At 62.3% G+C, this 115343-nt stretch carries 110 protein-coding genes, 1 tRNA gene and 2 pseudogenes (1 of these 113 running past the window's edge); 74 read left to right on the top strand and 39 right to left on the bottom strand.

The window, feature by feature from the left end; translation table 11 throughout:
- The 17 genes in view from ATN38_RS20925 to ATN38_RS20845 are tightly spaced (at most 53 nt apart) and all read left to right on the top strand, a layout consistent with a single transcriptional unit that may run on beyond the window.
- Positions 1 to 305 carry the final stretch of an SDR family oxidoreductase gene (locus ATN38_RS20925; RefSeq protein WP_003944110.1) on the top strand. It extends 502 nt beyond the left edge of the window, so the window shows 305 of its 807 coding nt (coding positions 503–807); its start codon lies off the left edge, out of view; it ends in the stop codon at positions 303 to 305.
- Positions 302 to 1696: a cytochrome P450 gene (locus ATN38_RS20920; protein WP_007728646.1), complete on the top strand. Its 1395-nt coding sequence runs from the start codon at positions 302 to 304 to the stop codon at positions 1694 to 1696. Before ATN38_RS20925 ends, ATN38_RS20920 begins: the two co-directional genes overlap by 4 nt.
- 2 nt (positions 1697 to 1698) lie before the next feature.
- The gene (locus tag ATN38_RS20915; protein ID WP_020907945.1) at positions 1699 to 1890 is read left to right on the top strand and encodes a ferredoxin; all 192 of its coding nucleotides are present in this window, start codon (positions 1699 to 1701) and stop codon (positions 1888 to 1890) included.
- Positions 1891 to 1927: 37 nt separating this feature from the next.
- A complete protein-coding gene (locus ATN38_RS20910) occupies positions 1928 to 2479 on the top strand; it encodes a hypothetical protein (protein WP_007728648.1) in 552 nt (183 codons plus the stop codon).
- Between the two features lie 5 nt (positions 2480 to 2484).
- The gene (locus ATN38_RS20905) at positions 2485 to 3732 is read left to right on the top strand and encodes a hypothetical protein (protein ID WP_081557939.1); all 1248 of its coding nucleotides are present in this window, start codon (positions 2485 to 2487) and stop codon (positions 3730 to 3732) included.
- A 26-nt stretch (positions 3733 to 3758) separates the two neighbouring features.
- A complete protein-coding gene (locus tag ATN38_RS20900) occupies positions 3759 to 5396 on the top strand; it encodes an acyl-CoA synthetase (RefSeq protein ID WP_007728656.1) in 1638 nt (545 codons plus the stop codon).
- Between the two features lie 53 nt (positions 5397 to 5449).
- Positions 5450 to 6703 (top strand): cytochrome P450, encoded by a 1254-nt coding sequence (locus ATN38_RS20895; RefSeq protein WP_030536770.1) that lies wholly within the window; start codon positions 5450 to 5452, stop codon positions 6701 to 6703.
- Positions 6704 to 6737: 34 nt separating this feature from the next.
- Positions 6738 to 7478, top strand: a complete 741-nt coding sequence (locus ATN38_RS20890; RefSeq protein ID WP_030536769.1) for an ABC transporter permease — start codon at positions 6738 to 6740, stop codon at positions 7476 to 7478.
- A complete protein-coding gene (locus tag ATN38_RS20885) occupies positions 7475 to 8347 on the top strand; it encodes an ABC transporter permease (RefSeq protein ID WP_003944051.1) in 873 nt (290 codons plus the stop codon). The genes ATN38_RS20890 and ATN38_RS20885 overlap by 4 nt, the downstream gene beginning before the upstream one ends.
- A gap of 9 nt (positions 8348 to 8356) precedes the next feature.
- A complete protein-coding gene (locus tag ATN38_RS20880) occupies positions 8357 to 9526 on the top strand; it encodes an MCE family protein (RefSeq protein ID WP_064689619.1) in 1170 nt (389 codons plus the stop codon).
- The gene (locus ATN38_RS20875) at positions 9523 to 10545 is read left to right on the top strand and encodes an MCE family protein (protein ID WP_081557938.1); all 1023 of its coding nucleotides are present in this window, start codon (positions 9523 to 9525) and stop codon (positions 10543 to 10545) included. The genes ATN38_RS20880 and ATN38_RS20875 overlap by 4 nt, the downstream gene beginning before the upstream one ends.
- Positions 10546 to 10550: 5 nt before the next feature.
- Entirely contained in the window at positions 10551 to 11564 is a 1014-nt protein-coding gene (locus ATN38_RS20870) for an MCE family protein (RefSeq protein WP_063316273.1), read from the top strand.
- Positions 11564 to 12826 carry an MCE family protein gene (locus ATN38_RS20865; RefSeq protein WP_218748583.1) on the top strand — a complete coding sequence of 421 codons (1263 nt, stop codon included), beginning with the start codon at positions 11564 to 11566 and terminating at the stop codon, positions 12824 to 12826. The genes ATN38_RS20870 and ATN38_RS20865 overlap by 1 nt, the downstream gene beginning before the upstream one ends.
- Complete coding sequence (locus ATN38_RS20860; RefSeq protein WP_185744460.1) at positions 12823 to 13956, top strand: MCE family protein; 1134 nt, start codon at positions 12823 to 12825, stop codon at positions 13954 to 13956. The genes ATN38_RS20865 and ATN38_RS20860 overlap by 4 nt, the downstream gene beginning before the upstream one ends.
- On the top strand, positions 13953 to 15272 hold the full coding sequence (locus ATN38_RS20855) for an MCE family protein (RefSeq protein WP_218748578.1): 1320 nt from the start codon (positions 13953 to 13955) through the stop codon (positions 15270 to 15272). Before ATN38_RS20860 ends, ATN38_RS20855 begins: the two co-directional genes overlap by 4 nt.
- On the top strand, positions 15239 to 15775 hold the full coding sequence (locus ATN38_RS20850; protein ID WP_231783418.1) for a hypothetical protein: 537 nt from the start codon (positions 15239 to 15241) through the stop codon (positions 15773 to 15775). The genes ATN38_RS20855 and ATN38_RS20850 overlap by 34 nt, the downstream gene beginning before the upstream one ends.
- Positions 15772 to 16239: a hypothetical protein gene (locus tag ATN38_RS20845; protein ID WP_218748577.1), complete on the top strand. Its 468-nt coding sequence runs from the start codon at positions 15772 to 15774 to the stop codon at positions 16237 to 16239. The genes ATN38_RS20850 and ATN38_RS20845 overlap by 4 nt, the downstream gene beginning before the upstream one ends.
- On the opposite strand, the gene ATN38_RS20840 is transcribed toward ATN38_RS20845, so the two are convergent.
- Positions 16236 to 16826 carry a TetR/AcrR family transcriptional regulator gene (locus ATN38_RS20840; protein WP_003943994.1) on the bottom strand — a complete coding sequence of 197 codons (591 nt, stop codon included), beginning with the start codon at positions 16824 to 16826 and terminating at the stop codon, positions 16236 to 16238. The two genes, ATN38_RS20845 and ATN38_RS20840, sit on opposite strands and share 4 nt — an antisense overlap.
- A 266-nt stretch (positions 16827 to 17092) precedes the next feature.
- On the opposite strand from ATN38_RS20840, the gene ATN38_RS20835 reads away from it, so the two are divergent.
- Complete coding sequence (locus tag ATN38_RS20835) at positions 17093 to 18631, top strand: FAD-binding protein (protein WP_218748576.1); 1539 nt, start codon at positions 17093 to 17095, stop codon at positions 18629 to 18631.
- A gap of 28 nt (positions 18632 to 18659) precedes the next feature.
- Here ATN38_RS20835 and ATN38_RS20830 read toward each other — a convergent pair whose 3' ends face one another.
- On the bottom strand, positions 18660 to 19169 hold the full coding sequence (locus tag ATN38_RS20830; RefSeq protein WP_030536759.1) for a MarR family winged helix-turn-helix transcriptional regulator: 510 nt from the start codon (positions 19167 to 19169) through the stop codon (positions 18660 to 18662).
- Positions 19170 to 19343: 174 nt separating this feature from the next.
- Here ATN38_RS20830 and ATN38_RS20825 point away from each other — a divergent pair, with 174 nt between their 5' ends.
- Complete coding sequence (locus ATN38_RS20825) at positions 19344 to 20126, top strand: dioxygenase (protein WP_003944012.1); 783 nt, start codon at positions 19344 to 19346, stop codon at positions 20124 to 20126.
- Positions 20127 to 20166: 40 nt separating this feature from the next.
- Here ATN38_RS20825 and ATN38_RS20820 read toward each other — a convergent pair whose 3' ends face one another.
- Positions 20167 to 20625 (bottom strand): peroxiredoxin, encoded by a 459-nt coding sequence (locus tag ATN38_RS20820; RefSeq protein WP_007728696.1) that lies wholly within the window; start codon positions 20623 to 20625, stop codon positions 20167 to 20169.
- Between the two features lie 57 nt (positions 20626 to 20682).
- On the opposite strand from ATN38_RS20820, the gene ATN38_RS20815 reads away from it, so the two are divergent.
- From ATN38_RS20815 to ATN38_RS20760, 12 genes are all read left to right on the top strand, one after another.
- Entirely contained in the window at positions 20683 to 22269 is a 1587-nt protein-coding gene (locus tag ATN38_RS20815; protein WP_058227001.1) for an anthranilate synthase component I, read from the top strand.
- Complete coding sequence (locus tag ATN38_RS20810) at positions 22266 to 22970, top strand: TIGR02234 family membrane protein (RefSeq protein WP_030536757.1); 705 nt, start codon at positions 22266 to 22268, stop codon at positions 22968 to 22970. The genes ATN38_RS20815 and ATN38_RS20810 overlap by 4 nt, the downstream gene beginning before the upstream one ends.
- Before the next feature lie 125 nt (positions 22971 to 23095).
- Entirely contained in the window at positions 23096 to 23905 is an 810-nt protein-coding gene (gene trpC, locus ATN38_RS20805) for an indole-3-glycerol phosphate synthase TrpC (protein ID WP_003944016.1), read from the top strand.
- A 74-nt stretch (positions 23906 to 23979) separates the two neighbouring features.
- Positions 23980 to 25329: a tryptophan synthase subunit beta gene (gene trpB, locus ATN38_RS20800; RefSeq protein ID WP_070161397.1), complete on the top strand. Its 1350-nt coding sequence runs from the start codon at positions 23980 to 23982 to the stop codon at positions 25327 to 25329.
- Positions 25326 to 26129, top strand: coding sequence for a tryptophan synthase subunit alpha (gene trpA / locus ATN38_RS20795; RefSeq protein WP_003944010.1), 804 nt, complete (start codon positions 25326 to 25328; stop codon positions 26127 to 26129). Before trpB ends, trpA begins: the two co-directional genes overlap by 4 nt.
- Positions 26126 to 27199 carry a prolipoprotein diacylglyceryl transferase gene (gene lgt / locus ATN38_RS20790; RefSeq protein ID WP_218748575.1) on the top strand — a complete coding sequence of 358 codons (1074 nt, stop codon included), beginning with the start codon at positions 26126 to 26128 and terminating at the stop codon, positions 27197 to 27199. The genes trpA and lgt overlap by 4 nt, the downstream gene beginning before the upstream one ends.
- Positions 27196 to 27621, top strand: a complete 426-nt coding sequence (locus ATN38_RS20785) for a TM2 domain-containing protein (RefSeq protein ID WP_218748574.1) — start codon at positions 27196 to 27198, stop codon at positions 27619 to 27621. The genes lgt and ATN38_RS20785 overlap by 4 nt, the downstream gene beginning before the upstream one ends.
- Before the next feature lie 126 nt (positions 27622 to 27747).
- On the top strand, positions 27748 to 28575 hold the full coding sequence (locus ATN38_RS20780; RefSeq protein WP_007728705.1) for a TM2 domain-containing protein: 828 nt from the start codon (positions 27748 to 27750) through the stop codon (positions 28573 to 28575).
- Positions 28576 to 28708: 133 nt separating this feature from the next.
- Positions 28709 to 33208 carry a glutamate synthase large subunit gene (gene gltB, locus ATN38_RS20775; protein WP_218748573.1) on the top strand — a complete coding sequence of 1500 codons (4500 nt, stop codon included), beginning with the start codon at positions 28709 to 28711 and terminating at the stop codon, positions 33206 to 33208.
- Positions 33201 to 34703: a glutamate synthase subunit beta gene (locus tag ATN38_RS20770; protein ID WP_218748572.1), complete on the top strand. Its 1503-nt coding sequence runs from the start codon at positions 33201 to 33203 to the stop codon at positions 34701 to 34703. The genes gltB and ATN38_RS20770 overlap by 8 nt, the downstream gene beginning before the upstream one ends.
- Positions 34704 to 34785: 82 nt before the next feature.
- Positions 34786 to 36204 (top strand): pyruvate kinase, encoded by a 1419-nt coding sequence (pyk, locus tag ATN38_RS20765; RefSeq protein ID WP_003944038.1) that lies wholly within the window; start codon positions 34786 to 34788, stop codon positions 36202 to 36204.
- Positions 36205 to 37086, top strand: a complete 882-nt coding sequence (locus tag ATN38_RS20760) for an acyl-CoA thioesterase II (RefSeq protein WP_003944096.1) — start codon at positions 36205 to 36207, stop codon at positions 37084 to 37086. It begins immediately after the preceding gene.
- A gap of 33 nt (positions 37087 to 37119) precedes the next feature.
- Here ATN38_RS20760 and ATN38_RS20755 read toward each other — a convergent pair whose 3' ends face one another.
- Positions 37120 to 37623: an SRPBCC domain-containing protein gene (locus ATN38_RS20755; RefSeq protein WP_042923025.1), complete on the bottom strand. Its 504-nt coding sequence runs from the start codon at positions 37621 to 37623 to the stop codon at positions 37120 to 37122.
- A gap of 277 nt (positions 37624 to 37900) precedes the next feature.
- Between ATN38_RS20755 and ATN38_RS20750 the strand changes: the two genes are divergently transcribed.
- Positions 37901 to 38872, top strand: a complete 972-nt coding sequence (locus tag ATN38_RS20750) for a bifunctional 5,10-methylenetetrahydrofolate dehydrogenase/5,10-methenyltetrahydrofolate cyclohydrolase (protein WP_218748571.1) — start codon at positions 37901 to 37903, stop codon at positions 38870 to 38872.
- A gap of 111 nt (positions 38873 to 38983) precedes the next feature.
- On the opposite strand, the gene ATN38_RS20745 is transcribed toward ATN38_RS20750, so the two are convergent.
- Positions 38984 to 39616, bottom strand: coding sequence for a hypothetical protein (locus tag ATN38_RS20745; RefSeq protein ID WP_218748570.1), 633 nt, complete (start codon positions 39614 to 39616; stop codon positions 38984 to 38986).
- A 374-nt stretch (positions 39617 to 39990) separates the two neighbouring features.
- On the opposite strand from ATN38_RS20745, the gene ATN38_RS20740 reads away from it, so the two are divergent.
- Together ATN38_RS20740 and ATN38_RS20735 are read left to right on the top strand one after the other, a co-directional pair.
- Positions 39991 to 40719: a RelA/SpoT domain-containing protein gene (locus tag ATN38_RS20740; protein ID WP_208721906.1), complete on the top strand. Its 729-nt coding sequence runs from the start codon at positions 39991 to 39993 to the stop codon at positions 40717 to 40719.
- 20 nt (positions 40720 to 40739) lie between these two features.
- Positions 40740 to 40997: a hypothetical protein gene (locus tag ATN38_RS20735; protein WP_208721905.1), complete on the top strand. Its 258-nt coding sequence runs from the start codon at positions 40740 to 40742 to the stop codon at positions 40995 to 40997.
- 534 nt (positions 40998 to 41531) lie between these two features.
- Here ATN38_RS20735 and ATN38_RS20730 read toward each other — a convergent pair.
- The 11 genes from ATN38_RS20730 to ATN38_RS20680 all read right to left on the bottom strand — a co-directional run bounded on the left by ATN38_RS20730 (position 41532) and on the right by ATN38_RS20680 (position 49280).
- The gene (locus ATN38_RS20730) at positions 41532 to 42314 is read right to left on the bottom strand and encodes a hypothetical protein (protein ID WP_208721904.1); all 783 of its coding nucleotides are present in this window, start codon (positions 42312 to 42314) and stop codon (positions 41532 to 41534) included.
- Positions 42315 to 42325: 11 nt separating this feature from the next.
- Positions 42326 to 42847, bottom strand: coding sequence for a hypothetical protein (locus ATN38_RS20725; protein WP_208721903.1), 522 nt, complete (start codon positions 42845 to 42847; stop codon positions 42326 to 42328).
- A gap of 20 nt (positions 42848 to 42867) precedes the next feature.
- On the bottom strand, positions 42868 to 43272 hold the full coding sequence (locus ATN38_RS20720; RefSeq protein WP_208721902.1) for a helix-turn-helix domain-containing protein: 405 nt from the start codon (positions 43270 to 43272) through the stop codon (positions 42868 to 42870).
- Positions 43269 to 43457 (bottom strand): hypothetical protein, encoded by a 189-nt coding sequence (locus ATN38_RS20715; RefSeq protein ID WP_041815016.1) that lies wholly within the window; start codon positions 43455 to 43457, stop codon positions 43269 to 43271. The genes ATN38_RS20720 and ATN38_RS20715 overlap by 4 nt, the downstream gene beginning before the upstream one ends.
- Positions 43458 to 43576: 119 nt before the next feature.
- Positions 43577 to 44242, bottom strand: a complete 666-nt coding sequence (locus ATN38_RS20710; RefSeq protein WP_208721901.1) for a hypothetical protein — start codon at positions 44240 to 44242, stop codon at positions 43577 to 43579.
- A gap of 456 nt (positions 44243 to 44698) precedes the next feature.
- Positions 44699 to 45715, bottom strand: a complete 1017-nt coding sequence (locus ATN38_RS20705; RefSeq protein ID WP_218748569.1) for a DUF3631 domain-containing protein — start codon at positions 45713 to 45715, stop codon at positions 44699 to 44701.
- 382 nt (positions 45716 to 46097) lie between these two features.
- Entirely contained in the window at positions 46098 to 46973 is an 876-nt protein-coding gene (locus ATN38_RS20700) for a bifunctional DNA primase/polymerase (RefSeq protein WP_208721899.1), read from the bottom strand.
- A gap of 121 nt (positions 46974 to 47094) precedes the next feature.
- Positions 47095 to 47358, bottom strand: a complete 264-nt coding sequence (locus tag ATN38_RS20695; protein ID WP_208721898.1) for a hypothetical protein — start codon at positions 47356 to 47358, stop codon at positions 47095 to 47097.
- Positions 47359 to 47676: 318 nt separating this feature from the next.
- Positions 47677 to 48216 carry a hypothetical protein gene (locus ATN38_RS20690; RefSeq protein ID WP_208721897.1) on the bottom strand — a complete coding sequence of 180 codons (540 nt, stop codon included), beginning with the start codon at positions 48214 to 48216 and terminating at the stop codon, positions 47677 to 47679.
- Positions 48213 to 48971: a hypothetical protein gene (locus tag ATN38_RS20685; protein ID WP_218748568.1), complete on the bottom strand. Its 759-nt coding sequence runs from the start codon at positions 48969 to 48971 to the stop codon at positions 48213 to 48215. Before ATN38_RS20685 ends, ATN38_RS20690 begins: the two co-directional genes overlap by 4 nt.
- Before the next feature lie 87 nt (positions 48972 to 49058).
- Complete coding sequence (locus ATN38_RS20680; protein WP_208721895.1) at positions 49059 to 49280, bottom strand: AlpA family transcriptional regulator; 222 nt, start codon at positions 49278 to 49280, stop codon at positions 49059 to 49061.
- A 156-nt stretch (positions 49281 to 49436) separates the two neighbouring features.
- Between ATN38_RS20680 and ATN38_RS20675 the strand changes: the two genes are divergently transcribed.
- Together ATN38_RS20675 and ATN38_RS20670 are read left to right on the top strand one after the other, a co-directional pair.
- Positions 49437 to 50072 (top strand): helix-turn-helix domain-containing protein, encoded by a 636-nt coding sequence (locus ATN38_RS20675; RefSeq protein WP_208721894.1) that lies wholly within the window; start codon positions 49437 to 49439, stop codon positions 50070 to 50072.
- Positions 50072 to 51199, top strand: a complete 1128-nt coding sequence (locus ATN38_RS20670; RefSeq protein WP_208721893.1) for a tyrosine-type recombinase/integrase — start codon at positions 50072 to 50074, stop codon at positions 51197 to 51199. The genes ATN38_RS20675 and ATN38_RS20670 overlap by 1 nt, the downstream gene beginning before the upstream one ends.
- Before the next feature lie 44 nt (positions 51200 to 51243).
- Here ATN38_RS20670 and ATN38_RS20665 read toward each other — a convergent pair.
- Positions 51244 to 51317, bottom strand: a tRNA-Leu gene (locus ATN38_RS20665).
- Between the two features lie 107 nt (positions 51318 to 51424).
- Here ATN38_RS20665 and ATN38_RS20660 point away from each other — a divergent pair.
- Together ATN38_RS20660 and ATN38_RS20655 are read left to right on the top strand one after the other, a co-directional pair.
- Complete coding sequence (locus tag ATN38_RS20660; protein WP_003944029.1) at positions 51425 to 52042, top strand: ANTAR domain-containing response regulator; 618 nt, start codon at positions 51425 to 51427, stop codon at positions 52040 to 52042.
- A 208-nt stretch (positions 52043 to 52250) separates the two neighbouring features.
- Positions 52251 to 53582 carry an ABC transporter substrate-binding protein gene (locus ATN38_RS20655; protein ID WP_003944031.1) on the top strand — a complete coding sequence of 444 codons (1332 nt, stop codon included), beginning with the start codon at positions 52251 to 52253 and terminating at the stop codon, positions 53580 to 53582.
- A gap of 71 nt (positions 53583 to 53653) precedes the next feature.
- Here the strand turns inward: ATN38_RS20655 and ATN38_RS20650 are convergent, their stop codons facing one another.
- Genes ATN38_RS20650 through ATN38_RS20635 form a run of 4 tightly spaced genes read right to left on the bottom strand, consistent with a single transcriptional unit; the run spans position 53654 to position 57783 of the window.
- The gene (locus ATN38_RS20650; RefSeq protein WP_007728720.1) at positions 53654 to 54460 is read right to left on the bottom strand and encodes an ABC transporter ATP-binding protein; all 807 of its coding nucleotides are present in this window, start codon (positions 54458 to 54460) and stop codon (positions 53654 to 53656) included.
- Entirely contained in the window at positions 54457 to 55485 is a 1029-nt protein-coding gene (locus tag ATN38_RS20645; protein ID WP_054187416.1) for an ABC transporter ATP-binding protein, read from the bottom strand. The genes ATN38_RS20650 and ATN38_RS20645 overlap by 4 nt, the downstream gene beginning before the upstream one ends.
- Positions 55478 to 56467 carry a branched-chain amino acid ABC transporter permease gene (locus ATN38_RS20640; protein ID WP_065352944.1) on the bottom strand — a complete coding sequence of 330 codons (990 nt, stop codon included), beginning with the start codon at positions 56465 to 56467 and terminating at the stop codon, positions 55478 to 55480. Before ATN38_RS20640 ends, ATN38_RS20645 begins: the two co-directional genes overlap by 8 nt.
- A 5-nt stretch (positions 56468 to 56472) precedes the next feature.
- Complete coding sequence (locus ATN38_RS20635; protein ID WP_256932044.1) at positions 56473 to 57783, bottom strand: branched-chain amino acid ABC transporter permease; 1311 nt, start codon at positions 57781 to 57783, stop codon at positions 56473 to 56475.
- A 303-nt stretch (positions 57784 to 58086) separates the two neighbouring features.
- Between ATN38_RS20635 and polA the strand changes: the two genes are divergently transcribed.
- Positions 58087 to 60834, top strand: coding sequence for a DNA polymerase I (gene polA / locus ATN38_RS20630; RefSeq protein WP_083059942.1), 2748 nt, complete (start codon positions 58087 to 58089; stop codon positions 60832 to 60834).
- Between the two features lie 58 nt (positions 60835 to 60892).
- Here polA and trxA read toward each other — a convergent pair whose 3' ends face one another.
- Together trxA and ATN38_RS20620 are read right to left on the bottom strand one after the other, a co-directional pair.
- Positions 60893 to 61264: a thioredoxin gene (gene trxA / locus ATN38_RS20625; protein WP_003944106.1), complete on the bottom strand. Its 372-nt coding sequence runs from the start codon at positions 61262 to 61264 to the stop codon at positions 60893 to 60895.
- A gap of 74 nt (positions 61265 to 61338) precedes the next feature.
- Complete coding sequence (locus ATN38_RS20620; RefSeq protein ID WP_003944097.1) at positions 61339 to 62334, bottom strand: helix-turn-helix domain-containing protein; 996 nt, start codon at positions 62332 to 62334, stop codon at positions 61339 to 61341.
- A 213-nt stretch (positions 62335 to 62547) separates the two neighbouring features.
- Between ATN38_RS20620 and ATN38_RS20615 the strand changes: the two genes are divergently transcribed.
- Complete coding sequence (locus tag ATN38_RS20615) at positions 62548 to 63477, top strand: DMT family transporter (RefSeq protein WP_054831615.1); 930 nt, start codon at positions 62548 to 62550, stop codon at positions 63475 to 63477.
- Here ATN38_RS20615 and ATN38_RS20610 read toward each other — a convergent pair.
- Positions 63422 to 63997, bottom strand: a complete 576-nt coding sequence (locus ATN38_RS20610; RefSeq protein WP_242430893.1) for a 2'-5' RNA ligase family protein — start codon at positions 63995 to 63997, stop codon at positions 63422 to 63424. The genes ATN38_RS20615 and ATN38_RS20610 overlap by 56 nt on opposite strands.
- Here ATN38_RS20610 and ATN38_RS20605 point away from each other — a divergent pair.
- From ATN38_RS20605 to ATN38_RS20590, 4 genes are all read left to right on the top strand, one after another.
- Positions 63963 to 65060: an isocitrate/isopropylmalate dehydrogenase family protein gene (locus tag ATN38_RS20605; RefSeq protein ID WP_083060036.1), complete on the top strand. Its 1098-nt coding sequence runs from the start codon at positions 63963 to 63965 to the stop codon at positions 65058 to 65060. The two genes, ATN38_RS20610 and ATN38_RS20605, sit on opposite strands and share 35 nt — an antisense overlap.
- A gap of 206 nt (positions 65061 to 65266) precedes the next feature.
- The gene (locus ATN38_RS20600) at positions 65267 to 66139 is read left to right on the top strand and encodes an ABC transporter substrate-binding protein (protein ID WP_024487476.1); all 873 of its coding nucleotides are present in this window, start codon (positions 65267 to 65269) and stop codon (positions 66137 to 66139) included.
- On the top strand, positions 66139 to 67095 hold the full coding sequence (locus ATN38_RS20595; RefSeq protein ID WP_019748635.1) for an amino acid ABC transporter permease: 957 nt from the start codon (positions 66139 to 66141) through the stop codon (positions 67093 to 67095). Before ATN38_RS20600 ends, ATN38_RS20595 begins: the two co-directional genes overlap by 1 nt.
- Positions 67092 to 67853: an amino acid ABC transporter ATP-binding protein gene (locus ATN38_RS20590; RefSeq protein WP_019748634.1), complete on the top strand. Its 762-nt coding sequence runs from the start codon at positions 67092 to 67094 to the stop codon at positions 67851 to 67853. Before ATN38_RS20595 ends, ATN38_RS20590 begins: the two co-directional genes overlap by 4 nt.
- 3 nt (positions 67854 to 67856) lie before the next feature.
- Here ATN38_RS20590 and ATN38_RS20585 read toward each other — a convergent pair whose 3' ends face one another.
- The gene (locus tag ATN38_RS20585; RefSeq protein ID WP_007728737.1) at positions 67857 to 68702 is read right to left on the bottom strand and encodes a class I SAM-dependent methyltransferase; all 846 of its coding nucleotides are present in this window, start codon (positions 68700 to 68702) and stop codon (positions 67857 to 67859) included.
- 337 nt (positions 68703 to 69039) lie between these two features.
- On the opposite strand from ATN38_RS20585, the gene rpsA reads away from it, so the two are divergent.
- Complete coding sequence (gene rpsA / locus ATN38_RS20580; protein WP_003944095.1) at positions 69040 to 70527, top strand: 30S ribosomal protein S1; 1488 nt, start codon at positions 69040 to 69042, stop codon at positions 70525 to 70527.
- 179 nt (positions 70528 to 70706) lie between these two features.
- Here rpsA and ATN38_RS20575 read toward each other — a convergent pair whose 3' ends face one another.
- Entirely contained in the window at positions 70707 to 70922 is a 216-nt protein-coding gene (locus ATN38_RS20575) for a hypothetical protein (protein WP_003944056.1), read from the bottom strand.
- A 159-nt stretch (positions 70923 to 71081) separates the two neighbouring features.
- On the opposite strand from ATN38_RS20575, the gene coaE reads away from it, so the two are divergent.
- Positions 71082 to 72296: a dephospho-CoA kinase gene (gene coaE, locus ATN38_RS20570; protein WP_218748567.1), complete on the top strand. Its 1215-nt coding sequence runs from the start codon at positions 71082 to 71084 to the stop codon at positions 72294 to 72296.
- A 3-nt stretch (positions 72297 to 72299) separates the two neighbouring features.
- Here the strand turns inward: coaE and ATN38_RS20565 are convergent, their stop codons facing one another.
- Positions 72300 to 72818, bottom strand: coding sequence for a DUF402 domain-containing protein (locus ATN38_RS20565; RefSeq protein ID WP_218748566.1), 519 nt, complete (start codon positions 72816 to 72818; stop codon positions 72300 to 72302).
- An 86-nt stretch (positions 72819 to 72904) separates the two neighbouring features.
- Between ATN38_RS20565 and uvrB the strand changes: the two genes are divergently transcribed.
- The 3 genes from uvrB to ATN38_RS20550 all read left to right on the top strand — a co-directional run bounded on the left by uvrB (position 72905) and on the right by ATN38_RS20550 (position 76629).
- Positions 72905 to 75067 carry an excinuclease ABC subunit UvrB gene (gene uvrB, locus ATN38_RS20560; protein WP_007728743.1) on the top strand — a complete coding sequence of 721 codons (2163 nt, stop codon included), beginning with the start codon at positions 72905 to 72907 and terminating at the stop codon, positions 75065 to 75067.
- Between the two features lie 45 nt (positions 75068 to 75112).
- The gene (locus tag ATN38_RS20555) at positions 75113 to 75988 is read left to right on the top strand and encodes a hypothetical protein (protein WP_007728746.1); all 876 of its coding nucleotides are present in this window, start codon (positions 75113 to 75115) and stop codon (positions 75986 to 75988) included.
- A gap of 188 nt (positions 75989 to 76176) precedes the next feature.
- Positions 76177 to 76629: a universal stress protein gene (locus tag ATN38_RS20550; protein WP_003944055.1), complete on the top strand. Its 453-nt coding sequence runs from the start codon at positions 76177 to 76179 to the stop codon at positions 76627 to 76629.
- Between the two features lies 1 nt (position 76630).
- On the opposite strand, the gene ATN38_RS20545 is transcribed toward ATN38_RS20550, so the two are convergent.
- The 4 genes and pseudogenes from ATN38_RS20545 to ATN38_RS32920 all read right to left on the bottom strand — a co-directional run.
- On the bottom strand, positions 76631 to 77092 hold the full coding sequence (locus tag ATN38_RS20545; RefSeq protein ID WP_003944104.1) for a DUF732 domain-containing protein: 462 nt from the start codon (positions 77090 to 77092) through the stop codon (positions 76631 to 76633).
- A gap of 83 nt (positions 77093 to 77175) precedes the next feature.
- Positions 77176 to 79458, bottom strand: coding sequence for an ATP-binding domain-containing protein (locus ATN38_RS20540; protein WP_218748565.1), 2283 nt, complete (start codon positions 79456 to 79458; stop codon positions 77176 to 77178).
- 132 nt (positions 79459 to 79590) lie between these two features.
- Positions 79591 to 80107: pseudogene (locus tag ATN38_RS33435) on the bottom strand (DoxX family protein); the annotation flags it as partial.
- A 3-nt stretch (positions 80108 to 80110) separates the two neighbouring features.
- Positions 80111 to 80249: pseudogene (locus ATN38_RS32920) on the bottom strand (DoxX family protein); the annotation flags it as partial.
- Between the two features lie 296 nt (positions 80250 to 80545).
- Here ATN38_RS32920 and ATN38_RS20530 point away from each other — a divergent pair.
- Positions 80546 to 81112 carry a DUF2716 domain-containing protein gene (locus ATN38_RS20530; protein WP_230793111.1) on the top strand — a complete coding sequence of 189 codons (567 nt, stop codon included), beginning with the start codon at positions 80546 to 80548 and terminating at the stop codon, positions 81110 to 81112.
- A gap of 28 nt (positions 81113 to 81140) precedes the next feature.
- Here the strand turns inward: ATN38_RS20530 and ATN38_RS20525 are convergent, their stop codons facing one another.
- A complete protein-coding gene (locus ATN38_RS20525) occupies positions 81141 to 81827 on the bottom strand; it encodes an MBL fold metallo-hydrolase (RefSeq protein ID WP_030536735.1) in 687 nt (228 codons plus the stop codon).
- 174 nt (positions 81828 to 82001) lie between these two features.
- On the opposite strand from ATN38_RS20525, the gene uvrA reads away from it, so the two are divergent.
- On the top strand, positions 82002 to 84962 hold the full coding sequence (gene uvrA / locus ATN38_RS20520; RefSeq protein ID WP_176720913.1) for an excinuclease ABC subunit UvrA: 2961 nt from the start codon (positions 82002 to 82004) through the stop codon (positions 84960 to 84962).
- Between the two features lie 71 nt (positions 84963 to 85033).
- On the opposite strand, the gene ATN38_RS20515 is transcribed toward uvrA, so the two are convergent.
- Complete coding sequence (locus tag ATN38_RS20515; RefSeq protein ID WP_064444635.1) at positions 85034 to 85741, bottom strand: alpha/beta fold hydrolase; 708 nt, start codon at positions 85739 to 85741, stop codon at positions 85034 to 85036.
- An 86-nt stretch (positions 85742 to 85827) separates the two neighbouring features.
- Between ATN38_RS20515 and ATN38_RS20510 the strand changes: the two genes are divergently transcribed.
- On the top strand, positions 85828 to 86532 hold the full coding sequence (locus ATN38_RS20510) for a YafY family protein (RefSeq protein ID WP_218748563.1): 705 nt from the start codon (positions 85828 to 85830) through the stop codon (positions 86530 to 86532).
- A 5-nt stretch (positions 86533 to 86537) separates the two neighbouring features.
- On the opposite strand, the gene ATN38_RS20505 is transcribed toward ATN38_RS20510, so the two are convergent.
- Positions 86538 to 86954: a DUF1801 domain-containing protein gene (locus ATN38_RS20505; protein WP_030536732.1), complete on the bottom strand. Its 417-nt coding sequence runs from the start codon at positions 86952 to 86954 to the stop codon at positions 86538 to 86540.
- Between the two features lies 1 nt (position 86955).
- Complete coding sequence (locus ATN38_RS20500; protein ID WP_007736262.1) at positions 86956 to 87324, bottom strand: DUF1844 domain-containing protein; 369 nt, start codon at positions 87322 to 87324, stop codon at positions 86956 to 86958.
- 369 nt (positions 87325 to 87693) lie between these two features.
- Here ATN38_RS20500 and infC point away from each other — a divergent pair, with 369 nt between their 5' ends.
- From infC to pheT, 6 genes are all read left to right on the top strand, one after another.
- Positions 87694 to 88386 carry a translation initiation factor IF-3 gene (infC, locus tag ATN38_RS20495; protein WP_003944008.1) on the top strand — a complete coding sequence of 231 codons (693 nt, stop codon included), beginning with the start codon at positions 87694 to 87696 and terminating at the stop codon, positions 88384 to 88386.
- A 43-nt stretch (positions 88387 to 88429) separates the two neighbouring features.
- Entirely contained in the window at positions 88430 to 88624 is a 195-nt protein-coding gene (gene rpmI / locus ATN38_RS20490) for a 50S ribosomal protein L35 (RefSeq protein ID WP_003944043.1), read from the top strand.
- 63 nt (positions 88625 to 88687) lie between these two features.
- Complete coding sequence (gene rplT / locus ATN38_RS20485) at positions 88688 to 89077, top strand: 50S ribosomal protein L20 (protein ID WP_003944011.1); 390 nt, start codon at positions 88688 to 88690, stop codon at positions 89075 to 89077.
- A 23-nt stretch (positions 89078 to 89100) separates the two neighbouring features.
- Complete coding sequence (locus tag ATN38_RS20480; RefSeq protein WP_065352512.1) at positions 89101 to 89931, top strand: RNA methyltransferase; 831 nt, start codon at positions 89101 to 89103, stop codon at positions 89929 to 89931.
- Positions 89932 to 90101: 170 nt separating this feature from the next.
- Entirely contained in the window at positions 90102 to 91172 is a 1071-nt protein-coding gene (gene pheS, locus ATN38_RS20475) for a phenylalanine--tRNA ligase subunit alpha (protein WP_003944109.1), read from the top strand.
- A gap of 60 nt (positions 91173 to 91232) precedes the next feature.
- Positions 91233 to 93719 (top strand): phenylalanine--tRNA ligase subunit beta, encoded by a 2487-nt coding sequence (pheT, locus tag ATN38_RS20470; protein WP_116056672.1) that lies wholly within the window; start codon positions 91233 to 91235, stop codon positions 93717 to 93719.
- Positions 93720 to 93777: 58 nt separating this feature from the next.
- On the opposite strand, the gene ATN38_RS20465 is transcribed toward pheT, so the two are convergent.
- A complete protein-coding gene (locus ATN38_RS20465; RefSeq protein ID WP_007736255.1) occupies positions 93778 to 94839 on the bottom strand; it encodes an Lrp/AsnC family transcriptional regulator in 1062 nt (353 codons plus the stop codon).
- A 56-nt stretch (positions 94840 to 94895) separates the two neighbouring features.
- Here ATN38_RS20465 and ATN38_RS20460 point away from each other — a divergent pair, with 56 nt between their 5' ends.
- The 14 genes from ATN38_RS20460 to ATN38_RS20395 all read left to right on the top strand — a co-directional run bounded on the left by ATN38_RS20460 (position 94896) and on the right by ATN38_RS20395 (position 110647).
- Positions 94896 to 96215, top strand: a complete 1320-nt coding sequence (locus ATN38_RS20460) for an NAD(P)/FAD-dependent oxidoreductase (RefSeq protein WP_116056673.1) — start codon at positions 94896 to 94898, stop codon at positions 96213 to 96215.
- Positions 96215 to 97126, top strand: coding sequence for a bile acid:sodium symporter family protein (locus ATN38_RS20455; protein WP_116056674.1), 912 nt, complete (start codon positions 96215 to 96217; stop codon positions 97124 to 97126). Before ATN38_RS20460 ends, ATN38_RS20455 begins: the two co-directional genes overlap by 1 nt.
- On the top strand, positions 97123 to 98058 hold the full coding sequence (locus ATN38_RS20450) for an SDR family oxidoreductase (protein ID WP_218680739.1): 936 nt from the start codon (positions 97123 to 97125) through the stop codon (positions 98056 to 98058). Before ATN38_RS20455 ends, ATN38_RS20450 begins: the two co-directional genes overlap by 4 nt.
- 117 nt (positions 98059 to 98175) lie before the next feature.
- The gene (locus ATN38_RS20445; RefSeq protein ID WP_116058136.1) at positions 98176 to 98637 is read left to right on the top strand and encodes a hypothetical protein; all 462 of its coding nucleotides are present in this window, start codon (positions 98176 to 98178) and stop codon (positions 98635 to 98637) included.
- Between the two features lie 38 nt (positions 98638 to 98675).
- Entirely contained in the window at positions 98676 to 99746 is a 1071-nt protein-coding gene (gene argC / locus ATN38_RS20440; RefSeq protein ID WP_218748562.1) for an N-acetyl-gamma-glutamyl-phosphate reductase, read from the top strand.
- A gap of 32 nt (positions 99747 to 99778) precedes the next feature.
- On the top strand, positions 99779 to 101017 hold the full coding sequence (gene argJ / locus ATN38_RS20435) for a bifunctional glutamate N-acetyltransferase/amino-acid acetyltransferase ArgJ (protein WP_050656537.1): 1239 nt from the start codon (positions 99779 to 99781) through the stop codon (positions 101015 to 101017).
- Positions 101014 to 101937 carry an acetylglutamate kinase gene (gene argB / locus ATN38_RS20430; protein ID WP_007736229.1) on the top strand — a complete coding sequence of 308 codons (924 nt, stop codon included), beginning with the start codon at positions 101014 to 101016 and terminating at the stop codon, positions 101935 to 101937. The genes argJ and argB overlap by 4 nt, the downstream gene beginning before the upstream one ends.
- Positions 101934 to 103133 carry an acetylornithine transaminase gene (locus ATN38_RS20425; protein ID WP_007736227.1) on the top strand — a complete coding sequence of 400 codons (1200 nt, stop codon included), beginning with the start codon at positions 101934 to 101936 and terminating at the stop codon, positions 103131 to 103133. The genes argB and ATN38_RS20425 overlap by 4 nt, the downstream gene beginning before the upstream one ends.
- Complete coding sequence (argF, locus tag ATN38_RS20420; RefSeq protein WP_021334039.1) at positions 103130 to 104080, top strand: ornithine carbamoyltransferase; 951 nt, start codon at positions 103130 to 103132, stop codon at positions 104078 to 104080. Before ATN38_RS20425 ends, argF begins: the two co-directional genes overlap by 4 nt.
- Positions 104077 to 104556 carry an arginine repressor gene (locus ATN38_RS20415; protein WP_007736224.1) on the top strand — a complete coding sequence of 160 codons (480 nt, stop codon included), beginning with the start codon at positions 104077 to 104079 and terminating at the stop codon, positions 104554 to 104556. The genes argF and ATN38_RS20415 overlap by 4 nt, the downstream gene beginning before the upstream one ends.
- A 47-nt stretch (positions 104557 to 104603) precedes the next feature.
- A complete protein-coding gene (locus tag ATN38_RS20410; protein WP_007736221.1) occupies positions 104604 to 105803 on the top strand; it encodes an argininosuccinate synthase in 1200 nt (399 codons plus the stop codon).
- Positions 105804 to 105806: 3 nt separating this feature from the next.
- Entirely contained in the window at positions 105807 to 107249 is a 1443-nt protein-coding gene (gene argH / locus ATN38_RS20405; RefSeq protein WP_003944092.1) for an argininosuccinate lyase, read from the top strand.
- Positions 107250 to 107419: 170 nt separating this feature from the next.
- Positions 107420 to 110401: an acyl-CoA synthetase gene (locus ATN38_RS20400; RefSeq protein WP_218748561.1), complete on the top strand. Its 2982-nt coding sequence runs from the start codon at positions 107420 to 107422 to the stop codon at positions 110399 to 110401.
- 39 nt (positions 110402 to 110440) lie between these two features.
- Positions 110441 to 110647 carry a Trm112 family protein gene (locus ATN38_RS20395; protein WP_003944045.1) on the top strand — a complete coding sequence of 69 codons (207 nt, stop codon included), beginning with the start codon at positions 110441 to 110443 and terminating at the stop codon, positions 110645 to 110647.
- Here ATN38_RS20395 and ATN38_RS20390 read toward each other — a convergent pair.
- Genes ATN38_RS20390 through ATN38_RS20380 form a run of 3 tightly spaced genes read right to left on the bottom strand, consistent with a single transcriptional unit; the run spans position 110644 to position 112744 of the window.
- Positions 110644 to 111261, bottom strand: a complete 618-nt coding sequence (locus tag ATN38_RS20390) for a TetR family transcriptional regulator (protein WP_218748559.1) — start codon at positions 111259 to 111261, stop codon at positions 110644 to 110646. The genes ATN38_RS20395 and ATN38_RS20390 overlap by 4 nt on opposite strands.
- On the bottom strand, positions 111258 to 112013 hold the full coding sequence (locus ATN38_RS20385) for an ABC transporter permease (protein ID WP_218748557.1): 756 nt from the start codon (positions 112011 to 112013) through the stop codon (positions 111258 to 111260). Before ATN38_RS20385 ends, ATN38_RS20390 begins: the two co-directional genes overlap by 4 nt.
- On the bottom strand, positions 112010 to 112744 hold the full coding sequence (locus ATN38_RS20380) for an ABC transporter ATP-binding protein (protein WP_042925860.1): 735 nt from the start codon (positions 112742 to 112744) through the stop codon (positions 112010 to 112012). Before ATN38_RS20380 ends, ATN38_RS20385 begins: the two co-directional genes overlap by 4 nt.
- 86 nt (positions 112745 to 112830) lie before the next feature.
- Between ATN38_RS20380 and ATN38_RS20375 the strand changes: the two genes are divergently transcribed.
- Complete coding sequence (locus tag ATN38_RS20375; protein ID WP_308256395.1) at positions 112831 to 113439, top strand: DNA-3-methyladenine glycosylase; 609 nt, start codon at positions 112831 to 112833, stop codon at positions 113437 to 113439.
- A gap of 19 nt (positions 113440 to 113458) precedes the next feature.
- Positions 113459 to 114736, top strand: a complete 1278-nt coding sequence (tyrS, locus tag ATN38_RS20370; protein ID WP_007736194.1) for a tyrosine--tRNA ligase — start codon at positions 113459 to 113461, stop codon at positions 114734 to 114736.
- The last annotated feature ends 607 nt before the right edge of the window (positions 114737 to 115343 follow it).

Genomic DNA, 115343 nt, shown 5'->3' with positions numbered 1-115343 from the left:
CAATGGGGCGTCAGATGCGAATGGAGCTCGAGGGAACAGGCATTCGCGCGTCGATCGTGCGACCCGGGCCGACACTGACCGGCATGGGGATGGACACGACGCCGGAGATCATCGGACCGGTCGGGGAATCGTGGAGCAAGTGGGGGTTCGCCCGCCATGGTTACTTTCTGCGCGCCTCGGACATCGCCAATGCCATCGTCGCCGTTGTGTCGGCGCCGCGAGGAGCACACATCGTGCTCGTCGAAGTTCAGCCCGAGGCGCCACTGGACAAACTTCCCACTGCGAACTCACAGGAGACGACATGACGCACGGAGTGCAAGAGACGTCGCGAACACTGCCAGAGCCGCCGCGGGTGTCCGGCGGGGATCTCCCGCACGGGCATCTCGAGGAACTGCGAACCGACCCGATAGCGCTCATGCGCCGGGTGCGTGAGGAATGTGGTGACGTCGGCGCCTTTCAACTTGCCGACCGCACAGTGATCTTGCTGTCCGGAGCCGAGGCAAACGAGTTCTTCTTCCGCTCCACCGACGAGGATCTCGACCAACAAGCGGCTTACCCCTTCATGAAGCCGATATTCGGTGAAGGCGTCGTCTTCGACGCCAGCCCGGAGCGGCGTAAAGAGATGCTGCACAACTCGGCTCTGCGCGGCGAACAGATGCGCGGGCACGCCGCCACGATCGGCCGCGAAGTCGAGGCGATGGTCGCGCAGTGGGGAGACGAAGGCGAGATCGATCTGCTCGACTTCTTCGCCGAGCTGACCATCTATACCTCGTCGGCGTGCCTGATCGGCAAGAAGTTCCGCGACGAACTGGATGATAGCTTCGCCAAGCTGTATCACGAGCTCGAACAGGGAACGGATGCATTGGCTTTCGTGGATCCGTACGCGCCGATCGAGAGTTTCCGCCGCCGCGACGAGGCCCGGTTGGCGTTGGTCGCTCTGGTACAGGACATCATGAACGGGCGCATCGCGAATCCTCCGCAGGGCAAGGATGACCGCGACATGTTGGACGTGTTGGTCTCGGTCAAGGACGAGAACGGCGACCTCCGGTTCAGTGCCGACGAGATCACCGGAATCTTCATCTCGATGATGTTCGCCGGCCACCATACGACTTCCGGCACGGCAGCGTGGTCGCTGATCGAGATGTTGCGGCATCCCGACACCATGACGGACGTCGTCGACGAACTCGACAATCTGTACTCCGACGGCGCCGACATCAGTTTTCATGCCCTGCGCCAGATTCCGGTTCTCGAGGCTGTGGTCAAGGAAACCCTTCGACTGCATCCGCCGTTGATCATCCTGTTGCGGGTGGCACGTGGAGATTTCGAAGTGGGCGGCTTCGAGATCCGAGAGGGCCATCTTGTCGCCGCGACACCCGCGATCTCCAATCGAATCGCCGAGGACTTTCCCCGGCCGGACACCTTCGATCCCGGGAGGTACATCGACCCGAATCAAGAGGACATCGTCAACCGCTGGACGTGGATTCCGTTCGGAGCCGGCCGGCATCGCTGCGTCGGCGCTGCGTTCGCCCAGATGCAGCTCAAAGCGATCTTCTCGATCCTGCTGCGGGACTTCGAGTTCGAGATGGCGCAGCCGTCGGAATCCTACCGAAACGACCACAGCAAGATGGTCGTCCAGTTGCAGCAGCCGTGCGCGGTGAGGTACCGGCGCCGAACACGTCCCGGGCGTGAGGGGTGATCATGCACGTCGAAGTCGACCTCGACCTGTGCCAAGGCCATGCGGCGTGTGAGCTGGAGGCACCGGAGATCTTTGTCGTCCCGAAGCGGGGGAAGGTCAGTCTTCTGGACTCGGACCCACCCGAGTCGCTCCGCGGTGAAGCCGAGATGGCGGTCAGGTACTGCCCGACCGGCGCCCTGAGAATTGTCGATTGATTGCAGCGAATTCATGTGCTCGAGGGAGGAAGTTCAGATGACGGGTTTCGACCGCGCAGAGCTCGACGAGATGGTCCAACGCTGGATCGAGGCGAACAAAAAGGCCGAAGCCGCCGGCGATTGGAAACCGTTGGCGGACATGTATACCGAGGACGCCACGTACGGGTGGAACTACGGCCCCAAGCAGGATTTCATGGCGGTGGGGCGCGAGGAGATTCGCGAAGTCGCGCTCGGTCTCGAGATGAAGGGCCTCGAAGGCTGGGAGTATCCGTATCAAGACTTTGTGATCGACGACCGTAGCGGAAACGTGATCGGCTTGTGGAAGCAGATTTCCGATGCCAAGCGTGAGGACGGTAGCAACTACTCCGTCTACGGTATCGGTGGTAGTTGGTTCCGCTACGGCGGGGATTTCCAATGGTCCTGGCAGCGTGACTTCTTCGACTTCGGGAACGTGTCGGCACTGTTCATGGAGATGATCGGCAACAACGCTCTCTCGAAGGGGATGCAGGGCCGGATCCAGCGATCGATCTCGGGCGACCCGCTACCGGGCTGGTATCCGGTGGGCACCGCGCCGGTTTCGCTGTGGTGAGTCCGATGTCGGTGCGCGATTCCTTCGAGGCACTCTCGCAGCGCGACCTTGCCGTGCTGGTGCCCGAGTTGCTCCTGTGCGGGCAGCTGATCGATCGCTCGGGCATGGCGCATCTGATCGTCGAATTCGGACGCGAGGGTATGGCACAGGTGGCCGTCGAGGAGTGGGAGTCGGCCAGCCCCTGGTACACCCGCCGCATGCAGAAGGCTCTCGGATACGAGGGCGACGACGTCGTGACGATCTTCAAAGGATTACAACTCGACATCGGCGCTCCTCCACAGTTCATGGACTTTCGATACCGGGTCGACGATCCGCTGCACGGTGAATTCTGGCTCGACCATTGCGGAGCACTCATGGACGTCGAGCCGTTGGGCGATGAGTTCGTGACCTCGATGTGTCACGACATCGAGGATCCGACTTTCGATGCAACGGCCATCGCGACCAACCCGCGCGCCCAGATCCGGCCGATTCACCGACCACCGCGCAGGCCCGCCGACCGACATCCGCACTGCGCCTGGACCGTGTCCATCGACCCGTCGCACACGCCTCCCGTGATGACCGCGCACACCGAGCAGATCGGAAGCACCGCCGCGGTGACGGTCGAGCTGAGCCCGATCGATCACGGTGGGGACGGTAGGGCGGACTACTCGGGTCCGTTGTTGTCCGACCTGAGGTTTTCCGACTTCTCGCGATCAGCCTTGGTTCGTATCGCAGAGGAGATCTGCGTGCAGCATCATCTGTTGGCGTTGGGCTTTCTGGCAGCGGTTCGCCGCCGTGCCGACGAAGACAAGGCTCGCGAGATCACGCGAAAGCAATTGACCGGAATCGCGGGAGTTGCGGCACAGCGTATTCGAGATGCGCTCGGGCTTCCTTCGACGCTGGAATCGTTGGCATTGGTCCTGTCCGTGCATCCCTTGCTGAATCCGAAGCAGTATGTGGAGAGCGAGATTCGACAGGACGGCGGTGCTCTGGAGCTGCGGATCTCGCGAGAAGCTCTTGTCGACCGAGACGGCGGTTGGCCGACCTTGCTCGGCAGCGAGCACCTCGATCCTCTCCAAGCTTTGGTCCGCGGCGTGAATCCGCACTTCACCGTGAGAGTGGTGGCCGAAGATGCCGCGGGGCTTCTTCTGGCCGTCGACATCACCGAAGCTCCCGCTCCGGAATGCGTCGAAGTCGCCATCACGAAGGTCAGTACCGGCGCGGCATTCGTATTCGAAGATCGCGGAATCCCCTTGCCTCTCTTCGTCGTCTGACCGGCCGAACCCGAAGGACTCAACCTATGGCGTACACGTTTGCAGACCTGTTCGAGCATTCCGTCGATGCGATGCCCGATCGCCTCGCGCTGATCGTTTCCGGCGACGAGGTGACATACCGTGAGCTCGACGAGCGGGCCAACCGATTGGCGCATTACTTCCAGTCCGTCGGGTTAGGTGTCGGTTCGCACATCGGTATTCAACTGCACAACTCGATCGAGGCGATGGTTGCTGTCCTCGCGGCCTTCAAGATCCGCGGCGTTCCCATCACGGTGAACTACCGCTACACGAGCGACGAATTGGTTTACCTGTACGAGAACGCGGATCTCACGGCGTTGGTTTTCCATCGTGGTTTCGCTGAGCGGGTTGCCGAGGCGTTGGTGTCCGCGCCGCGGGTCAAGTACGTGATCGAGGTGGCGGACGAACTCGCTCTCGGGAACGAACCGTCGATTCCGGGGGCAGTGGCGTACGAGGATGCGCTCGGCAACCAATCCCCGCTGCGCGTAGGTGAACATGCTTTTCCCGAGCGTTCCGGCGACGACGTCTACGTTCTCTACACCGGCGGAACAACCGGACGACCGAAAGGCGTCGTCTGGCGGCAGGAAGACATCTGGCGCGTGTTGGCCGGCGGTTACGACTTCTATTCGGGTGAGCCGATCGCCGACGAGTACCAGCAGTCGCGCGGTGGCGCCGCGGCAGCCGAACCGATGCGGTGGTGCATGCTTCCACCGCTGATCCACACCTCGGCACTGATGCCGACGTTCAACGCTCTGTTCTCCGGAAACACCGTCATCTTCGAACCGAAGTTCGATGCGGCGCAGGTCTGGAAAGTCGTCGCCGAATATCGCCCGCAGGTCATGGTCATCACCGGCGACGCCATGGGCCGTCCACTGGTCGAAGCCCATCACGAATTGCAACCGGATGCGTCGAGCCTGGCCGTGCTCGCCTCCGGCGCTGCGCTCTTCTCCGGATCGGTCAAAGATGCGTTCTTCGACGTCTTTCCGAATCTGATGATCTCCGATTCGGTTGGATCGTCCGAAACAGGCTTCGGCGGAATCGGATTCGCAACCAAAGGGCTCGAGCAGCGTGGCGGACCCAAAGTGGGCGCCAACAGATTCACGGTCGTCGTCGACGACGACAACCGAGTGTTGGAGCCGGGCTCGGGCGCCGAAGGATGGCTGGCGAAACTCGGAAACGTTCCACTCGGCTACTACAACGATCCGGTGAAGTCGGCCGAGATATTCCGCGAGGTGAACGGCGCGCGGGCAGTGGTGACCGGAGACCGGGCGCGGATCGAGGACGACGGCTCGGTCACCCTCCTCGGACGGGGAAACATGGTGGTCAACACCGGCGGCGAGAAGGTCTTCGTGGAAGAAGTCGAAGCCGTGGTGAAGGCCCATCCCGACATCTACGACGCGACAGTGATCGGTGTTCCGGACGAGCGGTGGGGCAATCGGGTGGCGGCGGTGCTTCGCATCCGCGACGGTGTGGAACCGGATTTCGAATCCATCGAGAAGCACGCCCGCAGTCACCTCGCCGGCTACAAGATTCCGCGTTCCTTCTGGATCGCCGACGAGGTCGTTCGAGCGCCGAGCGGCAAGCCGGACTACCGCTGGGCCAAGGAGTTCTCACAGAACAGCGACCCGGTCCACCGGATCGACTAGCGCTCACACGCAACACCCGGCACCCGGCACCCATCCGTAAAGGAGCATCTGCAATGCCTGAGATCGACCTTCCCGACGGGTTCGACGTGACCGACCCGCATCTGTACGGCGAGCGCGTCCCGCTTGCCGAGTTCGCCGAACTACGACGATGCGCTCCGGTCTGGTGGAACGCCCAGGAACCGGGTACCGGCGGATTTCACGACGGTGGTTGTTGGGTTGTCTCCCGCCACGCAGACGTCCGCGACGTCTCGTTGCGCAGCGAGGAGTTCTCGAGCAACGTCAACGGCTGCATTCCGCGGCATGAAGACAACATCTCGGCGGAGGAGTTGGAGGCGACAAAACACGTCCTCATCAACAAGGACGCCCCTGAGCACACACAGCTGCGCAAGTTGGTGGCGCGCTTGTTCACTCCGCGGTCGGTGGAAGCGATGCGGGCCGGGTTGGAAGCGCGGGCAGAAGACATAGCGTCGGCTGCCGTGGCGGAAGGTAGCGGTGATTTTGTCAGCCAGGTCGCCAGCGAGTTACCCATGCAGGCGATCTCGGAGCTGATCGGTGTACCGCAGGACGGGCGCCGTCAGCTGTACGAATGGTCGAATCAGATGACGGGATACGACGACGAGTCGCTCGCCGGCGAGTCTCGGATGGCGTCGGCGCAGATCCTGGGCTACGCCTATCAACTGGCTGAGGCGAGACGGGAGGAACCGCTCGACGACATCATCTCACGCTTGGTGCATGCCGACATCGACGGGCAGAAACTCACCCCGGAACAGTTCGGTTTCTTCGTCATCATGTTGGCTGTCGCGGGCAACGAAACGACGCGAAACGCAACGACACTCGGCATGATGGCATTTCTCGAGCATCCGGATCAGTGGGAACTGTACAAGCGTGAGCGTCCGCGCACCGCCGCGGACGAGATCATCCGCTGGGCTTCGCCACTGACGTCGATGCAACGAACAGCAGTGGTGGACACACAGATTGCCGGCACTGCGATTGCGAAGGGGCAGCGCGTCGTACTGCTCTACGGCTCGGCGAACTTCGACGAAACCGTCTTCGGGAACCCCGACGTCTTCGACATCACCCGAGACCCGAACCCGCACCTCGCGTTCGGAGGAACCGGGCCGCACTACTGCGTCGGCGCCAACCTGGCCAGAATGGAGGTCGATCTGATCTTCGGCAAGATCGCCGATCACATGCCCGACATCAGCAAGCTCGGCGATCCGAGCAGGCTCTCGTCCGGTTGGCTCAACGGGATCAAGGAATTCAAGGTCGACTACGGCAACTCCACGTCATGCCCTTCGGGGCATTGACGTGTACAGCGGAAGAGTTGCACTTGCGGGCCCGATGCGCGAACTCGGCCAGTTCTACCGGATGGGCGCCGATGTCGCAGTGGGCTTGTTCCGCACCCGCTTTCAGGTGCAGGAGTTTCTCGAGCAGAGTTGGATGATCGCCCGGGTGTCGATCGTGCCGACAGTGTTGGTAGCCGTGCCGTTCACGGTCCTGGTGAGTTTCACCCTCAACATCCTTCTCCGCGAAATCGGTGCCGCCGACCTCAGCGGCGCCGGGGCCGCGCTCGGTGCCGTGACTCAGGTCGGTCCGGTGGTGACGGTGCTGATCGTGGCAGGTGCGGGCGCGACAGCCATCGCCGCCGATCTGGGATCGAGAACGATTCGTGAAGAGATCGACGCCATGGAGGTGCTCGGGATCGATCCGATCACTCGGCTGGTGATTCCGCGGGTGGTCGCGTCGACCGTGGTGGCTTTGCTGCTCAACGGACTCGTCTGCGTCATCGGCATCGCCGGCGGTTACGCCTTCTCGGTGTTTCTCCAGGGCGTGAACCCTGGAGCCTTCGTCGAGGGAATCACGTTGCTGACCGGCCTGCCCGAGGTGGCGTTGTCGATGGTCAAAGCTGCACTGTTCGGGATGCTGGCGGGATTGGTGGCCTGCTATCGCGGACTGTCGGTACGGGGTGGGCCGAAAGGCGTGGGGGAGGCCGTCAACGAAACGGTGGTGTACGCATTCATGGCGTTGTTCGTCGTCAACACCATCGTCACCGCGGTCGGCATCCGATTGACGGCGGGGTGATCGAGGTGACGCTTTCGGATTCGCTGGCACAAATCGGCAAGTTCGGACGCACGCGGGCTCGGGTGGCTCGAACGTCACGCTCGATCGACGACGTCGGGCGACAAGCTGTCTTCTTCGCGCGCGCCATCGCTCACATCCCGTGGGCAATTCGCAAACACCCGAAAGAAGTGTTGAGGCTGGTAGCCGAGATCAGCATGGGCACCGGAGCTTTGGCAGTGATCGGCGGCACGGTTGCGGTCGTAGGATTTTTGACTCTCGCCTCGGGTGGCACCATTGCGATCCAAGGTTTCAGCTCACTGGGAAATATCGGAGTCGAAGCGCTCACCGGATTCTTCTCCGCCTTCATCAACGTTCGTATCGCTGCGCCGGTCATCGCGGGAATCGGCCTGTCGGCCACGATCGGAGCAGGTTCGACCGCGCAGATCGGTGCCATGCGCATCAGTGAGGAAATCGACGCCCTCGAATCGATGGCGATCAGTTCGGTCCCGTACGTCGTCAGCACCCGCGTCACCGCAGGGATGATCGCGATCTTGCCGCTGTACTCACTGGCGCTCGTAGGATCATTTCTGGCCGGACGATTCACCACGGTCGTGCTGTTCGGTCAGTCCTCGGGTCTTTACGACCACTACTTCACGACGTTCCTCGATCCGGTCGACGTCGCATGGTCCTTCGTTCAAGTGCTCGTGATGGCACTACTGGTGATGCTGATCCACACGTACTACGGATACAACGCGTCCGGGGGACCGTCGGGCGTGGGAACTGCAGTGGGCCGCGGGGTTCGGCTCTCGCTGATCTGCGTCGTGGCGGTGACCCTGCTCGTCTCACTCGCGCTCTACGGCGGTTCCGGCAACTTCAATCTGTCCGGTTAGGGGGACTGCGTGCACAGATACGGCTACAAGTTGGCTGCTCTGGGCTTGGCTGCGGCGATCGTCGGGGTCATCGCGTTGTCGGTCGCGTCTTTCAACCAGGTGTTTGTCGCTCGCGTCCCGATCACGGTGATCGCGGAGCGCGCGGGGCTCGTGATGGATCCGGGCGCGCGGGTGAAGATGGCCGGGGTGACCGTGGGCTCGGTGGAGTCCATCACGCCGACTGACGACGCCACCGCACAACTGTCGTTGTCGATCGATCCCGAAGCGCTCGAATCGATTCCGTCAAACGTGAATGTGGCGATCACGTCGAACACGGCCTTCGGCGCGAAGTTCGTCAGCCTGTCCTCGCCGGAGCAGCCGAGTAGTGCGCGACTTGCCGCCGGAGCGACGATCGACGCATCCCGGGTGACCGTCGAGCTGAACACGGTGTTCGAGAAACTCACCACCGTGCTCCGGACGGTGGACCCGGGCAAACTCGATTCGACATTGGGTGCCCTCTCGACTGCTCTGCAAGGACGCGGCGAACGGCTCGGGGTCGCACTCGAACAAGCAGATTCCTCCTTGCTCGAATTCAACACTGCACGTGAGGCTCTCGATCATGTGTTGACGGATTTACCAGCCGTCACACAGACCTACCGCGACGCTGTTCTCGACTTGATGGACACCCTCGACTCGCTCACGACGACGGGAACCACTGTTCTCGACGAGCAGCAGAATCTTGATCTCCTCTTGCTCAACGTGATCGGGGTCGCCCGCACCGGAGAAGATGTACTGGGAGCCAACGCCGCCGGTATCGACACCGTTCTGTCGTTACTGCGGCCGACCACCGCACTGCTCGAGGAATACTCCCCGGTGATTCCCTGCATGTTCCACGGACTGCAGGAGAGCAAGAAGATCGGCGACGGCGCCTACAACGGACAACCAGGAATCAAGATGTCGATCGGTCTGATCGCCGGAACCGAACCGTACCGATATCCCGACGACCTCCCGAAGGTCGCGGCAACCGGTGGCCCGCAGTGTATGGGCCTTCCACTGCGCGACCCGAACGTCAATGCGCCGTACCTGGTGACCGACACCGGGGTGAATCCGTTTGCGCCCGAGCGTCAGCCGAACGGTGGGCAACCGATGAACACGGTCCCGGATCTGATGAGCTACCTGTTCGGGACGGAGATCCGATGAAAGTTCGTGGGTACACCGTCAAGTTCGGAATTTTTGTTCTGGTGATGATCCTCGTCAACGCCGGGCTGATCCTCGTGTTCGGCCAGATGCGAGGTGGCGACGCGAGGTCGTACTCGGCGGAGTTCGTCAACGCCTCCGGGCTCAGAGCCGGCGACAAGGTGCGCATCGCCGGTGTGCCGGTCGGTTCTGTCGGCTCCGTCGAATTCGGTGGGAATCACCGTGCCCACGTGAGTTTCAGTGTGGATACGGGTGACACCGTGACCGTATCGACCAGAGCCGCTGTTCGATATCAGGATCTGGTGGGTAATCGATACCTCGAACTGCTCGACGATCCGGGGATCGCGGAACCGCAACCGGAGGGCGAGAGCATCCTCGTCGATCGCACCGCACCGGCACTCGACCTCGATGCGCTACTCGGTGGTTTCAAGCCGCTGTTTCAAGCCCTGGACCCGGAGCAGGTCAACGCGTTGTCGATGTCCTTGCTCGAGGTGTTTCAAGGCCAGTCCGGAACTGTGGCATCGGTGCTGGCGCACACCGGATCGATTACGAACACTCTCGCAGACCGCGACCAACTGATCGGTCGAGTGATCGGCAACCTCGACGGTGTGCTCAGCGAATTGCGCAGCCGCGGTGGTCAGTTCAGTGACACTCTCGATCACCTACAACAGCTGGTCAGCGGGCTCGCGGCGGACCGGGAGATGATCGGGACTGCCGTCGAGAGTGTGAACACCGCATCAGGCGCCTTCGCCGATCTCCTCGCCGGAGTTCGCCCGGACATCGCGGGAAACCTGTCGAAGCTGGACGCAAGCCTGAATCCGCTGATCGAGCAACAAAGTGAGCTCGATCGGATTCTCGCGTCCATGCCCTCGAACTACAAGCAGCTGATCCGAGTCGGCTCGTACGGGTCGTTCTTCAACTTCTATCTGTGCGGAATCGCACTGAAGGTCGACGGTGCCGACGGTACGCCGCTCACTGTCGACCTGGTGGATCAGACGACCGGAAGGTGCGCACCACGATGAGAGAGATGGCACAGAGCCAGGCCGTACGCGTGGGGGTCGTGGGATTGGTCGTCACGGCCGCCGTCGTATTGGCATCGCTCCAGTATCAGAATCTGCAGTTCCTGAAATCGGGTGTCGGGTACAGCGCGGTGTTCGCCGACGCCAGCGGTCTCGCGCCGGGAGACGAAGTCAACGCCGCCGGAGTGAAGATCGGAACGGTGAACCGGATCGAGGTCGAGCACGGACTCGCCCGCGTGGACTTCACACTCGACGGCTCGATCGGTTTGGGAGAAAGCACATCGGCGGCCGTCACCACGATGTCGTTGCTCGGCAAGCGAGCGGTATCACTCGATCTGGACGGTCCGGGAAGGATCGCGGTCGGCGGCGAGATCCCGGTCGAGCGAACAAGATCGGCGTACTCGCTGCCCGACGTACTCGGTGACCTCACCACGACGGTCGAGGACATCGATCTCGACCAACTCTCCGAATCGCTCGACGCAGTGGGACAGGTGATGTCCGACAGTGCGCCGAACCTGAGGCCGGCACTGGACGGTGTCGCACGGATCTCCGACAGCGTCAATAGACGCGACGACATGTTGCGCACCTTGCTGTCCGATGCAAACGACGTCGCCGGGACGCTGGCCGAGCGTGGACCACAGGTCAACGCGCTACTCGTCGACGGCAACGCCTTGTTGGGAGAACTGGATCGGCGACAGGCGGCGCTGGGGGAAGTGATCACGAACATCTCGGCGTTGTCGACCCAGCTGAGCGGACTCGTCCACGACAACGAGGCGCAATTGCAGCCGGTCCTCGGCAAACTCGACACGGTTGTCGGCATTCTGCAGAACAACAAGGACAACCTTTCTCAGGGAATCGACGGTCTCGGTACGTACGTGGGCACGCTCGGTGACACCGTGGCCAGCGGCCCCTTCTACTACGCCTACGTCCAGAACCTGGTGCCGGCGCAATACACCCAACCGTTGATCAACGCGATGTTCGGGCTACCACCTGCGCCGCTACCGATTCCGGAGGTTCGATGATGGGTGCCTTACGAGTTCGCAAACCGGTGAACTGGCGTCGAATCGCCGTCGTTGGTGGAAGCGTCATCGGTGCGGCGATCGTCGTCGTGTCGGGATACCTTGCGGTGCAACATCTGCGCTACTACAACGTGACGGCCTACTTCACCTCGACGACCGGTCTGTATGTCGGTGACGACGTTCGTGTCGTGGGAGTCGACGTCGGCCGCGTCACCGCGATCGCCCCACAGGGAGATCGAATGCGCGTCGAACTGAAATTGGCGCGCGAGGTTCCCGTCGCCGAGGACGCGAAAGCGGTGATCGTTGCCCAGTCGCTGGTCTCGGCCCGCTTCGTGCAGTTGACGCCGGCGGTGACGGACGGCGCCGACGCACTGAATGACGGTGCGGAGATCCCACTCGACAGAACGGCCGTCCCGGTCGAGTGGGACCAGATCAAGGAACAGCTGGGCCGGGCTGCCGATGCTTTGGGTCCCGTCGGGGACGATCGCGGTCCCGCCGCCAACTTCCTCGACGGTGCCGGATCCGCACTGGCCGGCAACGGAGAATCGCTGGGGCGCTCGGTGACCGAACTCTCGGAGGCTATGAGCACACTCGACGAAGGCGGAGCCGATCTGTTCGGCACCATCCGCGGCCTGCAGACCTTCACGACCGCACTCGCCGCAAGCGACGAACAGATCGTTCAGTTCCAAGGACGACTGGCAAATGTCTCGAGTGTGCTCGCCGAGAGCCGGACGCAATTGGCTCCGGCTCTCGCCGATCTGGACGCCGCCGTCGTCGACGTACAGCGGTTCGTCGAACAGAACCGAACCGGCTTGACGGAGCAGATCGCGAAGTTGGCCGACGTGTCCCAGGTACTGGTCGACAAGCGCGCAGGCCTCGAGAAGGTACTGCATCTGGCTCCGACAGCGTTGTCGAACTACTACAACGTCTACCGGCCGGCCCAAGGAGCGATGGTGGGTGTGCCCGCATTCCAGAACGTCGGCAACCCGATCGACTTGATCTGCGGCGGAATCGCCGGCCTGGCCAACGACACCTCGAAGAAGGGCGCGGATTTGTGCATCGAATACCTCGGCCCGTTGCTCAACACGATCAAGGCCAACTACCCGGACCTGAGCATCAATCCGACCCGGGCGCTCGGCGCTCTTCCGGACCAACTGGTGTACAGCGAGCCTGATCTGGAACCGACTGGCGCCTTGGGCTTTCCGACGGTACCGGTGGCGTCTGATCTGACCGGCTTGCTCATGCCGTCGACAGGATCACGATGACTGGCCGCCGGTGGGGAACAGTGTGTGTGGCGGCGAGCGCCGTGCTCGTTCTGACGGGTTGTCAATGGAGCGGGCTGAATTCGGTGTCGCTGCCGGGCGCGGCCGGCCGCGGTGAGGGAAGTTTCTCGGTCGTGATCGAGATGCCGGACGTCACGTCGATCAGTCCCAACTCTCCGGTCATGGTCAACGACGTGACAGTCGGAAGTATCAGTGCGATCGAGACCGACAACTGGCACGCACGGGTGACGGTTGCGCTCGACGGCTCGGTGTCGCTGCCCGCCAACGCGACTGCCAAGATCGGCCAAACCAGTCTGCTCGGATCCAAACACGTCGCGCTCGCGCCGCCCACCGAGGTGGCGCCGGAAGGGCGGTTGTCGGAAGGATCCGTGATTCCCCTTGCATCGGCCAGTGTCTATCCCACCACCGAGGAAGCGTTGACGGCACTGTCATTGGTCCTCAACGGCGGCGGGCTCGCTCAGATTCACAGCATCACCACGGAGCTGAACACGGCGCTCGGCGGACGGACCGACGCGGCGCGCGACCTGCTGAGTCAGATGGATACCGTGACCGAAACACTCGACCGCCAACGTGATGCGATGGTCACGACCATGGAGAATCTCGACGTCTTCGCCGGCGAGATCACGGCTCAGCGAGACGTTCTCGGTGAGGCGTTGGAGACCCTTGATCCGGCCTTGGCGGAACTCAGCGCCCAACGCGTCGACCTGACCACCGCCCTCGATGCGGTCGGCAGGTTCGGGGACGTCGGGACCGATCTGGTCGACCGGACCCGCGACGATTTGAAAGCCAATTTGAGCGCCTTGGAATCGACGCTGCAGAAGGTGGTCGAAACAGGACCGGACCTGATCAACAATTTGGGCAACCTGAGTACCTTCCCCTTCCCCCAGACGACCATCGACGACGGAATGCGCGGCGATTACACCAATCTGTGGGCGCTGATCGACCTCACGAGTAATCGCCTCCAGTCAGGTCTCGGCTTCGGTACGCCGTTCGGGGCGCCGCAAACCCCCGTGGAGAACGGAATACTGGTCGATCCCTTGACCGCCCCACTCGGCACAGGGCAGCCCGGCCCACTTGGCACAGCGCAGCCCGCCCAGGGAGGTGGACGATGATTCTCACGAAGTTGGTGCGAAGGCAATTGACGATCTTCGCGATCCTGGCGGTGATAGGCATGAGCGCAGCGGCTATCTCGTACCTGAGAGTTCCGACCATGCTCGGAATCGGGCGCTATTCGGTGACAGTCGAACTGCCCGACGCCGGTGGCCTGTATCGGAACGCGAACGTGACCTATCGCGGCGACACCATCGGTCAGGTCAGATCGGTGCGTCTGTCTCCGGGAGTGGTACGCGCCGAATTATCTTTGGAGAGTGCGGTTCCCGTTCCCTCCAGCGGGCTCGCAGTAGCGGTGCGAAGTGTGTCGGCCATCGGCGAGCAATACGTCGACATGCAACCGAGAACCGCGGACGGACCGTTTCTGGCCGACGGAGACGTGATCGGCCCCGACGCTGTCACGATCCCGACCGAGATCGGACCGGTCCTCGATCAGGCGCAGGCGATGCTCGCATCGGTACCGCAGGACAAGTTGCGGTCGGTGATCGACGAGTCCGCGGCAGCATTCGGTGGCAGGGGAGAGGACCTGGCTCGTCTGCTGGATTCGACCACCTCGTTCGTCGATCAGATGTCTGCTGCCACAACCCCGGCCACGACGCTCGTACAGCAGTTGGATCCGCTCCTGCAGACCCAGGTGGTGACGGGCGATCAGATTCGCCAGTGGGCGTCCAGCGTCGCTCAACTCAGTGGACAGTTGGAGATCGCCGACGGGTCCGTGCGCAATATCCTCGAGACCGGACCGGGCTTCGCGACTGAAGCCGACCTGCTGTTTCAAGGCCTCAAACCCACTTTGCCTGTGCTGCTTGCCAATTTCACCAGCACCGCTCAGGTGGCTTTGACGTACAACGCCGGGTTGGAGCAGGTGCTCGTCATCTTGCCGCCACTGGTCGCGGCACAGGAAACCGTTGTCCAACGCGGGCAGGTGGACGGCGCCGCGAACGTCAACTTCCATCTCCAAGCGCAGGACCCTGCGGCGTGCTCGACCGGCTACCTTCCGGCCGATCAGCGACGGGACCCGACCCAGACGAGTGTGCCGGACACCCCGGCTGATCTGTACTGCAAAGTGCCACAGAACTCGGTCTTCGCCGTTCGTGGATCTCGGAACATTCCCTGTATGGAGGTACCGGGCAAACGAGCACCGAGCCCGGAGATCTGCCGGAGCCCCGAAGCGTACGTGCCGTCGGGGACCAATGCGCCCGGCGAGTTGTACACCGGGCCTGACGGAGTCGACTATCAACACACGGAATTAGCTCCTGCTGCTTCCGATTCGGGGGAGGGTGAGCCGTGGCAACAGTTGCTGACGCCGACGAATCGTTGAGAGGCGAGGTGCTCGAGCCGGTCCTAGGGAAACGCGGTGTTCTCACTGCCTTGGCATGGATCGCACTCGCGGCTCTGAGCGTCGTTGTGGTCTTCGGTGCTCTGGCAGTTCAATCCGACCGGGCGCGCGAGACCCAGCGTCAAGAGTACGTCGACGGTGCGGTCGCAGGAGCCCTCGCTCTGATCGACGTTCACTCTGCCACAGTCGACGAGAATCTCGCGACGCTACAGGCCCTGAGTACGGGAGCCTTTGCCGACGAACTGAAGTCCGGCGAATCGGCGTTCGTCGCGTCCATCCGTGATTTTGCCGTCGATTCCGACGGGCGTGTCGACACCGCAGCCCTGGCATCGGAATCCGGAACCTCGGGGGTGGTACTGATCGCGGCATCGGCTCAGGTCGCCAATTCAGCGGGAGAGTCTTCGGCGCGAACCTACCGTCTGCGCGTCGGTGTCGAAGAGGTCGACGGTCGGGTACTGATGTCGAGTGTGGAGTTCGTCCCGTGAAGCGCGCGGTCTTGGCGTTTGCAGCGCTGATCTTGGTGGGAGTCGGCGGGACTCTGCTCTGGAGTCACCACCGTTCGGCAGCCGCTGAAACCGCACGTGTCGAGGTGATCGGTGTGGCGCCGATGCTCGTCGAGAATCTCTTGAGCTACAACAGCGACACGGTGGACGAGGATCTTGCACATGCTGCCGAGGGCGCAAGTGGAACATTTCAGGACCGCTTCGCTGAATTCGGATCGAAAACCGTTGCACCCCAGTCGAAGGAGCAAGGAATCAGCACGAAGGCGCGAGTAGTCGACGCGGGAGTGCTCTCCGCTGCTGCAGACCGAGCGGAATTGCTCCTGTTCGTCGATCAGATCACGACGAGTATCGCGCGGCCGGCACCAGCGTCGACGTCGAGCCGAGTCGAGGTGACACTCGATCGAGTCGACGGCACATGGCTGGTGAGTGCCATGACCCCCGTCTAGTGAAGGTTGTCGCGGCCCGCCATGATCAGCCTGGCAGTGACTTCGAGCCGGTCTGCGATCTGCGAATAGGACTCGTAACCCATGCCGGCTCGGACAAGCGCTCCGGACCAGGAGATTTCGAGTGCTTCGAGTACGTCGGGATCGTATGACGGCCCCAGCGCCTCGATGAGCCGCTCGCGGATGTTCTTGCCGATACGTCCGCGGAGGTGTTCGACGTCGGGATCGTTGCCCATCATCGCCGTGGTCACTGCCGCCGCCAGCTCCGGTTCGTCGGAGACGAGCAGTGCGACGCTGCGCAGGACCGAACAGACCTGCGCTTCCCGTTCCGCCTCCGGGGAAGGCTCGTGGGGTACCGCGTCGAGGCGACGCCAGAACAGTTCTGCCACAAGGTGACTCTTGGACGAGAAATAGGTGTATGCCGTAGCCGCGGCGACACCGGCTTCTGCTGCCACCATCCGCACGGTCAGATCGGCAAACCCTTTGTCGCGCAGGACCGTGATCGCTGCCGCGGTCAATCGATCGACGGTTTCGGCTTGCTGCTGGGTCAGTCTGCGGCGAGTGGACTCGAACTTGGTCTTACCAGACATGTGTCCAGACACTACGGGATCAGACCCGTGCGAGCAAAGTGTGCGCTATCGCTGCTCGTTCTCGCTCCCGCTCGGCGTCATGTCTCGCTCCCGCTCGGCGTCATGTCTCGCTCCCGCTCGGCGTCATGTCTCGCTCCCGCTCGGCGTCATGTCTCGCTCCCGCTCGGTGGGACAGAATTTCGAACCCCCGCGATCGCTAAGTCCATGTGTTAGAACGATTTCTAGAACATGTTCGGAAACTGTGCCCAGAATCAGAGAGGCTGACGATGACGAAGTGGGACGAGACGTGCGACGTACTCGCTGTGGGATCAGGTGGTGGACTCACCGGCGCGTACACGGCAGCCCGCGAAGGCCTCGACGTCATTGCGATCGAAGCAACCGACAAGTACGGCGGAACAACGGCGTACTCGGGCGGCGGCGGAATGTGGTTCCCGTGCAACGCCGTTCTTCGTCGGGGCGGGGACGTCGACACCATCGAGGATGCGCTGGAGTACTACCGATCAGTGGTGGGTGATCGTACGCCCGCCGACGTTCAGGAAGCCTACGTTCGAGGTGGCGCCGGGTTGATCGACTACCTCGAAGAGGACTCGAACTTCGAGTTCCAGATACTGCCGTGGCCCGACTACTTCGGTGAGGAGCCCAAGGCTCGAGCGAGCGGACGGCACATTGTTCCCAAGCCGATGAACGCGAACAAGCTGGGTGCGCTTCGTGATTCGCTTCGTCCGCCGCTGGCGACGGAACGTCTGGGGGAGGAGTTGCCGAAGTACCTCGTCGGCGGCCAGTCGTTGATCGGTCGATTCCTGTTGGCTCTTGCGGAACTCCCGAACGCCACCATGCACCTGAAGACCACTCTCGAGGAACTGGTTGTCGAGGACGGATCGGTCGTCGGCGCGGTCGTCGACCGAGATGGTCGGCGTCGAACCATTCAGGCACGCAGAGGAGTGATCCTCGCCGCCGGTGGATTCGAGCAGAACGAGACCTTGCGGGCCGAATTCGGTGTCCCCGGATCCGCTCTCGACACGATGGGCTGCCCCGGCAACCTCGGGAAGGCACACCAGGCGGCCATCGCCGCGGGCGCCGACACCGACCTCATGGGAGAGGCCTGGTGGTCGCCGGGACTGACCCATCCGGATGGCCGCTCCGCGTTTGCGCTGTGGTTCACCGGCGGAATCTTCGTGGACGACGACGGTCGCCGATTCGTCAACGAATCAGCGCCGTACGACCGCTTGGGTCGCGCCGTCATCGAACACATGCGGGCAGGGAAAGTAACCACGCCGTACTGGATGATCTACGACAACAGCGAAGGCGCAGTGCCGCCGGTGAAGGCGCCCAACGTACCCATGGCACAGACGGAGCAGTATGTGGATGCGGGGTTGTGGAAGAGTGCACAGACACTCGAAGACCTCGCTGCCCAGATCGATGTTCCCGCAGCGGAACTGGTGGAGACCGTGAAGCGATTCAACGCGTTTGCGGCGACTGGCGTCGACACGGACTTCGGTCGAGGAGACACTGCGTACGACCGCGCCTTCTCTGAGGGGGCTTCGCCGCTCGTACCGATCGATCAAGGGCCGTTTCACGCTGCCGCTTTCAGCATCTCCGACCTCGGGACCAAAGGTGGTCTACGGACCGACGCGACCGGGAGGGTGCTCAAAGCCGACGGTACGGCGATTGCCGGGTTGTACGCGGCGGGGAACACGATGGCAGCGGCCAGCGGGACTACGTACCCCGGCGGTGGAAACCCGATCGGAGCGAGCATGCTGTTCAGTCACTTGGCTGCTCTCGACCTCGCGAAGCTGCCGTCTTGATCATCAGTCGCGCGTCTCGGGGATGTGGTCAGGCCTTGCCGAGTCCGGCGGCGATTCCCTTGTCCAGTTGGGTGAGCATTGCTGTACCCAACGACGAAAGCTGGGCGACCTGGCGATCGTCGAGGCCCTCGAAGAGGAGACCTTGAACTGAGGCGACGTGCGGCGGTGCGGCCGCGACCACCTTTGCCATTCCCTCGTCGGTGAGCACTGCGTTGGAGCCGCGGCTGCCACGAATGACTTCCCGTTTCACCCAGCCGGCCTTCTCCATCTTCGTGATCACGTGCGAGAGGCGGGACAGGGACGCGTTCGCGCGCTGGGCCAGTACCGACAACTGGAGCTTGTGGTCGGGGGCGTCCGAGAGTGCCGCGAGTACGAAGTATTCGAAGTGTGTGAGTGCCGAATCGCGTTGTAGTTGAGTGTCGAGTGCGGCAGGCAACCGTGTCACGAGAGCGATCAGTGTCAGCCATGCTTCTTGCTGCTCGGCTGTGAGCCACTTCGTCTGAGACTGCGCGTCGGGCTGCGCGGTCGGTTCACTCATCGGTGACTTCTCCTTCGGGTCGAGCATTCTTCGTGCACGGAGCGTGCTTGTGTACAGCGTCTCAGGCGCATGTCCAGAAGAATCCTGCGGGGAATAGTTGCGGGACGCAAGTGTTGAGTTCTATATTAGGTTGAACCTTCAACTTACGACGAATGTCTATCCCGAGGAGTCCGTATGTCCACCACAACCATGCCTGCGCTGTATCTCAGCCACGGTGCTCCGCCGCTGGTGGACAGCGCGTTGTGGGTCGACCAGTTGGGGGCGTGGGCCGGCGATCTTCCGCGGCCGACGGCAATCCTCGTCGTATCGGCGCACTGGGAATCAGCACCGCTGACGATCGGATCGACGACCACGGGCACCCCGCTCATCTACGACTTCGGTGGTTTTCCCGAGAGGTTCTACCGCGCGAAGTACAACTCTCCCGGCGCTCCGGAACTCGCCGCCCAGGTTGCCGCGTTGATGCCGGACAACGAACGCGTGGTTCAGCAGCCGAATCGAGGCCTGGATCACGGTGCCTACGTGCCGCTCACGGTGATGTACCCGGACGCAGACATCCCGGTACTGCAAATTTCGCTGCCCACCCTCGATCCCGAGCGTTTGCTCCATCTCGGACAGCGCCTACGGCCACTCCGTGAGCAAGGTGTACTGATCGTGGGATCCGGATTCACCACGCACGGGCTACCGTTCCTGCGCGATCCGTCACCGGAGGCGCAGGCCCCGGGATGGTCGGCGGAATTCGACGCGTGGGCAGGGGAGAGGTTCGCTGCCGGTGACGTCGATTCCTTGATCGACTTCCGCGCTCAAGCTCCCGGGATGCCGTACGCGCATCCGACCATCGAGCACTTCGCCCCGTTGTTCGTCACGCTCGGTGCGTCATCCGATCCGGAACAGGTGCCCACCCAGGTGATCGACGGATTCTGGATGGGGCTTGCGAAGCGCTCGATTCAGGTCGCCTAGAGATCTCAAATCGCGCAGAGAATCAGGTCGCCCAGGTGAGTCAGCTTCGATTGCGAAGGAACTCGAGCGCCTGGTCGCCGTGGGTGTTGGCGCGTAGTTCACTCGAGATGACTTTGAGGACGGTGCGGTCGGTGTCGATCACGAAGGTCGAGCGTTTGACCGGAGCCAACTTGCCCAGGAGTCCGCGCTTGACGCCGAACTGTTCGGCTACCTTGCCGTCGGTGTCGGCGAGTAGGGGGTAGTCGAAGGATTGTGCGGTGGCAAAGGTGGACTGAGCTTCGACCGTATCGGTGCTGATGCCCGCTCGCGAAGCGCCCACCGCGGCGAATTCGCTGCCGAGGTCACGGAAGTGGCACGCCTCGGCGGTGCACACCGGTGTCGAGGCTGCCGGGTAGAAGAAGAGGACCAAGGGTCCGTTCTCGAGCAGGCTCGTCAGCGAGCGCGGAGTCCCGTCCTGGTCGGGCAGTGAGAAATCGGGAGCGAGTTGGCCTGGTTTCATTCGGCCGAGGTTACCCGCGCACGACGGCCACATGGGGGAGCCTGGGATGATGGAGCCATGCACGGCGAGCCCACCTCCATGTCCGCACGGTCGTCCGACACCGCGATCGTCGGTGACGCGTCCGATTCCACCACGACCCGGGAGCAGTTCCGAGCTCTCGCAGCTGAGCACCGGGTCGTTCCGGTCACTCGGAAAGTGTTGGCGGACTCCGAAACTCCGCTCTCGGCGTACGAGAAGTTGGCCGGCAATCGTCCCGGCACCTTCTTGCTCGAGTCGGCCGAGAACGGTCGTTCGTGGTCGCGGTGGTCGTTCATCGGCGTCGGGAGTCCGGCTGCACTGACCGTCGTGGACGGAGAGGCGGCCTGGTACGGCAACGTTCCGGCCGGCGCTCCGGCCGGCGGCGACCCGATCGACGCGCTCGGTGCCACCCTCGAGCTGCTTCGTTCGGAGCGGCTGCCCGACCTGCCCCCGCTGACCGGCGGAATGGTCGGATTCCTCGGCTACGACGCGGTGCGGCGCCTCGAGAGATTGGGTGACTCCGCGGTCGACGACCTGCAGATCCCCGAAATGGTCATGCTGCTTGCCGCCGACATCGCCGCAGTCGATCACCACGAAGGGGCGATCACCCTCATCGCCAATGCCGTCAACTGGGATGGCACGGACGAGCGCGTCGACACGGCGTACGACGACGCAGTCGCCAGGTTGGACGCGATGACTCGTGCTCTCGCGGCGCCGGCGAAATCGACGGTGTCGACATTTTCGAAAGCGACTCCGAACTACCGTCGTCAGCGCACCACCGAGAGCTTCGGTGTCGATGTCGACAAGTTGATCGGCGACATCGAAGCGGGCGAGGCATTCCAGGTAGTTCTCTCGCAGCGATTCGAGATCGATTGCACTGCAGCACCGATCGACGTGTACCGGATGCTGCGAGCGTCGAACCCCAGCCCGTACATGTATCTGCTCAACGTGCCGAACGGTGATGGAGAGACGGCGTTTTCGATCGTCGGTTCGAGCCCTGAGGCACTGGTAACCGTCGCCGAGGGCGTCGCGACAACACACCCGATCGCTGGAACCAGATGGCGCGGTGCCACAGAGGAGGACGACATCCTGCTCGAGAAAGATCTCCTCGCCGACGAGAAGGAAAACTCCGAGCACCTCATGCTCGTCGATCTGGGGCGAAACGATCTGGGTCGTGTCTGTCGCCCGGGCACGGTGAAGGTGCACGACTACCGGCACATCGAGCGGTACAGCCACGTGATGCATCTCGTATCGACCGTCACCGGTCATCTGGCCGAGGGAAAGCACGCTCTCGACGCCGTCACCGCATGCTTCCCCGCTGGAACCCTCTCGGGGGCACCCAAGGTCCGAGCGATGCAGCTGATCGAAGAACTGGAACCGACCAGGCGCGGTATCTACGGCGGCATCGTCGGCTACCTCGACTTCGCCGGCGACGCCGACACCGCGATCGCGATCCGAACGGCATTGATCAAGGACGGGATCGGATACGTCCAGGCGGGCGCCGGTGTCGTCGCCGACTCGGATCCGGTCTACGAGGACACCGAGGCCCGCAACAAGGCGATGGCAGTGCTGAGCGCGATTGCGTCGGCGCACACCCTGCGCACCATCGGAGGTGACGATCAGTGAGTGAGAACGAGTCGAGTGCAGCGGAGCCTACAAGCGTTTCTCGTGGCACCGCCGTGCCGAGAACGCTTCTGCTGGCGTTGTCGGCAGCAGCTCTGTGGGGCAGCTCACGAATGACGTGGGTTCATCTGACCTCGAGCGACGGCAAGACGCTGGAGAGGACGACGGATCTCGACGGCAGCACCTGGGCGGCGGCGATGACTCCGCTCGCGCTCGCGCTTCTGGCGGCGATCGCGGCGTCGTTTGCGGTGCGAGGTTGGGCACTTCGGGTAGTCGGACTGTTGGTTGCCCTCGTCGCCGTCGCGGTAGCGGTTCCGGCAGTGCAGTTGTTGGTGTCCGGAGCCTCTGCGGACCGAGCGGTGGAGTTGGCCGAGTTGTCCGGTCACCCGGAAGATCTCTCGACGACTGTTTCGGTACTGCCTGCCTTGCTTGCGTTGGTCGGAGCGGTGGCGGCGCTCGGCGCGGCAGTACTTCTGATGCGCAAACCTCCAGTGCGAGGCGGGTTGTCGTCGAAATACGACAACCCTGCCGCGCGCCGCGAGGCCGCAGCCAAGCTCGGTCAGGGAGACAAACCTGCATCGGACGAGCCTGTGACACAACGGATGTTGTGGGATGCGCTCGACGCCGGAGAGGACCCGACAGCGACTGACGGGGACGACGGAGTTGGGGGAGACAACGGCGCGAAACCGGGGTCGTCCCACTGAGTAAGACTGAACCCTCACCTGCGTGGGTACCCCGACGGAGTAGCAAAATTTCGTCCCACTAGGCTGAGACCACCCTGATGACGTATCTCACATCGGGCTCTTGCCCAGAAAGGATTCGGGCCACGATGACCGTACTCGACTCGATTCTCGACGGGGTGCGCGCTGATGTCGCCGCCCGCGAAGCCGTACTCGACTTCGCTGCAGTCAAGGCTGCTGCGGCCGCTGCACCGCCTGCACTCGATGCTGCAGCAGCACTTCTGGAATCGAGCATCGGCGTCATCGCCGAGGTCAAGCGAGCGAGCCCGTCAAAGGGTGCGCTGGCCGACATTGCCGATCCCGCAGAGCTTGCCGCGGCTTACCAAGCCGGTGGCGCACGCATCATCAGTGTTCTCACCGAAGAGCGCCGTTTTCACGGCTCGTTGGCCGACCTCGACGCAGTCCGTAAAGCGGTCACCATTCCGGTGCTGCGCAAGGACTTCATCGTGGGGCCGTACCAGATTCACGAGGCTCGCGCTCACGGCGCCGACGTCATCTTGCTGATCGTGGCGGCACTCGAGCAGCAGGCGCTCGCCTCGTTGATCGATCGCACCGAATCTCTGGGAATGACTGCCCTCGTCGAGGTGCACACGGAGGAAGAAGCCAACCGCGCGCTCGAAGCTGGCGCCAAGGTGATCGGTGTGAACGCCCGCAATCTCAAGACTCTCGAGGTAGACAAGAACACCTTCGGTCGCATCGCTCCCGGTCTTCCGACCGAGACGATCAAGATTGCCGAGTCCGGTGTTCGCGGAACTGCCGATCTGTTGGCGTACGCCGGGGCGGGCGCCGACGCAGTGCTCGTCGGTGAAGGCCTCGTGACCAGCGGCGACCCTCGCAAGGCCGTCGCAGATCTGGTCAATGCAGGTGCGCACCCGTCCTGCCCCAAACCGTCTCGATAAATCGCTGCACCCGCCCGGCGTGCTTTGATGCACCCGGGCGGTGACCAGCGACACCGTTGGGGCAGACTGGTGGGGTGACTTCACGTACTCAGGAACCAGGCTCCGGTGCAATATTCAAGGGCGGCAATCTGCCGCCGGCCAGCGCGGGACTCACCGAGCGCTCCCACGATCCCGATGCCGGAGGCCATTTCGGCGTCTACGGCGGACGGCATGTGCCGGAAGCCCTCATGGCGGTTATCGAGGAAGTCACTGCGGAGTACGAAAAGGCTCGAGCGGACGACACGTTCTTGAACGAACTCGATCGCTTGCAGCGCGATTACACCGGGCGTCCGTCGCCGATTTTCGAGGCAACGCGAATGAGCGAGTTCGCCGGCGGTGCGCGCATCCTTCTCAAGCGTGAAGATCTGAACCACACCGGTTCTCACAAGATCAACAACGTTCTCGGTCAGGTTCTGCTGGCAAAGCGTATGGGCAAGACCCGCATCATCGCCGAGACCGGAGCGGGCCAGCACGGTGTGGCATCGGCCACCGCCTGTGCACTGCTCGGTCTCGAGTGCGTCATCTACATGGGTGCTGTCGACACCGAACGGCAAGCACTGAACGTCGCACGCATGCGCCTGCTCGGCGCGGAGGTCGTCTCGGTCGAGACCGGTTCGCGCACGCTCAAGGACGCGATCAACGAAGCCTTGCGCGACTGGGTTTCCCACGCGGACAACACCTATTACTGCTTCGGTACCGCGGCAGGTCCGCACCCGTTCCCCACCATCGTTCGCGACTTCCAGCGAGTGGTCGGCCTCGAAACACGCGTCCAGGTTCAGGCACTGACCGGCCGCCTGCCCGATGCAGTCACAGCCTGCGTCGGAGGCGGCTCCAACGCAATCGGAATCTTCCACCCGTTCATCGACGATCTGTCGGTACGGCTGGTTGGCTACGAAGCAGCCGGCGACGGTGTCGAAACCGGAAGGCATGCAGCAACGTTCGCCGGCGGTACACCTGGCGCATTCCAGGGTGCCTACTCCTACCTGCTCCAGGACGAAGACGGTCAGACCATCGAATCGCACTCGATCTCTGCTGGTCTGGACTACCCGGGCGTCGGACCCGAGCACGCTTACCTGAGCGATATCGGGCGTGCGACCTACGAACCCGTCACCGACAGTGAAGCCATGGATGCGCTGCTGCTGCTCTCGCGCCGCGAGGGCATCATCCCGGCCATCGAATCGGCCCACGCCGTCGCCGGCGCACTCCGACTTGGCAAAGAACTCGGTGAGGGCGCGATCATCGTCGTCAATCTCTCCGGTCGCGGTGACAAGGACATGGACACCGCCGCAAGCTGGTTCGGTCTTTTCGACGGCGCCTCAGGTCAGGCAGCCGCTCCGGATGATGCAGCAGACGAGAACGACAACACGGAAGGCTCGGACAAGTGAGCGAACGACCATCACGCCTCGCACCCACCTTTGCCGCGTGCAAGGCTGACAAACGTGCCGCCCTCGTCGGTTACCTGCCTGCCGGTTATCCGACCGTTCCCGAATCGATCGACGTGTTCAAGGCGATGGTCGACGGTGGCTGCGACATCATCGAAGTCGGTGTCGCGTATTCCGATCCGGTCATGGACGGTCCGACCATCCAGCGTGCAGCCGAAACCGCACTCACCAACGGCGTTCGCCTTCGCGACATCTTCACCGTGATCGAGCAGATCAGTTCGGTCGGCGGCAAGGCCGTCGTGATGACCTACTGGAACCCGGTACTGCAGTACGGGGTCGACAAGTTCGCACGAGACCTCGCTTCCGCCGGCGGGCTCGGACTCATCACCCCCAACCTCATTCCGGAAGAAGCCGGCGCCTGGATGGAAGCATCCGAGGAGCACCACCTCGACCGGATCTTCCTTGTCGCCCCGTCCTCGACGGAAGAACGGCTCGCGATGACACTCGATGCGAGTAGTGGATTCATCTACGCGGCCTCGACAATGGGTGTCACCGGCGCTCGCGACGCTGTGTCTTCGATGGCTCCGGAACTGACCGCACGGATCCGCGCGCATTCCGACATTCCCGTCGGCGTCGGATTGGGAGTTCGCTCCGGCGCACAGGCTGCCGAAATCGCGGCATACGCCGATGCCGTCATCGTCGGCTCGGCTCTGGTCTCCGCGGTCGAGAACGGCCTGGGAGCGGTTCGCTCGCTCACCGAAGAACTCGCCGAGGGCGTCCGCTCGGCTACCGTGGCGTCGTGACCTCAACTGTGGACCTGCTGGCCTATATCCCCAGCCCGCCCCAAGGCGTCTGGTACGTCGGACCGGTGGCGCTTCGCGCCTACGCGCTCTTCATCATCCTCGGCATCATCGTCGCGATCGTGTGGGGAGATCGTCGTTGGGTCGCCCGCGGCGGCGAGAAGGGGACCGTTCTCGACATCGCGATCTGGGCCGTTCCCTTCGGTCTGATCGGTGGCAGGCTCTACCACGTTTTGACCGACTGGCCCGCTTATTTCGGCGAGAACGGTCAGCCACTCGACGCACTCAAGGTGTGGCAGGGAGGCCTCGGAATCTGGGGAGCAGTGTTCCTCGGCGGCATCGGTGCGTGGATCGGCTGCCGTCGACGCGGCATTCCGGTGTCCGCGCTCGGTGATGCGATTGCGCCCGGAATCTTGCTCGCGCAGGCCATCGGTCGTATCGGCAACTACTTCAACCAGGAGTTGTACGGTCGCGAGACCACCGTCCCATGGGGCCTCGAGATCTTCGAGCGTGTGAACTCTTCCGGCCAGCTCGATCAACTGGCAGGTGTCTCCAACGGAGAAGTCATTCGGGTCGTTCACCCGACGTTCCTCTACGAAGCTGTGTGGAACGTCCTGATCGTGATCCTGCTGGTCCTCGCCGACCGCCGATTCAAGATCGGCCACGGGCGCCTGTTTGCTCTGTACGTCGCGGGCTATTGCCTGGGCCGGTTCGTCGTCGAACTGATGCGCGACGATTTCGCCTACGAGATCGCCGGCATTCGCGTCAACACATTCACTTCGGGGATCGTGTTCTTCGCCGCACTGGCCTACTTCTTCCTGGCGAAGAAGGGGCGTGAGGATCCGGCTGATTTGAAGTCGAAGGACTACGTCGCTGCGGTAGCTGCCGGCGAAGCAGGAGTCGCGGCGCCAGTTACCGAAACTGATTCGGCGAAGGCCGACGCGAAAGGCGCCGACGCTGAAGATTCTGAATCCGATGCTGCTGAATCCGCTTCCAGTGAGGCAAGCGACTCCACGGCAGCGTCGGATGAGTCGTCGGACGCGGTGAAGCTGTCGAAGAAAGACAAGCCGTGACAGGTCCCTATTCGCAGGGGGGATTCCCCGAGGATCAGGGACCGGTCTACGGCGCGCCCAATCCGTACGGATATCAGCAGCCATTGCCGCCTCCATCGATGTACGGGTTCGGAGATCCCTACGCCCCGTACGGTCGGCACCCGGTAACCGGGGAACCGTATTCCGACAAGTCGAAGGCCACCGCTGGACTGTTGCAGATCTTGCTGGGCTTCTTCGGAATCTGTGGAGTCGGGCGCCTCTATATCGGAAGTGTCGGTATCGGATTGTGCCAACTGCTCGGCATGTTCTTCGCGCTGTTCATGTCGGCGTTACTCATCGGAATTCCATTTGCGATCGGAATCTGGATCTGGGCGTTCGTCGACGGCATCGTGATACTTTCGGGCAATGCGCGGGACGGTGCTCGCCGGCCATTGCGAGGATGAGTCGCGAGCGCGAACCGAGGAAACATGTGTGGGGGACTGGCCTCGAGAAGGTCGAGCCTTCTCGAAGTCCGATAACAAAAGCTATTACGTACCGTCGTCGAATCGAAGGAAAGTACGTTGCCTAACTTGAACAAGAATCCGGAACCTTCCGAGTCGGGGGACTCGTCTGGATCACAGCCGCCGGTTCCACCGCAGTTCGGGTCGCCGTTCGACTACGACGCGACGGCGGATGCGTCGTTGACGGAAACCTCGGCACCCACCGAAAAGACGCCGTCGACGGAGACCACCGGCACCGGTCCAGGCTGGGACACGTATTCGGGAGTCGGAAACGGTCCGGGATGGGGAAACCACCCCATCTACCCGCCGCCGACCGGAACCGAATCGACCACAGCGTTTCCCGCTGCCGATTCTGATTCCACCCCGAATCAGCCCACAGCGCCGTACACGTCGCAGGAAAGCTACGCCGCTCAGAACTATCCGGCGACCGACTATCCGGCGCCGGACTACTCGAGGCCGACCCAAACCCCGACGGACGGTCCCGTCTACGGTGCACCGGCAGATCAGACTCCGAATCCCTACGCGGCTCCGCCGCAGGGCTACCCCCAGCCGGGATACTCACAGCCGGGTTACGGTCAGCCTCAGGGGTATCCACAAGCTCAGGGTTATCCTCAGCCTGGCTACGGCCTGGTCGACCCGTCCGCACCATACGGACGTGACCCGATGACCGGTGAACCGTACTCGGACAAGTCGAAGACGACTGCCGGATTGCTGGGCATTCTGCTCGGCGGATTCGGTGCAGGACGTTTTTATCTCAACCAGCCCGGCATGGCTGTCGCACAGATCGCGGTCACTTGGTTGACCTGTGGAATCGGTGGCATCTGGCCGCTCATCGACGGAATCATGATGTTGACCGGCAGTGTGCGCGATCAGTACAACCGCCCTTTGCGTAGCTGATCGAAACGACCGTCGGCAAGTGTGACCCCCTGATGCCTCGTTATCAGGGGGTCACCGTTTTGCTCTCGCGACCTGCGGTTATGGGCTGATAAACTAGCGCTCGTCGGCTGCATGTCCGCGTGGAGGTCGCCGAGTGCCGTTTTCTCGAATACCTGAACCTCGAGGCCTGTACGACCCCGATCAGGAAACCGATTCGTGTGGTGTAGCCGTGGTAGCAGACACCTCTGGACGCCACCTGCATTCCGTTGTCGACGATGCGCTCGCGGTCCTGGGCAATCTCTCCCATCGCGGCGCAGTTGGGCGCGAATCCAACAGCGGAGACGGCGCGGGCATTCTGATTCAGCTGCCGACGGAGTTCTTCGACGCGGTGACCGAGTTCGAGCTTCCACCACCCAACGCGATGGGTGAGAACACCTACGCGGCCGGAAACTGCTTTCTCCCGGTGGATCAGGAAGCACGTCGGCGCGCGGTAGTTCGGATACACCGGTACGCAGCGGCAGAAGGACTGCAGATTATCGGGTGGCGAGAGGTGCCGGTCGACCGAGACTGCGTCGGAACCGTTGCCGCGCAGTGCGCTCCGTACATCAGTCAGTGTTTTGTGACGTGCGCCGAGTCACGAGATCGTAGTGTGGGCGGAATTGCCTTGGACCGACGAGTCTTTGCCCTCAGGAGACAAGCCGAGCGGATTCACTGTGCCGACACTGCAGTGTATTTCCCCTCGTTGTCCGCCCGAACCATCGTGTACAAGGGCATGCTGACGCCGACGCAGTTACCCGGTTACTTCACCGACCTACGCGACGACCGAATGCGAACTGCGTTGGCAGTAGTGCACAGTCGATACTCCACGAACACATTTCCGTCGTGGCCACTCGCTCAGCCGTATCGCTGCATCGCCCACAACGGCGAGATCAATACGATTGTGGGAAACAGGAATTGGATGCGCGCTCGCGAGCCGATGCTGCGGAGCACGCTTTTAGGTGGGGACATCGATCGCCTGTTTCCGATCTGCACCCCGGGAGGATCCGACTCTTCGTCGTTCGACGAAGTACTGGAGCTTTTGACGCTCGGGGGCCGCAGTGTGCAACACGCCATCGCGATGATGATTCCCGGAGCCTGGGAGAACGATTCTTCGATGCCCCACGAGATAAAGGCCTTCTACCAATTTCACGGTTGTCTGATGGAACCGTGGGACGGTCCTGCGTCCGTGACGTTCAGCGACGGCATTGTTGTCGGGGCCGTGTTGGATCGCAACGGTCTTCGCCCAGGGCGATGGTGGCGGATGAAGAACGACCGTATCGTGTTGGCCAGTGAGAGCGGTGTGTTCGACGCTCCCACGTCCGAGGTGTTGGAGAAGGGGCGCCTCGAACCGGGACGCATGTTTCTCGTGGACACCGCTCGCCATCGGATCGTTTCCGATGCGGAGATCAAGTCCGAACTCGCGAGCACAGCCCCCTACCGGGACTGGGTCGACGGGGGATTGGTGGACCTCGAGGACATCCCCGAGACTGCGCCTGCCCGAGGCGATCCGGCTCCGCTGTTGCAACGGCAGTTGCTCTTCGGATACCACGCCGAGGACCTGCGGGACATTCTTGTCCCGATGGCAAGCTCAGGATCGGAGCCGTTGGGATCGATGGGTGTCGACACGCCTCTCGCCGTTCTTTCGGATCGGCCGAAGCTGTTGTACGACTACTTTATTCAGCTCTTTGCTCAGGTGACCAACCCGCCTTTGGACGCGATTCGCGAGGAAGTCGTCACTACGCTTGGTGTCACCCTCGGCGCTGAGCAGAACTTGTTCGAAGCGTCGGCGCTGTCGTGCCGAAGGATTGTTCTCGACAAACCGGTGATCGGACCGGGGAAGATGGCGAAGGTCGCCGAACTATACGGCGCAAGAACTCCGAGAAGCGCTGTCCTTCGCGCAGGTTTCGATCCGAGGGGCAGTCTCACCGAAGGCGTCGAGAAGCTTCGTGAGTCCGCCCGAACAGCCGCCGCAGCCGGAATCGAGATTCTGGTGATCTCCGACCGTGGATCAGGCCCTGAGCAGGCTCCCATTCCGTCATTGCTCGCAGTATCAGCCGTGCACCACGATCTGGTTCGTCATGGCCTGCGGACCAAGGTTTCCCTTGTCGTCGACTCGGGTGACGCGCGCGAAGTTCATCACATCGCGCTGCTGATCGGCTACGGTGCGGCGGCTGTCCACCCGTACCTTGCTCTCGAATCTGTCCAAGCCCTCAGCGAGCAGGACGAACTTCCCGGGATAGATCCGAAGACTGCGTCGGACAACTACCTGAGAGCAACAAATTTCGGCGTGCTCAAAGTGATGTCGAAGATGGGAATCGCTACGGTTCACTCCTACACGGGCGCACAGGTATTCGAGGCCGTGGGCTTGGGTCGAGAGTTGGTCGACGAATACTTCTGCAACACACGGAGCCGGATCGGCGGGATCGGTATCACCGAAGTCGCGCGCGAAGTTCTGATGCGCCACACGGCTGCGTTCTCGTCGTCCGCAGTGCAGCATCGTCAGTTCGACAATCGTCAGTTGACCGACAGCGGACAGTACCGGTATCGCCGCGATGGTGAATTGCATGTGTTCACACCCGAATCCGTGTTCTTCCTTCAGCATGCGACCCGGACGGGGCGAAGTGAAATCTTTCGCCGCTACAGCGATGAAGTCGATCGACTGAGCGCGCAGGGCGGAACACCGCGGGGATTGTTTCGATTTCGGTGTGAGGTTCGTCCGCCGATTCCGCTCGATCAGGTCGAACCCGTCGAGATGATTCTCGCTCGATTCAACACCGGTGCGATGAGCTACGGTTCCCTCTCTGCGGAGGCGCACGAGACGATGGCGGTTGCGATGAATGCTCTCGGCGGGCGTTCCAACACCGGTGAGGGCGGAGAGTCGCCGGAGCGGTTGCGTGACGACAAGCGTCGAAGCGCAGTCAAGCAGGTCGCGAGTGGGCGCTTCGGGGTGACCAGCGATTACCTGGTCAATGCCACCGACATTCAGATCAAGATGGCCCAAGGTGCCAAGCCCGGTGAAGGAGGGCAGCTTCCGGGGTCCAAGGTGTACCCGTGGATCGCGGAAACCCGGTACTCGACGCCTGGGGTCGGGCTCATTTCTCCGCCCCCGCACCACGACATCTATTCGATCGAGGATCTCGCCCAATTGATCTACGACCTCAGATGCGCAAACGATCGTGCGCGGATACACGTGAAGTTGGTCAGCGCAGTCGGAGTCGGGACTGTTGCGGCAGGTGTGGCCAAAGCGCACGCCGACGTGGTGCTGATCTCCGGTCACGACGGCGGGACGGGTGCTGCGGCACTCTCGTCCATCCACCACGCGGGTACGCCGTGGGAGATCGGGCTGGCCGAAACTCAGCAGACCCTGGTGCTCAACGGGTTACGCGATCGGATCGTCGTCCAGTGTGACGGGGGTTTGCGCACGGCGCGGGACGTCGTCGTCGCCGCGTTGCTGGGGGCGCAGGAGTACGGGTTTTCCACGGCGCCACTCATCGCGGCCGGGTGCGTCATGATGCGGGTATGTCACCTCGACACCTGCCCTGTCGGAGTAGCGACGCAGAATCCCGAACTGCGCGAGCGATTCACCGGGCGGCCCGAGTACGTCGAGAACTTCTTTCGCTTCATCGCCGACGACGTGCGACGGTTGTTGGCAGAATTGGGGTTTCGAAGTATCGACGATGCTCTGGGGCACGCAGACGTATTGGAAATGTCTCCGGCGGTGGCACATTGGAAGAGTCGGACGTTGGACCTCTCACCACTCTTCGACGTTCCGGCCGCGCCGGCCGGCGCGGCCTTCCTACCGTATGTACCTACTTCGAGCGAACTCGAACGCACCCTGATCGACTTGGCTGCGAACTCGCTCGAGGACGCTCGAGCCGTGCATATCGAACTGCCAGTACACAATACGGATCGAGCGGTGGGAACGAGGCTGGGCGCTGAGGTGACCAGACGCTACGGTGCCGTCGGGCTACCTGACGGCACCATCGACGTCGTGCTCCGTGGAACGGCGGGCCAGTCACTCGGTGCGTTCTTGCCACCGGGCATCTCGCTGGTCGTTGTCGGCGATGCAAACGATTACGTGGGAAAGGGGCTCTCGGGTGGACGAATTGTGCTTCGGCCGAGTGAGGACGCACCCTTCGTGGCCGAGGAGCAGGTGATTGCCGGCAATACGCTGCTGTACGGCGCTACGAGCGGTGCGCTCTATGCCCGGGGGCGTGTCGGGGAACGATTCGCGGTGCGAAACTCGGGTGCGGTCGCTGTGGTGGAAGGCGTCGGCGACCATGCGTGTGAGTACATGACCGGGGGTCGCGTCGTCATCATCGGCCCAACTGGTAGGAACCTTGCTGCGGGAATGTCGGGCGGAATTGCCTTCGTACTCGATGTGAAGGCAGAGAAGGTCAACCGCGACATGGTCGTGCTGGAGCGGCCTTCGGCGGAAGACTGTCGTCAGCTGGTCGACATTCTCGGCGAGCATTTGGCTGCGACCGGCTCGCCGGTGGCTGCGAAACTTCTCGACGACTGGGTTGGCCAGAGTCCGAGATTCACCAAAGTCTTGCCTGTCGACTACCGGAAGGTCGTGGAAGAGAACGAACTGGTGGAGCCGGCTCATGCCTGACGCACGCGGGTTCCTCAACGTGAAACGATCCGACGCACCGACCAGACCGCCCGATGTGCGTGTCGGCGACTGGGCGTCGGTATACGAGTCGCTGGATCCCGTCGTGCGAAATCGAGACGTATCTGCACAGGCCTCGCGTTGCATGGACTGCGCTGTGCCGTACTGCCATTCGGCCGACGTAGGGTGTCCGCTCGGCAATCTCATTCCGGAATGGAACGACCTGGTTCGGCGTGGACGGTGGTCCGAAGCCTCGGAGAATCTGCATTTCACCAACAATTTCCCCGAGTTCACCGGACATCTGTGCCCCGCACCGTGCGAAACGGCGTGCGTTCTCGCACTCGACGACGAGCACACGTCGGGGGGTGTCACCATCAAGCGCATCGAACAGGCGATTGTCGACAACGCCTGGGAGTCGGGTTGGTTGGGGCCGCAGGCTGCGGTAGTTCACAGCGGAAACCGTGTTGCGGTTGTCGGTTCGGGACCGGCGGGACTGGCCGCGGCTCAACAACTGACACGAGCCGGACACAGTGTCACGGTGTTCGAGCGGAGCGATCGGATCGGGGGACTGCTTCGCTACGGAATTCCTGAATTCAAGTTGCCCAAGGCCCTCATCAACCGGCGGCTGGACCAACTTACCGCCGAGGGGACCCGATTCGTCACTGACTGCGCCGTCGGAGTGAACGTGAGCGCGCACGACCTCCTGACGGATTTCGAGGCGGTAATCCTGGCGGTCGGGGCTGATCGTGTCAGAGACACCGACGTACCGGGTCGTAGTCTTCGCGGAATCCATCCTGCGATGACGTACCTGCGGGCGGCCAACCGCGAATGCGAGGGTGATGGTGCGTCGAGCATCTCGGCGCGAGGTAAAAACGTCGTGATCATCGGTGGCGGCGACACGGCCGCCGACTGCCTCGGCACGGTGCATCGCCAGGGTGCGCACGCAGTGACGGAGTTGGATTACCACGTCCCACCTCCGGCACACCGCGATCGAGATCGCGACCCATGGCCGTTGTGGCCGCGGGTCCTACGCAGCTCGCCGGCAGACGAGGAGGGCAGTGACAAACGGTTCCGATGGGCTGCGCAGGAATTTCTCGACGACGGTAAGGGTGCGGTCCGTGCAATCCGGATGGTTCCGGTAGCCGTGTCACGAGCGAAGAACGGACAACGAACCTTGGTGGAGACTGGAGACACGATCGATCTCGTGTGCGAGATGGTCCTGCTCGCTCTGGGTTTCGACGGCGTCGAAACCGCTCCACTGCTCACCGACCTTGATGTCGGCACCGATCCACTCGGCAGAATCGAGTGTGATGTCGGGTGGCAGACCCGCACACCCGGCGTATTCGTCTGCGGCGACGCGCATCGCGGGGCGTCGCTGGTCGTGTGGGCGATTGCCGAGGGACGGTCGGCCGCACGTGCCGTCGACATGTTTCTCACAGGCGAGTCGGCGCTTCCGGCTCCGGTTCATCCAAAGGCATTTCCGCTGTTCGTGAGCTGACCAACTGAATCGAGTAAGTACAGAAAGTGCAGGTCGCAAATGCCGGATAGAAGTGCGGTGGGGTAGCGACTAGGCTCGAGCCGTGAACCGACGGACAAAAATTGTATGCACACTTGGACCTGCGACAGCTTCTGGCGACCGCATCCGTGAGCTCGTGGAGAGCGGCATGGACGTGGCGCGCCTCAACTTCAGCCACGGCGAGCATGCCGATCACGAAGAAAACTACATTCGCGTCCGCGCCGCGTCGGACGCCACCGGAAAGGCCGTCGGTGTTCTCGCCGACCTTCAGGGGCCCAAGATTCGCCTCGGCCGATTCAAGGACGAGCGGACCACCTGGGCCAACGGTGAAGAGGTTCGTATCACCGTCGACGACGTCGAGGGAACGCACGATCGCGTCGGGACCACGTACAAGGAATTGGCGCGCGACGCCAAGGCCGGCGATCGACTGCTGGTCGACGACGGAAAGGTCGGCCTGGTCGTCACGTCCATCGACGGCAACGACGTCGTCTGTCGGGTCACCGAAGGCGGTCCGGTCAGCAACAACAAGGGCCTCTCACTGCCCGGTATGAACGTCTCCGTTCCAGCCTTGTCGGGCAAGGACATCGCCGACCTCGAGTTCGCTCTCAAGCTGGGTGTCGACTTCATTGCACTCTCCTTCGTTCGCTCACCGGCGGACGTCGAATTGGTTCACGCCATCATGGATCGAGTCGGGCGCCGCGTTCCCGTCATCGCGAAGCTCGAGAAGCCCGAGGCCATCGACAATCTCGAAGCCATCGTGCTCGCGTTCGACGCCGTCATGGTCGCCCGCGGTGACCTCGGTGTCGAGTTGCCGCTCGAGCAGGTCCCGCTCGTTCAGAAGCGCGCAATCCAGATTGCTCGTGAGAACGCGAAGCCGGTCATCGTCGCGACGCAGATGCTCGAGTCGATGATCGAGAACTCACGTCCCACTCGCGCAGAGGCATCCGATGTCGCCAACGCCGTTCTCGACGGCGCCGACGCAGTCATGCTCTCGGGCGAGACTTCGGTGGGCAAGTACGTCATGGAAACCGTTCGCACCATGGCCCGCATCGTCGAGGCCGTCGAGAACGAATCAACCCGTGTCCCACCGTTGACCCACGTCCCGCGCACCAAGCGCGGTGTCATCTCGTACGCAGCACGCGACATCGGCGAACGTCTCGACGCCAAGGCCTTGGTTGCGTTCACTCAGTCCGGTGACACGGTGCGTCGACTGGCTCGTCTGCACACGCCTCTGCCGTTGCTCGCCTTCACACCGCTGCCCGCGGTGCGCAGTCAGCTGACGCTGACGTGGGGAACCGAGACGTTCCTGGTCGATGCGGTGGCCACCACCGACGAGATGGTGCGTCAGGTGGACAGTGCGTTGCTCTCCCTCGGGCGGTACGTCAAGGGCGACCTCGTGGTCATCGTTGCCGGATCCCCTCCGGGAACTGTCGGTTCCACCAACCTCATTCACGTCCACCGTATCGGCGAAGAGGACCACTGAGTGACCCACGCGAACGCGTCCACCGACCTCGGTACTCTCCTCGGTCTGTTGGATCTGGAGCAGATCGGTGAAGACGCGTTCCGTGGATACCACCCGAAACAGGTAGGTTCGCGGACGTTCGGCGGTCAGTTGGTGTCTCAGGCACTGATGGCCGCCGGGCGGACCGTCGACGGTGATCGCCCCATCCATGCGGTGAATGCCCATTTCATTCGCGGCGGAGATGTCAAGGCGCCCATCGAGTATCGGGTGGATCGTCATCGCGACGGGCGGGCGTTCGCCAACCGTCAGGTGACTGCCTATCAGGGTGAGAACGAATTGTTCGTGATGCTCGCGGCGTTCCAGGACTCCGGCAAGGGGCTCGACCATGCTGTCGAGATCCCGGATGTTCCACTTCCGGAGTCGTTGCCTCCCATCGGCGATCATCTGGTGGGGTACGAGGAAAAACTGCCGCATTTCAGTGCGGCGCTCAAGCCGATCGACATGCGGTACGCCAACGATCCGGCGTGGATCCTCAAGGGCACCGGCGAGAAACTCAACCACAATCGGGTGTGGATGCGCCCCGACGGTGATCTGCCGGACGATTCGCTCATTCACGCTGCGACGCTGGCATATTCGTCCGACACCACCGTGCTCGATTCGATTCTGACCACTCATGGTTTGTCCTGGGGTCATGATCGTATCGTCGCGGCGACGGTCAATCATTCGATCTGGTTCCATCGCCCGTTCCGGTTCACCGACTGGGTTCTGTACGCCACCGAATCGCCGGTCGCCGCAGGTTCGCGCGGTCTGGCAACGGGACGGTACTTCTCGGTGGAAGGACTGCTGTTGGCGACGGTGGTCCAAGAAGGAATGATCAGGCATTTCCCGCGTAAAGGGGAATGAGATGCGGGCCCGAGACTGAACTCGGGCCCAGAATCAAGCAGACTTGCGATATTGCGGTGAGAGTTCGTCGGCGCGGTCCCACGGAGACCAGTCGACTTCGCGTCCATCGAGTTGGGCCGCAACAACTTCCAAGCCCGCGTGCCAGCCGGCGGCGTGCGCGTACGCGGATTCCTCGTCCTCCATCGTGTGGGTGAGAGTCAGCCAACAGCCGCCGGTGCCGTCCGGTGCCAGTTCCCAATGAAGAGTGTCTGCGTCCCAGAGGAATTCGAGAATTCGGTGCGGGTGGACGCTGATGACCGTCCCGCGCGTCACGTGATCTGCGGGCAGTCCGAAACGCTCGACTTGTTCCGGTGTCACCTTGAACAGTAGATCCGCGCCGGGAGTGAGATCGAAATCGACGTCCGCCGGAAACCAGGCGTCGAGGTACTCGCGTTCCGTTATCACTTTCCAGACCTTGTCCGGTGCGTGCGGAATCGCCAGTTGGAAGCTCAGTGACACCCGACCGTCATAGGTCAGGTTTATCTTGCCGTTGTCCATCGGTGCCTCCAATGCTTGGTGCCCGTGCGGTTGCCCCCATCGTGCCATCTAATTGCACAGGATGGAATAACTGCAGGTCAGATCGTTACCTATTGATAGGTTATGTCGATTTGTCTCGTTTCGTGAGTGGCGTTCTCGACGCGTTTCGTGGCAGTGAGACAAACGCGCGGTACGCTGACCACGCACGACTGGCGCGGGTGGGAATTACCACCGGGGAGTGCACATCGCGAGGCATCGACCGCCTGGGTGCTTCACACATCTTGTGTGAAGGGGATCCATGTCTATCGAGAATCGGCCCACCGAAAATCTGTCTACAGAAAATCTGCCCAGCCAGAATGTGGCCGCTCGAATAATCGACGGACGCGCAATTGCGGATGCTGCGCTAGCGGACCTGTCAGTGCGCACCAGGCAGTTTCGTGATGAGGCGGGGCACGTTCCTTGCCTGGCCGCCGTCATCGTGGGAGCGGACCCGGCCTCGAAGGCGTATGTACAGATGAAGGCCAAACGATCTGTCGCCGTCGGAATGACGTCGCGGACGGTCGAACTCCCGGTGAGTACAACCACCGAAGAACTGGTCGGCGTGCTGAGAGCGTTGTCGGCGGACCCTTCGATCGACGGCATACTGCTGCAACACCCGGTGCCAGACCACATCGACGAACGGGCCGCGTTCGATGCCATCTCGGCCGACAAAGACGTTGACGGCGTCACTTCGGCATCTTTTGCGGCAATGGCGTTGACCGGTGGGGGATTCGAATCGTGTACGCCGAGTGGCATCCTGCGCCTGCTCGACGCCACAGGCGTCGAACTCTCCGGAAAGCATGCTGTCGTGGTCGGCCGAAGCCCGATACTCGGATTGCCGATGGGAATGCTCCTCCTGCGTCGAGGCGCAACGGTGACATACTGCCATTCGCGCACCGTCGACCTGGCCGCCCACGTCGCCTCGGCAGACGTCGTCATCGCGGCCGTCGGTGTTCCGGAACTGATCAAAGGGACGTGGATCAAGCCTGGTGCAGTGGTGATCGATGCGGGGTACAACGAGGGCAACGTCGGAGATGTGGAGTACGCCGCTGCGCTCCCACATGCCGGTGCGATCACACCAGTGCCGGGTGGCGTCGGCCCCATGACGGTGGCAGTCCTGCTGGAACAAACACTGGCAGCAGCAGTTCGAGCAGCGGACGTTCGGGCATGCAGTGAGAATCATGACAGTCGTGTTGAACCGGACCCCGCAATCGCCTCGGATCGATTGTGAGACCTCGGTTTCGAGACGGAGTATTCATCCGCCCCGCGATAACCGAATTACCGCGTCGAGCACCGCTGCGCTGGAATGGCTGAGCTGAGCGCGCAATTGGGTATTCGACAGTCAGCTGTCTGCCTTGGGGATGTCGATCGTCAACTGGGACGGTGAATCGGATGTCGATACGGTGTATGCCGGACGGATGTCGACCGTGCCGACAAACGACTGCAGGATCGCACTGTTCCTGGCTGCACTGTCTATGCGCGTGATGTTTTCGCCCTCGTGAGATACGGAGTTGAGCGACGAATCCGATTGGACTCCCATCAGGTCGACTTGAAGTATCGATCGACTTCCGACGTCCACGACTGTGCTGTCACCCGCTCGGATTGCTTCACTGACGTATTCGGTTTTCCAGAACACAGATCCGCTTCCGTCGAAGCGATAGGTGATGCGGGTGAAACCATCGTGATCGATCACGTCGATCTCGGTCACGTCGACGCGCGGAGTCGGTGAAGGGACCTCCGTGTCGTTCGGGAACGGGGGAGGCATGGAGATCTCGGTGGATGGGGCATCGATAGCGGGAGAGCCGACCTGAAGGGTGCCGGTCTGTGTTGCAGCATCGAGCGCGGCCTGGTTGGAAGATTCGCCGGCAGTGCTGGATTCGCCGGCAGTATTGGATTGGCCGTCTGTTTGACACCCGGTGAGCAGCGCGAGAATCGATATGGCTCCGAGCAGAGCAATCAGCCGGTGACCGTTCATGGATCGAATCTAACGGCGGTCGATCTGGGGTACAGCCGAATGCCGAAACCTTGCGGTGCGGCCAGCTGCGGCAGGTGGTGCCCTCGGTGAGACTCGAAATAAAAATCGGCCACCGAGGGTCCAGCGGCAATGTGACCATATTGCGATCTAGCTGGCGAAACGGACCACCGGGAAGTCGTCCTGATTCTGGCGACTTCGGCGAGATTGTGTCCAAATGGTGTCCACGTGGCGCTCCCGAATCGGGTTGCTAGATCGCTGGGACGACTGGTTGGCCCTACGTTGTTTCCGCAATCTGCACATAGTGACCGGGTGGTGATGGTTGTCACTCTGTAAACGGTGCCGTGGGAGGCTACTTCCCGATGTACGGTTCCATCGTGGCAGCAGATCCGTTACCGAGCAAGAACCAGATCAATAAGTGTGGAGAGTTGGTTCGTGGCGCTTGGCACGATGGCGTTGATGCCTCAGATGCCGACCTCGAGCGGGCACTGACCGTGATCGAGGCGTTCAGGGCAGCTCACTCGTACCCGCTCGTGAAGGTGCGACTCGGATTGCAGAGCATGATCCGCACAGAAATCGCGCACGAAGCGATTGGTCAGCGACTTAAGCGCGTTCCGAGAATCGTTCGGAAGCTTCATCGAACTTCTCAAACTTCAACTGGGACAACAGCCCTGGCTAGGCTTGAAGATATCGGTGGAGTTCGTGCCGTTCTTGCAGACGGAGCTGAACTTGATCGCGTGCGGAGCCGCATTGAGCGGAACTGGTCGAAGGATTTCAAACGTGACCCTCGGGACTATATTGTCAATCCAAAAGACATCGGATATCGAGCGGTTCACATCGTCGTCAAGCGTGATGACCGTCCCATTGAAGTGCAGCTTCGGACACGGGGTCAGCAGCAGTGGGCGGACGCAATCGAAGCGGCCGACGCCCGGCTCGGGATGAATCTGAAGGACGGTAATGGTCCGGATGAAATGATTGACTATTTTGGTGCTGCTGGCGAGGTCATCTATAGACGCGAGTATGGTTTGGAGATACCGTCTGAGTTGCGCGCGCGCTTTGACGCTGCTCGGGGCGCAGTTGTTGCTGCTGGCCACTACCGGGCTTGACATAGAGGGAGGAGCTAGAGATGGGTAAAGACGATACCGTCCATTTCCTGCTTGTTTATAGCTTTGACCAAGCGAAACTTGTACATCAAGGCGAGTTTTTGGACCGCCATGCCGCCATCCGTGCGTACGACGCAGCGGAGCGCGCGTATCGGCATCTGGACAAATTTGAAATCGTGCTCATCGGTGCGGACAGCATCCAGACCGTGATGCAGACTCACGGCCATTACTTTGCAAGTTCGGATGATTCGATGTTCTCGGACTTCCTTGCCGATGCATAGCTAGTCGAAAGTGGACGCCCCCAAACCCATGGAGGTTTGGGGGCAGTTTTGTGCTCCTGCCATCTGGGCTCGCGCCTGCGAACGAGTTTCGCGATCAGGGGGAGCTTTCCGAACAGCCGAGAACCCCCTACCTGCTGGCCGGTGGCCGTGTCGGTAGGGGGTTCCCCGGTCGCGGCGGGTTGCTGCACGCGAAACGAGGGGCGCAGGCTGGATCAGTGGGGGAGAAAGGCTTGCCCTAACCTGCCTTCGATTCCGGTTCCTGATTTGAATTGGAGTACCAGGTCGGGGACGTTGACGCCCGCTGTGGAATTGGTTCCGTCATGCGCGTTCTGGGGTCTCGCTTGGCCTCGGAGCGATTCACAGTCTGTGGGGGCCTCGGAATACCCCGCGAGGAGGCCGAGAACCCCCACGACCGGGGACGAGAGCCCCGCAGAATTTCGGAGGGAGAAAGAGCCAATTGACCTCGGAGGAGTTGGCCCCCAGGTACTTCGACATTTGTGACGGGGTATATCGGGCCAGGGTCTCTCGGACCGTCTAGCGGTGTGGCAAACTCCCGAGCTCGCGCTCGGTGGGTTTGCGGGCAGGTTCCAACGGTCCGGACTCTGCATCCGCCATGATCGCTCGCGCTTCGGTGACCGTGTTGAGCACTCGCATCGGCACCTTGGCCCACACTCCACCCCGTAGGCCGTGGTGTGTACCCCCGAATGCGTGCCCCGCCTGAATCAACTGATCGGAAGACGCCGAGAAGAAGGCGGCCTGTGCGTGGTCCTCGGTGTACTCGGTTGTCCTCACAACACCGAAGTGCACAACCATCAAGCGCACAAGACCACGAATCGAATCGGCCTTTGCCTGCGCCTGCGGCAGGGCGCGCCACGCCTCGATCTGCTCGGGTTCGCCGCTGGCGAGGATGGACTCGGCCGATGCCCCGCCATCCAGCCGCCGGCCCGCCTCGGCGAAGGCGCCGGCCGCCTCCTCGAATTTGGGTCGAAGGGTGTCCATCAGGGCGTCACCCCCGGCTCCGCGCAGGTCCTCAGTGAATTGCTGGACGAGGGTATGGACGGCGATTTCCCTTGGCCGCGACGAGTGGTACTCGCGGGCGCTGGCCGTACCCACGTCCGAAATGAAACCTTCGATTTCAGCGGCCGTCAGATCAGGATCGCTCAGAAGCCCTTCGAGATTCGGTGCTCTTGAAACCTCCGATCTACTGGCGATAGCCGATGCAAGCTCGGCGGTCTTGGCTAGCGACTGGGGCAGTTCGGCCCCGAGTGCCTGAACGGTGTCGCGGAGGCGTTGGACGTCATTGATGTTTGCAACCATGTTCTAGCTCCTCAGGAGAACCAGCCGTCGTCGTCAGACGAGGCGGTGTTGTTGGTGGTTGGGGTCTCGGCCGGTGCCGATGCGGCGATGTCGGCTTCGAGGTCGGCGGCGTCGAACCACCCGAGGTCGTCGGCGCTGGCGGCGCTGGCGAGGTGGGTGGTGTTGCTGGTGTCGGGGGTGAGAGGTGCGGCCGAGGCGGTGAGGTCTGCCGTATCGAACCATCCGAGGTCGGCTTCGGCTTGCTTCCCACCTGCGGCGAGGTGGCGCTCGTGCCACACGCGGTCCTCAGTGGAGGTCGGGTTGTTCGAGGCCAGCAGCACGGGCTGCAACGCCCGCAGTCGTTCGGTGGTCTCCACCGGGTTGAGGTCGTATTGGTCGTTCCAGTATCCGACTCGAGCTGCGAGGATTCGACCTGTGGCTACGGCCGCTTTCACGGTCGCGTCTCGCGTGGCGTAGAAGCCCGGATACTGGCGCTTCAATGCGCGTTTGTCGGCGGCAGCGGCGAGGACTCGTGTCCGTTCCTTCGCTGTCATTGGGGGTTTCTTCTTGGTGGTCATGAGTTGCCCTGTCGTTGTTGTCGTTTGCGGGCCTCGATCTGCCAGGGGTCGAAGGTCCAGTTCTGGCCGATCTTGTGGCCGTCGAGGCGACCTCGGCGCGCCAAGTCCCGCACGGCGTTTGGAGTGACCCCGAGAAGGTTTGCGGCCTGCTCGGTTGTCAGCCGCTCGGCGTCCTGGACCAGTCCATCATTGGGTGTTGTTGCGGCACTGGCGGTTATGGCGTTCGCGCCCGCGCGGCTGGCGTTCTCAAGCGCTACGCCCGCGGCCAGTACGTCGCGGGTGAATCCCGGTGCGCCGTGGGCGCGGAGCTGCTCGTTTCCGGTTCGGATGGCCTTCGCGACGAGGGCGGCAGCTCTGGGGTCGAGCGCGACCACGCCTGTGATGAATGCGGCCGGGGTCATCGCTTGGCGGCGATTTCTTCGCGGAGTGCTCGCACTTCCTGAGTGAGTCCGAGTAGCGCCTGCGCGACTGCCATTCGGGACGCCACCTGCGCTTGCGGTCCGATGCCTGCGCAGCGGGTTTCGTCGATCAGGTCGAGAACGTCGTCGTCAGAGAGGGCGGTGTCGATATTTACGTTGATCTTCACGGGTCTTCCGTCCGGTCGTGGGTTGTTGGCCGAACCGCTCTCGGGGTGGTGTTCTGGTGTCTCGCGTCTATCGGGAGACGTTCGAGGGGGTTGGTGGGCATTCCGACCCCCACGAGGGTTCAGACGGCGAAAGAAGCCGCTTCGGATTCGATTTCCGTGTGGGTCGGTGGGAACATGTCGCGACGTTGGCGAGCCTGAACGCGGCGGTTCAACTCGCGTTGCGCTTCTCGGAGTTCGACTTTCGCCCAATGCGCGGTTACCTCGCGATCCCGCACGTCAGCCGACAGGACGAGGTCGAGATTCTTGTTGATGAGCTCGGCCGCCAACAGAAGGTCTGCGGCGCTGGCGTTCGTCAGCGCGAGGAGTTGGCGGGTCGGGCGGATCTCCGAACAGGGGATGAATCCGAGGCGACCTTGGAGCCATAAGCGGCGAACTCGGACCGCCAACCCGAGCACCCCTCGTGGGCGTTTCGGCACATCTTCAGTCGGGACTGCGGCCCATGCTGCCTTCCAGTTGGCGTCCTCCAGGTTCGGGATCGAGAACCCGCGCCAACCCCGCTGCGTGCGGGAGTGCAGGTCAGTGGTTTTCCCGGCGTGGTTCTGGGAGATGATCTGTTTCGAATGAAGCTCGAGCGGTGTCTCGTACCCGAGGTTGTTGCACCATTTGGCGAGGTCGCCGAGGGCCTTGGCAGTCGAGAGCGAACCTTGGGTGTCTTGGACTACTCGGGAGTCCCACCAGGCGCTGACAACTTCGATCAGTTCGTTGTACTGCAGGTTCCGCGTCATTTGAGATCTCCTTGGGTTCGAGGGCGGCGGGGGGTGGACGCCTCCGCTTGGGTGCTGGCTATGTGGACAAAGGCCAGGGGGCGTTTTTCGCGAAACGGTCAGGTCGGAACGTCCCCGGCAAGCCAAAGCGGAGGCGCTCCCCCCGAAAGGCGTCGTTGTTGTGTCTCGTTTGGCTTCCCTTGGCCTGGCGGGCGTTCCGACGGTTTCGGTGCCCGTGCGGCGTGGGAACGCCTCCGCTTTGGCTTTCGAGAGTGAGCATCGAGAGAACGCGAGGCGCTTCGACGTCTAGTGCGCTCCCGTCCAGGCGTCCCGCTGGGGACGCTTTGTGCCTCTGGGACGTGTCGTTGGGACGACTACCCGTCCCGGTCCTCAATAGTGCTCCGTGGCCGGTCAGAGGGGGTGAGATACCAAAATGGGACGTATGGGACAGGTTTCCGGGGTTAGACCAAAAGGAGGTCACAGGAACCTGCCGAAGAGGTCCACCAAGTCTGCGACTGCGTAGCCCCGGAGCTGCTTACCGTCCGGGTACATGTTGCGTTTCTTGCTCGAGTGAATCGCGAAGGACTCCCGCAGAATTCGAGTCAAACGGTTGTCGTCCAACTCGTCAGACTTCGATGCCCAACACGGATCGACCGGAGGCAGTTCGACCAACTCGCCCTTCGAGTTCACGAGTGGACGGGTGAAGTCCGGGTGGTCGGGCTGATGCAGGTACGACAGGAGTGTTCGAGTCGGAATCCCTTCCCGCAGTTTCGCGTCGGGGTTCTGCGGTTCGTCTGTCGCGAGCAGGTAGACGAATACCGTCCGAAGATCCCGCAATAACAACGTGGCCTCGTTGGCGTATTCCTTCGATTCTTTGCCGACACCGCACAGGTACTCGGCGGCCTCCCGTGTTCGTCTAGGCCACTCGCCCCCGGCAAGGTCCGCGATCCGGAGCAAAAACCGCCACTTCTGGGCGTTGCGACCACCAACAGTGCATTCGACCTCTCGACCGCGAACTGTGCCCGGTTCCATTGCGGCAACGAAGGTGTCGAATCGTCCGCGTACTTCATCCAACAAGCCCTCGTGGTATTCCTCGTCAAACTCTTCTGCGACGGCCTCTTCGGCTGCTGTGCGGGGGAGAAGCGGAATCACGAACCCGCGAGACAGCACCGTTTCCGGAGCGAATTTGCCGTTGCCCGCGATGCAGACCAACCCAAACACGTTATAGACCTTCGGCACGAAGTCGCCTTTACCCTGAACGGAACGAATGAAGTTGGACGACGCGCCGCGCTTGAAGCCGGAGGTCATGACGGCGCGAAAGACCTCACCACCTTCCGCGTCGAGGTTCGAGTTGTCGGCCTCGTCAATGAAGATCGTCGGGTGTTTCGCGTCGATCAGTCGAAACAGGGCTGCGCCTGTCACGTTGCTTGCGGCGAGGGAGTCTCGAGACATCATCCGGGTGATGTCCTGAACCGTGGTCTTGCCGGAGTTCATGCGAGGAGCGTTCAGAACCAAGGGCGGGGCGTAGTTCGACTCGTCAATGAGGTGAGTCGCGGCGACCCACAGAGCGTTGGTGACGTAATGGGCCTCGTGGGTGTAGGTAATCCACCTGCGGATCAGCTTCTCGGTGTCATCGAGAATTGACCCGAGCGGCGCTGAATCAGGGGTCTTTTGGTCTACCCCCCTCGAACCCGTCCCACCCGTCCCATTCGCTTTTTCATATGCTCTGACCTGCGATGGAGCGTTTTCGGAGGTGGGACGGGTACTTGTCCCGTCGGCCGTCCCAGCGGGCGTCGCAGGCGTCACGCACGCTTCCAGTCGGGGGTCGATGATCCTCGGTTTCGTGCTGCCGAGGTCGCCCTCGAATTCGCCGAGCTTAGGCATTGAGTGTGCTCCGATCCAGATTGGAGACCCCATCGACCGGAGGGAGAGAGTCATTTGTATTGATGTATTGATCCGCAGTCCAGGCCGCGATTCGGTCCACGTCGGCCGGGTCGAGTCCGATCTGCACGGCCATGTCGCGGAGTCGGTTCACGAGGTCGGGCGAGCCGCCGTAGTCGCGGTACGCTGCGCCGACGCACCACTGGTAGTAACTGCGGCGTCCGTCGCCTGGCCGCTTAACCGCAAGGAGCTTGACCAGTCGAGCCCCGTTCGGTGTTCCCACGGAAACGCCCCCTGATCTCGTGACCACGGGAGGGCGCGGCTTCGGTTCGGGGCGCTGGATGTGCTCTAGCCACTCGCGGGGAAGTTCGGCAATGGGGCGGTCTCGCCATACTCGATAGATGCGGCCGGATTTGTGGATGGACCCTGGAGCCAGGACGAACCCCTTCGAGGTCTTGAGGTCCACGCCCGGAATCGTGGCCAGTAGAGGACGTTCCGAGGAGTGCGCGTAGTAGTAGTGGCTTCCGCGATTGGTGCGGACGACACGTGTCGGAGGCAACGACAGGCCGCGCTCGTTCATCCACGGGGCGAGGAGAGCAGCGGAGTCGATATCCACAACGAGCATTCCCCCGGCCGGACGAATACCAATGTTCCCGTTCGCGTGAATGCGGGTCCACTCCTCGACCTGCGCCCGGTCGGTAGTCGCGTCGCGGTGTCCGTGCGACCCCGCGTAGGGGACCTTCCCTCGCGGGACGATCGGAAAGACGGACCAGCCGTCAGCGGCCAGCGCGGGCGCGTGGTCAGCGAACGGGCCAGCAGGGGGCGCTATGGAGTGGGGTGCTGATTTAGCCTGTCGTGCTGCGGATTTCACTATTACTCCTCATCTGTTATGAGGAGCGCGTGTTACGCTGGGGGTGTCGTGTTCAGCGTGTACGTGCGCGCTCCGTTCGCCCCGGTTGCCTGCCAGCAATTGGGGCGGACTGCTGTCGGGGTCACTGCTCTTTCGGGACGCGTTGGCCGATAGGTAGGGGGAGGATTCCGACCCTCCGGCGTTGACGCGCTTCGTAGTTGCGAGCCTTTTTGCGGAGTCGTTCGCGGTCTTTTGCCTCCGGGTCGGCAGCGATTCGTTCTGCTCGCTTTCGCCAGTTCTCGCGAGCTTTGGCGCGCAGCCACTCTTTGTGTTCGGGAGTTCCGGGTTTCGGTCGCTGTAGCGCGGCCTCTGCGGCCTCGTCGTGTCTAGGGTCTTGGTTGCTCATAGGAAACGAAAGCATGAGATATTTCTGACGTAGAAGTAGTAATGCTTTGGTCGAGGTCAGTCGGAATTGAGGGAAGCTAAGAGGGAGAAAAGCTTTCGGCAACAACCGGTTTCGGAGACGGGTTCTCGTGGCCGCTCGTTGGTCTTCCGGGCAAACGAGCGCGCCCAGCGGGTACCCGAATGGAGGCGGGGTCCGCTGGGCGCGTCGGGGATTACTGGTGTCAGGGGTCACGCGATCAGAAGACGAGCGTGCCCCAGATCAGCAGGTAGACGAGGAACGCCCACCCGGTCACCTTCAGCTCGAATCGCTCCTGGGCGGTCATTCGGTGGCCTCCGTAGTGGTCGGCCGATTCCACACTGAGGCGTTGGCGCTCTGCCGCGTCTGTTCAGCGTCTACGAGCTGCTTGGTGAGCAGTTGTACCTTGGCTTGCTGCACTGCAGGAACAACCCTGCGCACCTCGCGGTCGAGCCAGTCGCGTGCCTGGTCGATGGTGTCTTGGACGCTTTGGCTGTCCAAGGTTTCCGCGTCGAACTGCTGGGACACTGCCGGGACCAGCTCGAGAACTTCGGCACCGTAGGTCGAGCTGATGCGGAGCAGTATTCCGTCGGGCGACTGGCAGTTTCGTACGTGGAGCGAGACTCGAACACCTTTGAAATAGACCAACTCGGAAGCGGTTCCGGAGGAGTAACGTTCGTCGATGAGTCGCAGCAGCGCGCCGAGAGCTTCCATCTGCTTAGCGGTGACGCTCGTCTGGTGGCCTCCACTGCTCGGTGTCGTACCGTCTGCCGAACGACGATGCTCGCCGACCGGCCGGGTCGTGTCCCGGCGTTCGGTCCTCTGGCTGGCCGGTATTTTCATGCCGTGGCCTCGGCTTCCTGGTGGCGAGCCATCTCGCGAACAGCGGTCTGCAGGTCGTCAATCAGGGAATGGACGTCGACCACATCAGGGATGACAACACTCGGGCCAGATTGACGGCCAATCGAGACTGTCCCATGTCGCGGCGTGAACTTGGCGCGAACGGGGGCGTCGACGGAGGCAAAGGAATTGCTCATTTGAGGGGCTCCGAGCTGCTCGCGTTCTGCTACTGCGTCCGGGTCGATGCTCTGGGGCTCGACCGTGCCAGGGCCGAAGCGCTCGAGAAACCAATCCCGTGTTTCGTCAGGCCCGCACATGGAGAAGTAATCGCTGCCCTTGCTAGGTTCGACGGTGACGAAGGCGCATTCGGAGTGCATAAACGTGATAATCAGGCGCTTTCCCCGGAAGTCCACGTCTTCAACGAGGAAATCCTTGTCGCTGAAATCTTCATCCTGCGCGATGTCTGCCCAGATTTCCTCGGCCCACGCGACGATGTCCGCGACGGTCTCAAATGCAGGTATCCCCCGGACATGAGTCACGTTGAACACTTCAGATATCCACGCCGAGATCTTGCAGGGCGTTTCATATATCTCAGAGGCGCAAACGAACTCGAAGTCTTTGGGGTGTGCCATCCCATCAACGACCGCCTGCAGGTCGTCAATCAGTGATTGCAGGTCGCTCACCGGTGGGTATTCCAGTTGGGTCTCGTCGGAGGGGCTTGGTTGCGGGTTCTCGGGGGTGCTTGATTCAATAGACATGTTGATTTCCCTTTCGGTCCGAGCTGCGAACTCGGATTGTTGGCTGGATTCGCCCCCGGTGTTGGCGCACTGGGGGCGTTTTCGTATTCAGGCGCTGTATTGCGCTGTGCCCTCGAAGGTTTGGGCATCGACCCAGGAGTTAACATCCGACCAGCGGTACGCGACGCGCTGGCCGATCTTGACGAATTTCGGCCCGCGTCCCTGGTAGCGAAGAGCCGCGAGCCTCTGGCGCGAACAACCTAAGAACGTCGCCACGTCGTCACTGCTGGCCAACGGAGCCGGTGTCGCGAGTTGAGTGGAAGAACCCATCAGATTTCCTTTCGTGCGTTGTCGCTACCGGAGAGCGCAAGATCCTTGCGACTTGGTGCCGGATCATCACATCATAGAAATATGGGAATCCGCAATATTTAGGACGCCTACGTTGGGTTGTGGGCGTATACGTCGCAATCCGTTACGCTGCTCCGTATGGACATTCAAGAACTCATCGGAACCAACATCCGGCGTCTACGCCAAGAGATGGGACGGACGCTCGACCACCTCGCGACAGAAGCGCGGAAACATGGCCTGCGCTGGTCCGATAGCAGAGCCTCGGCGGCCGAACGCGGCGAAGTGTCTCTATCGTTCGACCAGCTGTACCGGCTCGCGCAGACGCTCTCGGTCCTGGCTGGACGCGACGTTCGCTTGACCGATCTCCTGCAGGGCGCAGGTCATGTCAAAGCAGCAGGGGGCACTATCGAGGTCGCGGAGCTGGCCGCGTTCGGCGCAGGCTCGCCCGTCGCTGCCATAACGCCCCCTGCTCCCGAGGATGAGGCGTTGTCTCTACTCCTGTCCGCCAAAGGGCCAAAAGGGAAACTGCCGGAAGGTGCGCTTGAGGACTCCGTGCTCTTGGACGTTCTGCGGTCGTCGTCCCTCACCGAGCAACGGTGTGCCCGCGACCTCGGGGTCTCGAGGCTGGCTCTCGCGCAGGCGTCCAAAAAGCTTTGGGGGCGGTCGCTGTCGGCCGAACGAGACCGGTTGGCCGGGGACGCTTCACCGCAACGACGAGGCGGGGTTGCGGCGCAGTTGAAGCAGCAGCTCCGAGAAGAGCTCGGGCTCAACTGATGGCGACCGTGTCGGAGTATGCGACCAAGGCCGGAACCCGCTACGAGGTCCGCTACCGAACACCGGACCACCAAACGACCCGCAAACGCGGATTCAAGACGAAGCGGGACGCCAACGCGTACGCAGCGCGAGTCGAGGTGGACAAGCAGACAGGCGCGTTCGTACAACAGAGCGCAGGCCGAGCGACTATCGGAGAGTTGGGCGTCGAGTGGCTCGGGCGGCAGGCGCACCTCAAACCCTCGTCTGCCCGCGTCGTGAAGTCGGCGTGGGACAACCACGTCCAACCGAAGTGGGGACAAACTCCGGTCGGGCGAATCAAGCGGACCCACGTCCAACAATGGGTGGCAGATATGTCGGTCGATAGCGGTCCGGTGACCATAACGCGCTGTTTTGGTGTCCTCGCGTCTATCTTGGACGACGCGGTCGCGGATCGACTGCTAGTGGTCAACCCCGCTCGAGGAGTGAAACTGCCGCGACGGAAACGAGGGGAGCAGACCTACCTGACGATGGCGCAGCTGCAAGCGTTGGCCGAGCAGGCGGGGGAGCGTCGAGGTCTCGTGTTGCTCCTCGGGTTCGGCGGACTACGGTTCGGTGAAGCGGCAGGGTTGAGGGTTCGACACCTGGACCTGTTGCGGCGACGTGTCCGCGTTGTCGAGAACGCTGTGACGGTGGCTGGACGAGTCGAGTTGGGCTCGCCCAAGTCTCACGCCCAACGCACCATTGCGGTACCTCGTTTGGTTGCGGAGGCACTCGCAAGACAATGCGAGGGTAAGGGCAGGGATGACATCGTCTTCCCGAACGTGCGAGGCGGCCACATGACGTTGCCCTCGGGGAAGTCGTGGTGGTCCGGTGCGGTGGAACGGTGCCAGGCAGACGACCCAAGTTTCCCGCAGATTGGTGTGCACGCGCTGCGCCACACTGCGGCCTCGTTGATGATTGCGGCCGGTGCGAATCCGAAGGCCATCCAAGCTCAGCTCGGTCACGCGTCGGCGACGCTGACGATGGACCGATACGGCCACCTGTTCGCCGACCAACTTGGCGACCTCGCGGACGCGTTGGACGCGGCGGCTGCGGAGTCTGTGTCCAAAGCGTGTCCAGAAGATTCTCCGGAAGCCGCTCTAGGATGATCAAAACCCCCTGTCGCCAGGGGGTTTTGATGTTTATCTCGTTGTGCCCTCGGTGAGACTCGAACTCACACTGGACGGGTTTTGAATCCGTTTCCTCTGCCAATTGGGATACGAGGGCTTGTTGCGATGACTACATTAGAAGATGCGATTTCAATGTCAAACACCGGTACCCTCTAATCGTTCGCGTCTCGTGTCGGGGCGGTTCGATGGAGGAGGATGGTGGCCATGAATTCGCCGCAGCCGCAAGGCAATCAGCTCGCACCCCGTCGTGTTGTCGTCGCTGAAGACGAGGCGTTGATCCGCATGGATCTGGTCGAGATGCTCCGCGAAGAGGGCTACGACGTCGTCGGTGAGGCGGGTGACGGGCAGGTCGCGGTGGAGTTGGCCGAGTCGCTCAAGCCTGATCTGGTCATCATGGACGTGAAAATGCCCAGGAGAGACGGCATCGACGCCGCTTCGGAGATTGCCGCCAAACGCATCGCTCCTGTTGTCATTCTCACAGCGTTCAGTCAGCGCGAGTTGGTCGAGCGCGCACGCGATGCCGGCGCCATGGCTTACTTGGTCAAGCCGTTCTCGATCAGTGACCTCGTTCCCGCTGTCGAATTGGCGGTCAGTCGTTTCCGCGAGGTGACGGCGCTCGAGCGTGAGGTCGCTGATCTTTCGGACCGGCTCGAAGCACGCAAGCTGATCGAGCGAGCCAAGAGTGTTCTGATGGTTCGCCAAGCGCTCACCGAACCTGAGGCGTTCAAGTGGATTCAGCGCGCCGCGATGGATCGGCGCTCCACGATGAAGGCGGTCGCACAGGTCGTACTGGAAACTCTGGGCGGTGAACCGGACGCTTGAGCAAAGTGTCCGGGTTACCCGGTTGCTGCGTCGACCGTCGAAACGTCGCGCAGCGCTACAGCCGTGTAAACACTGTGCACCTTCAGATAACAGTCAGGTCACAGGGCTTTCTTGAAGGATCGCGAAACGGTTCCAAGGTCTAGCGTCTGATCCCACAGCGAGCGCCAGTTCGGGTGGCGCGAGCACCGGCTGATCTTAGGAGCGTGGGATGGCTAGACGAACACTTGTGCGTACTGCTGCAGTTCTCGGCGCGGCATCACTGGCACTTGCAGGCTGTAGCTCGGACAAGTCGGATGACTCGTCTTCGAGTGGCTCTACGTCCGGCGCTTCTGCCGCGACGACATCCGTCACGACTGATTGCACCCCGGAGCAGGCCAAGGCCGGCGCCACCCCGTCCACGGAAGCGCTGCGCATCGGCACGCTTCTTCCCGATACAGGCAGCTTGTCGTTCCTCGGGCCGCCGATGGTCGCGGGCACCCAGCTGGGAGTCAACGACGTCAATGCAGCCGGAGGCGTTCTCGGCCAACCGGTCCAGCTGATTCCCGGCGATTCGGGTGACACCACAACGGACACCGCCAATACCACCGTCGACCGCGAATTGGCTGCAGGCACTCAGGTCATCGTCGGCGCCGCGTCGTCTTCGGTCTCGCTCAAGGTGATCGACAAGATCGCCAGCGCAGGCGTCGTGATGTTCTCGCCTGCCAACACCTCGGACCAATTCGTCTGCTACCCAGACAAGGGCATGTACTTCCGCACCGCTCCGACGGACGTACTGCAGGCTCAGGCCGTCGCACAGCTCATTTCGGACGACGGTGGTCAGCGCGTAGCGATCATGGCCCTCAACGACCCGTACGGGACGGGTCTGGCGGACAACATCGAAAAGAATCTGATCGATTCGGGTGTCCCCTCCGATCAGATCGAGAAGATCATCTACGACCCGAACGCGCAGTCGTTCAACTCCGAAGTCGATCAAGTCAAGAACTTCAATCCGGATGCAGTGGCACTGGTGGGCTTCGAAGAGTCGGCGAAGATCATCACGCGCATGCACGAAGTGGGCATCGGCCCGTCGGACGGAATGGCGATGTACGGCGTCGACGGCAACATGGGTAACGCTCTCGGCGAATCCGTGGCGAAGCCGTTGCTCGACACCATGCAGGGAACGACGCCCCTGACGGACGTCGGAGCTGCCTTCCAGGATCGTCTGAAGGCTGTGAACCCCTCTCTGATCGACTTCAACTACGCCGGAGAGTCATACGACGCGGTGGTGATCTCAGCGCTCGCTGCCGAGCAGGCGAAGTCGACGGCCGGTACCGACATCGCGGCCAACATCAACAGCGTCACCGAAGGCGGCACCAAGTGCACGTCCTACGTCGAGTGCCTGCCGTTGGTGAAGGCGGGAACCGACATCGACTACGACGGCATCACCGGTGAGTTGGACTTCAACGATTCGGGGGAGCCGTCCATCGGTTCGTACGGAAAGCTCAAGTTCGGCCCTGAGAACACCCTGACCACAGAAGGATTCGTGGTGGTGGGCAAGTAAGTCGTGGGCAGGTAAGCAGCCAACGAGAATGGGCCAGGGTCTCGCGACCCTGGCCCATTCTCGTGTCTGTCCTACTTCTCTTTGCTTCCAGCGAGCGTTCCCAAGTACAACTCGATCACCTTGGGGTCGTTCATCAGATTGGCGCCGGTGTCGGTGTACGCGTTCTTACCCTGATCGAGTACGTAACCGCGGTCGCAGATCTGAAGGCAGCGGCGCGCGTTCTGCTCGACCATGATGACCGAGACACCCGCAGCATTGATCTTCTTGCAGCGGATGAACACCTCGTCCTGGAACATGGGGGACAGGCCCGCGGACGGTTCGTCGAGCAGCAGCACCGACGGATCCATCATCAGGGCCCGGCCCATCGCGACCATCTGGCGTTCGCCGCCGGAGAGTGCGCCGGCCTTCACCTTTCGTCGTTCACTCAGAAGGGGGAACAGTTCACTCACGAAGGCGAATCGTTCCGCGAATGCCTTGGGACGCAGATAAATGCCCATTTCGAGGTTTTCTTCGATGGTCAGAGTCTGAAAGACGTTCTGCGTTTGAGGGACGTACCCGACTCCCTTCTGAACGAGGACGTGAGCGGGCGCAGACGTGATGTTGTCCTCGCGTAGGGTGACCGACCCTTCGCGTACCGGTATCAGTCCGAACAGTGATTTCAGGAGTGTCGATTTGCCTGCGCCGTTCGGTCCGATGATCCCGACGATTTCCCCTTCCTTCAGGAAGAAGTTGCATTCACGCAGGATGTTGACGCCGGGAATGTAGCCCGCGACGAGGCTGTCGGCGCGGAGCAGGGCACCTGCCGACAGTCGCTGATGCTCCTCGGCCGTCGCGGCGAACTCTGCAGGCGTGAGTGAACGTGCGTGGTTCTCGCTCATGGCTTCTCGTGCCTTCCGCGCGGTTCCTCGGGACTCGATTCCAGCGTCGCGGCGAGATCGGCCGGAAGGTTGTCGACGTCGGGTTCCGACAGGTCCCCGCCCGACTCGAGGGTTTCGACCTCGGCTTCAGCCAGGGCGGCGGCCAGAACGGCCGTCTCGCCCACCGGATTTCCGTTGTCGTCGAACTCGAGAGCCTGGTCATGGTGGCTGCCCAGATATGCGTCGACGACGGCTGCGTTGGACGAGAGTTCGTCCGGGGTGGATTCGGCGATGACGCTGCCCTGCGCCATGACCACCACCCAATCGCTGATGTCTCGGATCACGTCCATGTCGTGCTCGACGAACACCACTGTCATTCCGTCGTCGCGCAATGACTTGATGTGTCCGAGCAGGCTTTGCGTCAGAGCAGGATTGACCCCCGCCATCGGTTCGTCCAGCATCACCACCGAGGGCGAAGTCATGAGTGCGCGAGCCATTTCGAGCAGTTTGCGCTGCCCACCGGAGAGTGAACCGGCGAGGTCGTCGGCCTTGGTGTCGAGTTTGAATCGTGCGAGGAGTTCGTTGGCGCGTTCGGTGATCTCGCGTTCCTGGCCTTTCCAGATCCACGGGACGAGAGATGCAAAAATGCGTTCACCACGTTGGCCGGTGGCACCGAGACGTACGTTGTCCAGCACGGTGAGTTTGGAGAGCGCCTTGGTCAACTGGAACGTCCGTACCACTCCTTTCCTGGCTACCTGGTGGGGATACATGCGGCCCAGCGATTGACCGTCCATCGACCACGTACCGGTGTCCGGCCGGTCGAATCCGGTAAGGAGGTTGAAGAGCGTCGTTTTTCCGGCACCGTTTGGACCGATCAGACCCGTGATGCACCCTCGTTGAATCTCGAGGTGATCGACGTCGACGGCCTTGAGACCGCCGAACGTCCGCGAGACGTTGTCAGCGACCAACACCGGGTCGGGTTTCGCCGATCCGGGAAGGTGAGGAACGTCGGCAAAGATCTGTGCTCTGGTATCGGCGTCAAGCATTGAGTTGCACCTCCCGCTTGTTACCCAGTATTCCCTGCGGTCTGAAGACCATCAGGAGAGCAATCATCAATCCGAGCAGGACATACCTGGTGGCTCCGACCTGTTGTTCGGACAGCGAGAGCAGCGGATTCTCGCCGGAGATCGCCTGACGCAGCAAGGCATCAGGGATGGCGAGGAGGAACCAGAACAACATTGCGCCGACCACCGGGCCGAATACCGTTGCCGCCCCGCCCAGAATCAGTGCGCCGAACGCGAAGAACGTCTGCGCGGTCGAGTAGAAGTCCGGGTTGATGGACTTGGTCTGCAAAGCGTTGAACACCCCGGCCAGACCACCGATCACGCCGCCGAGAACCAGCGCCTGCATCTTGTACACGAACACGTTCTTGCCCAACGATCGCGCTGCGTCCTCGTCTTCGCGTACCGCCTTGAGGACGCGCCCCCACGGGCTGTGCGTCAACAGGTAGACAAATCCGCACAAGATCAAGACCAGGGTCCACCCGACGACCATCGACCAGAGATCGTCTCCGTAGAACTTCACGCCGATAAACGAGTATTGCTTGGCCGAGTCGAACGGGCTCAGTGCGGTGAACGGATCTGCGAAACCGAAGAGGCCGTTGGTGGAACCGGTCACCGAATCCGACGCGGTCGAGCGGAAGATCAGACGCAAGATCTCCGAGGCCGCGATGGTGACGATGGCGAGATAGTCGGCGCGCAGACGCAGCGTCGGAATACCGAGCACGAGCGCGAGAAGGCCGGCTGCGGTGAGTCCGACGAGGATGCCGAGCCAGAGCGGCTGGTCGTAGGTCACGGTCATGATGCCGACGCCGTAGCCGCCGAGAAGGGCAAAACCGATCTGACCGAAATTGAGCAGTCCGGCGTAGCCGAAGTGCAGGTTCAACCCGATTGCCAACAGTGCGTAGAAGATTGCCGACGGCCCGATCAGCTGGGCGAAGGAAACCTGGAAAGCTCCCATGATGTCCATGTTCGTCACCCGATCCTTTGTTTGGATCCGAGGATGCCCTGGGGGCGAACCACGAGGATCACGATCAAGACGAGAAGTCCGCCGATGTATTTGAGATCGGGGTTGATGATGAGCGTCGAGAGTTGGACCAGAAGTCCCACGATGACGCAGCCGAGTAGCGCCCCGTACGCGGTTCCCAGACCACCGAGGGTGATTCCGGCGAACATGAGCAGCAACAGTTTGAAGCCCATTTCCCACTGGACGCGTCCGCCGAGCTCGGAGATACCGAACAGCACACCGCCGAGGGCGGCCAATCCGCCGCCGAGACCCCAGACGAACATGATCACGCGCTCGACGTTGATACCGGACGAAGCGGCGAGGTCACGATTGTCGGAGACGGCACGCATGGCCTTTCCGATGCGAGTCTTCTGCAGAAGCAGTGCGACGCCGACCAGGACGACCAGACTGACGATCATGACTATCGCGTTGGCGTCGGTCAGTGCGATCGGGCCCCAGTTCTTCTCGACCTGGCCCTGGTAGTCGTCGAACGGTTCGGCGCGGTCGGAGAAGAAGATCAGGATCAAGTAGCGCAATGAAATCGCGAGACCGATCGAGACCACCAATTGCGCGATCAACCCGGTCTTGCGCTTACGCAGTGGTTTCCAGACGATTCCGTTGGTCAGCAGGCCGATGCCGATGCCGACGAAGATCGCGAGGATCGTGGCGGGAATCAGCGGAACGCCGAAGGACGTGTTGATCACCCAGGCAGCAACGGCTCCCAACGTCACCATCTCGCCGTGAGCGAAGTTGGTCAGGCCAGTGGTGCCGTAGATCAGGCTCAAACCCACACCGGCGATCGCGATCACGAGGCCGAACCGCAGACCGTCGACCGTCGTGCGGATCAGCTTCTCGCCGAAGCTGACATTCGAGGCGGTACGTACCTCGCCGAACGAGAAGATCACGGTGTTCGCGCGGCCGGCCACCACCTCGCGTTCGACAGCGGCTTGCACACTGACCCCGTCGGGAAGTGTGTCGGCAACGATCTCGAAGGTGTAGGTGCCCGGTGCCACGGCCAGTTCCCAACGGCCGTTCGATGCCGATTCTCCGGTGGCGACTTCCGTGCCGGAAGAATCGAGTGCACGGACGGTGACGCCCTCGAGGCGTGTGCCGCCGTTGTTGAGATTGCCGCTGACGGGGACAGCGTTGTCGGGAACCGGTGCTGTCGGTGTTGCGGATGCTGTCGGGGTCGGCGGTGTAGGGGAAGTGGTCGGTTCCTGAGCCGAAGCAATTCCGGCCAGGCTGAGTAATGCGAAGAACGTCAGTAATGCAAAGGCCAGTAGTCGGCTGAGTGTCGCGAGGGTCTGCCGTTTCACTACGGGTGGGGCCACGTACGTCCTCCGAGCGGGTCGGGAATAGCGCGTCTGGACAAAGGTGCCGCGCAGCACAGGGATTGTTTCGTTGCTGCGATTTCCGGACTCTAACGGCTCCGTTCGCTTCAGATGGGGTTCTGAGATTTCCGGGATGTTTCGGTTCCGTATCGAAGGCCGAAGGCTGCATCAATTGTCCGATTCTTGTGTCTGTTCCTGCGTAAACAACGGCGAAGGCGTCGATGTCGGTCGCGATCCCTAGACTGATGAACCGTGAGCCCCGCAACCACAACTCGGTCCAGCACGTCCACCGCTTCAGCCGGCACCACCGGCAAGGCGGACGATCGCCCTCTTCTGATGCTTCTCGACGGGCATTCGTTGGCATTTCGCGCCTTCTATGCGCTGCCTGCAGAGAACTTCAAGACACACAGTGGGCAGGCCACCAACGCGGTGTACGGCTTCACGTCGATGTTGATCAACCTTCTTCGTGACGAGCAGCCCACCCACTTGGCCGCGGCTTTCGACGTGTCGCGTCAGACGTTTCGCGCCGACCTGTTCCCCGAATACAAGGCGCAGCGCGCGAAGGCTCCGGACGAATTCAAGGGCCAGATCGACATCACCAAGGACGTTCTCGGCGCGCTGGGCATCCCGGTCATGGCCGAGGAAGGTTTCGAGGCCGACGACGTGATCGCCACGTTGACCACGCAGGCGGAGGCACTCGGATACCGGGTTCTCGTCGTGACCGGCGACCGCGACTCGCTGCAGCTGGTGACCGACAACGTCACTGTGCTCTACCCGAAGAAGGGTGTCTCGGAGCTCACCCGATTCACGCCGACGGCCGTCGAGGAGAAGTACAGCCTCACTCCGTCGCAGTATCCGGATTTTGCTGCCCTGCGCGGCGACCCGAGTGACAACCTCCCCGGTATCCCCGGCGTCGGCGAGAAGACCGCTACCAAGTGGATCCGTGAGTACGGCGACCTGCAGGGACTGGTCGACAACGTGGACAAGGTCCGCGGCAAGGTAGGCGACTCGCTGCGCGAGAACATTGCAAACGTCCTGCTCAATCGTCAGCTCACCGAGATGGTTCGCGACGTTCCGTTGCCGTACACGCCCGAGCAGTTGGTCTTGGCCCCGTGGGACCGCGAGAAGATTCATGCGTTGTTCGACGATCTCGAGTTCAAGGTTCTCCGCGATCGACTGTTCGCGACCCTGTCGTCGTCCGAGCCCGAAGCAGAGGAAGGGTTCGAGGTCAGCGGCGACGCACTCGCCCCGGGTGCGGTTACCGCGTGGCTCGACGCCCACGCACGAACCGGTGAGCGTCACGGCGTGACAGTGCTCGGAACCAGAACTCCGTTTGCCGGCGACGTCACTGCACTCGCGATCGCGGCCTCCGACGGTGAATGTGCATACATCGCGGCGTCGACGGCAACACCGGAAGACGAAGCAGCTCTCGGTGATTGGCTCGCCGACGCATCGCAGCCGAAGGCGCTGCACGAAGCCAAGTGGGCGATCCATGCTCTGCGTGGGCGTGGTTGGACGCTCGGTGGACTGACCAGCGACACTGCTCTGGCCGCGTACCTCGTCCGGCCGGGCCAGCGAAGCTTCAATCTCGACGACCTCTCGCTCCGCTACCTCAAGCGTGAACTGCGCGCCGAAACATCCGGCCAGGAACAGCTTTCACTGCTCGACGACACCGAGCAGCTCGATGCCGAAGCGGCCGAGACCGCGATGCTCAGCGCTCAGGCCGTTCTCGACTTGGCGGCTGCACTGGACACCGAGTTGGAGTCGATCGAGTCCAAGTCGCTCCTCTCCGACATGGAACTGCCGTTGACGATCGAGCTCGCTCAGATCGAGGCCACCGGCATCGCCGTCGACAGCGCGCATCTGCACGATCTTCAGAGCCGTTTCGCCTCCCAGGTCGCCGACGCCGCAAACTCCGCCTACGAGGTGATCGACAAGCAGATCAACCTGGGTTCGCCGAAGCAGCTGCAGGTGGTCTTGTTCGAAGAACTCGACATGCCCAAGACGAAGAAGACGAAGACGGGCTACACCACCGACGCCGAGGCGTTGCAGGGTCTGTTCGACAAGACGGGACACCCGTTCCTCGAACACCTTCTCGCGCACCGTGACGCGACGCGTATGAAGGTGACCGTGGACGGTCTTCTCAAGGCCGTGGCCGAAGACGGTCGCATCCACACGACCTTCAACCAGACGGTTGCCGCGACCGGACGTCTGTCGTCGACCGATCCCAACCTGCAGAACATCCCGGTGCGAAACGACGCGGGGCGCGAGATCCGCGACGGATTCGTGGTCGGGCAGGGGTTCGACGTTCTGCTCACTGCCGATTACAGCCAGATCGAAATGCGCATCATGGCGCACGTGTCAGGTGACGAGGGACTGATCGAGGCATTCAACACCGGTGAGGATCTGCACAGCTTTGTCGGCTCACGCGCATTCGGAGTTCCGATCGAAGAGGTCACTCCTGAACTGCGTCGCCGGGTCAAGGCGATGTCCTACGGTCTGGCTTACGGACTGAGCGCTTACGGATTGGCGTCGCAGCTGAAGATTTCGACCGAAGAAGCGAAGCAGCAGATGGATGCGTACTTCGCTCGTTTCGGCGGCGTGCGGGATTACCTCCACGCGGTGGTCGAGCAGGCACGTAAGGACGGCTACACCTCGACGCTCTACGGTCGTCGTCGCTACCTGCCGGACCTCAACAGCGACAACCGTCAGCGTCGTGAGGTTGCCGAACGTGCTGCCCTCAATGCGCCGATCCAGGGCACTGCGGCCGACATCATCAAGGTGGCGATGATCAATGTGCAGAAGGCTCTCGCTGACGCCGGATTGAAGTCGCGCATGCTGTTGCAGGTGCACGACGAATTGGTGCTCGAAGTGGTTGCCTCCGAGTTGGAGGAGGTCACCGCGCTGGTCAAGGACAAGATGGCCACAGCCATCGAGCTGTCGGTACCTCTGGATGTTTCGGTGGGAACCGGTCGAAGCTGGGACAGCGCGGCTCACTAGGCAGCAACGAAAAAGGCTGGGCCGGAATCGACTTCGATTCCGGCCCAGCCTTTTCACGCTATTCAGCAGATGCGGTCTGCTCTGCGATCTGCTTGCGGACCTCGTCCATGTCGAGTGCCTTGACCTGAGTGACGAGCTCCTCGAGCTGAGCGGCGGGAAGCGCGCCGGCCTGGTTGAACACGAGTACGCCTTCGCGGAAGGCCATGATCGTGGGGATGGAGCGGATGTTGGCGGCCGCTGCGATTCCCTGCTCGGCCTCGGTGTCGACCTTGGCGTGAACGACGTCGGCATGCTTCTCCGAAGAGGCTTCGAACGTCGGTGCGAACTGGCGGCACGGGCCGCACCAGGAGGCCCAGAAGTCCACGAGGACGACGTCGCTGCCGTTGATCGTTTCGTCGAAGTTCTGCTGGGTGAGTGTCTGGGTGGCCACAGGGGTCCTTTCCATTGTGCGGGCTGTTGGTGTGTGCAACGCCCCGGAACCGCTGATTCTTCCCTGAGCCGATTTCAGCTTGCGTTCTCGGTCGCCCGAAACGTCCGGCGGTAGGCCTGCGGCGTGGTGCAACGCAGACGAATGAAGTGCTGGCGAAGCACGGCACCGCCGCCGAATCCGACGCGTTCTGCGATGACGTCGACGGAGAGGTCGGAATTCTCGAGGAGGTGTTGGGCGGCCAGTACTCGCTGATCGCTGAGCCAGCGGGCGGGGGTTGTTCCCGTTTCCGCTTGGAAACGGCGCGCGAACGTGCGCGCGGACATGTTCGCGCGGGCTGCGACCATGCCCACAGTGAGGTCGAGGGCGAGGTTCTCCGTCATCCAGTCGAGGAGCGGGGCAAGGGTTGCACTCGGCGTCGAGGCGAGGGGAGTGGCAACGTACTGGGCTTGCCCACCGTCACGATGGGGCGGCACCACCATCCTTCTCGCGATGCCATTGGCAACGCGAGAACCCTGTTCTTTTCGGACGATGTGCAGGCACAGGTCGATTCCTGCCGCGGTGCCTGCGCTGGTGAACACCGGATCTTCGTCCACGTACAACACGTCCGGATCGACCTTGGCTTCCGGATACGTCTGGGCAAGCCTCTCTGCGTGCCGCCAATGCGTCGTGCATCGCCTTCCGTCCAGTAGTCCAGCCGCCCCGAGGACAAACGCTCCGGTGCACAGACTCGCCACCTTGGCGCCCCGGGCTACGGCCTCGTTGAGTTTGACCAACAGGGGATCGACACTCGAGTCGGGACTCGGTGAGCACATGTACGCGTCGCCGGCGTCGTAGGTTCCGCCGGCGGACACGACGATGAGATCGGCGTCGTCGAGAGAATCGAGGTTGTACGGAACATCGATGTTGTAACCGAACCGCGTTCGGATCGGACCCGGAACTGCGGCGATCAGAGAGAAGTCGTACGTGGGGAGGCCGTCGTCGGATCGGTCGAAGCCGAAGACTTCACATGCCACGCCGAGTTCGAACGCCTCGGTCATCGGCATCAGTGGGACCACCACTTTCGCGAGCATCTTTCGAGTGTGACAGAAAAACAGGAAAGTGGCAGAAAATCGTCCAAGTCTGGCTTTTCTGCCACTACTGCCACGTGGGACATTCCGTCAGGCTGGACACATGGCAATCATCGTCGTCAGCGTCTTGGTCCTACTGGTCCTGAACGTACTAGCTCTTGCCGGCCGAACGCCCGACACTCGTCACGACGTCAGTCCGCACGGAGACTTCACCCTTTGAGGGCAAGTCTGGCCTTTCAATACACCGCAGCTGCGGTGGTGTGGGGAGCCAGTTTCCTCTTCATGAAGATCGGGCTCGAAGGTCTGTCCTTCACGCAGGTAGTTCTGTGGCGCTTGGTCTTCGGTGCGCTCGCGCTGGTTCTCGTGTCAGCGGTCAGCCGGATCGGCCTACCGAGGGAATTTCGTGTCTGGAAGCACCTGGCTTTTCTCGCAGCGACGCAATGCATCGTTCCGTGGCTGCTGTTCAGTTGGGCCGAGCAAAACATGTCCTCGGGACTCGCGAGCATCTACAACGCCACCACGCCACTGATGACTATGGCTGTCTCCCTTGCCTTTCTGCCGGGGGAGACGCTGACGCGATACAAGTCGCTGGGGTTGCTTCTCGGATTCGGTGGGGTGCTGATCGTATTGGCGCCGTGGAATCTCGGCGTTGGCGGAAGTGTGAGTGCTCAGGTCGCTTGCCTGGGAGCGACTGCGTCGTACGGGATTTCGTTTGTCTACCTCAGGCGTTTCGTGCTTCCTCTCGGCGTCGACACTCGTACGGTCGCGCTTGTCCAGATCAGTATCGGTGCTTTCGTGATGGTTCTGGCCTCTCCGGTCGTCGCAAACACGCCGATGCACCTCACGCCGGCAGTTGTCCTGTCGATGATTGCTCTAGGCGCACTGGGGACCGGGCTCGCATTCATCTGGAACACCAATGTCGTTCAGGGGTGGGGGCCGACTGCGGCGTCCACCGTCACTTATCTCAGTCCAGTGGTGGGCGTCGCTCTCGGCGCAATAGTCTTGGACGAAAGCGTTGGCTGGAATCAGCCGGTTGGTGCACTCGCGGTGGTCGCGGGAATCCTGGTGACCCGACGTGCAACCCGCTCTGTCACAGCGGCGGTGTCAGTAACCATTCCGTCTTCTGTTCGCCGTCCCAGCGCCTGATCCCGCCGCTGCGCCCGTGAATCACGTCGGTACCGAGCAGGGCGATGGCTTCACCCAGACGTGCAGGTTCGACGCGTCGGGCGAGCGTCACATGAGGCGTCCACGCGCCGGGCTCGACGTGGGCGGGAAGTGCCGTCGAGCCAACCGTTGACTCGGCTATTTCTCGGTGCAGGTGAAGGAGTGCGCGCGAAGGAACAACCGAGCGCGCCAAGACCATCTGCTTGCCGCCGAACACGACGTAGCCACCCAGCCGGACCTCGAAGTCCGGGGCCGAGAAGCGCCGCACCAACAGTTCGTCGACCTCCGCGGGGATCTCACGGGCGACGAACAGCGTGATGTGCGGACGGTTGGACGGGCTGTGATGAGAGGCCTGACTCGGTAGTCCGGCGTCGGCGAGTAGCTGCCATTGCGCTCGCACTGCCGACTCACTCACCGGATCGAGGAGCAATTCCACCGACTGGACCATGGTGAGCAATGATTGCCTGATGACAGGTGCGAGCGCAATCGGTACTCCGGCCATGCGGCTGGGACTCATGCACGGCGACGGAATTGGCCACGAAATCGTCCCGGCGACACGGCAGATCGTGGATGCGGCGCTGTCATCGGTTCACGCTCCGCCCGTCGAGTGGGTCGAGCTTCCGCTCGGGAGCACGGCCATCGACAGCCACGGCACACCGATTCCCGACGAGACCATCGATTCGTTGGGGCAGCTGCAGGGTTGGATTCTCGGACCCCACGACAGTGCGTCCTATCCGGAGAGGTTTCGCGGACAACTCACACCCGGCGGCGTCATCCGGAAAAAGTTCGAGCTGTTCGCGAACATCCGACCGGCAGCAGCGTTCCCCGGTGTCAAGGCGATGGTCCCCGACATGGATCTGGTGATTGTCCGTGAGAACACCGAGGGGTTGTACGCGGATCGGAACATGGCGGTCGGCAGCGGTGAATTCATGCCGACGCCCGACATCGCGCTGGCCGTCGGTGTGTTCACCCGCGCTGCATGCGAACGGATCGCACGCACTGCCTTCGCGTTGGCGTCGCGTCGGCGCAATCACGTCACGATCGTCCACAAGGCCAACGTCCTGACACTGACCACCGGCCTCTTCCGCGACGCCTGCCGAACCGTCGCCGCGGAGTACCCCCACGTAGTCGTCGACGACGAGCACGTCGACGCGATGGCGGCGCACCTCGTTCGACGCGGCGGCGACTTCGATGTCGTGGTGACCGAAAACATGTTCGGCGACATCTTGTCGGATCTGGCGGGCGAGCTGTCCGGTTCACTCGGAACCGCGCCGTCGATCAACGCTTCCGAGACACAGGTCATGGCTCAGGCTGCGCACGGTGCCGCACCCGACATCGCCGGGAAGAATCGGGCGAACCCGACGGCACTGTTCCTCTCGAGTGCAATGATGCTCGACTGGCTCGGTGATGCGCGTGGCGATCGGTTGTTGTCTGCGGCAGCACGCCGGATTTCAGATGCCGTTCGCACGACCATCGCGTCGGGCATCGCGACCGCCGACCTCGGCGGTTTGGCATCGACCAGCGAATTTTCCGAAGTCGTGTACGCACACACTCTGCGTCGCTGATTCTTGTACGACAGGCCGGAATCTTGCGAAGTCGGCGACGGTGGAACTCCTGCCGTAACCTACCGTTCGACTGGATTTCGGATGGACGTTGCAAGTGCGGCGATCGACGAGTGGAGAGCAGAGTCGTGGTCGATGAAAACGCACGGGCACCAAGGCCACGTGGCGTGAGTTATGGCTCGAGCAGTGGCGGGCGTATCCGCGCCAACGTGGTGCGAGTCCTGTTGGTGGGCTTGATCGTCGCATTGTGCGGCGGATGTGTCACCAACAACGAGGGTCTCGTTCCGGAAGGGCCGCCACTTGATGTCCAGAAGGTGCCCGAGATCGCCGCACTTCTGCCGTCCAAGGTCACGGATTCGGGCAAACTGCAGGTCGGGGTCAACATTCCTTACGCGCCAAACGAATTCAAGGACGCGGACGGCAACATCGTCGGTTTCGACGTCGACCTGATGAATGCCGTTGCCGCCGTGCTCGGGGTCGAAGCTGTCTTCAACCAAGCCGACTTCGACAAGATCATCCCCGCTATTCAGTCGGGAAGCTACGACCTCGGCATGTCTTCGTTCACCGACTCCAAGGAGCGCGAGAAGACGGTCGACTTTGTCACGTACTACAGCGCGGGTATCCAGTGGGCCCAGCGGCCGGACAAGCCAGTCGATCCGAACAATGCGTGCGGGCTTCGGGTGGCGGTGCAGACCACGACCACCGAGGACATCGACGAGGTGCCGGCCAAGAGCGAGGCCTGCGTGGCCGAGGGCAAACCCCCGATCGACAAGATCAAGTACGACAGCCAGGACGACGCGGCCAACGCGCTCATTCTCGGTCGAGTCGACGCGCTGTCCGCTGATTCACCAGTGACCGGCTATGCGATCAAACGGAGCAAGGGCCGGATGGAAGCTGCGGGAGAACCCTTCGATTCGGCGCCTTACGGCTGGCCGATCGTCAAGGGCTCCGCCCTCGGTCCCGCCCTGCAGCAGGCAATGCAGTACCTGATCGACAACGGTGTCTATCAACAGATCGCGCAGACCTGGAGTGTCGAGGCCGGCGTCATCGAAGTATCCAAGATCAACGGTGCGGAAAGCTGATGAACATGACAACAACTGAGACCGGCGATCCGGTGCCGATCAAGGCGATTCCACTACGCAGACCTGGTCGTTGGATTGCCGCGGTCGTCGTCGTGGTCCTCTTCGGACTGTTCGTTTACGGCGCGGCGACCAACGAAGCCTTTGCATGGGGGACTTACGGTCAGTATCTGTTCGACAAACGCATCTCCGCTGGTGCGTGGACAACGATCCAGCTGACGGTGCTGGCAATGGTGATCGCGATCGTCCTCGGTGTGATTCTGGCAGTCATGCGACTCTCTCCCAACCCGGTGCTTCGCGCCGCGGCTTGGGGCTATCTGTGGATCTTTCGAGGAACACCTGTCTACGTGCAGTTGGTCTTCTGGGGCCTGTTCCCGTCGATTTACAAGAGCATCGATCTCGGTATTCCCTTCGTACATCAGTTTGCGCACATCAATCTCCAGGACTTGCAGGCAGCGTTTCTGTTTGCCGTGATCGGTTTGGCATTGAACGAGGCCGCCTACATGGCCGAGATCGTCCGCGCCGGCGTGAGTTCGGTCAACGAGGGCCAGACCGAAGCATCTGTTGCATTGGGTATGACGTGGAGTCAGACGATGCGACGAACCGTTCTACCGCAGGCGATGCGCGTCATCATTCCGCCGACCGGTAACGAGGTCATCAGCATGCTCAAGACCACCTCGCTCGTGACGGCGGTCCCTTACAGCTTCGAGTTGTACGGTCGAGCGCGCGATATCTCGGGCGCCAACTTCGAGCCGATTCCCCTGTTGATGGTGGCGGCGACGTGGTACCTCGCAATCACGAGTCTGCTCATGATCGGGCAGTACTACGTCGAGCGTCACTATTCGAAGGGCGCAACCCGAGCACTGACCACACGCCAACTTCAGGCACTGGCCGACGCGCAAGGAAAAGCTACGGTAGTGGAAACGCTTCCGGATACCCCCGGAGGAGAACGCAAATGACACCCATGGTGAAAGCAGACCGAGTTTGTAAGAACTTCGGCGCATTGGAGGTGCTGAAAGGGATTTCGCTCGAAATCGACCCCGGTCAGGTCCTGTGTCTCGTCGGTCCGTCCGGATCAGGCAAGTCGACGTTCTTGCGCTGCATCAATCACCTCGAGCAGGTCAACGCCGGCCGACTGTACGTCGACGGCGACCTGGTGGGCTACTCGGAGAAGAACGGAAAACTGTACGAACTTCACCCGCGAGCAGCGGCCAAACAACGCCGCGACATCGGGATGGTGTTTCAGCACTTCAATCTGTTCCCGCACCGCACCGCTCTCGAGAACATCATCGAAGCGCCGACGCAGGTGAAGCGCGTCAGTAAGAAGAAGGCTGTCGAACGAGCGAAGGACCTCCTCGATCAGGTCGGGTTGAGCGCCAAAGCCAACGCCTACCCGGCCCAGTTGTCGGGTGGTCAGCAGCAAAGAGTTGCCATCGCCCGCGCTCTCGCGATGGACCCGAAGCTCATGCTGTTCGACGAGCCGACGTCCGCGCTCGACCCCGAACTGGTCGGTGAAGTTCTCACCGTGATGAAGCAGTTGGCCAAAGAAGGCATGACGATGGTGGTCGTCACCCACGAGATGGGTTTCGCCCGCGAGGTCGCCGACCAGTTGGTCTTCATGGACGGGGGAGTTGTGGTCGAGGCAGGCGAGCCGCGGGAACTCCTGGCCAATCCTCAGCACGACCGGACCAAGGCTTTCCTGTCGAAGCTGCTGTAGCCGTCAGGGTTTGACGGCGCTGAAAATTGCAGTGCCCGGAAAGAGTTGGCCGCGCAGGGGACTCCACTGTCCCCATTCGCGGTCCAACCACTCCGGCCATTCGGGCTCGATGATGTCGCGCACCTGAAGTCCGGCCGCGACGATCTCACGAACCCGGTCGCCGATGGTGCGGTGATGCTCGACGTAGGTGGGGACTCCGTTGTCATCGACCTCGACGTACGGGGTGCGGTCGAAGTAGGGGAGGGTCGCGGTCAAGCCCTTCGGCCCGGGATCGTCGGGGAAGATCCATCGAATCGGATGGTTGACGGCAAAGACCCACGATCCGCCGGGACGCAGAACCCGGGCGACTTCGTTCATCACTCGCTGCGAATCGGCAACGAACGGGACGGCGCCGAACGCAGAACAAACGATGTCGAAACTCTCGTCGGCAAACGGCAGGAGTTCCGCACTTGCCTGAATCAACGGGACTGCCGGCCCGCCGGCATTCATCGCGTCCTGCCCGCGGGCGAGCATCCCCATCGAGATGTCGAGACCGACGGCCCGAGCACCGTGTCCGGCGAGCCATCGGGCGCACGGCGCGGAGCCGCAACCCACTTCCAATATGTCTTTGTCGACTATGTCGCCGAGCAAGTGGTGATCGCCCTCGTGCAGCCCTTCGGGGCACCAGACGAATTCACCTTCCGCGCTGTTCACGCCCAGAAACTCGCCGTGGGTTCGGTGGTAATCGTCGGCGTCGGCGTCCCACCACGCACGGCTGGCGCGGTCGCTGGCACTTGAATCGACACGGACTCGGCCGACGCCGCTGGTACCGAGAATGGAATTGGCAGCGGCATGGCGCTCGTCAGACATGAACAACACAGTAGAACGGGTGATGCGGGCGCAGGGTACCCGGGTTTGCCCGGCAAGATAGCCGACGCGTAGTCTTACTCACGCGAGTGTCTGTCATCCGACCGATTGTCTATACGAGATCTTTACCAAGGTCTCGGAATCAGTCGGACCGAGGGAGCTCGCGGTGCGCTTCCGCGGTGTGGAATGTGATCCGGTATTCGGTTGTTCGTTATTGATGCAGCTGGGTACTTCGATCTAGTACTTCACAAAGTACTTCCAACATTTGTACGCCACAGTCGCGCATCTCGTCCGACAAAATCCATCAACCGACCACAACTCGTCCGGAGCAATTCAACATATGCCCTCCACAACCGTCACCTCGCCGCAGGTTGCCATTAACGACATTGGCTCCGCCGAGGACTTCCTCGCCGCCATCGATGCCACGATCAAGTACTTCAACGATGGCGACATCGTCGAAGGAACCATCGTCAAGGTCGACCGCGACGAGGTTCTGCTCGACATCGGTTACAAGACCGAAGGCGTCATCCCTTCTCGTGAGCTCTCCATCAAGCACGACGTCGACCCCAATGAGGTCGTCTCCGTGGGAGATGCGGTCGAGGCTCTCGTCCTCACCAAGGAGGACAAAGAAGGTCGACTGATCCTGTCGAAGAAGCGCGCTCAGTACGAGCGTGCCTGGGGCACCATCGAGGAGCTCAAGGAGAAGGACGAGGCCGTCAAGGGCACCGTCATCGAGGTCGTCAAGGGCGGCCTCATCCTTGACATCGGTCTTCGTGGCTTCCTCCCCGCTTCGCTCGTCGAAATGCGTCGCGTCCGCGACCTCCAGCCGTACGTCGGCAAGGAGATCGAGGCCAAGATCATCGAGCTCGACAAGAACCGCAACAACGTGGTCCTGTCGCGCCGCGCATGGCTCGAGCAGACTCAGTCCGAGGTTCGCAGCGAATTCCTGCACCAGCTCCAGAAGGGCCAGGTCCGCAAGGGCGTCGTGTCCTCCATCGTCAACTTCGGTGCATTCGTGGACCTGGGCGGCGTAGACGGTCTGGTTCACGTTTCCGAGCTGTCTTGGAAGCACATCGATCACCCGTCCGAGGTTGTCGAGGTCGGCACCGAGGTCACGGTCGAGGTTCTCGACGTCGACCTGGACCGCGAGCGCGTCTCCCTGTCGCTCAAGGCAACGCAGGAAGATCCGTGGCGTCAGTTCGCCCGCACGCACGCCATCGGCCAGATCGTGCCCGGCAAGGTCACGAAGCTGGTTCCGTTCGGTGCATTCGTGCGCGTCGAAGAGGGAATCGAAGGCCTCGTTCACATCTCGGAGCTCGCTGAGCGCCACGTCGAGGTTCCGGACCAGGTTGTCGGCGTCGGCGACGATGCACTCGTCAAGGTCATCGACATCGACCTCGAGCGTCGTCGTATCTCGCTGTCGCTGAAGCAGGCCAACGAGGATTACAACGCCGAGTTCGATCCGTCCAAGTACGGCATGGCCGACTCGTACGACGAGCAGGGCAACTACATCTTCCCCGAGGGCTTCGATCCCGAGACCAACGAATGGCTCGAGGGCTTCGACAAGCAGCGTGAAGAGTGGGAGAACCGCTACGCCGAGGCTGAGCGTCGCCACAAGATGCACACCGCTCAGATGGAGAAGACCGCTGCAGACGAGGCCGCTGAGGCTGCCACCGCTGCTGCCGGCTACTCCTCGGAGACGGCTGCTGCAGACGACGCCGAGGCTCCGGCTGCTGCCGGCTCCGCTCCGGCCGAGTCCGCTGGCGGATCGCTTGCCAGCGATGCACAGCTCGCCGCACTTCGCGAGAAGCTGTCGGGCAACGCATAAGGATTACCGCTTGATCTGATCAGGCGAGATCTGTGAAGAACCCCGCCCCTGCACGTGCAGGGGCGGGGTTCTTTTCTCTGCCAGGTGTCACTTGCGAGCGAAGAATCAATTCAGTGAGTGAACACAAAAATGACCGGCACCGAAGGGTTGCCGGTCATTTTGTACTTCGTGAAGAGAACTCAGTTTGCGGGAGCAGGCACCCAGTAGGTGGCGGTCGCTTCGGCTGTGCGCTTACGCATCGACGCGAAGCTGTGTCGGCCTTGGCTCACGAGCATCGTGAACCACGTACGACGGTGCTCTGCCAGGGCAAAAGCAACTTCGGGAAACTCTATGCAGTGCACGCCGTTCGGCATTCCGAGGCGGTGCTGACCGTGATGGTCGCGATCTGCTCGCATGGCGTCCACTTTCTCGAGAAGGTGCAGGTACAGGTGCGTTCGCTAGAACATAACCGCACGGTCACCGAAATTGTGGTATTTGAGCCTCGAACGCCCCGGCGTGTTCGATCAGTAGGTGTGTCTGAATCTCTCGGGCGCGGAGATGAGAGACTGTCGAGTGTGTTGAGAGTTGGCCTCACTGGAGGCATCGGAGCCGGTAAGTCGACAGTGTCGAAAATCCTCAGCGAACTGGGAGCCGTCATCGTCGACGCCGACCTGATCGCCCGAGAAGTGGTCGAGCCCGGTACCCCGGGACTTGCCGCTCTGGTCGATGCATTCGGCGACGGGATTCTGTCCGAGGACGGCAGCCTCAACCGACCCGCGCTGGCGTCGTTGGCGTTTGCCGACGACACGTCACGCGGAACTCTCAACGGCATCCTCCACCCACTGATCGGTGCGCGGACGATGGAGCAGATTTCGTCTGCGCCGTCGGATGCAGTGCTCGTTCAAGATATTCCGCTGTTGGTCGAGGGTGCGATGGCGCCGGCATTCAATCTGGTCGTCATCGTCTACGTCGACGAGGAGGAACGAGTTCGACGCTTGGTGGGCTCGCGCGGCATGCCTGAATCCGACGCTCGTGCGCGCATCGCAGCGCAGGCAAATGACGATCAGCGTCGTGCTGTTGCCGACGTGTGGCTCGACAACAGCGGAGAGCCGGGTTCACTCGACGACGTGGTCCGCGACTTGTGGGCGAATCGACTTGTTCCCTTCGAGAAGAACCTCCGCGAGGGCACGGTAGTGCGCGCACTGCCCGAGCTGACTCCAGCCGACCCGTCGTGGCCGGCGCAGGCCGAACGAATCATCGGCCGGTTGTCGTTGGCGTCCGGTGACCGCGCGCGCCGTATCGATCACATCGGATCGACCGCAGTGCCTGGTCTCGATGCCAAGGACGTGATCGACATTCAGATCACTGTCGAGCACCTCGGCGTTGCCGACGACCTCGCGGAAGATCTGGCCGCTGCCGGGTTCCCCCGGATCGAGCACATCGTCGCCGACGACCCGAAACCGTCGTACCTCGGTGGCGAGACCGATCCGGCAGTGTGGGCGAAGCGGATCCACGGGAGTGCCGATCCAGGGCGCCGCGCGAACATTCACATTCGGGTGGACGGTTGGCCAGGTCAGCAGTTCGCGATCCTGTTCCGCGACTGGCTTCGCGCCGATGCGTCGGCGCGTGCCGAATATGCCGAACTCAAGGTCAAGGCAGCCGAGAGTGCCGCAGGCATCGACGACTACGCCGCTGCGATCGACGCCTACCTGGGAGTCAAGACGCCGTGGTTCGACGCCGCTTTCCACCGGGCATGGGAGTGGGCCGAGAAATCAGGCTGGTCCCTCTAACCACTAGCGCCACGTGACCGGCATGCCCACCGAGGTGAGCCAGGCGTCGAGATCGTGACCGTGGGCGGCGATGCCGTCGATAGCGCGGGCCGCGTTCAGCATCGCACGCTCTGACGTCTTCGGGTCGAGAATCCCGGCGGTGTTCGCCTCGAGCAATTCGTCGACGTCGAGCAATTCGACGCTGCGTCCGGTCTGCACAATCAGGTCGAGGTAGTGGTCCTCGGACGTCCAGACCTGGTGGCCGCGGATGAAGTCGCCGATGTCGACATAGAAATCCCAGTCTCGGATGTGTTCCGGGGTGAAGTGCAGGATCGACGCCCGAATTCCGAGTTCGGGAATGATCCAGGACTCCAGGTAGTGAAACCGGGGATGGTCGGCGTGACGCGCCATGTACAACCCCCACGGTTCTTCGCGGTAGTGCTCGACCGGGCGAACGAAGCCCTTGGGATCGACGTTGGTGCGAGCTGCGATGTCGAAGGTTTCGACCTTCGGCCGGTGAATGTGGGGACGTTCCTCGCTCATGGTCGAAGAACCTACCGCCGAACTGCATTTTCGGCTGAACGCGGACGAGCGGGCATTGTGTCGGTAGGTGCGCTTACCCTGGTTTCATGGCGTTTGCTTCCGAACATCCCGTGGTCGCGCATTCCGAGTTTCGGCCGGTTGGTGACATCGAGCGCTCAGACGCGCGCTTCGAGGTCGTCAGCCCGTACGAACCGGCAGGCGATCAGCCGGCAGCTATCGCCGAGCTGGAGAAACGGATCAACGAGGGGGAGAAGGACGTAGTCCTCCTCGGTGCGACCGGTACCGGTAAGTCGGCCACGACTGCGTGGTTGATCGAGAAGCTGCAGCGCCCAGCTCTGGTGATGGCTCCGAACAAGACTTTGGCGGCTCAGCTCGCGAACGAGCTTCGGGAAATGCTACCCAACAACGCGGTCGAGTACTTCGTCTCGTACTACGACTACTACCAACCCGAGGCGTACATCGCCCAGACGGACACCTACATCGAGAAGGATTCGTCCGTCAACGACGATGTCGAGCGGCTGCGCCACTCGGCGACGTCCAGCCTTCTGTCACGACGGGACGTGGTCGTGGTGGCCTCGGTGTCGTGCATCTACGGCCTCGGTACACCGCAGTCGTACCTCGATCGCTCGATTCAGCTGGACGTCGGTGTGGAGGTACCGCGGGATGCGTTCCTGCGTCTGCTCGTCGACGTTCAGTACAACCGCAACGACATGGCGTTCACGCGAGGTTCGTTCCGCGTGCGCGGCGACACGGTCGAGATCATTCCGTCGTACGAAGAGCTGGCGGTCCGCATCGAATTCTTCGGTGACGAGATCGAGGCACTGTACTACCTCCATCCACTGACCGGTGACATCGTTCGCCAGGTCGACACGGTTCGTATCTTCCCGGCGACGCACTACGTCGCCGGCCCTGAACGCATGGAGCGTGCCGCCAAGGACATCGAGGCGGAACTCGAAGAGCGACTCGCCGAGCTCGAAGGCAAGGGCAAGCTCCTCGAGGCTCAGCGTCTGCGCATGCGTACGCAGTACGACCTCGAGATGATCAAACAGGTCGGATTCTGCTCCGGCATCGAGAACTACTCGCGCCACATCGACGGCCGTGGCCCTGGAACTGCCCCCGCAACCTTGATCGACTACTTCCCGGAAGATTTCCTTCTGGTCATCGACGAGTCGCACGTGACGGTTCCTCAGATCGGCGCCATGTACGAGGGCGATATGTCGCGCAAGCGAAACCTGGTCGAGTTCGGATTCCGGCTACCGTCGGCAACAGATAACCGCCCTCTGACTTGGGAAGAATTCAGTCAGCGGATCGGTCAGACCGTCTACTTGTCGGCGACACCAGGTAAGTACGAGTTGGGTCAGTCCGGCGGTGAGTTCGTCGAGCAGGTGATCCGCCCGACCGGATTGATCGATCCCGAGGTCATCGTCAAACCCACCAAGGGACAGATCGACGATCTCGTTCACGAAATCCGCGAGCGAGCGGAACGTGACGAGCGTGTGCTGGTCACCACGTTGACCAAGAAGATGTCGGAAGATCTGACCGATTACCTGCTCGAACTCGGTATTCGCGTCCGCTACCTGCACTCGGATATCGATACGCTCCGGCGAGTCGAGTTGCTCCGTCAGCTCCGCCTGGGGGAGTACGACGTGCTGGTCGGCATCAACCTCCTGCGTGAGGGACTCGACCTTCCCGAGGTGTCGCTGGTCGCGATTCTCGATGCCGACAAAGAAGGTTTCCTACGTAGCTCCACCAGCCTCATTCAGACGATCGGCCGAGCGGCTCGAAATGTATCCGGTCAAGTGCACATGTATGCGGACAAGATCACCGCTTCCATGGCGCAGGCCATCGAGGAAACCGAGCGACGACGCGAGAAGCAGGTCGCCTACAACGAGAAGATGGGCGTCGACCCACAACCTCTACGCAAGAAGATCGCGGACATTCTCGATCAGGTGTACGAGGAGGCAGAGGACACTGCGGCGTCCGTGGACGTCGGTGGTTCGGGTCGCAATGCGACGCGTGGTCGGCGTGCGCAGGGTGAGGCCGGTCGTGCGGTCAGTGCGGGTGTGTACGAGGGGCGCGACACCAAATCGATGCCTCGCGCCGAATTGGCAGATCTGGTCAAGGAACTCACCGATCAGATGATGAACGCTGCCCGCGACCTTCAGTTCGAGTTGGCTGGGCGATTGCGAGACGAAATCTCGGATTTGAAGAAGGAGCTTCGAGGAATGGACGCCGCGGGTCTCAAGTAGGTCGCCTCGCGTGCGTTCGTGCTTTCGACCGCTACGGTTTCAGGTATGGATGCACAGACTGCAGGCAAGACCGCGCGGACTCTCGAACTTCTCCATTCCTTGGCGTACTTCGTCCCGGAGACGGAGAAGGAACTTGTCGGCGTCGGGTTGGAGCCTGGCCGAATGGTGTACTTTGCCGGGCGATCAGCTCCGCTCGGCGCTCCACCCGCGACTGTCGTCACGGCCACCTTCTTCAACTTCAATCCTGAATTGATCGCCAGTGTCATCCCACGTGCCTGGGAATTGGCAAGGCCCACAGAGGTTGTCGCCGCGCGGTATCGGGCAATCGACGCGGCGTACGTCCGCCTGTTCGGTGCAGACGTGACAGGATCGGCGGACATGGCCGAGGCCGCCGAACTCGTGTCGATCGCTGCCCAGAACATTCCTGGAGTGGACGGCCGCCCTCTGTACGCGGGTTGGGCGTCGCTCGACTGGCCGGCCGAGCCGCACCTGCGTTTCTGGCACGCGCTGACACTGCTGCGTGAGTATCGCGGTGACGGCCACATTGCGGCCCTTCAGACCGCGGGATTGAACGGCCTGGACGCGTTGATCACGCACACCGCGACGGGAATCGGGTTTCAGCGCAAATTCGCGCAGACTCGTCGCGGATGGTCGCAGGAACAGTGGGACGAGGCCGTCGAGAGTTTGAAGGACCGCGAACTGCTGGATCGTTCGTCCGGTGCGCTGACCGAGGACGGGCAGGACTTGCGTGACGTCGTCGAAGACCTGACGGACGACCTCGCTTTGGCTCCGTGGGATGCGCTGGGTGAGGAGGGTGCCAAGCGGTTGCTGGAATTGGCGACGCCGTGGCGTACCGCCCTGGTCGAGCAGGAAGTATTTCCGGCGGCGCTGTTCGGGCCCCGCTTCGGCAAACTTCGCTGAGTGGTCACCACCGAACAAATGTGTCTGTGACGAAGAATCACATTCACTGTGGGCTTGTGGCGTGTACTGCAAATAACACTATCCGCGGCACAATCCCGCTAATGTCAGCGCAGCGGTTGTCGAGCGGGCGCAACAGCGTTGCGCCCGGTGCCGGCCGTACCGTCCGTCCCGTAACCATGGAGGAATGAATGAGTGCCTACCGGACCGTTGTCGTAGGAACCGATGGCTCCGAGTCGTCACTGAAGGCAGTCGACAGAGCTGCCGCCATTGCCAGTGGCTCGGACGCTCAGCTCGTCATCGCGTGTGCGTACTACCCGGCTGATCCCAAGGACGTGAGCGCTGCCGCTGATGCGTTGGGTAACGAGGCCTACCAGGTCACCGGTTCCGCTCCGACCTACGAGATCCTTCGCACCGCTCGTGAGCGCGCACATGCCCAGGGGGCAAAGGATGTTGTCGAGCGCGCCGTCGTCGGCGCTCCCGTCGAATCGCTTCTCGCTTTGCTCGACGAGGTGAAGGGCGACTTGCTGGTCGTCGGAAATCGCGGATTGAACACGTTGACCGGGCGTCTACTCGGATCGGTGCCTTCCGATGCCGCTCGCAAGGCGACGTCCGATGTCCTGATCGTGCACACCGTTCGCTGAACTACCGGCAGTAGTCGGCCTCGGCCGCATCGACGAACACTTCAGCCAGCTGATCGGCGCTGGGGGGTGTTGTCGATGCGGCCGAGCCGTTTCCGGAGGTGACCATTGGTTCGCTTGCTCCGTTCAGCGATACCGCCCGCAGATTCGCGATGATCATCGCTCGATCCGTTCCGGCCGCGAGCTGCTGGCAGACGCCGTCACCGAGCGCCTGCAACATGTCGTCGGAAAAGGCGGGCGTGACCCCGGTAGACGCAAGCGCCGCCCGCAGCCGTTCTGCCTCGTCTACCGGTTTTTCGGTCGGTGCGGCAGCAACAGCAGCGATGTCGTCACTGCCTGCAGCAGCCGTCGAACTCGAATCATCCTCTGAGCAACCGGCTGTCACCGCCGCAAGCATCCCGACGCCGATCACCACGCGAGCGATCTTGCGGATGGGTGCGGCGGAACTTGCGGGCAGGCCAAGCACGAGGGGTCATTCCTTCAGTCGTCGACACAAATTGGAGTGACACCACCATTCGTGGTGTCACGCACGAACCTACTCCGTGATGCTCACGAATCGAAGGCCAACTCTGCTGCTTCGACACCGTCGAGAACCGAGGGGAGCGACTCGACGTGAATGATGCCGAGCCTCTGGGTAGCGCGGGTCAATGCGACGTAGAGGTCGTTCATTCCGCGTGGTGACTCGTCGAGAATGTCGGCAGGTTCGACGATCAACACTGTGTCGAACTCGAGTCCCTTGACGTCCTTGACGGACAGGACGCTTACGGTGTCACTCGCAATGCCCGCCAGATCGGCAACGACCTCGGAACCGGCGATCACTGCGGTGATACCGGGATGCGACTCGGACTCGATGCAACGGCGCACGGTCGATTCCAATTCTTCGGCCGTGGTCTTGAGCGCCCACGGCGCGAATCCGCTGTCGCGTACCGACCGGGGCACGGATTGCTCCGGGTCGATCTCTTCGAGCACACGGTGCGCGACATCCATGATCTCCGAGGGAGTTCGGTAGTTGACGGTCAGTTCGGTGAGCTTCCAGCGCTTGGCGACGTAAGGCTCGAGAATCTTCTGCCAGGACGAAGTTCCCGCGGGATCACCGGTCTGAGCTGTATCACCGACCAACGTCATCCAGCGATTCGGTATGCGCCGCATCAGCATTCGCCACGCCATTTCGGAGAGCTCTTGGGCTTCGTCGACGATCACGTGACCGTAGGTCCAGGTTCGGTCGCCGGCAGCGCGTTCTGCCGTGGTCTGGCGCTGGCCCTGATCGTGGCGTTGGGCGAGTTGGCTGGCGTCGATCAAGTCGTACGCCATCAAGATCTCGGGATCCATCTCGTCTTCGAGATCCTGTGGTGCAGACCCGGTGAGGATGTCGAGGGCGCCCTGGGCGTCGGCGATCTGCGCGCGCCATTCACGTTGTGCGCGTTCGCGTTCGGCGGCGTCGTCGACGCCGAGAATCTCGGCCAGTTCGTCGAGCAGGGGAGCATCGGCCGCACTGAAACCCGGTCCGACGCTCTGCAGAAGCTCGTCGCGTTGGGCGTCGTCGAGTTGCGGCGCTGCCTTGGCCAACCTCGCCGGCGACGTCCACAGTTCCGCGAGGATTTGCTGCGGCGACAATTCGGGCCACAGCTTTCCGATGGCGGACATGATGTCCGGGTCCTCACGCATCTCGTCGCGAATGTCGGCGATGTCGTCCCGACTGAGGAGTGACCCACCGTCGACGAGGTTTCCGCCGATGAGTTCGGCCATCTGCAGTGCCAACGCCTCGATGACTGCTGCCACGAAGATCGGGCGCGCCAGGTTGTGTGGGCGACGCGACGACCGAGCACGCCCGCGCGCCTTCGTGACAGTCTTTCGATCCAGCTTCAAGTCGTACGTGTCGAATCGAAGGGTAATCGGCTTCGACGGAACTTCCTGCCGATCCCGGACGGCGTTCTTGAGCACGTCGAGGATCGCGAGGGAACCCTTGATCTCACCGGCGGCGAGGGAATCCGTACGAGTCGCACGCACTCCGGGGTACAGGTCCCCGATCGTCGAGAGTAGAACTCCGGTCTCACCGAGTGAAGGAAGGACCTGGCTGATGTAGTCGAGGAACGTCGCGTTCGGCCCGATGATGAGAACACCGGCCTTGGCCAGTTGCTGGCGGTAGGTGTAGAGCAAGAAGGCGGCACGGTGAAGGGCGACTGCGGTTTTGCCGGTACCCGGACCGCCCTGGACGACCAAAACGCTCTTGTGCTCGGAGCGGATGATGGCATCCTGCTCACTCTGAATGGTCTCGACGATGTCGTTCATCTGACCCGTACGCGCTGCGTTCAGAGCGTCCAGGAGAGCGCTCTCACCGGCGACGCCGCCGGCTTCGGTCACCACGCCTGCGGCGCGGGCCGCGTCGAGGTCCAGGTATTCGTCGTTGATGCCGGTGACTGTGCGGCTCCGACTGCGAATATGGCGTCGCCGCTTCACGCCCTCAGGTGCCGCGGGCGTCGCCAGATAGAACGGGCGTGCCATCGGAGCTCGCCAGTCGAGGAGCAGCGTTTCGTAGTCGTTGTCGGTGTCCAGGATTCCCAGTCGGCCGACGTAGCGTTGCTCGTCGTCGAAGTCGATGCGTCCGAAACACATTCCGTTCTCGGCTGCGTCGTACTTGGCGAGATCCTCGGTGTACATGGCGTTGAAGGATTCGCGTTCGCTGCGTGCTTGCGGGGTTCCGCCGGTCTCGAGGAGGACCGTGCTCAAGCGAGTTTGGGCATACTTTCGAAGATCGTCGAGACGGGAGTACAACATCGTCACGTACTGCTGCTCGAGCTCTTGCTCGTTCAGTGACGGGTCCGCGTCGGGCAAAGGATCTCCTAGGCTTGATGAGAAATTCACGCGCTGCAAAAGCGCCAAGACAGTCTAGTTCCCCCAGATGAACTGCCGCATAGATACAGGTCAGGCCACCCGAAGGTGGCCTGACCGTGTCTTTCGGTGCACTCAGTGCGTCAATTCGTCCTTCTTGGCGCGAGCCTTTTCGAGCGCCTTCTCGGCGCGCTTGCGAGCACGCTTACCCAGCACCTCGGTTTGCTCCGACGCCGTTTCGGCCCACTCGTTGCTCTTCTCGAGGGCGAGTTCGGCGAACTCGGAGCTGCGCTTGCTCGCCAGCTCTGCCAGTTCGGCGCTGCGCTCGCGTGCGGTCTCGGCCAGTTCGGAGCCGCGCTTCTGCGCGACTTCGAGGATGTCCGGGCCGCGTTCTTTGGCGACCTCTCCGAATTCCGCGGCTCGCTTGCTCGCGATCTCCGCGAACTCGGAGCTGCGCTCCTTGGCAAGTTCGAGCCAATCCGTGCCGTGTGCCTTCGCGGTTTCGGCAAGTTCGGAACCGCGTTCGGACGCCACCGACAGAGCGTGTTCGACGCGATCGCTCGTGTGATCGGTCTGCGATGCGACCAATGGAAGTGCTGCGGCGATAGACGCCTGGGCCTTCTTCGCGGCGCGGCGGCCACGCCAGCCGAGCNNNCGATCTGGACGGCGGCGTTGATCTTGACGAGTGTTTCCGGATCAGCAGGCACCTTCTGCGTCACTGCTCCTGGCAGCGTCTCGACGGATTTGTCGATCAGCGGTGACGCTTTGGCTGCTCGCTGAGCGGGGTTGCGCAAAGCATCGATTCCCCCGGCGATGAAGATCGTGGAAAGCAGTGGACGAGCAATTCGACGTACCAGCATGTTTCAAGCCTCCCGATGTAGGTTCGTTTTCCACCCTAGCGATCTCACAAGGAATTGGTCCGGTTCGGCGATCCCGGCACGCCTGACCCGGTCGCCGAAGCGCGCTGTACTGCGACGATGACTTCTCCACTGATCCGGACACACCGTTCTGAAGTATCCGTTACCGCGTATCCGCATACGGCGTGTTCGAAGGTGTCACAGTATGCGCACCGTTCGAGCACGATGGTGTTGTGACCACCAAGATGACTCAGAACTTCGGCTCGACCCTTCCCACCGGCTGGGGACAGCTGTCGGACGAGGAGAACGAGAGAAACTGGGCGATCTTTCGTGACCGCTTTGGGTTCACGCCCGGCATCGACGCACGATCTTGGCCCGCCATCGCCGAGCCCATCCCGTCCGTGGTCTTCGATTTGGGTGCGGCGCCAGCTGCGACTCCAGGGGCGTGGGCCGCTCGCGTGGATGCGATCAACGCCGAAGCGTTGCGCTGTTTTGTCACCGATTGGAACGACGATCCCAACTTCGTCGTTCTGGATTGGCAGCATCCGGGCTACACCTTCGACGCGGAGGCACACGCTGCTGCGAAGGAGCTTGCGGAGTGGCGTGTCCCGGTCTATCCGAACGGTGACTACTACATATTCAGTCGGGACGACTTCACGGAAGGGACCTTCGGCCATCCGTGGGAACGCACGCTGTGTGTGTTCGGGGAACGGATGGTCGAAGGACTGGGCCGGACTCTGTCGACCTGGCTTCCGCGACTTCGAGTCAACGGTGAACAGGTCGACAGCCAAGTCGGTTAGCGGGGTCCAGTACGGAACAGGTGAAACGTCACCAACCGCGTTCGCGCCACTCCGCCAGGTGCGGGCGCTCGGCGCCGAGCGTCGTGTCCTTGCCATGCCCGGGGTAGACGACGGTCGCGTCGTCGTACCTTCCGAACAGCTTGTTTTCCACGTCGTCGAGCAGAGAAGTGAACTTCTCGGGGTCGGCGGTCTTGCCTACTCCGCCGGGGAAGAGTGAGTCGCCGGTGAAGAGGTGAACCTGTCCGCTCGGTTCGGTGAGAGCCAGCGCGATGGAGCCGGGCGTGTGGCCGGACAGGTGAATGACGTCGAGGCTCAAGTTGCCAACGGTCACCTTGTCGCCGTCTTCGAGGAGCACGTCCGGGGTGACGGGAAGGACCTCTGCGTCGAGGGGGTGCGCGGCGGTCGGCACCTTGGTTGCGGCGTGAACGTCTTCGAGGGCCAACCAGTGATCGCCGTGCTGGTGGGTGGTGACGATGGAATCGAAAACAGGTGCTTCCTGTTCGATAAGCGCGATGATCTTCTCGGCTTCGTTGGCCGCATCGATCAGGAGAGATTTCCCGGTCGTGGAACAGACGACGAGGTAAGTGTTGTTGTCCATGGGGCCGACCGACATCTTCGTGATGACGGCGCCTTCGACTGTGCGCCGCTGAGGGGCAGAATCGGGGGAGACCTGACCGGTGTAGGAGTCGTCGATCACGATGGGCTGATTCGTCATGAAACGCAGGCTACCTTCGAATAGGGGCAGGTAGAGCGATGGGCTCGCCTGGTGAGAAAAACGTGTCGGTGGCTCGGCCTACGATGACGATCGCTCGAGGACTCGCGTTTGCGAGGCCACTCGAGACTTCTCCGGGGGGACGGCCCCGGACGATTGACAATGAAGGGAATTGGTGTGGCGGATCGCCTGATCGTGCGGGGTGCGCGTGAGCACAATCTGCGAGGAGTCGATCTCGACCTCCCGCGAGACAGCCTGATCGTCTTCACCGGGTTGTCCGGCTCCGGCAAGTCCAGCCTCGCGTTCGACACGATCTTCGCCGAAGGTCAGCGTCGCTACGTCGAGTCACTCTCGGCATACGCGCGTCAGTTCCTCGGTCAGATGGACAAGCCCGATGTCGATTTCATCGAGGGTTTGTCGCCGGCGGTGTCCATCGACCAGAAGTCGACCAACCGCAACCCCCGTTCGACGGTGGGCACGATCACCGAGGTCTACGACTACCTCCGGCTCCTTTATGCCCGCGCAGGTTCGGCGCACTGCCCGGTTTGTGGTGAGAAGATCGCACGTCAGACCCCGCAGCAGATCGTCGACCAGGTGCTCGAGATGGATGAGGGCATCAAGTTCCAGGTGCTCGCACCAGTGGTCCGTACTCGTAAGGGCGAGTTCGTCGATCTCTTCGATCAGCTCAATACCCAGGGCTACTCGCGAGTGCGCGTCGACGGTGTCGTCCATTCGCTGGCGGATCCGCCGAAGCTCAAGAAGCAGGAAAAGCACGACATCGAAGTAGTGGTCGACCGATTGCAGGTCAAGGCGAGTTCGAAGCAGCGCCTGACCGACTCGGTCGAGACCGCACTTCGCTTGGCTGAAGGCATCGTGGTCCTCGACTTCGTCGACCGTGAAGAAAATGCACCTGATCGTGAGCGTCGTTTCTCCGAGAAGCTGGCCTGCCCGAATGGCCACGCACTCGCGATCGACGATCTCGAACCGCGCTCGTTCTCCTTCAACTCGCCCTACGGCGCCTGCCCGGAATGCACCGGCCTCGGTATCCGCAAGGAGGTCGACCCGGATCTGGTGGTTCCCGATCCCGACCTGAGTCTCGAAGACGGTGCAATCGCGCCGTGGTCGATGGGCCAGAGTTCCGAGTACTTCGGACGGTTGCTGTCCGGCCTCGGCGACATTCTCGGATTCGACATGAAGACGCCGTGGAACAAGTTGCCGGCGAAGGCCCGTAAAGCAATCCTCGAAGGCAGCGAGGAGCAGGTTCACGTCCGGTACAAGAATCGGTACGGCCGTACCCGTTCTTACTACGCGGAGTTCGAAGGTGTGATGCCGTTCCTGCATCGCCGGCTCGAGCAGACCGAATCGGATCAGATGAAGGAACGGTACGACGGGTACATGCGCGACACGCCGTGCCCGGCGTGTGGTGGTGCTCGCCTGCGCCCGGAAATCCTGTCGGTAACTATCGCGGCGGGAGACTTCGGCAGTAAGTCCATCGCCGAGGTCTGTGAACTGTCGATCTCCGATTGCGCGGATTTCCTGAACAGCCTCACTCTCGGTTCGCGTGAAGAGGCCATCGCGGGTCAGGTCCTCAAGGAAGTTCAGGCGCGCCTCGGCTTCCTGCTCGACGTCGGCCTGGAATACCTTTCCCTCTCGCGAGCCGCGGGCACGTTGTCCGGTGGCGAAGCCCAGCGAATTCGCTTGGCAACGCAGATCGGATCCGGACTCGTCGGTGTGTTGTACGTGCTCGACGAGCCGTCCATCGGCCTGCATCAGCGTGACAATCGACGACTGATCGAAACCCTGACGCGCTTGCGCGACCTCGGCAACACGCTGATCGTCGTCGAGCACGACGAAGACACTATCCGCACGTCCGACTGGGTAGTCGACATCGGACCATACGCCGGCGAGCACGGCGGCAAGGTCGTCCACAGTGGGCCATACGAAGAACTGCTGACGTGTGAAGAATCTCTGACCGGCGCCTACCTGTCAGGTCGTAGCTTCATCGAGGTTCCGGCCATTCGTCGACCGGTGGACCGCAAACGCCAGGTCACGGTCGTAGGAGCGCGCGAGCACAATCTCGACGGCATCGACGTGAGTTTCCCGCTGGGTGTTCTCACCGCTGTCACCGGTGTCTCCGGTTCGGGCAAGTCGACGTTGGTCAACGACATTCTCGCGACCGTCATGGCGAACAAACTCAACGGTGCACGCCAGGTACCTGGGCGTCACACACGAATCAACGGTCTCGATCAGCTGGACAAGCTCGTGCAGGTCGATCAGTCTCCGATCGGCCGGACTCCACGATCGAACGCGGCGACGTACACCGGCGTGTTCGACAAGATCCGAACCCTGTTCGCGGCCACCACGGAAGCGAAAGTCCGCGGTTACCAGCCAGGCAGGTTCTCGTTCAACGTCAAGGGCGGACGCTGCGAGGCGTGCTCCGGCGACGGAACGCTGAAGATCGAGATGAACTTCCTGCCGGATGTGTACGTGCCCTGCGAGGTGTGCCACGGCGCCCGGTACAACCGTGAAACGCTCGAGGTCCACTACAAGGGCAAGTCGATCGCCGAGGTACTCGACATGCCTATCGAGGAAGCAGCCGAGTTCTTCCAGCCGGTCACCTCAATTCACCGGTACCTCAAGACGCTGGTCGACGTCGGCCTGGGCTATGTCCGACTGGGTCAGCCGGCTCCGACTCTGTCCGGTGGTGAGGCGCAGCGCGTCAAGCTGGCCGCCGAGTTGCAGAAGCGGTCCACCGGTCGCACGGTGTACATACTCGACGAGCCCACCACGGGTCTGCATTTCGAGGACATCCGCAAGCTCCTGATCGTGATCAACGGTCTGGTGGACAAGGGCAACAGCGTGATCGTGATCGAGCACAATCTCGACGTGATCAAGACGTCGGACTGGGTCGTCGACATGGGGCCCGAGGGTGGATCCGGCGGCGGAACCGTTGTGGCGCAAGGTACGCCGGAAGACGTTGCCGCGGTCCCCGAGAGCTACACGGGCAAGTTCCTCAGTGAGGTTCTCACCGCACAGCACGCGCCGGTGAAGGCCAAGCCGATCACCAAGAAGCGTGCGACGAAGGCAGTTGCCGCAAAGAAGGCCGCGCCACGGAAGAAAGCCGCTTCCGTGAGCTAGTAGAACGTGAGCAAGTAGAAATCGGTCAGTGATGCCGGGTCGGAATCGACCCGGCATCACTGCTTTGTCGATCAGGAAGTGCTGGTCTCGAGAATTACGTTGGCGACCTCTTCGGGGCGCGACCACATCGGCCAATGGCCGGTCGGGAGGTCGACGTACGTCACGGGGAGTTTCGCCAGTTCGGCGGCCATCGGATGACCTCCGTCGGCCATCTGGGCGATCACCGCGGAGGGGAACGTGCTGCAAACGACGGTTGACGGCACCTGGTAGCGCTTTTCGTTCGTCAGGACAATCGGCTCACGCGCGGGCCCAGCCGGTTCGGGTACCGCGTTGGCGCGGAACGTCTCCAGAGCTTTCTCGTCGAGTCCTTCGAGGCTGCTGCCGTCCGCTTCGAGCTCTGCCCACGTGGGGAGCGGAATCTCGATGACATCGGAGGCCAGATCCGGTCGCAGCGCTGCGCCGTCGGGCATGGGGCCCGAGTCGACGTAGACGATCCGAGCGACGCGATCCGGGATGCGATCGGTGACGGCGTACCCCACCGGGCCGGCGCCGCTGTGTACGACCAATACCGTGCGCTCGTCGGAGTCCGATACGGCGTCGACGACTGCACGGACGTGAGCGTCGAAGGTGACCGCTGATCGATCTGTGTCTACTGAGTCGAGCCCGGGCAGTGTCAGGCTGGTCACGCGGGTGTCGGAACGTTCGAGGTGGGGGAGTACTGCATCCCAAGCCCATGAACCGAGCCAGAATCCGGGAACAAGAACGATGTGAGTTTTCATGGACTCACAGTGCACCCGGGTTGGTGACAACAGAGTGTCACCAATTATGTCACCGTTTGGTATCGGAATCTGAGACACTGGAGAACGTGAATCGAGCTGCGAGATTGCATGCTCTCGTCGAGGAACTTCGGCGACAGGGCGATCGAGGGACTACGTGCTCCCGATTGTCCGAGGAATTCGGTGTCACCACCCGGACGATCAAGAGGGATATCGAGACGCTGATGATGTCGGGTGCGGCGATCGAAGCGCGCTCAGGTCCCGGAGGTGGATACCGACTCGTGGGTAGCGCCACGCTGCCGCCGGTGAATTTCACTGTTCCGCAGGCAGTTTCGATCGCGTTGGCCTTGACGGCGATGGGTGATGCTCCGTTTGCGCCGGATGGGCGAGCAGCGCTGGCGAAACTGCTCGATGTGATGGACGAGGAGAGTCGTCGCAAGGTCGCCGAGCTCGGTGGCCGCGTGTGGATTCGCGGTGAGGGCGGGGCTCTGACGGATTCGCGCGCGAACCGGCAGGCCGTCGAGCAGGGTCTCGAACAGAGTCGAGTCGTGTCGTTGCACTACGTGGATGGGGACGGTGCGGAGACGGTGCGGGCAGTTGAGCCGCACATTCTGGCGCAGGACCGTGGTCAGTGGTTTCTCATCGGCTGGTGTCGCGAGCGCGACGCCGTGCGGTGGTTTCGACTCGATCGAATGCGTCGGGCCACGCTGACGAACGATCACTTCACACCACGCGATTCGACCGTCTTCGGGCAACCGCCCGAAGACGCTCGGCCTGTTTCTCCCCGTAGGTGAGTGACTCAGTCGATCATGTTGCGGGCTGCGGCAACGGAATCCGTGATCAGTTCGGTCAGGGCGGTCACATCGACGTCGCTCAGCCGTTTGACGTACAGGCAGCCCTTGCCGATTTTGTGCTTGCCGAGGCGAGCGAGCGTGTCGGTGTAGTCGTCGAAGTTCAGCGACAAGTACAACGTGAGCGCGGTGGCCCTGGGGGAGAACCCGATCAGTGGGGTGTCACCTTCGTGGCCACTCGCATATCGGTAGTGCCGTGCCCCGAATCCGATGATGCTCGAGCCCCACATGACAGCAGGCTCGCCGGTTGCGGCCGACAGCAGGGAGATCAGCTCCACGGCGTCGGCGCGTTTGCGGTCGTCGACGCGTGAAATGAATGCGTCGACGTCCTCGGGCGTCGGTTGAGTCTTGTTGGCGGTTGCCAACTCAGTAGACCGGACCGGTGAACTTCTCGCCCGGTCCCTTTCCTGGCTCGTCCGGGTGCGAGGACGCCTCACGGAATGCGCGCTGCAGGGCTTGGAGGCCTTCACGGATGGGTCCGGCATGAGGGCCGAGGTATTCGACCGACGCAGTCACGAGTCCGGCAAGTGCCGTGATGACGCGACGCGCTTCGTCGAGGTCCAGGTAGGGGCTGGAAGACGGATCGGCGTCGGAGAGGCCGAGTTTTTCGGCAGCCGAACTCATCAGCATCACTGCAGCGCGGCTGATGACCTCGACCGCGGGAACTTCGGAGAGTTCGCGGACGTCGGGGTTCGCGCCGTCGGTGTTCTGTTCTGCCTCGAAGTTCTCACTCATGGATGTAAGGATTCCATCAGGCCGTGACGGTGTTGAATCGGGCCTCTCCCGGCAGCACTGGGAGCGGCACCGATTTCTTTCATCTGTGGCGACCTGTTACTCTTGTTGCAACGACCGCCTCCGACTTGTTCGGGGGCAGCAAGTGGAGTCCGACTCCCACCTCTGCACGGCAGGTGAAACTGCAGTTCAGTGGTTCCGGTCACCTGTTATCGGAGATCATTCTTCGTCAGGTTCCTCGCTCAGTCGAGGAGATAGGTTTCGGCGTGAGCTGGATCCTATGTGATCGGTCGACATCGGGCCCCGCGGATGAGCAATCATCACAGCGGGGCTTTTTTGTTGGGGTGCGGGCGGTACGGGCTGCGTGCGGTCATGAAGACCGCACCGTTCAACCTAGGAGGCCCCATCAGCACTGAGACCCGCATCAACGATCGTATCCGCGTTCCCGAGGTTCGTTTGGTCGGACCTGGCGGCGAACAGGTAGGCATCGTGCGTGTTGAAGATGCACTCCGCTTGGCCCTTGAGGCCGACCTCGACCTGGTCGAGGTAGCTCCTGACGCCCGTCCACCGGTCTGCAAGATCATGGACTACGGCAAGTTCAAGTACGAGGCTGCACAGAAGGCACGTGAGTCACGTAAGAACCAGCAGCTGACGGTCATCAAGGAGCAGAAGCTCCGACCCAAGATCGACGACCACGACTACGAGACCAAGAAGCGCAACGTCGTTCGCTTCCTCGAAGCCGGTTCCAAGGTCAAGGTCACGATCATGTTCCGCGGACGTGAGCAGTCACGCCCCGAACTCGGCTACCGCCTTCTGCAGCGTCTGGGAGCAGACGTCGCAGATCTCGGATTCGTCGAAACCTCGGCAAAGCAGGACGGCCGAAACATGACGATGGTCCTGGCACCGCACAAGGGCGCCAAGACTCGTGTCAAGGCGCAGGAGAGCGCTCAGGCGCCAGTGGCTCAGGCTGCTCCGCGTCCGGCTCCGGCCGCACCGGCTTCCAGTGAAGCAGCTCCGGAAGCACCGGCGACCGGCGATGCCGCTCCCGAGGCTCCGGCCAGCTAGTCGATTTCCCAAGATCCACCACGTAACAAGAACTGAGGACTCCATGCCCAAGATGAAGAGCCACAGCGGCGCCTCGAAGCGATTCAAGGTGTCCGGCAGCGGAAAGCTCATGCGCCAGAAGGCCGGCCGTCGCCACCTTCTCGAGCACAAGTCCAGCAGGGTTACCCGTCGTCTCGACGGTGTCGCTGTTGTCAGCCCTGACGACGCTCCGCGCATCAAGCGCATGCTCGGCATCTGAGTCGCCCCCTTACTGACCACCCGGGGCCGTACTTTCAGCCCCTAGATTGACAGGATTTTTCAAGTGGCACGCGTAAAGAGGGCGGTCAACGCCCAGAAGAAGCGTCGTTCAATTCTTGCTGCATCCAGCGGCTACCGTGGACAGCGTTCGCGTCTGTACACCAAGGCCAAGGAGCAGCAGCTCCACTCGCTCACCTACGCGTACCGCGACCGTCGTGCGCGCAAGGGCGAGTTCCGCAAGCTGTGGATCACGCGTATCAACGCTGCAGCTCGTGCAAACGACATCACGTACAACCGCCTCATCCAGGGCCTGCGTCTGGCAGAGGTCGACGTCGACCGCAAGATCCTGGCCGAGCTCGCTGTCTCCGATGCCGAGGCCTTTGCCGGCCTGGTCGCACTCGCGAAGGCCGCTCTGCCGGCTGACGTGAACGCTCCTGCCGGAGAAGCAGCCTGATTCACGCATCACAGCAACGGCCCGTGGACCCGCTCACCGAGCGGACTCCGCGGGTCGTTTCTGCTGTCAAGCTCCTGCGCACAGCAGAACGACGCAAAGCAGGACGTTTCCTCGTCGAGGGCGAGAACTCGGTCACAGAACTGTTGAACGGTGCACTCTCGAATGGCGAGGCCCGCCCGGTACACGACCTCTTCTACACCGAGGACGCAGCCGAGCGCTATCAGCACGTCATCGATCGGGCGCAGACCGCTGGAGTTCGTGTTGCTCGTGTGACCGATCGAGCAATCAAAGCTCTCAGCGATACCGTCACGCCGCCCGGACTCGTTGCCGTCAGCGATCTACTGGACGTACCGCTGAGCGCAGCCGTCCATCAGGAGACCCGCCTGCTCGCAGTGCCGGTCGAGGTCAACGAACCAGGTAACGCGGGCACCGTCATTCGCATCGCCGACGCAGTGGGTGCCGATGCGGCAATCCTCGCCGGCGACAGCGTCGATCCGCATAACGGCAAGGTCGTTCGTTCGTCGGCGGGCAGCCTGTTTCACCTGCCAGTCGTCCGCGATCGAGACACAGTGTCGGTGATCGAGCAGATTCGCGCAGCCGGCATTCAGATTCTCGCGACTGCAGCTGACGGCGAGGTCGATCTCGACGAGGCCGACGAGTTGCTGAGCAAGCCGACGGCCTGGCTGTTCGGTAACGAAGCGCACGGTCTCGATCCGGCGATCGCCGCGCAGGCTGATCATCGGGTCAGGATTCCGATCCATGGCCGCGCCGAAAGCTTGAACCTCGCGACAGCGGCGGCAATTTGCCTGTACGCAAGCGCGCGGGTGCAAAATCGCGCCACCGATCACGGCTGAAAACGCACGCGAAGACCTCACGGAATCCCATTTGCGGAAGCCTGAGACAATACAAGAGCAGAGACAATGCTCGAGCGAGTTCGAAAGCTCGCTCGCAGTACAAGAAGTAAGCAGTACAAGAAGCACGCAGTACGAGAAGTAAACCGAGAAGCGACAGGAGCGTCACAGCCGTGGCCAAAAATGAGGGCGCGACACCGCCGGAGGTCGACGCGAGTGTACTCACCGAAGAGGCGTTGACCGCTGCGGCTGAGAACGCCGAGAAGGCGCTGGCGGACGCCGCTGACCTGGATGCGCTGGCGCACGTCAAGGTGGAGCACCTGGGGGACAAGTCCCCGATCGCCCTCGCTCGCCGGGGACTCGGCAGCCTTCCGGGCAAGGAAAAGGCGGACGCCGGTAAGCGCGTCAACATCTTCCGCACTCGGATCAACAACGCGTACGACGCTCGTCGTGAGGTCCTCCTCGCCGAGCGTGACGCCGCGGTGTTGGTTGCCGAGGCAATCGACGTCACTCTGCCTTCCGATCGTCACCCCGTCGGGGCGCGTCACCCGATCAGCCTGATTTCCGAGCAGGTCGCCGACGTATTCGTCGCGATGGGTTGGGAAGTTGCCGAGGGTCCGGAGGTGGAGACCGAGCACTTCAACTTCGACGCGCTCAACTTCTTGCCGGATCACCCTGCCCGCACGATGCAGGACACCTTCCACCTGGCACCCGAGAACTCGCGCCAGGTGCTGCGTACCCACACCTCGCCGGTGCAGGTCCGCACCATGCTCTCGCGTGAGGTACCGATCTACGTGGTGTGCCCGGGCCGCACGTTCCGCACCGATGAACTCGATGCGACCCACACGCCTGTCTTCTCGCAGGTCGAAGGCCTGGCCGTCGACAAGGGCCTGACCATGGCCAACCTGCGCGGGACTCTCGACGCGTTCGCTCGTGCCCTTTTCGGCCCCGAGACGCGTACCCGTATGCGCCCCAATTACTTCCCGTTCACGGAACCGTCGGCCGAGGTCGACGTCTGGTTCGCGAACAAGAAGGGCGGCGCAGGCTGGGTCGAGTGGGGCGGCTGCGGCATGGTCAACCCGAACGTTCTGCGCGCCAGCGGTATCGATCCCGACGAGTACTCGGGTTTCGCATTCGGCATGGGCCTCGAGCGGACCCTGCAGTTCCGCAACGGTATCCCGGACATGCGCGACATCGTCGAAGGAGACGTGCGTTTCACGCTGCCCTTCGGTGTCGCAGGCTGACCGATCCGGTCCGCGGAACCTTCACAAAGACTTATCGACAAACGAGAGAGCTGAGCAGACGTGCGAGTAGCGCAATCCTGGCTGACCGAGATCCTGCAGCGGGCAACTCCGGACTGGGAGGTGACCCCGGAAGAGCTGGACGCCGGGTTCGTCCGGGTGGGACTCGAAGTCGAGGAACTCGACACACTCGAGGCGATCGACGGCCCGTTGGTCGTCGGCAAGGTCGTCTCCATCACCGAACTGACCGAGTTCAAGAAGCCGATCCGCTTCTGCCAGGTCGAGGTCGGCGAACCCGAGCCCCGTGGCATCGTCTGTGGCGCGCGCAATTTCAACGAGGGTGACCTCGTCGTCGTTGCGTTGCCCGGCGCGGTGCTGCCCGGCGGATTCGAAATCGCCACTCGCAAGACGTACGGCCAGGTGTCCGACGGCATGATCTGCTCCGTCTCGGAACTCGGTATCGGCAAAGACCATTCGGGCATCTTGGTGCTCGAGCCTGGTACCGCCGAACCCGGCGCAGATGGCAACGAGTTGCTCGGTCTCGGTGACACGATCATCGAACTGAACATCACCCCGGACCGTGGCTACTGCTTCTCGGTCCGCGGTCTCACGCGAGAGCTCGCGTGCGGCTTCGATCTCGAATACGCCGATCCTGCTTCGGTTCCCGCGCACCCGGCTGAGGGTGAAGCCTGGCCGGTGCGCCTCGAACCGGAGTCCAAGGCTTCGCGTTTCGTGATGCGGAAGATCACGGGTATCGATCCGCAGGCAGTGAGCCCGTGGTGGCTGCAGCGTCGACTTCTGCTCTCGGGTGTTCGCCCGATCTCGCCGGCCGTCGACGTCACCAACTACGTGATGCTCGAACTCGGTCAGCCTCTGCACGCGTTCGATGCGACCGCAGTGCAGGGCGACCTGGTGGTCCGTCGCGCCAAGGCGGGGGAGAAGCTGACGACGCTCGACGACGTCGAACGCACGCTCGATCCCGAAGACGTTGTCATCGCCGACGATTCCGGCGTCATCTCGCTGGCTGCCGTCATGGGCGGCGCAACCACCGAGGTGGGAACGGCAACGACGGACATCCTTCTCGAAGGAGCTACCTGGGATCCGCTCGCAGTCTTCAAGACGGCGCGCCGGCACAAGCTGCCGAGTGAGGCGAGCAAGCGTTTCGAGCGCGTCGTCGATCCGGCGATTCCGCTCGCGGCCGTCGACCGCGCAGCCGCTCTGCTGGTCGAGATTGCCGGCGGACGGATCGAACCGGTCGTGACCGACGTGGGCGATGTTGCCCCTCGCGCTGCCATTCGCATGGATATCGACCTGCCCGATCGTGTCGCCGGAGTCACGTACCCCAACGGCACCGCAGCTCGCCGCCTCACCCAGGTTGGCTGCAACGTCGAGGTCGGCGTCAGCGAAGAAGGACACGGCCAGTTGGTCGCGACGCCGCCGTCGTGGCGTCCGGACCTGGTGCAGCCTGCGGACCTCGTCGAGGAAGTTCTTCGCCTCGAAGGTCTCGAGCAGATCCCGTCTGTGCTTCCCGCCGCTCCGGCCGGACGTGGGTTGACTCCGTCGCAGCGGCGAAAGCGCACGGTCTCGAAGGCCGTGGCTCACGCCGGTTACGTCGAGGTCCTTCCTCCGGTCTTCCTGCCGACGAACGTCTTCGACGTCTGGGGCCTCGACGCGGATGATCCGCGCCGCAACACCAGCAAGGTCCTCAACCCGCTCGAAGCCGATCGTCCGGAGTTGGCGACCACGCTGCTCCCGGGTCTGCTGGAGATCCTGGCTCGCAACGCTTCTCGCGGTCAGCGTGATCTGTCGCTGTACGGCATCGCGCAGGTCGTCCTGCCGGGCCCCGACACCAAACCGGTGGATGCATTGCCGGTGGATCGTCGCCCGACGGACGAGCAGATCGCGAACCTGATCGCGTCGTTGCCGGCACAGCCGGTGCACATCGCTGCAGTGTTGAGTGGTTTGCGTGAGCCGAGCGGCCCCTGGGGTCCTGGCCGTCAGGCCGAGGCTTCGGACACTTTTGCAGCCGTGCGGGTCATTGCAGCTGCAGCAGGCGTCGAGGTGGAACTGCGTGCGGCGCAGTACCTGCCGTGGCATCCCGGCCGTTGCGCCGAGGTTGTCGTTGACGGCAACGTAGTCGGTCATGCGGGCGAACTGCATCCGGCTGTTCTCGAGCGCGCGGGACTGCCCGCGCGCACCTGCGCACTGGAAATCGACCTCGACGCTTTGCCGTTGGTCGAGAACCTGCCGGCGCCGCGCATTTCGCCCTTCCCCGCAGTGCTCCAGGACGTGGCGGTTGTTGTCGATCGCGACATTCCGGCAGCCAAGGTGCAGGAAGCTCTGCGTTCCGGCGGCGGTGAGCTTCTCGAAGACATCCGCCTCTTCGACGTCTTCGAGGGCGAGCAGGTCGGTGAAGGCCGCAAGTCGCTCGCGTTCGCATTGCGATTCCGTGGTGTCGACCGGACGCTGACCGAGGACGAGGCCAGTGCCGCGCGCGATGCAGCAGTGGAGGCGGCTTCCAAGGCTGTCGGTGCGCAGATGCGTGGCTGATTTCCTCAACTGATCACAGAGCCCACGACCGTTGCCGGTGGTCGTGGGCTCTGTCGTGTTATCGGCTTTTCGACTGAGGCGAATCGGAAAGCCACACATCTGGCGCAACGGTGTCCGTCCGTCGCCCTTGCTGGTCGAGCACGTGGCCGAGCAGTTTGCGCAGATACAGCACGATGGATCGTTCCGTGACGCAAAGACCCGGAATCTCCTTGCGCAGACGAGTTTCGAATGCATCGAGTTCTGCAGGAGAATGCAGCCACAACTGAACCACCAGGTTGTCGGGGCCGACTACAGCGAAGCAGTTTCGAACTTCCGACGCCCGACTCAGCACTCGTCCCGCCGTATCGAGAAGCTCGGGTTCGACGCGGCACCACAAAGTGGCGAGCACGGGAAGGCCGGCCAGCGGCCGCGCGAATTCACACCGCAGCGCCACCAACCCCGAAGACGTGAGCCGGTCGATCTGGCGTTTGCACGCAGCGGGACTGACACCGATCGCGTCGGCCAACTCCTTCATGGGAGTGCGCCCGTCGTAAGCGAGCTTCGTCAGAACCTTGCGATCCTGTTCGGATATCCCGGTCGGCCGAGCGCGCACGGCAGGACGGTTTTCGCTGGTGGTCAGCACACCCTTCTCGGACGGTGCCAGCGCATTGAGTCTCCATCGCCCACCTTCGGTGAACCAGCGTGTGATGATCGAGGTTCGTGTCGCCAGTACACCGTCGATCGTTGCGACGTCTTCCGAGATGAAGCGCGACATCGACGCCAGATCCGCGGTACCGGCTGTGACGAGCAGATCTGCTCTGCCCGTTGATGCTTCGATGGTCACGGCGTGGGCCGAGCGAGTCAGCCGTGCCGCGATGGTGTCGAGAAGAGCAGGTGAGCAATCGATTTCGATGATCGCTGTGACGATGCTGCCCAGCACCTGTGGCCCTGGAGTGACCGTGACCCAGGCCAACGACGATTCGGAGAGTCGATTCCAACGACGGGCGAGAGTCGCGGCGTCGAGTTCGAGTGGTTCGGCCAACGAAAGCCACTTCGATCGCGGTGCGAGCTGGAGCGCATTGATTATCCTCAGATCGATTTCATCTATCCTGCGACCGTTGCCGGCATCTGGTGCACTCATAACGTCATTATCCGGCATATTGCTGCAAGATTCGGACTATCTGCGACGCTCGACGGATGATCACAGAGGAGAAGTACGCGCTGATCGGAGCGGGCCCGTCTGGATTGGCCGGCGCGCGAAACCTCGATCGGGCCGGGATAGCGTTCGACGGCTTCGAGAGCCACGACGACGTCGGTGGGCTCTGGGACATCGACAACCCGCACAGCACCGTCTACGAGTCGGCGCACCTCATCTCTTCGAAGGGCACCACCGCATTCGCGGAGTTCCCGATGGCTGATTCGGTGGCCGACTACCCGAGCCACGTCGAACTTGCCGATTATTTCCGCGACTACGCCGATACTCACGATCTTCGCAGGCACTTTGCCTTCGGCATTACCGTCGTCGACGTTTCGCCGGTCGATTCGCTATGGCAGGTCACCACGCGCAGTCGCAGCGGTGAGACAACAGTCGCGCGGTATCGAGGCGTGATCATCGCGAACGGAACGCTGTCGAAGCCGAACATGCCGACTTTCCGGGGCGACTTCACCGGCACGTTGATGCACACGAGCCAGTACCGCAGCGCCGAGATCTTCCGCGGGAAGAAGGTACTGGTCATCGGAGCGGGCAACAGTGGATGCGACATCGCCGTCGATGCCGTCCACCAGGCCGAGTGCGTCGACCTGAGCGTTCGGCGAGGCTACTACTTCGTCCCCAAGTATCTGTTCGGCCGACCCTCGGACACCTTGAATCAGGGAAAGCCGTTGCCGCCGTGGATCAAACAACGCGTCGACACCTTGGTACTCAAGCAGTTCACGGGTGATCCGGTGCGGTTCGGATTTCCGGCACCGGACTACAAGATCTACGAATCGCATCCGGTCGTGAACTCGTTGATCCTGCACCACATCGGGCACGGTGATGTGCACGTGCGCGCCGACGTCGACCGGTTCGAGGGGAAGACGGTGCGGTTTGTCGACGGATCGTCTGCCGACTACGACCTCGTTCTCTGCGCCACGGGGTATCACCTCGACTATCCCTTCATCGCGCGCGAGGACTTGGACTGGTCGAGCGCTGCCCCGGACCTGTTCCTCAACGTCGCGAGTCGCCGCCACGACAATCTCTTTGTTCTCGGCATGGTCGAAGCATCCGGTCTCGGATGGCAGGGCCGTTTCGAGCAGGCCGAGTTGGTGGCCAAATTGATCACCGCACGTACCGAAGCCCCCGCCGCGGCGCGGGAATTCTCGGCGGCGGCGGCCGGTCCTCCTCCCGATCTGTCCGGGGGATACAAGTACCTGAAGTTGGGACGAATGGCCTACTACGTGAACAAGGACGCCTACCGATCGGCGATCAAGCGACACATCGGACTGCTTGATGCCGCTCTGACGAAGGGAGGACAGTGATGCCGATCGACGACGTGGTGCTCAACTTCAACCCGGGATCGTTGATGATCCTCAACGTGGTGCTGGCCGCGATCATGCTGGGGATCGCCCTCGACACCTCGGTCGACGACTTTCGTCGTGCGCTCACCAAACCCAAGGCGATGGCGGTGGGTATTGCTGCGCAGTTCCTGCTGTTGCCGGCAGTGACTTTTCTCCTGACGCTGATTCTCTCGCCGGCTCCGTCGGTAGCACTCGGCATGATCCTGGTGGCGTGCTGCCCGCCAGGGAACATCTCGAACGTCCTGACTCACCGGGCGGGCGGCGACGTCGCACTCTCGGTGTCCATGACGGCGGTGTCGAACGTCCTCGCGATCTTCCTCATGCCGCTCAATCTTGCGTTCTGGGGGAGCCGACGCCCGGAGACCGACGCTCTGTTGCAGTCCGTGAACCTGAATGCGCTCGAGATGGTCGCGCAAATCGCCCTGATCATCGGTGTGCCGTTCGTTCTCGGCATCTGGGCGGCACGAAGGTTTCCGGAGATCGCCGCGAAAGCGCAGCCTTGGGTGAAAAACGGTTCGTTGGTGGCGTTGTTGATCTTCATCGTCGCGGGGGTGTCGGGGAACGCGTCGTACTTCGTCGACTACATCGGGGTGGTACTGCTCGCGGTCTTCCTGCACGACACGGTTGCCCTCGCACTGGGATACTTCTGCGGCGCCGTCACCGGGTTGAACGAATACAGCCGTCGCGCCGTCTCTTTCGAGGTTGGCATCCGCAATGCCGGACTGGGGCTTGGCCTGGTGTTCACGTTCTTCGACGGGCTCGGTGGCATGGCCATCGTGGCCGGCTGGTGGGGAATCTGGGACATCATCACCGGGTTGGCTCTGGCGACGATCTGGTCCAAGCGACGCGCCCGAAAGGCGGTACCGGCATGACCGTCGCACTCGTCACGGGCGGGAACGGGTTCCTGGGTACCGCTGTCATCGACGCACTGATCGCGCAGGGCATCACCGTTGTCTGTGCCGACCTCACCGTCAAGGACACGCCGGACGATCGCTTCCGCCGCGTCAGGGCGGACGTCTGCGACCCCACAGAATTGGGGCGGGTGTTCGGTCAGTACCGACCGAACGTCGTGATCCACCTTGCGTCCATCGTGAATCCCGGCAAGAACACGACAGCAGAGCAGGAGTACCGCGTCGACGTCGACGGGACACGAAACGTGCTCGCGGCCTGCGTCGAACACGGGGTTGGACGGATCGTCGTGTCTTCGTCCGGAGCGGCGTACGGCTACCACTCCGACAACCCACCGTGGATTACCGAGGACGTACCTGTCCGAGGCAACGACGAATTCACATACAGTCGCCACAAACGCCTGGTCGAAGAGATGCTCGCCGAATATCGCGTCGAACACCCGGAGTTGGAACAAGTTGTCTTCCGGATCGGCACGATCTTGGGTGAGAGCGTCGACAATCAGATCACCGCGTTGTTCGATCGCCGCAAGCTGCTCAAGGTTGCCGGGAGCGACAGCCCCTTCGTCTTCGTCTGGCACACCGATGTCGCGGGCGCTTTTGCGGAGGCCGTGACCGGAAACCAAGTGGGCATCTTCAATGTCGCGGGCGACGGCTCGTTGACCGTCGACGAGTTGGCTTCCCGGATGGGCAAGAGCACGGTGACGCTTCCTGCATGGTTGTTGCGAGGCGTTCTACGCGTCGGGCGGCGATTGGGCGTAACGGAACACGGTCCGGAGCGCGTCGGATTTCTCCAGTACCGACCGGTTCTCGACAATCGGCGGCTCAAGGAACAGTTCGGATACGTCCCCGAATATTCGAGCGAGGAAGCATTTGCCGCGTATCTCGCGTCACGCTGACCCCTTCGACGGACGGTCGTGGAAGGATCGGAATTGTCCGTCGGCGTTTTCGAGAAGGGACTGACAGTGTCACGAAATGATGGGCCCGAACATGATGGGTCCGAGCACGATGGGTCCGTGCACCAGGTAGTCGAGGCCGCCAGTGCACTCGACGACAAGGACTTCCTCGCGGTCGTCCGCGCAGTGGTCGAGCGTCGTCCGAGTTTGTCGGTCCTTCTTTCCGTGGTGGACACCGCTGCCGCGAGCCTCGAGCCGAACCGCGTCGAGGACGAGAACGAGATCACCGACGCCGAAGAAGTCGAACTGCCCGACACCGTTGTGGAGGTCGACGAGATCATCGACGTCCCGGTGGTACTTGCGACCGATCCGAGAATTCCCGAACCCGACTACACCGAAGGGGGAGTGCCCACTTTCGACCGCGTTCGGGAGAAGATAGAGGGGCGCTTCGGTAGTTCCATAGGTTCGGCCGAATTGGCACACGAGAGTCCTGCCGGAAAGTCCGTGGACGAGCAGTGGGACGAGCGCCAGAAGGCCGCAAAGGCCAAGCTCGAGGAGATCCGGCGATCCATGGGTAAGTAATTATGCATTCCGATGCACAATGATGCATACTGTGTGACATGACTGAAGGTGGTACGACCGAGAACGCACGCAAGCCGATCAGAGTCGCCGTTGCCGGCGCCAGTGGGTACGCCGGTGGTGAGGTTCTGCGTCTGCTTCTCGGGCACTCCTCCTATGTCGACGGCAGCCTGGTTATCGGTTCGCTGACCGCCGGTGGCAACGCCGGTTCGACGCTCGGTGAGCATCATCCGCACTTGCTCCCACTCTCTTCGCGGGTACTCGAAGAGACCACTGTCGAAATCCTCTCGGGTCACGACGTCGTCTTCCTCGGTCTCCCGCACGGAAATTCGGCTCAGTACGCCAAGTTGCTACCCGAATCGACGGTCATCATCGACTGCGGCGCGGACTTCCGGCTGCAGGATTCCGCAGCCTGGGAGAAGTACTACAAGAGCACTCATGCCGGTACCTGGCCCTACGGTCTTCCTGAATTGCCCGGTGCCCGTGAGAAATTGGTAGGCGCAACCCGCATTGCCGTTCCGGGCTGCTACCCGACGGCTGCGAGCCTCGCGCTGGCCCCCGCCGTTGCCGCGGGGATCGTGGACTCACACGTGAACGTGGTTGCGGTCAGTGGCACTTCGGGCGCCGGCCGGGCACCGAAGGCTGATCTGCTGGGTTCCGAGGTCATGGGCTCCGTCCGTGCGTACGGCGTCGGCGGCGTCCATCGCCACACCCCTGAGATCATTCAGAATCTCTCGGCCGCAGGCGGCAAGGACATCAGTGTCTCCTTCACTCCGGTGCTCGCGCCCATGCCGCGCGGCATCCTCGCGACCTGCACGGCAGCCACCACGGCCACCGAAGAGCAGGCACGCGAAATCTACGAAAAGGCATACAACGACGAGCCGTTCATTCATGTGCTGCCTGCCGGCATCTTCCCGCAGACCGGCGCTGTGATCGGATCCAACGCCGTGCAGATCGGGGTCACCGTCGACGCCGACGCCGGTCAGCTCGTTGTCATCTCGGCAATCGACAATCTCACCAAGGGCACCGCCGGTGGCGCGGTGCAATCGATGAATCTCGCCCTTGGCCTACCCGAGACCGCAGGTCTCTCTACCGTGGGAGTAGCTCCGTGAGCACCGACAATCCGCAGCAGATCGACAACGCAATCGAGCCTGACGCGACCGTTGCAGACGTGGTTCACGTCGCCGGGGGACGTCTGCTCCGCACGCAGGGCGTCACCGCACCTGCCGGATTCCGCGGTGCCGGAATTGCTGCCGGTATCAAGAAGAGTGGCAAGTCGGACCTCGCATTGGTGCTCAACGAGGGACCCGATCTGGCCGCTGCCGGCGTCTTCACCCTGAACAAGGTCAAGGCAGCTCCGGTGCTCTGGTCTCAGCAGGTCCTGACGACGGGCAAGCTGCGCGCGGTGGTGCTCAACTCGGGCGGCGCGAACGCCTGCACGGGCGCGGGTGGATTCCAGGATGCACACAAGACTGCCGAGGAAGTTGCTTCGGCACTGAGTAATTGGGGCACCGAGACGGGCGCGATCGAGGTCGCTGTCTGTTCGACCGGACTTATCGGTGACCGCTTGCCCATGGACAAGCTGATCCCCGGTGTCACCGAGGTGGTGCACGAACTGGCCGGCGGAATCTCCGGCGGCACCGACGCGGCATACGCGATCATGACCACCGATACCGTGCCGAAGCAGGCGTCGCTGCACCACGCGAACAAATGGAACGTCGGCGGAATGGCCAAGGGCGCAGGCATGCTCGCGCCTGCGCTGGCCACCATGCTGTGCGTCGTCACGACCGATGCTGTCGCAACGGCGGATCAGCTCGATACCGCTCTGCGCGCCGCCACCCACCTGAGCTTCGATCGCCTCGACGTCGACGGCGCCACGTCCACCAACGACACAGTGCTCCTGTTGGCCTCCGGCGCCAGCGGTGTCACGCCGACGCAGGACGAACTGAACGCCGCAGTGCTGGCCGTGTGTGATGATCTCGCGGATCAGTTGATGGCAGACGCCGAGGGTGTCACCAAGCGGGTCAAGGTGACGGTTCGCGGCGCGGCGTCCGAGTCCGATGCGTTGATCGGCGCCCGGACCATCGCCCGCGACAGCCTGGTCAAGACAGCGCTTTTCGGTTCCGATCCCAATTGGGGTCGCGTTCTCGCCGCAGTGGGTATCGCTCCCATCGAGCTCGATCCCGATCGAATCAGTGTGTCCTTCAACGGGAGTCCCGTCTGCATCGACGGCGTCGGTGCTCCGGGGGCGCGTGAGGTGGACCTGAGTGGGATCGACATCGAACTCGACATCGATCTGGGAATCGGCAACGAGTCCGTGAGCATTCGCACCACGGACCTCTCGCATGCTTACGTCGAAGAGAACTCGGCGTATTCGTCATGACCGAGACGTATCCCGTGATCAGCGAGCATCAGAAAGCGCATGTCCTTGCCGACGCGCTGCCGTGGCTGCAGCGATTCCGCGACAAGGTGGTCGTGGTCAAGTACGGCGGAAACGCCATGATCGACGAGACGCTCAAAACGGCATTTGCCGCCGACATGGCGTTCCTGAGGACTGTCGGCATCCATCCCGTCGTCGTGCACGGCGGTGGCCCGCAGATCAACGCGATGCTGGCACGCCTTGGCATGAAGGGTGAGTTCCGCGGTGGTTTCCGGGTCACGACGCCCGAGGTGATGGACGTCGTGCGGATGGTGCTTTTCGGTCAGGTCGGCCGTGAACTCGTCGGCTTGATCAACGCGCACGGTCCTTACGCGGTCGGTATCTCCGGTGAAGATGCGCACCTGTTCACCGCTACTCGACGCACTGTTGCGGTCGAGGGGGAGCAGACCGACATCGGGCTGGTCGGGGACGTCACCACCGTGAACCCAGACGCGGTACTCGATCTCATTGCGGCAGGACGTATTCCGGTCGTCTCGACCATCGCACCCGACGCCGACGGTGTCGTCCACAACATCAACGCCGATACCGCTGCTGCAGCACTGGCCGAGGCGATCGGTGCCGAGAAGCTCGTTGTCCTCACCGACGTCGAGGGCCTGTACACCGATTGGCCGGACCGAGCCTCACTGGCCACCGAAATCGACACCGACGCCCTGGCCCAGTTGTTGCCGAGTCTCGACGCCGGCATGGTGCCCAAGATGGAGGCCTGCCTTCGCGCGGTGCGCGGAGGTGTGCCGTCGGCGCACGTGATCGACGGTCGGCTCGAACATTCAGTCCTACTCGAACTTTTCACCGGTGAAGGAATCGGCACGATGGTCGTGCCGGGTTCCTCGGTCGCCGGTCCCCAGCAGGGAGCTATCTCATGAGCACGATCGATCTGCAGCAGCGGTGGTCCGCTTCGCTGATGAACAATTACGGCGTACCCCGGGTTGCTCTCGTCCGCGGTGACGGCGCCGTACTCACCGACGCCGACGGCAAGCAGTACGTCGACTTCCTGGCCGGAATCGCCGTCAACATCCTCGGACACGGACATCCGGCCGTCGTCGAAGCCGTCACTACTCAGTTGTCGACACTCGGCCATGTTTCCAACCTGTACGCCAGCGAGCCGGTCGTCGAGTTGGCGGAGCAGTTGCTCGCTCATCTCGGCAACGTCACCGGGCGCGCGTTCTTCTGCAACTCCGGTACCGAGGCGAACGAGGCTGCCTTCAAGCTCGCTCGCGCCACCGGCCGGAAGAAGATCATCGCAGCCGAAGGCTCCTTCCACGGTCGCACGATGGGGGCACTCGCTCTGACGGGTCAGCCGGCCAAGCGGGCGCCGTTCGAACCGATGCCCGCCGGTGTCGAGTTCGTGCCGTACGGCGACGTCGAGGCACTCGAGCAGGCCGTCGATTCCGACACCGCCGCTGTGTTCCTCGAACCGATCATGGGTGAGGGCGGCGTCGTGGTGCCACCCGAGGGATACCTCGTCGAGGCTCGGCGGATCACCGCCGAGCGCGGTGCACTTCTCGTGCTCGACGAAGTGCAGACCGGCATCGGCCGGACCGGCTGGTTCTACGCCCATCAGGCAGTCGGCATCGTTCCGGACGTCATCACTCTTGCGAAGGGACTCGGTGGCGGAATGCCGATCGGCGCCTGCATCGCGACCGGGGCAACGGCCGAGTTGTTCGGACCGGGTAAGCACGGTACGACGTTCGGTGGCAATCCGGTGTGTGCTGCGGCGGCACTTGCCGTGCTGAAAACCATTGCAGCGGAAGACCTGATCTCACGCGCCGACAGCTTGGGTAAATCGATCTCGGCGGGCATCGAAGATCTGGGCCATCCGTTGGTCGACTACGTACGGGGATCAGGACTGTTGCTGGGTGTCGTGCTGACCGAGGACGTCGCGCCGGCAGTGGAAAACGCAGCGCGCGAAGCCGGGTACCTTGTGAATGCAGCGCAACCCGGAGTGATCCGGTTGGCGCCGCCGCTCATCCTCACGGACGAGCAGGCCGAAACCTTCGTGGCAGCACTACCTGCCATCTTCGACAGCGCACTATCGGCTGACCAGCCGGGGGAGAAGTGACTACCGTGGTGAAACACTTTCTCAGGGACGACGATCTGACTCCTGCGCAGCAGGCCGAAGTTCTCGAACTCGCAGCGATTCTCAAGAAGGACCCGTTCGCTCGGCGTCCGCTCGAGGGTCCCCGCGGAGTCGGTGTCATCTTCGAGAAGAACTCGACGCGTACACGTTTCTCGTTCGAGATGGGCATCGCACAGATGGGCGGCCACGCTGTCGTCGTAGACGGGCGCAGCACTCAACTCGGTCGTGAAGAGACGTTGGCGGACACCGGACGCGTACTCTCCCGTTATGTCGACGCCGTCGTGTGGCGCACGTTCGGCCAGAAGCGCTTGGAGCAAATGGCAACGGGTGCAACGATTCCCATCGTCAATGCATTGTCCGACGAATTTCATCCCTGTCAGGTTCTGGCCGATCTGCAAACGCTGATCGAACAGAAGGGTGAGCTCAAGGGGCTGAAGCTGACCTACCTGGGCGACGGCGCCAACAACATGGCTCACTCGCTGATGCTCGGCGGAGTGACCGCAGGCATAGACGTCACCATCGCAAGCCCCGCCGGCTTCGAACCGGCGGACTGGGTCGTGGCAGCAGCACGCAAACGCGCCGAGGAAACCGGCGCGACCATCACCCTGACGCAGGACCCACAGGCCGGCGTCGTCGGCGCCGACGCGTTGGTCACCGACACCTGGACCTCGATGGGTCAGGAGAACGACGGACTCGATCGGGTCGGACCTTTCCGTCCGTTCCAGATCAACAAGGAGCTGCTCGCAAAGGCAGATCCGAAGGCCGTCGTCCTGCACTGCCTGCCCGCGCATCGCGGCGAAGAAGTCACCGACGAGGTTCTCGACGGGCCGCAGAGTGTTGTCTGGGACGAGGCGGAGAACCGTCTGCACGCCCAGAAGGCATTGCTCGTGTGGCTGCTGGAACAGCGAACCCAACTGGACCCGGCGTGAGCGTCGCTCCCACTCGGGCTGGTCGCCAGTCGCGCATCATCGCGCTTCTGGCGGCTCACCCTGTCCGAAGTCAGACGGAGCTGGCGGCCTTGCTCGGTGCCGAGGGCATCGAAGCAACGCAGGCGACGCTCTCGCGTGACCTCGAAGAGCTGGGAGCGGTGAAACTGCGAGCCGCCGACGGCGGCGCCGGTGTTTACGTGGTGCCGGAGGACGGGAACCCGGTACGCGGTGTGGCCGGCGGTACCGACCGCCTCTCACGGCTGTTGGGTGAGTTGTTGGTCTCCACCGATTTCAGCGGCAACATGGCGATCCTCCGGACACCGCCGGGAGCCGCGCACTACCTCGCGAGCGCACTGGATCGGTCCTCGATGCCGGACATCGTGGGCACGATCGCCGGAGATGACACCATCTTCGTAGTGGCCCGGGAACCGCTTTCCGGAGCGGAACTCGCGGCCATGATCGAATCGCTCGCCTGACCCCTTATTCTTTGATAGAGATTTTCAACCGAAGGAGCACAAAAACCATGGCCGATCGCGTCGTACTCGCCTACTCGGGCGGGCTGGACACTTCTGTTGCCATCAGTTGGATCGGTAAGGAGACCGGCGCTGAAGTTGTCGCCGTCGCCATCGATCTGGGGCAGGGTGGCGAGGACATGGAGGTCGTGCGTCAGCGCGCGATCGACTGCGGCGCAGTCGAATCCGTTGTCGTCGACGCCCGCGACGAGTTCGCGGACGAGTACTGCTTGCCGACCATCGCGGCCAACGCCCTGTACATGGACCGCTACCCGCTGGTCTCGGCCATCAGCCGTCCGCTGATCGTCAAGCACATCGTCGAAGCTGCACGCTCGCACGGCGGCACCATCGTCTCGCACGGTTGCACCGGTAAGGGCAACGACCAGGTTCGCTTCGAGGTCGGATTCGGCGCCCTCGCACCCGACCTTCAGGTCATCGCACCGGTCCGCGACTACGCCTGGACCCGCGAGAAGGCCATCGCCTTCGCCGAAGAGAACAACATCCCGATCAACGTCTCCAAGAAGTCGCCGTTCTCGATCGACCAGAACGTCTGGGGCCGCGCCGTCGAAACCGGATTCCTCGAGGATCTGTGGAACGCGCCGACGAAGGACGTCTACGACTACACCCAGGACCCGACGGTCAACTGGAACGCACCCGACGAGCTCATCATCAGCTTCGACAAGGGCCGCCCGGTCGCCATCGACGGCCGCCCGGTGTCGGTTCTCGAAGCCATCCAGGAACTGAACAAGCGCGCAGGCGCTCAGGGCGTCGGCCGTCTCGACGTCGTCGAGGACCGTCTCGTGGGCATCAAGAGCCGTGAGATCTACGAAGCTCCCGGCGCCATGGTTCTCATCACCGCACACCAGGAACTCGAGCACGTCACCCTCGAACGCGAACTCGGTCGCTACAAGCGTCAGATGGAGCAGCGTTGGTCCGAGCTGGTCTACGACGGCCTCTGGTTCTCGCCCCTCAAGGACGCGCTGGACACGTTCGTCAACAAGACGCAGGAACGCGTCACCGGCGACATCCGTCTCTTCCTGCACGGTGGAGCCATCACCGTCAACGGTCGTCGCAGCCCGGAGTCGCTCTACGACTTCAACCTCGCGACGTACGACGAGGGCGACAGCTTCGACCAGTCCGCATCGAAGGGCTTCGTCGAGATCCACGGTCTGTCGTCGAAGGTCGCCGCGAAGCGCGATCTGGGACTCTGAGCCATGACGGCTCACGGTGACGGAGACGCTCAAAAACACGGCACCAACGAAGGTGCGCTGTGGGGCGGGCGGTTCGAGTCCGGACCGGCCGCTGCCATGGCGGCGCTGAGCAAGTCGACTCACTTCGACTGGGTCCTCGCTCCGTACGACGTGCGGGCGTCGCAGGCGCATGCGCGTGTGCTGAACAAGGCAGGCCTGCTCAGTGAAGCCGACCTCGTGACAATGCTCGACGGTCTCGACCGCCTGGCGGCAGATGTTGCCAGTGGCGCCTTCGGGCCCAGCGAGTCGGACGAGGACGTACACGGCGCACTCGAGCGTGGTCTGATCGAGCGTGTCGGGCCTGAGGTCGGTGGGCGCCTGCGTGCTGGACGTTCGCGAAACGACCAGGTGGCCACGCTGTTCCGCATGTGGCTTCGCGATGCAGTCCGCCGCATCTCCACCGGAGTTCTCGACGTGGTCGACGCATTGGCGACTCAGGCCGGGGCGCATCCGGATGCCGTGATGCCGGGCAAGACGCACCTGCAGGCGGCTCAGCCGGTCCTGTTGGCGCATCACCTGCTCGCTCACGCACATCCACTGTTGCGGGACGTGCAGCGCCTTCGCGACTTCGACGTGCGAGCTGCGGTGTCCCCGTACGGTTCCGGTGCACTGGCCGGTTCCTCACTCGGACTCGATCCCGAAGCGATTGCGGCGGAACTGAAGTTCGACAGCTCGGCCGAGAACTCGATCGACGCAACGGCTTCGCGTGATTTCGCAGCCGAGGCAGCGTTCGTGCTCGCAATGATCGGTGTCGATCTCTCCCGTATGGCGGAAGAGATCATCATCTGGAGCACACCGGAGTTCGGCTACATCACGCTTGCCGACGCGTGGTCGACGGGATCGTCGATCATGCCGCAGAAGAAGAATCCGGATGTCTCGGAACTGACGCGCGGTAAGTCGGGTCGTTTGATCGGCAACCTGACCGGATTGTTGGCGACGCTCAAGGCTCAGCCGCTGGCGTACAACCGCGATCTGCAAGAGGACAAGGAACCGGTTTTCGACTCGGTTGCGCAGCTCGAGATGCTGCTCCCGGCCATCACCGGTCTGGTGCAGACGCTCGAGTTCCACACCGAGCGCATGGCGGAACTAGCTCCGGCAGGGTTCACGTTGGCCACCGACATCGCGGAGTGGATGGTGCGTCAGGGCGTGCCGTTCCGGGTTGCCCACGAGGCTGCCGGAGCGTGCGTGCGTGTCGCCGAAGCACGAGGGGTCGGACTCGAAGATCTCACCGACGAGGAGCTGGCCGGCGTCGACAGCGCGCTGACACCCGCTGTTCGTGAGGTGCTGACAGTCGAGGGTTCCATTGCTTCGCGCAACGCGCGAGGCGGCACTGCGGGGGTGCGGGTTGCCGAGCAGCTGGACGGAGTCAAAGCAGTGGCGCAGTCACTGCGGGAATGGACCCTGTGACCTCGCGGTCACGAGTGTTGTCGCTCTCTTTTCGGCAGTAGTCCTTCGGTCGTACGCGGTCAGGTAGCAGAATTTGCTCCCTGACCGCGTACGCGTATTCATCGTCAGTAGGCTTGTCGCGCGCGGGAAAAATGAGACTGACGTCACATGGTGAGTAACTTGGGAGTGAAATGGTGGGATTGAATTCCAAGTCTGTGCTGGGCCCGATTCGTCGGGTGGTTGCGACAGCACAAAACGGCCTCGAGGTCGTCCGGTTGGGTGGGCTGGAAACGGATGCGACCACGTCGCCGTTCGAGATCGTCGAACGCGCAGCGATGTATCGGCTACGGCGCTACTTCCCGGACAGTGACCCGGAAACCGTCGGCGCACCGATCTTGCTGATCCCGCCGATGATGATGTCGGCGAACGTGTACGACGTGACCCGTGACCAGGGCGCTGTGGGAATTCTGCACGAGATGGGCCTTGATCCCTGGGTCGTCGATTTCGGTTCGCCCGACTCCGAAGAGGGCGGTTGGGATCGTAACCTCGCCGATCACATCATTGCTCTCAGCGACATCGTCGATCACATCCACCGTCACACCGGAAAAGATGTTCACATCTCCGGTTATTCGCAGGGTGGTATGTTCGCCTATCAGGCTGCCGCGTATCGGCGTAGTCGAAACATCGCCAGCGTCATCACCTTCGGCAGTCCGGTCGACACACTCGCCGCGCTACCCTTCGGCATCCCGGCGGGATTGGCAACCAAGGGTGCAGATTTCCTCGCCGATCACGTCTTCAATCGCCTGGCGGTCACCGGGTGGATGGCCCGTACCGGGTTCCAGTTGCTCGATCCCGTGAAGACGCTGAAGATGCGCGTCGACTTTCTGCTTCAACTGCACGACCGTGAGGCGTTGCTTCCGCGGGAGCAGCAACGCCGCTTCCTCGCGACCGAGGGTTGGGTCGCGTGGTCGGGGCCCGCGGTAGCCGAACTGCTCAAGCAGTTCATCGTGCACAACCGAATGATGACCGGTGGGTTCGTCATCAAGGATCAATTGGTCTCGCTCGCCGAGATCACCTGCCCCATCCTGGCATTCGTCGGTGAGGTCGACGACATCGGCCAGCCGCAAGCGGTTCGAGGCATCAGTCAAGCCGCTCCGCGGGCGAAGGTCTACGAATCTACCTTGCGTGCAGGCCATTTCGGTTTGGTTGTCGGTTCCACCGCGGCCAATCACACCTGGCCGACCACCGGTGAATTCGTACAGTGGACCGAGACGGGTGGACCCCTCCCGGACCGTATCGCGAACATGGTCTACGGCGCCGACCTCGAAGACCAGACCGGTGTGTCGATCAGCAATCGGATCATCCACACCGTCGCCTCGGTCGCTGAAGTAGGTGCAGGAGTCACCAAGGGAATCAGTGACCTTGCCGCCGGTGCGTTGCGCGGCACTTTCGAATTGTCGGGAGAAGCGGCACGAGCGTTGCCACGTCTGGCTCGACTCAACCAGATTCAGCCGCACACCAAGATCTCGCTGAGCCAGTTGCTGGCGGAGCAGCGTCGAAAGGCGCCGAACGGCGAGTGCTTCCTCTTCGACAATCGCGTGCACACGTATGAAGCGGTCAACGCGCGTATCGACAATGTCGTGCGTGGATTGATCTCCGTGGGAGTGCGTCCGGCAGCGCATGTCGGTGTCCTGATGGAGACCCGTCCCAGCGCACTCGCGGCCATCGCAGCCCTGTCGCGACTTGGTGCCGTCGCGGTCATGCTTCCGCCAGGCTCCGACATCACGGCGGCGGTCAAGCTGGGGTCGGTCGATCGGATCATCACCGATCCGGAAAACGTCGATGCTGCAGTGGTTACCGGTCGGCCGGTACTGGTGCTCGGCGGCGGCGATGCCCGTGGCCTCGAGGTGGATCCGTCACACGACGTGATCGATCTCGAACAAATCGATCCGACGAAGGTCAATCTGCCCGGGTGGTACCGACCGGATCCCGGTGTCGCCCGCGAACTCGCCTTCATCATCTTTGCGGAATCCGGCGGTGTGCTCGAGGCCAAGCAGATCACCAACTACCGGTGGGCATTGTCGGCCTTCGGCACGGCTACGGCGGCAGATCTCGATCGCGGTGACACCGTGTACTGCCTTGCGCCACTCCATCATTCGTCGAGTCTGCTCGCGACCATCGGTGGTGCCATGGCCGGTGGCTCACGCATTGCGCTCTCACGTGGACTGAACCCCGCGAGGTTCGTCGAGGAAATCCACCGCTACGGCGTGACGGTCGTGAGTTACACGTGGTCGATGATGCGCGAGATACTCGACGAGTATCTTCTTCTCATCGACGGTAGTCATCCGGTCCGCCTGTTCATCGGTTCGGGCATGCCCCATGGTCTGTGGAAGCGGACAACGGAGGCGTTCGACCCCGCGCAGGTACTCGAGTTCTATGCGTCGACCGAAGGCGACGTGATTCTTGCCAATGTTGCAGGTTCCAAAGTTGGTTCCAAGGGGCGCCCGCTGCCGGGTAGCGCGCAGGTGCGGTTGGCGGCATACGACCCGCTGAGTGGTCGGCTCCTCGAGAACGGAAACGGATTTGTCCGTGAGTGCGCCGAAGACGAGGTCGGATTGCTGCTCGGGCGCGCGGGATTCACCGCCGATCTCTCGGGCGGAGCCATGCGAGGTCTCTTCCAAGCCGGCGATTCGTGGATTCCCACCGAAAATCTCTTCCGCCGGGACGCCGACGGCGACTACTGGCTGATCGACCACAAGAACACGGTCATTTCCACGCTCCGCGGTCCCGTGTTCACCCAGCCGATCGTCGACGCGTTGTCGAGTGTGGCGCGGGTGGATCTTGCCGTCGCATACGGAGTCGGTGACGCGCCGCATCAGCTGGCGGTCGCTGCCGTGACTTGGCGTCCGGGGCGGCAGTTCCGTTCTGCCGAGCTTGCAGAGGCCCTCTCGCGCATCGCTTTCGACGCTCGTCCGGATATCGTGCAGGTGGTTGACGAGATCCCGGTGGGTTCGTCGTACCGTCCGAGCTCCACTGCTTTGGCTGCGGCCGGATTGCCGGCGCCGGGGCCACGGACCTGGTTCCTCGATTCCGAGTCGCAGTCGTACAAGCGGCTGACCAAGGCAATTGCCGCGCAGTTGATGCCGACGAGGGTGAGCACCGGAGCACGGTAGCCTGAGGACATTCTGTTTGATCGGTTCGAGAGGACACACGTGGCTATTGATTCGACGTTGCTCAGCATTTTGGCCTGCCCCCAGGACAAAGGCCCGCTGCTGCTGGTCGGGGACGAGTTGCTCTACAACCCGCGCCTGCGACGTGCCTACCCGATCGAGAACGGCATTCCCGTTCTGTTGATCGACGAGGCACGCGATGTAGCGGACGACGAACACGAGAAGTTGCTCGCGCGGGCTGAAGGCTAGATCGGTAATTCACCGATCAGGTACCGCTGGAGGTTCGGCGCCACCAGCGGTACCAACGCGTCAACGCTCAATGATGCGAGTGGTTCGAGTCCGAGCACATATCGCGTGACAAGCAGTCCGGCCATCTGAGATGCCACCAATTCCGCTCTGATCAAGCCGGTACCAGGTGGTGTGTCCATCCGCGGAATGATGTCGCGCAATACGACATCGAGCAGAAAGCTCTGGATCAACTGCGATCCGTCGCCGGAAATGGCTGATCGAAAAGCCGCCAGAATCGCCGGCTGGTGTTCCGAATCCCATAGCCCGATCACCGCCCGGAGAAGGCTTTCGCCGAGGTTTTCGGTCGGGGAGGTGTGAACCGGTCCCAGTACCTTTGCTGGATCGATCGGTAGCGCGATCGCAGCGGTGAACAACTGCTCCTTGCTCCCGAAATGGTGATGAATCATAGCCGGATCGACGTCAGCGGCCGCAGCTATCGATCGAACGGTTGTTCGTCGAAAACCGTTCTGGGAGAACGCCCGTCGCGCCGAATCGAGGATCTGCGCGCGAGTCTCCGACTTGCCCGGTCGTCGCCCCGAACGAATCGGTGCAGGACTCGTGTCCTTGTCGGTCATGGAGTGCGGCGATCGAGTGTGGCCGCGGCCAGCGAGAGTGCGGCGGCGGCGAAGCCCGCCATGACGGCGAGATCACGCCACATCTGACCCGTCGCGTCGGCATGCATCGACACTTGCTGAAGTGCGTCGACGGCGTAGCTCAAGGGGAGGACGTTGCTGATCCATTCGAGCCAGGTCGGCAATTGGCCGCGCGGTACCAGGAGTCCGCAGAGGAAGAGCTGTGGAACCACAACTACCGGCATGAATTGCACCGCTTGGAACTCGGTCTTCGCGAATGCGCTGGCCAACAGGCCTAGCGCAACGCCCAGTATTGCGCCGAGAACTGCAATGACGATGACCCAGGCAAGACTGCCGGCGATGGTGAGTCCGAGGAATCCGAAAGCAACCGCGCACGCGAGGGCTGCCTGAGCGGCGGCGGAGAGCGAAAATGCCGCCCCGTATCCGGCGAGAAGGTCGAGTTTGCCCATCGGTGTGGTGAGCAGGCGTTCGAGGGTTCCTGAACTGCGTTCGCGCTGCATGGCGATGGATGTGACCAGGAACATCACCACAAACGGCAAGATTCCCAACATCGTGATCGCCACTCGTTGGAAGAGCGAAACCTGGCCGGGTGGCGTCGGGACGTCTTGGTAGAGGAAATACAGCAAAATCATCAACAACGACGGGACCAACAAGATCATGGCCACCGTGCGATGGTCCTGGCGGAGCTGAAGCAGAATGCGTACGGTCGTAGCGCCGAAGATCCTGATGCTCATGATATTTCACCTCCGACGGGTGAAGTCCGAATCAGCTCGAGAAAGGCGTCCTCGAGCCGTTCACATCTGGTTTTGGCGCGCAATTCATCGGGTGTGAGTTGAGCGAGGAGGTGCCCGTCTCGCATCAGGATCAGCTCAGCGCAGTGGTCGGCCTCATCCATGACGTGGCTGGAGACCAACAGGGTGGTTCCGCTGCGAGCAAGGTCAGCGAATCGTTCCCACAATTCGACGCGAAGCACCGGATCGAGGCCGACGGTCGGTTCGTCGAGGATCAACACATCAGGTGACGCCACCAACGCGCAAGCCAGCGAGACTCGCCCGCGTTGACCACCAGACAGATCGGCGGCGGTCTGGTCGGCGTATCGGCTCAATCCGACGGCGTCGACCGCCGCTGCGACGTCGGCGCCGGACTTGCCGTAGAGAGCGCCGAAGTACTGGACGTTTCGAGTGACCGTCAGGTCGCCGTACACGCTGGGGGATTGGGTGACATATCCGACCCGGCGGCGAAGAGCAACGGAACCGGCGAGGTCGCCCAGCACTCTGACCTCACCACTTTCGACGATCTGTGTTCCGACAATCGCGCGCATCAGGGTTGTCTTGCCGCAGCCGGACGGGCCGAGCAGTCCGGTGATCGATCCTGCTGATACCTGCAGGTCAAGCGAGTGAAGAACTTCGTGCTTGCCGCGAATGACTCGTAGTCCGCGGATATCTATTGCCGGCGTTGTGGTCACGGTTCGCCTCGTTTCAATAATTCATCACTTGTTGAATTATGCGACTCGGCCGACCGATGAGTCAACGGCGTGGGCACAATCGAAGGGTGAGCATCGAGACCTTGGAAAATGTGGAGAACCCGTTGGAAGCGGGCCTGACAATTCTCGGCTCGACCCTGACCATCGACGACATCTCGCTGAGGATCGTCGAGGTCGAGGCGTACGGAGGGGAGAAGGACGGGCCATGGCCGGATCCGGCAGCACATTCGTATCGGGGGAGAACGCCGCGGAACAGCGTGATGTTCGGGCGGGCGGGGCGTCTCTACGTCTACCGCAGCTATGGAATGCACTTTTGTATGAACATCTCGTACGGCCCGGATGGTGTCGCGGGTGGTGTTCTGCTCCGAGCGGCCGAAATCGAGGCCGGTCACGATGTGGTGTCTGCTCGGAGATCGCCGGATCGACCATCTCACCAATGGGCCAGAGGGCCGGGTAATCTCGGTGCTTCTGTCGCAATCACGTTGGCGGACAACGGAACAGACGTGTTCAACCCTGCCTCTCGGATTCGGCTCGAATTGGGGGAGTCGAAGGAATGGGTCAGTGGACCGCGGGTGGGGGTCAGTACCGCGGCGGAGGTTCCGTGGCGCCTGTGGATTCCGGACTCGCGAGCGGTGTCCGCGTATCGCCGAAGCCCGCGAGCGCCGGTCATTTCGTGAAGATGGGATGATCGAGTCCGTGACTGAGAATATTCTCGATGAACTGACCTGGCGCGGGCTGATCGCCCAATCAACCGATCTCGACGCTTTGCGTAAAGATCTCGAGGCCGGACCGGTCACGTTGTATGCGGGCTTCGACCCGACAGGACCGAGCCTGCACGCAGGTCACCTGGTTCCGCTCCTCGCGCTCAAGCGGTTTCAGCGCGCCGGCAACCGCCCGATCGTTCTTGCCGGCGGTGCAACGGGCCTGATCGGAGACCCCCGTGACGTCGGGGAACGGACGATGAACTCCGCCGATACCGTCGCGGACTGGGCAGGTCGCATCCGTGGTCAGCTCGAACGATTCGTGGATTTCGACGATTCGCCGACGAGCGCGGTCATCGAGAACAACATGAACTGGACCGGCAAGATGTCGGCCATCGACTTCCTGCGTGATGTCGGCAAACACTTCTCCGTGAACGTCATGCTTGCGCGTGACACCGTGAAGCGTCGTCTCGAGTCGGACGGGATGTCGTACACCGAGTTCAGCTACATGCTGCTCCAGGCCAACGACTACCTGCACTTGCGACGCGACCTCGGCTGCACTCTGCAGGTCGGCGGGTCCGATCAGTGGGGCAACATCATTGCCGGCGTCGAACTCAACCGTCGTGTCGACGGTGAGAGCGTTCATGCAATGACGGTTCCGCTGGTGACCTCGGCCGATGGCAAAAAGTTCGGAAAGTCGACCGGTGGCGGAAGTTTGTGGCTCGACCCCGAGATGACCAGCCCGTACGCCTGGTACCAGTACTTCGTGAACACTGGCGACGCCGACGTGATCAAGTACCTGCGCTGGTTCACCTTCCTGACTGCGGACGAACTCGCGGAGCTGGAGACTGCAACAGCGGAGCGGCCGCATGCGCGAGAAGCGCAGAAGCGACTTGCCGCGGAGATGACGACCTTGGTTCACGGGGAACACAACACCCGTGCTGTCGAGCTCGCCAGTCAGGCGTTGTTCGGCAAGGCGGAGCTGGCGGAACTCGACGAGTCGACGCTAGCCGCGGCGCTGAAAGAAGCATCGGTCAGCGAATTGGCGCCGGGGGAGCCGCGCACGATCATCGATCTGCTCGTGACGAGCGGCTTGTGCGAGAGCAAGGGGGCCGCTCGACGCGCCGTGAAAGAGGGCGGTGCTTCGGTGAACAACCAGAAGGTGTCGGCCGACGACTGGGAGCCCACCGCATCCGATCTGCTTCACGGCAGCTGGTTGGTCGTCCGGCGCGGAAAGCGCAACTTCGCCGGCGTGAGAATCCTTCCGAACTGACGTGTGTGGGGTCACAGTTGTCTAGCGGGGCTCCTGTGGCCGCTGGTGGCCCGCCTCCGGGCGGGCTACCAGCGGATTTAACCTGTCGAACATCCGCGACCTGCACGTTTGACGCTCAGTTTTCATTCGCGTAACTTTGTCCAAGTCAGAGCGACACGGACACCAACCCCGACCGAAAGGCCGGGGAAACGCGGTTGGACGAAGTCGGAGACAATCACGCTCAGCGGGAACTTGCTTCCCTGGAGCGAACAAGCTAAGATTGTAACCCTTGCCCCGGAGCTTTCAACCTGGTTGAAGTGATGGTGTGTGCGTGTTCTTTGAGAACTCAACAGTGTGTCGATGAATGTCAGTGCCAAAATTTTTTGGTACTTCACATCCGCGAATGATCAACCGCCTCTTGGGGTTTGGTTGGTTTGTGTGTGGTGTGAGTATTTTTCGTCGGTGATTGTTCATTCTTCCGTCTGAATGGTTGCCGACACATTTTTTGCTAGTTGAGTTTTTTTGCTAGTGATTTGACTCTTTTTGTCTATGACTGATTAGCCGGCCTTCGGGTTGGTGATATCTAGAGTCTTCAACGGAGAGTTTGATCCTGGCTCAGGACGAACGC

This window comes from Rhodococcus sp. FH8, from assembly GCF_019266085.1.
Classification (GTDB): domain Bacteria; phylum Actinomycetota; class Actinomycetes; order Mycobacteriales; family Mycobacteriaceae; genus Rhodococcus_F; species Rhodococcus_F qingshengii.
The sequence above is the reverse complement of the archived record's forward strand: the minus strand, read 5'-3'. Positions and strand labels throughout refer to the sequence as shown.

Bases quoted from the DNA above. Each gene is read 5' to 3' on its own strand.
- ATN38_RS20835 (WP_218748576.1), top strand. From the start codon at position 17,093: ATGACGAAGTGGGACGAGACGTGCGACGTACTCGCTGTGGGATCAGGT.
- ATN38_RS20460 (WP_116056673.1), top strand. From the start codon at position 94,896: ATGATCACAGAGGAGAAGTACGCGCTGATCGGAGCGGGCCCGTCTGGA.
- ATN38_RS20385 (WP_218748557.1), bottom strand. From the start codon at position 112,013: ATGAGCATCAGGATCTTCGGCGCTACGACCGTACGCATTCTGCTTCAG.
- infC (WP_003944008.1), top strand. From the start codon at position 87,694: ATGAAGACCGCACCGTTCAACCTAGGAGGCCCCATCAGCACTGAGACC.
- ATN38_RS20725 (WP_208721903.1), bottom strand. From the start codon at position 42,847: ATGACAGCGAAGGAACGGACACGAGTCCTCGCCGCTGCCGCCGACAAA.
- ATN38_RS20555 (WP_007728746.1), top strand. From the start codon at position 75,113: ATGGATGCACAGACTGCAGGCAAGACCGCGCGGACTCTCGAACTTCTC.
- ATN38_RS20890 (WP_030536769.1), top strand. From the start codon at position 6,738: ATGCGCGAACTCGGCCAGTTCTACCGGATGGGCGCCGATGTCGCAGTG.
- ATN38_RS20830 (WP_030536759.1), bottom strand. From the start codon at position 19,169: ATGAGTGAACCGACCGCGCAGCCCGACGCGCAGTCTCAGACGAAGTGG.
- ATN38_RS20825 (WP_003944012.1), top strand. From the start codon at position 19,344: ATGTCCACCACAACCATGCCTGCGCTGTATCTCAGCCACGGTGCTCCG.
- ATN38_RS20750 (WP_218748571.1), top strand. From the start codon at position 37,901: ATGTCTATCGAGAATCGGCCCACCGAAAATCTGTCTACAGAAAATCTG.
- uvrB (WP_007728743.1), top strand. From the start codon at position 72,905: ATGGCGTTTGCTTCCGAACATCCCGTGGTCGCGCATTCCGAGTTTCGG.
- argC (WP_218748562.1), top strand. From the start codon at position 98,676: ATGACTGAAGGTGGTACGACCGAGAACGCACGCAAGCCGATCAGAGTC.
- ATN38_RS20910 (WP_007728648.1), top strand. From the start codon at position 1,928: ATGACGGGTTTCGACCGCGCAGAGCTCGACGAGATGGTCCAACGCTGG.
- ATN38_RS20620 (WP_003944097.1), bottom strand. From the start codon at position 62,334: ATGCTCGCGAAAGTGGTGGTCCCACTGATGCCGATGACCGAGGCGTTC.
- ATN38_RS20390 (WP_218748559.1), bottom strand. From the start codon at position 111,261: ATGACCGACAAGGACACGAGTCCTGCACCGATTCGTTCGGGGCGACGA.
- ATN38_RS20895 (WP_030536770.1), top strand. From the start codon at position 5,450: ATGCCTGAGATCGACCTTCCCGACGGGTTCGACGTGACCGACCCGCAT.
- argB (WP_007736229.1), top strand. From the start codon at position 101,014: ATGACCGAGACGTATCCCGTGATCAGCGAGCATCAGAAAGCGCATGTC.
- ATN38_RS20685 (WP_218748568.1), bottom strand. From the start codon at position 48,971: ATGTCTATTGAATCAAGCACCCCCGAGAACCCGCAACCAAGCCCCTCC.
- ATN38_RS20660 (WP_003944029.1), top strand. From the start codon at position 51,425: ATGAATTCGCCGCAGCCGCAAGGCAATCAGCTCGCACCCCGTCGTGTT.
- ATN38_RS20875 (WP_081557938.1), top strand. From the start codon at position 9,523: ATGAAAGTTCGTGGGTACACCGTCAAGTTCGGAATTTTTGTTCTGGTG.
- ATN38_RS20610 (WP_242430893.1), bottom strand. From the start codon at position 63,997: ATGGCCGGAGTACCGATTGCGCTCGCACCTGTCATCAGGCAATCATTG.
- ATN38_RS20425 (WP_007736227.1), top strand. From the start codon at position 101,934: ATGAGCACGATCGATCTGCAGCAGCGGTGGTCCGCTTCGCTGATGAAC.
- ATN38_RS20730 (WP_208721904.1), bottom strand. From the start codon at position 42,314: ATGGTTGCAAACATCAATGACGTCCAACGCCTCCGCGACACCGTTCAG.
- ATN38_RS20710 (WP_208721901.1), bottom strand. From the start codon at position 44,242: ATGACGCGGAACCTGCAGTACAACGAACTGATCGAAGTTGTCAGCGCC.
- ATN38_RS20595 (WP_019748635.1), top strand. From the start codon at position 66,139: ATGAACATGACAACAACTGAGACCGGCGATCCGGTGCCGATCAAGGCG.
- ATN38_RS20915 (WP_020907945.1), top strand. From the start codon at position 1,699: ATGCACGTCGAAGTCGACCTCGACCTGTGCCAAGGCCATGCGGCGTGT.
- ATN38_RS20720 (WP_208721902.1), bottom strand. From the start codon at position 43,272: ATGACCCCGGCCGCATTCATCACAGGCGTGGTCGCGCTCGACCCCAGA.
- ATN38_RS20645 (WP_054187416.1), bottom strand. From the start codon at position 55,485: ATGCTTGACGCCGATACCAGAGCACAGATCTTTGCCGACGTTCCTCAC.
- ATN38_RS20565 (WP_218748566.1), bottom strand. From the start codon at position 72,818: ATGAGCGAGGAACGTCCCCACATTCACCGGCCGAAGGTCGAAACCTTC.
- ATN38_RS20705 (WP_218748569.1), bottom strand. From the start codon at position 45,715: ATGAACTCCGGCAAGACCACGGTTCAGGACATCACCCGGATGATGTCT.
- rpsA (WP_003944095.1), top strand. From the start codon at position 69,040: ATGCCCTCCACAACCGTCACCTCGCCGCAGGTTGCCATTAACGACATT.
- ATN38_RS20450 (WP_218680739.1), top strand. From the start codon at position 97,123: ATGACCGTCGCACTCGTCACGGGCGGGAACGGGTTCCTGGGTACCGCT.
- ATN38_RS20755 (WP_042923025.1), bottom strand. From the start codon at position 37,623: ATGGACAACGGCAAGATAAACCTGACCTATGACGGTCGGGTGTCACTG.
- ATN38_RS20400 (WP_218748561.1), top strand. From the start codon at position 107,420: ATGGTGGGATTGAATTCCAAGTCTGTGCTGGGCCCGATTCGTCGGGTG.
- ATN38_RS20900 (WP_007728656.1), top strand. From the start codon at position 3,759: ATGGCGTACACGTTTGCAGACCTGTTCGAGCATTCCGTCGATGCGATG.
- ATN38_RS20690 (WP_208721897.1), bottom strand. From the start codon at position 48,216: ATGAAAATACCGGCCAGCCAGAGGACCGAACGCCGGGACACGACCCGG.
- ATN38_RS20855 (WP_218748578.1), top strand. From the start codon at position 13,953: ATGATTCTCACGAAGTTGGTGCGAAGGCAATTGACGATCTTCGCGATC.
- ATN38_RS20865 (WP_218748583.1), top strand. From the start codon at position 11,564: ATGGGTGCCTTACGAGTTCGCAAACCGGTGAACTGGCGTCGAATCGCC.
- ATN38_RS20640 (WP_065352944.1), bottom strand. From the start codon at position 56,467: ATGGACATCATGGGAGCTTTCCAGGTTTCCTTCGCCCAGCTGATCGGG.
- ATN38_RS20410 (WP_007736221.1), top strand. From the start codon at position 104,604: ATGGCCGATCGCGTCGTACTCGCCTACTCGGGCGGGCTGGACACTTCT.
- ATN38_RS20745 (WP_218748570.1), bottom strand. From the start codon at position 39,616: ATGAACGGTCACCGGCTGATTGCTCTGCTCGGAGCCATATCGATTCTC.
- ATN38_RS20500 (WP_007736262.1), bottom strand. From the start codon at position 87,324: ATGAGTGAGAACTTCGAGGCAGAACAGAACACCGACGGCGCGAACCCC.
- rpmI (WP_003944043.1), top strand. From the start codon at position 88,430: ATGCCCAAGATGAAGAGCCACAGCGGCGCCTCGAAGCGATTCAAGGTG.
- ATN38_RS20695 (WP_208721898.1), bottom strand. From the start codon at position 47,358: ATGAGCAACCAAGACCCTAGACACGACGAGGCCGCAGAGGCCGCGCTA.
- ATN38_RS20905 (WP_081557939.1), top strand. From the start codon at position 2,485: ATGTCGGTGCGCGATTCCTTCGAGGCACTCTCGCAGCGCGACCTTGCC.
- ATN38_RS20670 (WP_208721893.1), top strand. From the start codon at position 50,072: ATGGCGACCGTGTCGGAGTATGCGACCAAGGCCGGAACCCGCTACGAG.
- ATN38_RS20605 (WP_083060036.1), top strand. From the start codon at position 63,963: ATGACAGGTGCGAGCGCAATCGGTACTCCGGCCATGCGGCTGGGACTC.
- ATN38_RS20870 (WP_063316273.1), top strand. From the start codon at position 10,551: ATGGCACAGAGCCAGGCCGTACGCGTGGGGGTCGTGGGATTGGTCGTC.
- ATN38_RS20550 (WP_003944055.1), top strand. From the start codon at position 76,177: ATGAGTGCCTACCGGACCGTTGTCGTAGGAACCGATGGCTCCGAGTCG.
- ATN38_RS20840 (WP_003943994.1), bottom strand. From the start codon at position 16,826: ATGTCTGGTAAGACCAAGTTCGAGTCCACTCGCCGCAGACTGACCCAG.
- trpC (WP_003944016.1), top strand. From the start codon at position 23,096: ATGACCGTACTCGACTCGATTCTCGACGGGGTGCGCGCTGATGTCGCC.
- ATN38_RS20680 (WP_208721895.1), bottom strand. From the start codon at position 49,280: ATGGGTTCTTCCACTCAACTCGCGACACCGGCTCCGTTGGCCAGCAGT.
- ATN38_RS20575 (WP_003944056.1), bottom strand. From the start codon at position 70,922: ATGCGAGCAGATCGCGACCATCACGGTCAGCACCGCCTCGGAATGCCG.
- ATN38_RS20675 (WP_208721894.1), top strand. From the start codon at position 49,437: ATGGACATTCAAGAACTCATCGGAACCAACATCCGGCGTCTACGCCAA.
- ATN38_RS20650 (WP_007728720.1), bottom strand. From the start codon at position 54,460: ATGAGCGAGAACCACGCACGTTCACTCACGCCTGCAGAGTTCGCCGCG.
- ATN38_RS20585 (WP_007728737.1), bottom strand. From the start codon at position 68,702: ATGTCTGACGAGCGCCATGCCGCTGCCAATTCCATTCTCGGTACCAGC.
- ATN38_RS20815 (WP_058227001.1), top strand. From the start codon at position 20,683: ATGCACGGCGAGCCCACCTCCATGTCCGCACGGTCGTCCGACACCGCG.
- ATN38_RS20455 (WP_116056674.1), top strand. From the start codon at position 96,215: ATGCCGATCGACGACGTGGTGCTCAACTTCAACCCGGGATCGTTGATG.
- ATN38_RS20515 (WP_064444635.1), bottom strand. From the start codon at position 85,741: ATGAAAACTCACATCGTTCTTGTTCCCGGATTCTGGCTCGGTTCATGG.
- argH (WP_003944092.1), top strand. From the start codon at position 105,807: ATGACGGCTCACGGTGACGGAGACGCTCAAAAACACGGCACCAACGAA.
- ATN38_RS20860 (WP_185744460.1), top strand. From the start codon at position 12,823: ATGACTGGCCGCCGGTGGGGAACAGTGTGTGTGGCGGCGAGCGCCGTG.
- ATN38_RS20655 (WP_003944031.1), top strand. From the start codon at position 52,251: ATGGCTAGACGAACACTTGTGCGTACTGCTGCAGTTCTCGGCGCGGCA.
- ATN38_RS20590 (WP_019748634.1), top strand. From the start codon at position 67,092: ATGACACCCATGGTGAAAGCAGACCGAGTTTGTAAGAACTTCGGCGCA.
- ATN38_RS20920 (WP_007728646.1), top strand. From the start codon at position 302: ATGACGCACGGAGTGCAAGAGACGTCGCGAACACTGCCAGAGCCGCCG.
- ATN38_RS20735 (WP_208721905.1), top strand. From the start codon at position 40,740: ATGGGTAAAGACGATACCGTCCATTTCCTGCTTGTTTATAGCTTTGAC.
- ATN38_RS20770 (WP_218748572.1), top strand. From the start codon at position 33,201: ATGCCTGACGCACGCGGGTTCCTCAACGTGAAACGATCCGACGCACCG.
- ATN38_RS20465 (WP_007736255.1), bottom strand. From the start codon at position 94,839: ATGAGTGCACCAGATGCCGGCAACGGTCGCAGGATAGATGAAATCGAT.
- ATN38_RS20820 (WP_007728696.1), bottom strand. From the start codon at position 20,625: ATGAAACCAGGCCAACTCGCTCCCGATTTCTCACTGCCCGACCAGGAC.
- ATN38_RS20525 (WP_030536735.1), bottom strand. From the start codon at position 81,827: ATGACGAATCAGCCCATCGTGATCGACGACTCCTACACCGGTCAGGTC.